General features: G+C 68.3%; 85 protein-coding genes, 1 tRNA gene and 20 pseudogenes (1 of these 106 running past the window's edge). 46 read left to right on the top strand and 60 right to left on the bottom strand.

From position 1 onward, the window contains the following. Both OG242_RS00530 and OG242_RS00525 read right to left on the bottom strand, forming a co-directional pair. Positions 1-691, bottom strand: the 5' portion of a protein-coding gene (locus OG242_RS00530) for an SDR family NAD(P)-dependent oxidoreductase (protein WP_405896219.1). The gene continues 65 nt to the left of window position 1, outside the view; 691 of the gene's 756 nt are visible here — the first part of the coding sequence; it begins with the start codon at positions 689-691; its stop codon lies beyond the left edge, outside the window. A 282-nt stretch (positions 692-973) separates the two neighbouring features. After that, a complete protein-coding gene (locus OG242_RS00525) occupies positions 974-1,828 on the bottom strand; it encodes an NAD(P)H-binding protein (RefSeq protein ID WP_405896218.1) in 855 nt (284 codons plus the stop codon). Between the two features lie 113 nt (positions 1,829-1,941). Between OG242_RS00525 and OG242_RS00520 the strand changes: the two genes are divergently transcribed. Next, a complete protein-coding gene (locus OG242_RS00520) occupies positions 1,942-2,541 on the top strand; it encodes a TetR/AcrR family transcriptional regulator (RefSeq protein WP_405896217.1) in 600 nt (199 codons plus the stop codon). A 317-nt stretch (positions 2,542-2,858) separates the two neighbouring features. On the opposite strand, the pseudogene OG242_RS00515 reads toward OG242_RS00520, so the two are convergent. Both OG242_RS00515 and OG242_RS00510 read right to left on the bottom strand, forming a co-directional pair. Beyond that, positions 2,859-2,978: pseudogene (locus OG242_RS00515) on the bottom strand (DUF6086 family protein); the annotation flags it as partial. Between the two features lie 275 nt (positions 2,979-3,253). Beyond that, a pseudogene (locus OG242_RS00510) lies at positions 3,254-3,451 on the bottom strand (winged helix-turn-helix transcriptional regulator); the annotation flags it as partial. Positions 3,452-3,787: 336 nt separating this feature from the next. On the opposite strand from OG242_RS00510, the gene OG242_RS00505 reads away from it, so the two are divergent. After that, positions 3,788-4,630 carry an endonuclease/exonuclease/phosphatase family protein gene (locus OG242_RS00505; protein WP_405896216.1) on the top strand — a complete coding sequence of 281 codons (843 nt, stop codon included), beginning with the start codon at positions 3,788-3,790 and terminating at the stop codon, positions 4,628-4,630. 286 nt (positions 4,631-4,916) lie between these two features. Here OG242_RS00505 and OG242_RS00500 read toward each other — a convergent pair whose 3' ends face one another. Beyond that, positions 4,917-5,561: a hypothetical protein gene (locus OG242_RS00500; RefSeq protein WP_405896215.1), complete on the bottom strand. Its 645-nt coding sequence runs from the start codon at positions 5,559-5,561 to the stop codon at positions 4,917-4,919. Positions 5,562-6,052: 491 nt separating this feature from the next. After that, on the bottom strand, positions 6,053-6,772 hold the full coding sequence (locus tag OG242_RS00495; RefSeq protein ID WP_405896214.1) for a TetR/AcrR family transcriptional regulator: 720 nt from the start codon (positions 6,770-6,772) through the stop codon (positions 6,053-6,055). Positions 6,773-6,901: 129 nt separating this feature from the next. Here OG242_RS00495 and OG242_RS00490 point away from each other — a divergent pair, with 129 nt between their 5' ends. The 3 genes and pseudogenes from OG242_RS00490 to OG242_RS00480 all read left to right on the top strand — a co-directional run. Continuing rightward, positions 6,902-7,849 (top strand): NAD-dependent epimerase/dehydratase family protein, encoded by a 948-nt coding sequence (locus OG242_RS00490; protein ID WP_405896213.1) that lies wholly within the window; start codon positions 6,902-6,904, stop codon positions 7,847-7,849. Positions 7,850-8,236: 387 nt separating this feature from the next. Next, the gene (locus OG242_RS00485; RefSeq protein WP_405896212.1) at positions 8,237-9,007 is read left to right on the top strand and encodes a hypothetical protein; all 771 of its coding nucleotides are present in this window, start codon (positions 8,237-8,239) and stop codon (positions 9,005-9,007) included. Positions 9,008-9,197: 190 nt separating this feature from the next. After that, a pseudogene (locus OG242_RS00480) lies at positions 9,198-10,100 on the top strand (IS3 family transposase); the annotation flags it as partial. Positions 10,101-10,242: 142 nt separating this feature from the next. On the opposite strand, the gene OG242_RS00475 reads toward OG242_RS00480, so the two are convergent. Further along, entirely contained in the window at positions 10,243-10,704 is a 462-nt protein-coding gene (locus OG242_RS00475; RefSeq protein ID WP_405901470.1) for a MarR family transcriptional regulator, read from the bottom strand. A gap of 155 nt (positions 10,705-10,859) precedes the next feature. Between OG242_RS00475 and OG242_RS00470 the strand changes: the two genes are divergently transcribed. After that, positions 10,860-11,669 (top strand): alpha/beta fold hydrolase, encoded by an 810-nt coding sequence (locus OG242_RS00470; protein WP_405901469.1) that lies wholly within the window; start codon positions 10,860-10,862, stop codon positions 11,667-11,669. A gap of 278 nt (positions 11,670-11,947) precedes the next feature. Here the strand turns inward: OG242_RS00470 and OG242_RS00465 are convergent, their stop codons facing one another. After that, complete coding sequence (locus tag OG242_RS00465) at positions 11,948-12,445, bottom strand: hypothetical protein (protein WP_405896211.1); 498 nt, start codon at positions 12,443-12,445, stop codon at positions 11,948-11,950. Between the two features lie 359 nt (positions 12,446-12,804). On the opposite strand from OG242_RS00465, the gene OG242_RS00460 reads away from it, so the two are divergent. Beyond that, the gene (locus OG242_RS00460; protein ID WP_405896210.1) at positions 12,805-13,725 is read left to right on the top strand and encodes an SGNH/GDSL hydrolase family protein; all 921 of its coding nucleotides are present in this window, start codon (positions 12,805-12,807) and stop codon (positions 13,723-13,725) included. Positions 13,726-13,800: 75 nt separating this feature from the next. Here OG242_RS00460 and OG242_RS00455 read toward each other — a convergent pair. Then, positions 13,801-14,211, bottom strand: a pseudogene (locus OG242_RS00455) (YihY/virulence factor BrkB family protein); the annotation flags it as partial. Between OG242_RS00455 and OG242_RS00450 the strand changes: the two are divergent. Beyond that, positions 14,196-14,396: pseudogene (locus OG242_RS00450) on the top strand (xylosidase); the annotation flags it as partial. The pseudogenes OG242_RS00455 and OG242_RS00450 overlap by 16 nt on opposite strands. 462 nt (positions 14,397-14,858) lie before the next feature. On the opposite strand, the gene OG242_RS00445 reads toward OG242_RS00450, so the two are convergent. Both OG242_RS00445 and OG242_RS00440 read right to left on the bottom strand, forming a co-directional pair. Beyond that, positions 14,859-18,281: a CARDB domain-containing protein gene (locus OG242_RS00445; RefSeq protein WP_405896209.1), complete on the bottom strand. Its 3,423-nt coding sequence runs from the start codon at positions 18,279-18,281 to the stop codon at positions 14,859-14,861. A gap of 793 nt (positions 18,282-19,074) precedes the next feature. Continuing rightward, complete coding sequence (locus OG242_RS00440) at positions 19,075-19,356, bottom strand: hypothetical protein (RefSeq protein ID WP_405896208.1); 282 nt, start codon at positions 19,354-19,356, stop codon at positions 19,075-19,077. A gap of 162 nt (positions 19,357-19,518) precedes the next feature. Between OG242_RS00440 and OG242_RS00435 the strand changes: the two are divergent. From OG242_RS00435 to OG242_RS00425, 3 genes and pseudogenes are all read left to right on the top strand, one after another. Beyond that, positions 19,519-19,914: pseudogene (locus OG242_RS00435) on the top strand (transposase); the annotation flags it as partial. 226 nt (positions 19,915-20,140) lie between these two features. Then, complete coding sequence (locus OG242_RS00430; protein WP_405896207.1) at positions 20,141-20,911, top strand: hypothetical protein; 771 nt, start codon at positions 20,141-20,143, stop codon at positions 20,909-20,911. A 550-nt stretch (positions 20,912-21,461) separates the two neighbouring features. Next, complete coding sequence (locus OG242_RS00425; RefSeq protein WP_405896206.1) at positions 21,462-21,605, top strand: hypothetical protein; 144 nt, start codon at positions 21,462-21,464, stop codon at positions 21,603-21,605. A gap of 26 nt (positions 21,606-21,631) precedes the next feature. Here the strand turns inward: OG242_RS00425 and OG242_RS00420 are convergent. After that, positions 21,632-21,805 (bottom strand): annotated as a pseudogene (locus tag OG242_RS00420) (transposase); the annotation flags it as partial. Between the two features lie 239 nt (positions 21,806-22,044). Between OG242_RS00420 and OG242_RS00415 the strand changes: the two are divergent. After that, positions 22,045-22,188, top strand: a pseudogene (locus tag OG242_RS00415) (WhiB family transcriptional regulator); the annotation flags it as partial. A gap of 335 nt (positions 22,189-22,523) precedes the next feature. On the opposite strand, the gene OG242_RS00410 reads toward OG242_RS00415, so the two are convergent. Further along, positions 22,524-23,927 (bottom strand): cytochrome P450, encoded by a 1,404-nt coding sequence (locus tag OG242_RS00410; RefSeq protein ID WP_405896205.1) that lies wholly within the window; start codon positions 23,925-23,927, stop codon positions 22,524-22,526. 1,003 nt (positions 23,928-24,930) lie between these two features. On the opposite strand from OG242_RS00410, the pseudogene OG242_RS00405 reads away from it, so the two are divergent. Beyond that, positions 24,931-25,422, top strand: a pseudogene (locus OG242_RS00405) (virginiamycin B lyase); the annotation flags it as partial. 161 nt (positions 25,423-25,583) lie between these two features. Here OG242_RS00405 and OG242_RS00400 read toward each other — a convergent pair. Continuing rightward, positions 25,584-25,706 carry a hypothetical protein gene (locus OG242_RS00400; protein ID WP_405896204.1) on the bottom strand — a complete coding sequence of 41 codons (123 nt, stop codon included), beginning with the start codon at positions 25,704-25,706 and terminating at the stop codon, positions 25,584-25,586. Between the two features lie 11 nt (positions 25,707-25,717). Beyond that, positions 25,718-26,239: a hypothetical protein gene (locus OG242_RS00395; protein ID WP_405896203.1), complete on the bottom strand. Its 522-nt coding sequence runs from the start codon at positions 26,237-26,239 to the stop codon at positions 25,718-25,720. A gap of 211 nt (positions 26,240-26,450) precedes the next feature. Here OG242_RS00395 and OG242_RS00390 point away from each other — a divergent pair. Then, positions 26,451-26,524: transfer RNA gene (locus OG242_RS00390), tRNA-Ala, on the top strand. A 45-nt stretch (positions 26,525-26,569) separates the two neighbouring features. Here the strand turns inward: OG242_RS00390 and OG242_RS00385 are convergent. Next, positions 26,570-26,779 (bottom strand): hypothetical protein, encoded by a 210-nt coding sequence (locus tag OG242_RS00385; protein ID WP_405901780.1) that lies wholly within the window; start codon positions 26,777-26,779, stop codon positions 26,570-26,572. 411 nt (positions 26,780-27,190) lie between these two features. On the opposite strand from OG242_RS00385, the gene OG242_RS00380 reads away from it, so the two are divergent. The 3 genes from OG242_RS00380 (at position 27,191) to OG242_RS00370 (ending at position 31,648) form a co-directional block, all read left to right on the top strand. Then, the gene (locus OG242_RS00380; RefSeq protein ID WP_405896202.1) at positions 27,191-27,574 is read left to right on the top strand and encodes a thioredoxin domain-containing protein; all 384 of its coding nucleotides are present in this window, start codon (positions 27,191-27,193) and stop codon (positions 27,572-27,574) included. A gap of 1,088 nt (positions 27,575-28,662) precedes the next feature. Further along, positions 28,663-30,207 carry an NAD(P)-binding domain-containing protein gene (locus OG242_RS00375; protein ID WP_405896201.1) on the top strand — a complete coding sequence of 515 codons (1,545 nt, stop codon included), beginning with the start codon at positions 28,663-28,665 and terminating at the stop codon, positions 30,205-30,207. Next, positions 30,200-31,648, top strand: a complete 1,449-nt coding sequence (locus OG242_RS00370; RefSeq protein ID WP_405896200.1) for a class I adenylate-forming enzyme family protein — start codon at positions 30,200-30,202, stop codon at positions 31,646-31,648. The genes OG242_RS00375 and OG242_RS00370 overlap by 8 nt, the downstream gene beginning before the upstream one ends. Positions 31,649-31,711: 63 nt before the next feature. Here OG242_RS00370 and OG242_RS00365 read toward each other — a convergent pair whose 3' ends face one another. From OG242_RS00365 to OG242_RS00350, 4 genes are read right to left on the bottom strand one after another with little or no spacing between them, the layout of a single operon-like run. Beyond that, positions 31,712-33,295: an MFS transporter gene (locus OG242_RS00365; protein ID WP_405896199.1), complete on the bottom strand. Its 1,584-nt coding sequence runs from the start codon at positions 33,293-33,295 to the stop codon at positions 31,712-31,714. A gap of 40 nt (positions 33,296-33,335) precedes the next feature. Then, positions 33,336-34,706, bottom strand: a complete 1,371-nt coding sequence (locus OG242_RS00360; protein WP_405896198.1) for a cytochrome P450 — start codon at positions 34,704-34,706, stop codon at positions 33,336-33,338. Further along, a complete protein-coding gene (locus OG242_RS00355; protein ID WP_405896197.1) occupies positions 34,700-35,770 on the bottom strand; it encodes an alpha-hydroxy acid oxidase in 1,071 nt (356 codons plus the stop codon). The genes OG242_RS00360 and OG242_RS00355 overlap by 7 nt, the downstream gene beginning before the upstream one ends. Further along, positions 35,767-37,341 (bottom strand): NAD(P)-binding domain-containing protein, encoded by a 1,575-nt coding sequence (locus OG242_RS00350; protein ID WP_405896196.1) that lies wholly within the window; start codon positions 37,339-37,341, stop codon positions 35,767-35,769. Before OG242_RS00350 ends, OG242_RS00355 begins: the two co-directional genes overlap by 4 nt. Before the next feature lie 62 nt (positions 37,342-37,403). Between OG242_RS00350 and OG242_RS00345 the strand changes: the two genes are divergently transcribed. Next, on the top strand, positions 37,404-38,918 hold the full coding sequence (locus tag OG242_RS00345; RefSeq protein WP_405896195.1) for an aromatic amino acid ammonia-lyase: 1,515 nt from the start codon (positions 37,404-37,406) through the stop codon (positions 38,916-38,918). Positions 38,919-38,922: 4 nt separating this feature from the next. Here the strand turns inward: OG242_RS00345 and OG242_RS00340 are convergent, their stop codons facing one another. The 4 genes from OG242_RS00340 to OG242_RS00325 form a co-directional block, all read right to left on the bottom strand. Then, positions 38,923-40,176 (bottom strand): sensor histidine kinase, encoded by a 1,254-nt coding sequence (locus OG242_RS00340; protein WP_405896194.1) that lies wholly within the window; start codon positions 40,174-40,176, stop codon positions 38,923-38,925. After that, the gene (locus OG242_RS00335; protein WP_405896193.1) at positions 40,173-40,853 is read right to left on the bottom strand and encodes a response regulator transcription factor; all 681 of its coding nucleotides are present in this window, start codon (positions 40,851-40,853) and stop codon (positions 40,173-40,175) included. The genes OG242_RS00340 and OG242_RS00335 overlap by 4 nt, the downstream gene beginning before the upstream one ends. A gap of 299 nt (positions 40,854-41,152) precedes the next feature. Then, on the bottom strand, positions 41,153-41,497 hold the full coding sequence (locus OG242_RS00330) for a hypothetical protein (protein ID WP_405896192.1): 345 nt from the start codon (positions 41,495-41,497) through the stop codon (positions 41,153-41,155). Between the two features lie 477 nt (positions 41,498-41,974). Beyond that, entirely contained in the window at positions 41,975-42,172 is a 198-nt protein-coding gene (locus tag OG242_RS00325; RefSeq protein ID WP_405896191.1) for a hypothetical protein, read from the bottom strand. A gap of 157 nt (positions 42,173-42,329) precedes the next feature. Between OG242_RS00325 and OG242_RS00320 the strand changes: the two genes are divergently transcribed. Then, a complete protein-coding gene (locus OG242_RS00320; RefSeq protein WP_405896190.1) occupies positions 42,330-44,672 on the top strand; it encodes a tetratricopeptide repeat protein in 2,343 nt (780 codons plus the stop codon). Between the two features lie 305 nt (positions 44,673-44,977). Continuing rightward, positions 44,978-45,205: an e9imm peptide gene (locus tag OG242_RS00315; RefSeq protein ID WP_405896189.1), complete on the top strand. Its 228-nt coding sequence runs from the start codon at positions 44,978-44,980 to the stop codon at positions 45,203-45,205. A 4-nt stretch (positions 45,206-45,209) separates the two neighbouring features. On the opposite strand, the pseudogene OG242_RS00310 reads toward OG242_RS00315, so the two are convergent. From OG242_RS00310 to OG242_RS00290, 5 genes and pseudogenes are all read right to left on the bottom strand, one after another. Further along, a pseudogene (locus tag OG242_RS00310) lies at positions 45,210-45,409 on the bottom strand (IS5/IS1182 family transposase); the annotation flags it as partial. Positions 45,410-45,608: 199 nt separating this feature from the next. After that, complete coding sequence (locus OG242_RS00305; protein ID WP_405896188.1) at positions 45,609-45,848, bottom strand: transposase; 240 nt, start codon at positions 45,846-45,848, stop codon at positions 45,609-45,611. A gap of 165 nt (positions 45,849-46,013) precedes the next feature. Further along, entirely contained in the window at positions 46,014-46,337 is a 324-nt protein-coding gene (locus OG242_RS00300; RefSeq protein WP_405896187.1) for a DUF3592 domain-containing protein, read from the bottom strand. Positions 46,338-46,467: 130 nt separating this feature from the next. Further along, positions 46,468-47,015 (bottom strand): annotated as a pseudogene (locus OG242_RS00295) (transposase); the annotation flags it as partial. Positions 47,016-47,037: 22 nt separating this feature from the next. Next, positions 47,038-47,790, bottom strand: a complete 753-nt coding sequence (locus OG242_RS00290; protein WP_405896186.1) for an alpha/beta hydrolase — start codon at positions 47,788-47,790, stop codon at positions 47,038-47,040. Between the two features lie 139 nt (positions 47,791-47,929). On the opposite strand from OG242_RS00290, the pseudogene OG242_RS00285 reads away from it, so the two are divergent. Then, a pseudogene (locus OG242_RS00285) lies at positions 47,930-48,364 on the top strand (helix-turn-helix domain-containing protein); the annotation flags it as partial. A gap of 438 nt (positions 48,365-48,802) precedes the next feature. Here OG242_RS00285 and OG242_RS00280 read toward each other — a convergent pair. From OG242_RS00280 to OG242_RS00265, 4 genes are all read right to left on the bottom strand, one after another. Continuing rightward, complete coding sequence (locus OG242_RS00280) at positions 48,803-49,042, bottom strand: hypothetical protein (RefSeq protein ID WP_405896185.1); 240 nt, start codon at positions 49,040-49,042, stop codon at positions 48,803-48,805. A gap of 289 nt (positions 49,043-49,331) precedes the next feature. Further along, positions 49,332-49,880 (bottom strand): hypothetical protein, encoded by a 549-nt coding sequence (locus OG242_RS00275; protein WP_405896184.1) that lies wholly within the window; start codon positions 49,878-49,880, stop codon positions 49,332-49,334. Positions 49,881-49,901: 21 nt separating this feature from the next. Next, on the bottom strand, positions 49,902-51,044 hold the full coding sequence (locus OG242_RS00270) for a ferritin-like protein (protein WP_405896183.1): 1,143 nt from the start codon (positions 51,042-51,044) through the stop codon (positions 49,902-49,904). A 72-nt stretch (positions 51,045-51,116) separates the two neighbouring features. Then, positions 51,117-53,030, bottom strand: a complete 1,914-nt coding sequence (locus OG242_RS00265; RefSeq protein ID WP_405896182.1) for a GMC family oxidoreductase — start codon at positions 53,028-53,030, stop codon at positions 51,117-51,119. A gap of 1,128 nt (positions 53,031-54,158) precedes the next feature. Between OG242_RS00265 and OG242_RS00260 the strand changes: the two genes are divergently transcribed. Further along, on the top strand, positions 54,159-54,419 hold the full coding sequence (locus OG242_RS00260) for a hypothetical protein (protein ID WP_405901468.1): 261 nt from the start codon (positions 54,159-54,161) through the stop codon (positions 54,417-54,419). A gap of 177 nt (positions 54,420-54,596) precedes the next feature. Here the strand turns inward: OG242_RS00260 and OG242_RS00255 are convergent, their stop codons facing one another. Continuing rightward, positions 54,597-55,127, bottom strand: a complete 531-nt coding sequence (locus OG242_RS00255) for an EF-hand domain-containing protein (protein WP_405901467.1) — start codon at positions 55,125-55,127, stop codon at positions 54,597-54,599. Between the two features lie 494 nt (positions 55,128-55,621). Beyond that, positions 55,622-56,962, bottom strand: coding sequence for a hypothetical protein (locus tag OG242_RS00250; protein ID WP_405896181.1), 1,341 nt, complete (start codon positions 56,960-56,962; stop codon positions 55,622-55,624). A 975-nt stretch (positions 56,963-57,937) separates the two neighbouring features. Here OG242_RS00250 and OG242_RS00245 point away from each other — a divergent pair. Continuing rightward, positions 57,938-58,198, top strand: coding sequence for a transposase (locus OG242_RS00245; protein WP_405901466.1), 261 nt, complete (start codon positions 57,938-57,940; stop codon positions 58,196-58,198). Here the strand turns inward: OG242_RS00245 and OG242_RS00240 are convergent. Continuing rightward, entirely contained in the window at positions 58,142-58,537 is a 396-nt protein-coding gene (locus OG242_RS00240) for a DUF6188 family protein (protein WP_405896180.1), read from the bottom strand. The two genes, OG242_RS00245 and OG242_RS00240, sit on opposite strands and share 57 nt — an antisense overlap. Before the next feature lie 15 nt (positions 58,538-58,552). Further along, positions 58,553-58,789: pseudogene (locus OG242_RS00235) on the bottom strand (IS30 family transposase); the annotation flags it as partial. Between the two features lie 859 nt (positions 58,790-59,648). Between OG242_RS00235 and OG242_RS00230 the strand changes: the two are divergent. Together OG242_RS00230 and OG242_RS00225 are read left to right on the top strand one after the other, a co-directional pair. Continuing rightward, on the top strand, positions 59,649-60,365 hold the full coding sequence (locus OG242_RS00230; RefSeq protein WP_405896179.1) for a DUF2993 domain-containing protein: 717 nt from the start codon (positions 59,649-59,651) through the stop codon (positions 60,363-60,365). A gap of 1,149 nt (positions 60,366-61,514) precedes the next feature. Continuing rightward, positions 61,515-61,925, top strand: a complete 411-nt coding sequence (locus OG242_RS00225) for a hypothetical protein (RefSeq protein WP_405896178.1) — start codon at positions 61,515-61,517, stop codon at positions 61,923-61,925. A gap of 57 nt (positions 61,926-61,982) precedes the next feature. On the opposite strand, the gene OG242_RS00220 is transcribed toward OG242_RS00225, so the two are convergent. After that, positions 61,983-62,297, bottom strand: coding sequence for a hypothetical protein (locus tag OG242_RS00220; protein ID WP_405896177.1), 315 nt, complete (start codon positions 62,295-62,297; stop codon positions 61,983-61,985). Positions 62,298-62,944: 647 nt separating this feature from the next. Between OG242_RS00220 and OG242_RS00215 the strand changes: the two genes are divergently transcribed. The 6 genes from OG242_RS00215 (at position 62,945) to OG242_RS00190 (ending at position 71,931) form a co-directional block, all read left to right on the top strand. Beyond that, positions 62,945-63,967, top strand: a complete 1,023-nt coding sequence (locus OG242_RS00215) for a LacI family DNA-binding transcriptional regulator (protein ID WP_405896176.1) — start codon at positions 62,945-62,947, stop codon at positions 63,965-63,967. A 233-nt stretch (positions 63,968-64,200) separates the two neighbouring features. Next, positions 64,201-65,448 (top strand): extracellular solute-binding protein, encoded by a 1,248-nt coding sequence (locus OG242_RS00210; protein WP_405901465.1) that lies wholly within the window; start codon positions 64,201-64,203, stop codon positions 65,446-65,448. A 61-nt stretch (positions 65,449-65,509) separates the two neighbouring features. After that, positions 65,510-66,394 (top strand): carbohydrate ABC transporter permease, encoded by an 885-nt coding sequence (locus tag OG242_RS00205; RefSeq protein WP_405896175.1) that lies wholly within the window; start codon positions 65,510-65,512, stop codon positions 66,392-66,394. 11 nt (positions 66,395-66,405) lie between these two features. Beyond that, positions 66,406-67,290, top strand: a complete 885-nt coding sequence (locus OG242_RS00200; RefSeq protein WP_405896174.1) for a carbohydrate ABC transporter permease — start codon at positions 66,406-66,408, stop codon at positions 67,288-67,290. A 332-nt stretch (positions 67,291-67,622) separates the two neighbouring features. Continuing rightward, entirely contained in the window at positions 67,623-70,184 is a 2,562-nt protein-coding gene (locus OG242_RS00195) for a carbohydrate-binding protein (protein ID WP_405896173.1), read from the top strand. Between the two features lie 133 nt (positions 70,185-70,317). Further along, entirely contained in the window at positions 70,318-71,931 is a 1,614-nt protein-coding gene (locus OG242_RS00190; protein WP_405896172.1) for a glycoside hydrolase family 13 protein, read from the top strand. A 161-nt stretch (positions 71,932-72,092) separates the two neighbouring features. Here OG242_RS00190 and OG242_RS00185 read toward each other — a convergent pair whose 3' ends face one another. The 5 genes and pseudogenes from OG242_RS00185 to OG242_RS00165 all read right to left on the bottom strand — a co-directional run bounded on the left by OG242_RS00185 (position 72,093) and on the right by OG242_RS00165 (position 75,851). After that, on the bottom strand, positions 72,093-72,536 hold the full coding sequence (locus OG242_RS00185) for a CocE/NonD family hydrolase C-terminal non-catalytic domain-containing protein (RefSeq protein ID WP_405896171.1): 444 nt from the start codon (positions 72,534-72,536) through the stop codon (positions 72,093-72,095). A 155-nt stretch (positions 72,537-72,691) separates the two neighbouring features. Beyond that, positions 72,692-72,997: a hypothetical protein gene (locus OG242_RS00180; RefSeq protein WP_405896170.1), complete on the bottom strand. Its 306-nt coding sequence runs from the start codon at positions 72,995-72,997 to the stop codon at positions 72,692-72,694. Between the two features lie 688 nt (positions 72,998-73,685). After that, positions 73,686-73,835, bottom strand: a pseudogene (locus tag OG242_RS00175) (S1 RNA-binding domain-containing protein); the annotation flags it as partial. A gap of 16 nt (positions 73,836-73,851) precedes the next feature. Beyond that, entirely contained in the window at positions 73,852-74,484 is a 633-nt protein-coding gene (locus tag OG242_RS00170; RefSeq protein WP_405896169.1) for a DUF2461 family protein, read from the bottom strand. 518 nt (positions 74,485-75,002) lie between these two features. After that, positions 75,003-75,851 (bottom strand): LysR family transcriptional regulator, encoded by an 849-nt coding sequence (locus OG242_RS00165; RefSeq protein ID WP_405896168.1) that lies wholly within the window; start codon positions 75,849-75,851, stop codon positions 75,003-75,005. A gap of 104 nt (positions 75,852-75,955) precedes the next feature. Here OG242_RS00165 and OG242_RS00160 point away from each other — a divergent pair, with 104 nt between their 5' ends. Then, on the top strand, positions 75,956-76,699 hold the full coding sequence (locus OG242_RS00160) for an SDR family oxidoreductase (protein WP_405896167.1): 744 nt from the start codon (positions 75,956-75,958) through the stop codon (positions 76,697-76,699). 406 nt (positions 76,700-77,105) lie between these two features. Here the strand turns inward: OG242_RS00160 and OG242_RS00155 are convergent, their stop codons facing one another. Together OG242_RS00155 and OG242_RS00150 are read right to left on the bottom strand one after the other, a co-directional pair. Next, a complete protein-coding gene (locus tag OG242_RS00155) occupies positions 77,106-77,237 on the bottom strand; it encodes a hypothetical protein (protein WP_405896166.1) in 132 nt (43 codons plus the stop codon). A 509-nt stretch (positions 77,238-77,746) separates the two neighbouring features. After that, the gene (locus OG242_RS00150; protein WP_405896165.1) at positions 77,747-78,409 is read right to left on the bottom strand and encodes a TetR/AcrR family transcriptional regulator; all 663 of its coding nucleotides are present in this window, start codon (positions 78,407-78,409) and stop codon (positions 77,747-77,749) included. 63 nt (positions 78,410-78,472) lie between these two features. Between OG242_RS00150 and OG242_RS00145 the strand changes: the two genes are divergently transcribed. Both OG242_RS00145 and OG242_RS00140 read left to right on the top strand, forming a co-directional pair. Next, positions 78,473-79,099: a class I SAM-dependent methyltransferase gene (locus OG242_RS00145; RefSeq protein WP_405896164.1), complete on the top strand. Its 627-nt coding sequence runs from the start codon at positions 78,473-78,475 to the stop codon at positions 79,097-79,099. A gap of 967 nt (positions 79,100-80,066) precedes the next feature. Continuing rightward, on the top strand, positions 80,067-80,882 hold the full coding sequence (locus OG242_RS00140) for an SAM-dependent methyltransferase (protein WP_405901464.1): 816 nt from the start codon (positions 80,067-80,069) through the stop codon (positions 80,880-80,882). Between the two features lie 601 nt (positions 80,883-81,483). Here OG242_RS00140 and OG242_RS00135 read toward each other — a convergent pair. Continuing rightward, a pseudogene (locus OG242_RS00135) lies at positions 81,484-81,543 on the bottom strand (MerR family transcriptional regulator); the annotation flags it as partial. A gap of 106 nt (positions 81,544-81,649) precedes the next feature. On the opposite strand from OG242_RS00135, the pseudogene OG242_RS00130 reads away from it, so the two are divergent. Continuing rightward, positions 81,650-81,886: pseudogene (locus tag OG242_RS00130) on the top strand (IS1380 family transposase); the annotation flags it as partial. Here OG242_RS00130 and OG242_RS00125 read toward each other — a convergent pair. From OG242_RS00125 to OG242_RS00115, 3 genes and pseudogenes are all read right to left on the bottom strand, one after another. After that, on the bottom strand, positions 81,869-82,552 hold the full coding sequence (locus tag OG242_RS00125) for a transcriptional regulator (protein WP_405896163.1): 684 nt from the start codon (positions 82,550-82,552) through the stop codon (positions 81,869-81,871). The pseudogene OG242_RS00130 and the gene OG242_RS00125 overlap by 18 nt on opposite strands. A gap of 114 nt (positions 82,553-82,666) precedes the next feature. Then, positions 82,667-83,497 carry an ATP-binding cassette domain-containing protein gene (locus tag OG242_RS00120; RefSeq protein WP_405901463.1) on the bottom strand — a complete coding sequence of 277 codons (831 nt, stop codon included), beginning with the start codon at positions 83,495-83,497 and terminating at the stop codon, positions 82,667-82,669. Between the two features lie 491 nt (positions 83,498-83,988). Next, positions 83,989-84,217, bottom strand: a pseudogene (locus OG242_RS00115) (IS5/IS1182 family transposase); the annotation flags it as partial. Between the two features lie 700 nt (positions 84,218-84,917). Here OG242_RS00115 and OG242_RS00110 point away from each other — a divergent pair. The 4 genes from OG242_RS00110 to OG242_RS00095 all read left to right on the top strand — a co-directional run bounded on the left by OG242_RS00110 (position 84,918) and on the right by OG242_RS00095 (position 93,286). Beyond that, positions 84,918-87,095, top strand: coding sequence for a discoidin domain-containing protein (locus OG242_RS00110; RefSeq protein WP_405901462.1), 2,178 nt, complete (start codon positions 84,918-84,920; stop codon positions 87,093-87,095). Positions 87,096-87,337: 242 nt separating this feature from the next. Next, entirely contained in the window at positions 87,338-89,464 is a 2,127-nt protein-coding gene (locus tag OG242_RS00105) for a discoidin domain-containing protein (RefSeq protein ID WP_405896162.1), read from the top strand. A 130-nt stretch (positions 89,465-89,594) separates the two neighbouring features. Next, positions 89,595-90,686, top strand: a complete 1,092-nt coding sequence (locus tag OG242_RS00100) for a DUF1996 domain-containing protein (protein WP_405896161.1) — start codon at positions 89,595-89,597, stop codon at positions 90,684-90,686. 152 nt (positions 90,687-90,838) lie between these two features. Next, positions 90,839-93,286: a beta-glucosidase H gene (locus tag OG242_RS00095; RefSeq protein WP_405896160.1), complete on the top strand. Its 2,448-nt coding sequence runs from the start codon at positions 90,839-90,841 to the stop codon at positions 93,284-93,286. A 385-nt stretch (positions 93,287-93,671) separates the two neighbouring features. Here OG242_RS00095 and OG242_RS00090 read toward each other — a convergent pair whose 3' ends face one another. Further along, entirely contained in the window at positions 93,672-94,982 is a 1,311-nt protein-coding gene (locus tag OG242_RS00090) for an ROK family protein (RefSeq protein WP_405896159.1), read from the bottom strand. A 180-nt stretch (positions 94,983-95,162) separates the two neighbouring features. Here OG242_RS00090 and OG242_RS00085 point away from each other — a divergent pair, with 180 nt between their 5' ends. From OG242_RS00085 to OG242_RS00065, 5 genes are all read left to right on the top strand, one after another. Next, a complete protein-coding gene (locus OG242_RS00085) occupies positions 95,163-96,476 on the top strand; it encodes an extracellular solute-binding protein (RefSeq protein WP_405896158.1) in 1,314 nt (437 codons plus the stop codon). An 11-nt stretch (positions 96,477-96,487) separates the two neighbouring features. Next, positions 96,488-97,480: a carbohydrate ABC transporter permease gene (locus OG242_RS00080; RefSeq protein WP_405896157.1), complete on the top strand. Its 993-nt coding sequence runs from the start codon at positions 96,488-96,490 to the stop codon at positions 97,478-97,480. Between the two features lie 37 nt (positions 97,481-97,517). Then, a complete protein-coding gene (locus tag OG242_RS00075) occupies positions 97,518-98,357 on the top strand; it encodes a carbohydrate ABC transporter permease (protein ID WP_405901461.1) in 840 nt (279 codons plus the stop codon). Positions 98,358-98,425: 68 nt separating this feature from the next. Next, positions 98,426-99,829, top strand: a complete 1,404-nt coding sequence (locus OG242_RS00070; RefSeq protein ID WP_405896156.1) for a GH1 family beta-glucosidase — start codon at positions 98,426-98,428, stop codon at positions 99,827-99,829. 432 nt (positions 99,830-100,261) lie between these two features. Then, positions 100,262-100,438 carry a hypothetical protein gene (locus tag OG242_RS00065; RefSeq protein ID WP_405896155.1) on the top strand — a complete coding sequence of 59 codons (177 nt, stop codon included), beginning with the start codon at positions 100,262-100,264 and terminating at the stop codon, positions 100,436-100,438. Between the two features lie 132 nt (positions 100,439-100,570). Here the strand turns inward: OG242_RS00065 and OG242_RS00060 are convergent. Next, positions 100,571-101,317: pseudogene (locus OG242_RS00060) on the bottom strand (IS256 family transposase); the annotation flags it as partial. 176 nt (positions 101,318-101,493) lie between these two features. On the opposite strand from OG242_RS00060, the gene OG242_RS00055 reads away from it, so the two are divergent. Next, positions 101,494-102,528, top strand: a complete 1,035-nt coding sequence (locus OG242_RS00055; protein ID WP_405901460.1) for an IS30 family transposase — start codon at positions 101,494-101,496, stop codon at positions 102,526-102,528. 29 nt (positions 102,529-102,557) lie between these two features. Here OG242_RS00055 and OG242_RS00050 read toward each other — a convergent pair. Then, positions 102,558-103,013: pseudogene (locus OG242_RS00050) on the bottom strand (transposase); the annotation flags it as partial. 124 nt (positions 103,014-103,137) lie between these two features. Between OG242_RS00050 and OG242_RS00045 the strand changes: the two are divergent. Beyond that, positions 103,138-103,362: pseudogene (locus OG242_RS00045) on the top strand (alpha/beta hydrolase fold domain-containing protein); the annotation flags it as partial. A 617-nt stretch (positions 103,363-103,979) separates the two neighbouring features. Here the strand turns inward: OG242_RS00045 and OG242_RS00040 are convergent. The 8 genes from OG242_RS00040 to OG242_RS00005 form a co-directional block, all read right to left on the bottom strand. Further along, positions 103,980-104,156: a hypothetical protein gene (locus tag OG242_RS00040; RefSeq protein ID WP_405896154.1), complete on the bottom strand. Its 177-nt coding sequence runs from the start codon at positions 104,154-104,156 to the stop codon at positions 103,980-103,982. A gap of 526 nt (positions 104,157-104,682) precedes the next feature. After that, the gene (locus OG242_RS00035; RefSeq protein WP_405896153.1) at positions 104,683-105,699 is read right to left on the bottom strand and encodes a hypothetical protein; all 1,017 of its coding nucleotides are present in this window, start codon (positions 105,697-105,699) and stop codon (positions 104,683-104,685) included. Between the two features lie 266 nt (positions 105,700-105,965). Continuing rightward, complete coding sequence (locus OG242_RS00030) at positions 105,966-106,997, bottom strand: hypothetical protein (protein ID WP_331738754.1); 1,032 nt, start codon at positions 106,995-106,997, stop codon at positions 105,966-105,968. Further along, entirely contained in the window at positions 106,997-107,773 is a 777-nt protein-coding gene (locus tag OG242_RS00025; protein WP_136207106.1) for an AAA family ATPase, read from the bottom strand. Before OG242_RS00025 ends, OG242_RS00030 begins: the two co-directional genes overlap by 1 nt. Continuing rightward, the gene (locus tag OG242_RS00020; protein ID WP_405901459.1) at positions 107,763-109,286 is read right to left on the bottom strand and encodes a Mu transposase C-terminal domain-containing protein; all 1,524 of its coding nucleotides are present in this window, start codon (positions 109,284-109,286) and stop codon (positions 107,763-107,765) included. The genes OG242_RS00025 and OG242_RS00020 overlap by 11 nt, the downstream gene beginning before the upstream one ends. Before the next feature lie 792 nt (positions 109,287-110,078). Next, complete coding sequence (locus OG242_RS00015) at positions 110,079-111,935, bottom strand: AAA family ATPase (RefSeq protein WP_331738744.1); 1,857 nt, start codon at positions 111,933-111,935, stop codon at positions 110,079-110,081. 52 nt (positions 111,936-111,987) lie between these two features. Next, positions 111,988-112,332: a KTSC domain-containing protein gene (locus tag OG242_RS00010; protein WP_331738740.1), complete on the bottom strand. Its 345-nt coding sequence runs from the start codon at positions 112,330-112,332 to the stop codon at positions 111,988-111,990. 40 nt (positions 112,333-112,372) lie between these two features. Further along, positions 112,373-114,829, bottom strand: coding sequence for a Helicase associated domain protein (locus OG242_RS00005; RefSeq protein WP_331738736.1), 2,457 nt, complete (start codon positions 114,827-114,829; stop codon positions 112,373-112,375). Between the last annotated feature and the right edge of the window lie 514 nt (positions 114,830-115,343).

The following is a 115,343-nucleotide window of genomic DNA, read 5'->3' as shown; positions in this document are numbered from 1 at the left end:
GCAGCGCGGCAGCGGCGGCGCCGATGTCGTCGGGCTCGCCGGGGCGGCCCATCGCGGTGACACTGCTCAGCATGGAGCGCATACCCTCATTGTCGCGTACCCCGCCGCCGCTGAAGTCGGTGCCGGTGGCACCCGGGGCGAGGGCGTTGACCGCGATGCCGCGCGGCCCCAGCTCCTTGGCGAGATAGCGGGTGAGGATCTCCACGGCACCCTTGGCTGCGGCGTACGCGGCGGTCGGTGCCGCGATGAAGCGGGTCAGGCCAGTGGAGACGTTGAGGATGCGGCCACCGTCCTTGATCAGGGGCAGCAGGGCCTGGGTGAGGAAGAAGACGCCCTTGACGTGGACGTCCATCAGCCCGTCGAACTGCTCCTCGGTGGTCTCCTCGAACGGCGCGTGCACTCCGTGTCCGGCGTTGTTGACGAGGATGTCGAGGTTGTCGCGGCCCCACTCCCGGGCCAGGGCCTGACGCACCTGTGCGGTGAAGGCGGGGATCTCGGCGGTGTTCCCGGTGTCCAGCCGAAGGGTGATCGCCGTGCGGCCCAGCTTCCTGGCCGCCTCTACGACGGCCTCGGCCTCGTCGGCGTGCGAGCGGTAGGTGAGGATCAGGTCGGTTCCGGCCTCGGCGAGGTGCAGGGCGGTGCTACGGCCGAGGCCTCGGTTGGCGCCGGTGATCAGGGCGATGCGGGTCATGGTGGCTCCGTTCGGATCGGGGAGCGGGCGGACCGGCCGGTCCGTCGCCGCCTGCTCCTCAACGATCGCGCGGCCCGAAGACCGGATGAAGGCCGCGGTTATCCAGGGATCGCGGATCCCTGCTTCGGCACCAGCCCCCTGCACGGGAGGCCGCCGTGGGCAAGCGGGCCGCCCACGACGGAGTTCATGACGACGGCCTGCTGTGCCGGCCCGAGGCCACTCGCCTGATCGCCCGGACAGTTCCTGAGCCGGGCAGGCCGGGATCGGCGGGGATTTCGAGGGTCATGCGGCGACGTCGGCTGCGAGCCGTTCGGCGACGGTGCGGGGCTTGCGACCGAGCAGTTCGGCCGGCAAGGGGCCGGCTTCGGCGAAGAAGCCGGCCCGGGCAGCCTGGTACCAGGTAAGCATGAGCCGGGCCATCTGCTCCGGGACGCCGATTGCGATCTGGTCGGCGACCCACTGCTCGTCGTCCAGGACGATGCGCTTAACAGGGCGACCCGTCAGGTCGGAGGCGATGTTGGCGACATCGTTGAAGGTGACGGCGTTCGGCGCCGTGAGGTCGACGGGGCCGTCGAAGGAGCGGTCACCGGCGAGAATGGCCGCAGTGGCCTCGGCTATATCGGCACGGTCGGTGTACGGGACGGGGCCGTCTTGCGGCCGGGCGATCACGCTGGTGTCCTGCCACGGTCCGAGCACCTGGTCAAGTGGGCCGTAGGCGCCGTTGCGCAGTGCGGTCCAGGCGACGCCCGAGTCGTCGAGGATCGCCTCGGTGGCGATGTGGATGCCCGACGGTCGGTACGGGTTGCCGGGGACGGCGCCCTGCTGGCTGGTGTAGAGGATGCGCTGGGCGCCGGCCGCGACTGCGGCTTCGATGGCATTGCGGTGCAGGCTGACCATGTCGGCGGCCGGGTCGTTCCCGGAAACCAGAAGGACCTGCTCGGCACCGGCGAAGGAGTCACGCAGCGCGGCCGGATCCTCGTAGGCGCCCTGCCGCACGCGCACGCCGCGGTCGGCGAAGTGCTGCGCCTTGGCAGTGTGGCGGACACTCACGCCGATCCGGTCGGCGGGCATGCGTGTGAGGAGGTGCTCGACGATGCTGCCGCCCAGCCCACCGGTAGCTCCGGTGACAACGATCATGTTCTTGACCTCTCCGCATCATAAGTTGACCACACTGGTCAGTTTTGTTCTGGCTACGACCGTAGGTAAACTGACCACATGAGTCAAGTTGCCCCGATAGGCAGGGAGAGACGGTGAGTGCGGTGTCTTCGGGATCCCGGTTGCGCGCCGACGCCCGGCGCAATTCCGAACAGATCCGGTTTGCCGCGATCGGTGCCTTTCAGGGGCAGGGCCTGACTGTGCCGCTGGAGGAGGTTGCCAAGGCGGCAGGGGTGAGCAAGGCCACGATCTTCAACCGGTTCGGTGGGCGGATCGGCTTGATCGAAGCCGTCATCGAAGAGCTCGTGGCGAGTGAGCTGTTCGCCGTCATCGACCGCGCTCGGGCCATCGCTGACGTGGGCGACCGGATTACGTACTACCTCACCGCGCTCCGTGACCTCCAGTACCGCCAGCCCGCCTTCAATGACGTGCTGTTGCAGACGTATCCGCATTCGCAGCAGCTGATGGAGATCTGCCGGGTCGGGAGCGAGGCGAACGACGAGCTCATCGCAGCGGCGCAAGCCTTCGGGGCACTGCGGCCGGAGTTCACGGCGGGCGACCTGCACGCACTCGTCGTGGACAATGCCCTCGCCCTCAAGTACGGAAAGCGGCCATCCCGGGACGACTACGACCGCCGCACCATGTACCTCCTGGACGGAATCCGAGGCCCCTCCTCCGGTTCTGGGGGACGTTAGCTGCATCCTCGCCCTGGCTGTCACGTGCGGAAGCAACTTGCCCAGGCGTGGCGCGAAACCCGTGCAGCCGGATCACGGAGGGGGATCCAGAAGAAGGGCCCTGGTACCGCGCACTTGTGCTGTTCACCACCCGCCACATGAACGCCGCCTCACCCAGTTGGGCGGCGACGGCTCCGACGTCCGGGGAGAGAATGCGCCCCGGCAGGCCGTTCGCGCGGCACCACGCCGACCCGCTCGCTCGGCACTCCTTTCCAGCTCCACGACCCGCCCGGCGGGCACCGTGGCATGCCTTGCCGGGTGCGAGTTGGGCGTCAGGGCTACCAGGGCGTGTGGGCTTTCTCAGCCAGGGTCAGCACACTGGCAACGAACCCTTCGGAGAGGGTGGTTGTGACGCCGTGCCTTGTTCTGCCATGCCGGACGAGCAGGACGTCGACGAACGTAGGAAGGGGATGGGGCCGATCGGGTACTCGTCTCTCGCCAGGGGACCGGTCACGTCAGCCTCCTATGAACTCCGCGAGTCGCGGCGAAAACATGGAAGGCGGGTCGGCCGCCGGGGGCGGTGGCGTCCAGGTTCTCGTGCAGCGGGTGAAGCCGATGCCGCACTCGCGCAGCTCGGCGACCATGTCGATGCGGTCCTGGAGGCTGCGACCGTAGCGGTCGGGCGAGGGGACGACAAGCGTGTCAACCCTCGTCGAGGAACGCGTGGCATGCCTTCGGTGAGCTCGTAGCTGGCATGCGGCGGCATAACAGTGTGGATGGTGCGCGTCAGGATCCCGTCCCGCTCCAGACTGCACAGCGTCGCAGTGAGCATGCGCCGGCTGATTCCGTCGATGGCCCTCTTGAGTTCGGTGAAACGGTGCAGGCCCTGCCGGAGGTTGCGCACGACCAGCAGCCGGCAGCGACCGTCCATCGAACGCCCCGAGTGCGGCTGAACGAGCCGTCCCTGGCTCGCCGCCGCCCATGGGGCGATACGTCGGAACACGCTCACGTTCAGCGATTGCGAGCTCGCGGTGAGCCCATCCGCCTCGAGGCAGGCGTCAGCCAGGAAGCAGCAAGGGCTACTACGGCACCCAGCCGGCCGGCAACGGGCCTGCCGCGGCGGTCATTGATGTGTCGGCTCCCGGCCTCGTTCGATGTGGTGCCACCACCAGGACCAGGCGCCTCGTGCCGCATACTTGCCGCCACATGCGCTCGTGCGGGGGAGACCTGGCGTAGGGGTCTGTGCATCTACTTCGAGGAGCCGAAGGTGACCGGAACCGGCGCACGGTGGCTTGCGGGCGCGCTGGTCATGGCCTGCCTGCTGCTCGTCGGCCCCAGCGCGTCGAACAGCGCCTATACGGCCAAGCCGCTTCCGTCCGATGCCCCAAAAGAGGTCGTTTCGAACCGTGTCATGACCTGGAACATCTGCAATCCCTGCAAGGGAAGCGGGCGGAACGGTGGCAGAGCGGCGGAGATCGCTGCGTACGCGCCCCAGGCTATCGGTCTGCAAGAAGCGTGCGTGGGTGATGTCGAGAGGATCCGGGATTATCTGCAGTACCGGTACGGGCTGGTCTACCACGTCGAGTACGGATCGGTTCTGCCGAGTTGGAGCCGCTGCGGGGGAGTGCCATGGAGTCCGGGGGGCTTTGGCCAGGCAATCCTCTCGGCCGCCCCCATGACTGACCTCGTGAATGTGGAGTATCCGGACGGCGGTTCCGAGGACCGCGGGTACATGGCCGTCACGACCGTCGTGGACGGCCTGCGCGTACGGGTGTTCAACACGCACTTGGCTCAGCGGAGTCAGGAATCAGTCCGCGCGCAGCAGACAGGCGTGCTGGCGAAGGCGGTCGCCCGGTACGACCGCACGATCGTCCTCGGTGACTTCAACGCGGCGCCGGATGCCTCCGAACTCACCGTGATGTGGGGCATTGCCAGGGACGCGGATCCCGAGTGCGGCCCCTCCGGGGCAGGTAGGTGTGAGCCGACCACCGATTGGCGCAGCAAGTTCGACTACATCTTCCTTCGTGGCTTCGACCCGCTGGAGCAACGGGTGCATCCCACCCCGTGGTCGGACCATGACCTGGTGCAGGCCGATCTGAAACGGTCGTAACGAGGTACGGCGCAGCCAGCGGCCCGACGAGCGCCCCGCAGAGGGAGGAGGCGAGTGGGATTTGCCCGTGTTCGCGGTCATCTCTTGAGCGCCGGACCGTGGGATCTGGCATGGAGGTGTCGTGGCGGGCACCCAAGGCGGTCGTCACCCAGGCGGCCGGAGGTCGCGCCGTGCCTTGCCCTGATCAGATCAGCCGAGGCGCGCATGATCCGCGGTGACTTCAAGAAGCCAATGATCACCGACTTCACCACGGAAGCGCACACCACCGTGCCTGCACCGGAGACCTTTAGGCCCCGGGTTCGTTGTCGTTGACGTCGGCAGCGGGGAGCTGCCGCCTTGCCTGGAGACCCGCGATGCGCTCGTTGGAAGCGATTCTGAGCCGTTCGATCTCCGTGTCCATGCGGTTCTTCTCTCGCTGGGTGGTGGCTTCCAGCTTGGCCTTGAAGACTGCCGCGCCAGCCGTGAACGACGCGGCCACTGCTCCGCCCGCCAGGATCTCGTTGACGATCTCGGCCTGGGACTGGCGCCTCAGTGCGTCGCCTGCCGACTCGATCGGCTCCCAACGACCCATTTGCGCCCAGTCGTTGGAAGCCGGGCGCTTGAACGAGATCCGTGCGGTCTTTCGACTCAGCGTGTCAAGGGCCAGAGTGGGGCGGGTGCTGCAGGCGGCGGTGCGCGGGATCCCCACCGCGTCGGCGAAACTCAGTGCGATCTCCGCACCTCGCCCACCTCTCCTGATCAGCAAGTCCAGACACTCGTGCGCCTCCGCCGAGTCATCAGCTTGGAACCGTTGCGCTGCGGCCTCCAGTGCCAGCCTCGCGAATGAACAGGCGAAGGGGGCCGGGAGGTCGCGCACCTCAGCCAGCGCCATCCTCAGTCCGCGCTCTGCGTTGCGCTCCCGCTCCTGGCACTTGCGTTCTTCGGAGACCATGCATGCAGTTTGCCCCAAGCGGCAGTTACAGGGTGAGGTAACACCTTCCGCCCTTCTGCTGGTCATGTCGAGACCAAGAACTGCCCTCGGCATCGTGCCTGGCCGCTGACCACCGCCCACGCAGCCGACGTCAACGCCAGGGCACGTGCCGGCCGAGGAGTCCAGCGCCGGTCCCTCGGCGACATGGCGGTAGCCGCTTGGTTCGGCCCGTCGGGCTTCGTGCGCCACAGGTGCGGTGCGGCCGAAGCGGCCGGGGCAGCGAGCCGTAGGGAACCTCGGCACGCATAGCCGGGGCAACACCCCAAGCCGTGCGGGCCGAGTAGTCGGCGACGCTGCGTCTTCGGGGGCAACTTGGCTAGACGGCGGACTGGCGGCGCAAAACGCAAGGTCCCCCGCCCCGCCACCGCCGTCCCGACCAGGCTTCGCGCGCCGCGGCCCTCCCGTACACCCTCATCCGCGGCTGACGGGGCCGAACTCCCGAACCCGACCGCCTACTCCAGGCCGAAGGCGTCCGCCAGCATGCCGATCTGGGCCGCGAGCAGGGTCTCCCCGTCGTGGCCCATGCCGGCGAACTGCCCCGCCACCTCCAGGCCCACCGCCCCGTGCAACTGCGCCCACGCCAGCACCGCACCGGCCAGCGCACCGGCCGAGGCCCGGACGTCCGCTGCGGCCTCGGGCGCGTACTCCGCCACCCAGGACCCCACGCCGGCGTCCCTCTCCAGCCACGCCGCCATCCGGTCCACCATCGTGGCCACATCGGCGCCGGGGGAACCGCCCGCGAATACCGGAAGGAACGGCCCGAGCGCGGCACGCGCGCGCTCCAGGGTGTCGTCGGGGGCCACATACCCAGGCACTGGAGAGCCCTGGATCAGCAAATAACGGTGCGGCTCGGAGATCGCCCAGGCGCGGTAGGTCCCGGCCAGCACGCGCAGCCGCTCGCGAGGGCACCGGTCGAGCGCCGTGGCAGCCGCCTCGCCGATCGCCGTGGCGGCGTCGTCGTACGCGTCCCTGATCAGGGCGCTCAGCAGGTCGTCGCGGTTGGCGAAGTAGCGGTAGAGGGCGGGGCCCGAGAGCCCCAGTGCCTTGGCGATCCGTGTGAGCGCGAGCGCCCCCAGGCCACCGTCGGCGAGCTGGCGCAGCGCCACTTCCTTGATCTCCGTCCGGGTCTGCTCCCGGTACCTGGCCCGGGGCCCCTGCTGTCTCTCCGCCATACCCGGTCCTCTCGCTAGGGAAGCTCACTTCAGTTATGGAGTCTAACAACACGCCTTGCGATACATCATCGTAAGAGTTACAGTCCATAACGAAAGCGATGCACAGTCACCTCGATTTCGGGAGCCCTCATGACCGCAGCACGCGATCTCCACGTAGTCCTCGGCGCCGGTCCCGCCGGCACCGCGCTCGCGGCGGAGCTGACTCGCCGGGGCCACCAGGTCCGCCTGGTGGACCGGAGCGGCGGCGGCGACGCACCGGACGGAGTCCAGCGGTTCGCCGCCGACGTGTCGACCGCGGAAGGAGCGCGGGCCGCGATCGACGGGGCGGCGGTCGCCTACCACTGCCTGAACGTCGGCTATCACCTCCAGGTCGAGGTCATGCCGCGCATCCAGTGGTCCGTCCTCGCAGCGACCGAGGCGGCCGGCGCGCGTCTGGTCGTCCTTGACACGCTCTACCCGTACGGCGAGACGCACGGCGCGGTGATGACCGAGGACACCCCCTGGAACGCGACCTCTCGCAAGGGCCGCATGCGCGCGGAGCTCGACGCCCGCTACCTCGCCGCCCACGACGAGGGCCGGCTGCGCGTCGTGCTGGGCCGGTCGGCCGACTTCGTCGGCCCCGGCGTCCTCAACTCCACGCTCGGCGCTGCGGTGTTCCCGGCCGCGCTTACCGGGGGAGAGGTCCCGGCACTCGGCGACATCGACCTGCCGCACAGCTACACGTACATCGGGGACGTGGCGGCGGGCCTGGCGACGCTCGGCGAGAACCCGGACGGGGACGGCCGTGTCTGGCACCTGCCCACCGCGCCCGCGCTCACCACCCGCCAGATCATGGACCTGGTGGTGCAGCGCGTCGGCCGCCCCCTGAACCTCACCGTCATCGCCGAGCCACGCCCGTTCGGTCCGTTCGGCGAGGTGTTCATGGCGGAGTACGCCGAGATGTTCTACCAGCACACGGAGGCGCAGATCGTCGACTCCTCGGCCATCGAGAAGGCATACGGCCTCGTCCCGAACCCGATGCCGGCCACCGTCGACGCCACGCTCGCCTGGTACGGAGAGCTGCTCGCCGCGCACTGAGCCCGGTCCGATCCGAACGAAGCCCCTACTGTCCTGAGTCGGAGATTCGTAGTCTGGCGCCGCACACGGACGCCACCGCGTTCATCGCCGCCCGTATCCCCGGCACCGGCAGTCCACCTCGGTCTCTCCCACCGCCCCTACGCGGCCTGTGCGGCTCTGCACCCCCAGCAGACTGACATGCCCCCACCTCTTCCCGTACGCGTGGACGACCCCGAGCAGCGCCTGCTCCTCGAAGCGGCCACGGCGGAGAGTTACCTGGCCCTCGAGCCAACCGACCCCGTTCTCTCCACGGGGGCCGTACCCCTGGCCGGATCGGCCTCGTTGCCCTGCCCTGTCGCGATATGACATGGGTTTCACGTGTAAGGGCCGACAGGGGAGTAACTGGGGATGCGCATGCTGTTGTTCGTCGTTCTGGCGGTGCTCGCCGGGACGGCCTGGTACTGGTCCAGGTATCCCGGCAAGTGGGCCTACGCCTTCAGCGCCGCGTACGCGGACCAGCGGTCGGCGCTCAGGAGCCGTCGGGGGGATCTGCGCGCGGTGGACAGGAAGGCCACCCAGGCCGAGAGGACCGCGAAGCACAAGGCCGACCGGGCAGAAGCCGCCTACCGGCAGGACATTCGGGCGCTGGAGAAGGAGATCAAGGGCCTCCTGGACCCGGGGAGGGGACGGCTCGTGAAGGGCCCGGTCGGCGACATCACCGTGTACGAGCACGCGGTGGAGCTGACCGGCCAGTCCCCGGCGGTGATTCCGCTGGCGGGACTGAAGGCCGTGTTCAGGTCCGATCCCACCTACATGATCGACCTGACAGAGCCCAGCGGCCGGACCCACCGGGCGAAGTACCCCCGCCGCCGCGACCCCGGCGACGAGAACGCCCCGTTCTTCGCCTCGGAGCAGCTGAGCGACTTCACCCTCGACATCCTGAACGCGGCGGCCGACGAGCACGAGTTCCGGGCACGCCAGAACGCCCGCCTCCCGCAGGCCCGCAAGGAGCTCGAAGCGGCGCGGGCCGACACCGCGGCCCGCGACGAGGCGCTGGAGAACCTCCGCGCGGTCTGCGCCTGGCAGAAGAACAACCCGCGCCGCAAGACTCTCCTGGCCGACCTGGACGCAGAACGCCACCGATGGCAGCAGCTCACCGGGAAGATGCCCCCGCGGTAGAGAATCATTTTCCGCCACCTGCAGATTGCAGTGTCCGTGCAACGCCGGTCGAGCGGCCATCCGGAGGGGTGTGCACCCTGGGTGACGCCGGCGTGACCCCTGACGCGAGGGAAGAGCTCAGGCGCTTGCGGCGGGAGAACGCCCGGCTGAAGGAGGACAACGAGATCCTGCGGAAAGCCGCCGCCTATTTCGCGCGGGAGACGACACGGTGATCCGCTTCCGTTTCGTCGACGAGCACAGAGGCGCCCACAGGGTGAAGCGGATGTGTGATGTTCTGGGCTGGGGCCGCTCCGGCTACTACGCCTGGCGCCAGAACAAGGAGGCGCGGCAGGAGAAGGTCGATGAGGAGGAGGTCCTGGCCTGCCGAATCCGGGAGATCCACACGGATTCCCGGGGTGCCTACGGGGCCCTGCGGATCACCTGGAAACTCTGGGACCAGGGGCACGTGGTGAACCGCAAGCGCGTCGCCCGGATCATGCGGGAGCGCGAGATCGTCGGGATATCGCGACGGAAGTCGCGGTCGCTGACGCGACAGGGCCGCACGGCGCCGCCGGCGCCGGATCTGATCCTGCGGGACTTCACCGCGCCGCTGCCGGGTCTGGAATTCGTCGGGGACATCACCTGCCTGCCGACGGCTGAGGGATGGCTGTATCTGGCGGCGGTGATCGATCTGTGTACGCGGGAGGTTGCGGGCTGGTCGATGGCCGACCGCATGCGCACCGAACTGGTTGCGGACGCCATCCGGATGGCCCATGCGGGTGGACACACGTCAGGAAACGCGATCTTTCACTCCGATCGCGGATCCCAATACACGTCCTACCAATTCCGTTGTGTACTAGGCGAGTTGGACATTCGACAGAGCGCCGGGGGCACCGGTTCGTGCTTCGACAACGCTGCCGCGGAGAGCTTTTTCGCCGTCCTGAAAGCAGAGATCGGGACGACCGCCTGGGAAACCCGGGCGCAGGCTCGGCAGGACGTTTTCCGGTGGATCGCCGAACATTACAACCGGGAGCGGATCCACTCGACCATCGGCTACATCACGCCGTACCAGGCGAGGATCCGCTGCCATCAACGACTGGACCTCGCGGCATAGAACGGAAGTGTCGGGACCTGAGGGGTCACTTCACGGACATATTGCGCGAGGAGCACGACATCGTGCTGCGCCGGGCGCGGCCCTCTGCGCGGTAGTAATGACGACGAAGGTGCTCCTGAAAGAGTCTCGGGCCTGGGCTCCTTCACGGCCGGAGGCGGCCCGCCGCCTCGGGGGTGAGGTGCTGGGCGAGGACGTCGAGCGCCTGGGTCACTGTGCGCAGCGTCTCAGGGGCGTCCGTGTCCAGCGCTGCGCTCAGCGCGTCGTCGATCCGGGCGGCCCGCACCTCGGCGACCCGGTCCGACACTTCGGAGGCCGTACGGATCAACTGCCGCCTGCCGTCCGTCGGATCGGGGGAGGTGACGAAGGAGCCGGTTTCCTTCAACCGGGCGACGGCGCCCGACACCTGGCTCTGCGGCAGGCCGGTGCGCGCGGCGATCTCGCTCACGGATGTGCTCTGGTGACCCAGGACGTCGCTCAACACGATCAACGCTGCCCGGGTGCCCCCGCGTTGCGCAGCGCCGACGGGGGGCGGCGGTTCCGGCAGCGCCTCCTCGCCGATCTTCATCAGCGTCCGGCCGAGCAGAAACAGTTGGACCGGAGTCATCGAAGGGCTCATGGGCCGAACCCTACCCTCATGCATCACTACCGATGCATCAAGCAAGATACATCTCTATTGATGCATCTGAATAGATGAACTATGGTGTGGGGCACCCGCCGGCGCTCTCCGCGTCGGTCATCTCACCGACCTGGGAGACCCCGATGTTCCTCGACACGGACGGCGCCATCCTGTACTACGAGGTCCGGGGCACCGGCCCCCTGCTGCTCATCTCGCAGAGCGGCGAGGGGGACGCCGACCGGAGCACCGACCTGGTGAGCCATCTCGTCGACCGGTACACGGTGGTCACGTACGACCGCCGGGGCCTGTCCCGTAGCACACTCGCCGACCCGAAGCGGGGCGTGACCATGGAGCAGCACGCCGGCGACGTTCACCGACTGCTGGACCACCTCACCGACGAGCCCGCCCTGATGCTCGGATGCAGCATGGGCGCCGCCATCGGCCTCCACCTCGCGGTGGCCCACCCCGCACAGCTGCGGACCCTCGTGGCGCACGACCCGGTCTCCCCCTTTCTGCTGCCCGCAGGCCCACGCGCCGGCCACGCGGCGGAGCTCTCCCACCTCCAGGAGGTGTACCGAGAGGGCGGTTTGCAGGCCGCGTTCCCGGAGATCGCCCGGGTCCTCGGCATCGACCCCGCCCGCCAGCAGACCGAACCCGACCTGACACCCATGCCGCTCACCCCGGGCCGCGTCGCCAACTTCGGGTTCTTCATCGCCCACGACTTCACGGCCGTCATCGAAGCCGAACTCGACCGGGCGGCACTGCAGACGTCTCCGGTGCACATCGTGCCCGCCAGCGGGGCCACCACCGCACCGGGCGTCTTCGTCGGACAGTGTGCGCACCAGCTGGCCGGCCTCGTGGGACGTAAGGTCGCCCCGTTCCCCGGCGGGCACAACGGCAACACCACCCACCCCCGCGCGTACGCCGCCCGGCTGTGCGAGATCCTGGCATAGGCGCGACGCCAACGTTCAGGCCGAGCTCGCAGCCGAAGCATCGGCCGTCGCCCACGACGAACTGGCCCGGCGAGCCGACTGACACGCTGTGCCTCGGCCAGGGACGCCCCGTCGACGGACCGGCCCATCCGAAGAGCCGCCATTCTGAATGCCGTCGACCGAGACATTGGCATGGCGCCGTCGGCAGAGGCATCCTCGCGGTAGTAGTCGGCTGCCCAGGAGCGGGTGAGGATTCGGAACCTCACCCAGTTTTGTATCGGCTCTTCTTCGACCGGCCGTCAGAGCTGGTCGTTGATTTGCCGGGAGAGCCCCTCGAAGAACTCCTGAAGACTGGCCGCGGCAAGGTCGAACTGACCGGACCACGAAGCTGTGGTAGACCTCCAGACCCGCCCGGAGCCCGCCAGTGCGAACAGATCCCCGCCCCCGCCACTGGCGAATACCAGGGCAGCCTCTTCCCCGTGGATCTGGATAGCCCCGTACACACGGAAGTGGTCCGCCACCAGCGAGGCCGGGTGGACGAAGCGACCGTTGCCCACATCGGGCAACGAGACCTCGTCGATCACCCAGTACATCGTGGTCAGGTCCGAGGGAATCGGCGTCAGCTCCACGAGCGCGTCGGTATCCTGATGGCTTGCTTCCGAAGCGTGCACAACCGCGTTGCTGCCGGGCGCGAAGCCAAATCGCGCCTGGAACGATTCCGTCAGCTTCGCGAGCGCCGCATGTGTCTGTTCACACCAGACATGGAGCCACTCGGCATCAAGCCGTACGTCAGGCACACATACTCCTCTTCGCCTTTGTCAGGGACTTGCTCACGCGAGTCCGGAAGAACCTACAGGCCGCTGCGGACGAAGCTGCACGTAACTGGCATCGGACGCTGAGCGGGGGCCCGGTCATGGGCGCTGTGGTGACCCGGCCGCGCGAGCAGGACGCGCGCCGGCCGCCTGATGCACCAGCGGCAGATGAGAGCGCCACTCTGCAGCGGAGTTCGTCCGATCACTGGTCTCACGGTCTACTGGCCGGTATACAGGCGGGGTTGGGTCCGCTGGGCACGAGCGGCCGGGTGCGTTCTGACGTCCCGTGCGCACTGGTCACCGCTGCCCGACCGCGGACTGTCGGAATTTCTGGGGAGGGCACGATGATGCATCGGACGCGTCCGGGCGAGGCCGTATCCAAGCGACGCACGGCCATCACGCTGGCCGCGCTGAGCAGCTGCGCGCTCATCGGCGGCTTCACCGGCACGGCCTCGTCCGCGCCGCGGGATGCGCACGGGACTCCCCGCTCCACGTACGTGGCGCTGGGGGACTCCTACACTTCCGGCCCTCTGATACCCGCACAGGTCGACGCCAACTGTGCCCGCTCCGACCACAACTATCCGTCGATCACCGCGAGCGAGCGCCGCGCCACCTCGTTCACCGACGTGAGCTGCGGCGGTGCGACGACCGCCGAGATGTGGCTGGCGCAGGGCACCAACGGGCCTCAACTGGACGCGGTGAAAAGCGACACGAGGCTCGTGACCCTGCAGATCGGCGGCAACGACGTCGGCTTCGGCTCCATCATCGGCACCTGTGCCGGCCTCAGCGCCAAGGACCTCGCCGGCAACCCCTGTCAGCAGCATTACAGGGCCGCAGGCTATGACCAGTTGACACTGAAGATCCTCCAGACAGCGCCCAAGGTCGCCCGCGTACTGCGGGAGGTACACAACAGGGCCCCCCACGCGCGCGTGGTCGTCGTCGGCTACCCGGACCTCCTTCCCGACGACGGCACCGGCTGCTACCCCAACGTCCCGTTCGCCGCGAAGGACTTCCCGTACCTGCGGGACACGGAGAAGCGCCTCAACCTGATGCTGCGCGCGGTGGCGCTGCTGAACCGGGCCGATTACGTGGACACGTACGGACCGACGGTGGGCCACGACATGTGCAAGGCACCCGCCGACCGGTGGATCGAGCCGCTGCGCCCCGCGGCGCCCGCCGCTCCGGCCCACCCCAACGCGAAGGGCGAGGAGGTCATGGCACAGGCGCTCCTGAAGACCCTCAGCAGGGGTTCCGGGCACCACTGACCCATTCCGCGGACAAGCGGACGCATGGCCCCTGAGGTGCAGGACGGATCACCACACACCCAGGGGCACGCGAGTTCATTCACCCTGTTGTCCTTCGTCGCGTCGATTGCGTTCTGCGGCCGGATGTTCGGTGTGGCCTGCGGACCGGCGGTCTTCATCAGTCCACTTCTGCGTGTCGCGTGGGTCGGCGTAGGGCTCTTCATCCGTCGGGTGGCCGCTGATGGCAGCTCGTTCGCGTGCCAGCTCCGCATCGAACTCGAGACCCACAAGGATCGCCAGATTGGTGATCCACAGCCAGACGAGAAAGATGATGACGCCTGCGAGGGCTCCGTACGTCTTGTTGTAGGAACCGAAGTTGGCCACATAGAACGCGAAGGCGGCCGAGGCGACCATCCAGATCAGAAGGGCAAGCGTGCTGCCCAGGGAGACGAACTTGAAGCCTCGGTTCTTGGCGTTCGGCGCGGCCCAGTACAGGATCGCCAGGACCGACACGCGACGCCATGGCGGACAAGGTACGCGCCGCCGCGGAGGCCGAGGGCGTCAAGTTCTACATCATGTACGACGTGTCCGACTGGACAACCATGCAGACGGGCATCAAGGCCGACTGGACCGGCAAGATGCGTGCGCACACCGCCTCTTCCGCGTACGCGCGGCAGAGCGGCAAACCGGTGGATGCAGCCGGGCGTCGGGCGCGCGGCGACCCCATCGAAGAGGTCGTGGACCAGGGCAGTCGTGAAGTCCTCGGTCACGGGATCATCGGGGTAGCAGGAGCTCAGCTGAGTGGGCAGATCCGCTCGGATGTCTCCATCGACGGTTGGTTCCACGCCGGCTGCTGGGCAGGCCCGGCCCGCGCGCGGGGAAGGCCCCAGTTCGCGCTCGGCGGCGCCCTCGCGTGGGCGGTGGGCGCGGAGACCGAGCTGAGTGCGTGGAACGACGAGATGGCGCTGTTGCCCCGGGACCTGCACCGCATCCTGGGCCTCACCACCTGCCTCGGCATCCCGCAGACCTGCCGAGGCAGGTGACGGCAGCGGGCACGGCGCTCGTCCTCGCCGCCTGGTCCGGGCGCCGACGGCGCAAGGCCCCGCCCGCGTCCCCCTACGGAGACGCGGGCGGCGCCGCTCGCGGGTGTCGGGTCAGCGCTTGGCGGCTCCCTTCGTGGGGCTGCCCGTGAAGGTGAACTGCGAGCCCGGCTCGACGAGCAGGTCACCGTCGCGCGAGTTCGAGATCGTCACGTTGGAGAGAGTCGCGTCGCCACGGGCACCGCTCATCGCGAGGATTCCCGAGCCGTTGGTCGACTTGTCGATGTGCACGTCGGAGATCTTTGTTCCGGTGTACTGGCCGCCGCCCGTCTTGAACTGGATGCCGTCGTACGTCGAGTCGAAGATGTCGGTGTCCCGGATGGTGACGCCGGGGATGTTCGTCGCCTGCGCGAAGAGCGTGATGGCGCCGAACTCCTGGTCCTCGTTCCAGAACGCCCCACCGGTGCGGTTCAGGGTGTTGCCCGCGATGAGCGTCTGGCCGCTGAAGGGGATCGGGTCGTGGTCGGTGGCGAGCATGATGCCCGGGTAGTTCATCGTGTCGGAGACGACGTTGTTCTCGATGGTGTTCCCGAAGCCGCCGTAGACCGCGATCCCGTTGGCCCGCCAGGGGAGTTGCACCGTGTTGTTGCGGAAGTGGTTGTTGGAGCCGACGTCGACCGAGGTGTCCTTGACGTACTTGCTCGACCAGACGGCGAGCGAGTCGTCGCCGGTGTTGCGGAAGGACGAGTTGTAGACGGTCGAATTGCGGGTGCCGTTGGTGAAGTTGATGCCGTCCGCGTACGTGTCGCGGATCCGCATCCCGCTGAACTCCAGGCCATCGCCCGGCCCCCACAGCTCGGGGATGTTGGAGTAGTCGCGGCCGACCCAGACACCGACGTTGGCGTGCTCGATCCACACGTTGGAGATCTTGGTGTTCTTCCCGAGACGCCCGTTGATGCCGACGCCGCCCTCCGCGTTGCCGTCGCCGCCGCGGATCCGTCCGGAACCGAAAATGGCGAGGTCGGAGATCTGCGTGTTGTCGTCGATGTCGAAGCCGAAGTTGCCCTCGTGCGGGTGGTTGATGCCGCCGGCGTCCTGCGGCTGGGTGACGGTGTAGAGCTGCGAGTACCACATGCCGGCGCCCACGATCTTCACGTTCTTGATGCCGACCTGGTTGTACTGGCCGCGGTGCTGCGGGTCGGGCGTGAGGATCTTCTGCTCCTGGCGCCACTGCCCGGCCGGGATCCAGACGCAGGAGATCTGCCCGGCCTGGTCCGCCATGACGGCTCGCTGGAGGGCGTCGGTGTCGTCGATGCCGTCGTTGGGGACGGCGCCGTATTCGGTGATCGAGGTGCACTCGGAGGGCTTCGTCTTCGCCGGGGCGACCTGCTCCAGGTCTACGAGGTCCACGATGTAGAAGGCCGCCGAATCCCCGGTGTCGCGCTGCAGCCGGAACTTGGTGCCCACCGGATAGGTCTGGGAGAGCAGCGCGTTCGACTCGTCGAAGAGGCGTCGCGCGTCCCCGCCGGGTGTGTTGGTCAGGCCCTCGGGGTCGTCGGTCGAGCCGTAGAGCCACGAGTGCTTCGAGGAGAGGTCGAGCTTGCGGACGAACTTCCCGTCCGCGTAGAGGCTGAGCGTCGCGGCCTGCCCGCCGCCCGCGGCGGCGTCCGGGATGGAGTTGCGCACCACGATCGAGTTGGTCGGGTTGGTGGAGGTGAACTCGACGTACTCACCGGTGTTGTCGAGCCGCACCGACTTGCGCCCGCTGGACTCGGTGGCGAAGTTCGTGTGGCCGAAGGTGCGCTTGGCGTCGCTGGTGAGGAGCTTGCCCGTGTACGTGCCGTTCTCGGCCTCGTACTCGGTGTACGGCACGGCGGCGCCCCGGCCCACGACGATCGAGCGGGCGAAGGTGTTGTTGTTCTCGTCGGTCTCGGTGACGGTGTCCGTCGCGTCGGCGCTCGCGCTGAGCGTCGCGCCGCCGTCGGTCGCCTTCCAGGTGCCGGAGATCAACACCTGCACGGAGGCGCCCGCCGCGACGGCGGGGGTGGTGCCGTCGAGCGTGGTCGTCCCGGCCGTCAGCCGGGTGATGGTGCCTGCCGCGACGGCGCTCGTGCCGCGGTTCTTCACGGTGACGGTGAAGCCGACGCTCGCCCCGCTCGCCGGGCTCTCCGGGTTGGTGGCGATGCCGGTGACCTGGAGGTCGGGTCCTGGACTCTGCGCGACGACGAGCGGCGTGGCACCCGCCCGGCTGTTGTTGCTGTCGTCCTGCTCGACGACGGCGTTACTCGGGTCCACGACGGCGGAGACCGCGTAGGAGCCCTGCGGGTGCTTGCCGGTGTCCACTGTGACGGTCGCCGAGGCGCCGGCGGCGAGCGCGGCGACGGCGGCGGTGCCCGCAGCCGTCCCGTCCAGACTGACGGCGACGGTGGTGGCCGGGGAAGGGGCCGTACCGGCGTTGCGGACGGTGGCCTTGACGCCCACCACGTCCTTCTCGGACGGGGAGGCGGGCGTCCAGCTCAGGTCGGTGAGCGTGAGGTCGGGATTGGGCGCGGCGGTGCCGACGACCTCGACCTCGGCGATCTGGCCGCCGGGCGCACCGGAGTTGGCGCTGAGCGCGAGCCGGAGGTCGGCGACGCGGCCGGAGACCGGGATGGTCACGGTGTTCTTGTTCGCCGCCGGGCTGAAGTCGTAGTTCGCGCGCGCCTTGAGCGTGGTGAAGGCGGAGGCGCTCTGGCCGCGGCCGCTCACCTCGATCGCCTGCGTCCGTGCGCCCCACAAGGCATCGGGGTTGAGCTTGACGACGACGGCGGAGAGATCCGCGTCGGCGCCGAGCTTCACGGTGAGCTGCCCCGGCAGTCCGGCGGACTCCCAGTATGTGTTCACGTCCCCGTCGTTGGCGTTGGCCGGGACGAAGGTGTGGACGTAGCCGTTGGCCTCGACGGGCTTGCCCTTGGCGAGGTTGGTGCCGGTGGGCGGGGTGCCGGGGTCACCCGGGTCGCTTCCGCCGCCCGCACCGCGGACCTCCAGCTCCGAGAGCTGCGCGGCCGGCCAGCCGCTGTTGGCGGTGACCTGCACCCGGACGTACCGGACGTCGGTGGCGCTGAAGTCGAGGGTCACGGCGCCGGCGGCGGCGGGGGTGAAGGTGCGCTTGGCGGAGCCGGAAAGGGTACTCCAGGTGTCGCCGTCGGTACTGCCCTGCACGGTGAGCGTCTCGTCGCGCGCCTCCCACGTCGTGGGGAGCTTGAGGGTCACCTCGTCGACGGACGTCTTGGCGCCGAGGTCGACACGGACCCACTGCGGGAAGGAGCCGGCGGGCCCTTCCCAGTAGCTGGCCTGGTTCCCGTCGGTGACGTTGCCCGCGCCGTACTCGCCGTTGGTACCGCTGGCGGTGGCCGGGCGGCCCAGGGCGAGGTTGGGCCCGGCGGCGACGGCCCGGGGCGCGGCGGCGTGCGCCGTGGCGGGGAGGAGCCCGAGGGGGATCAGACAGGCCGCGAGCAGCCCGGTGACCAGCCGTCGGACGGATGACTTCCGTCTCATGCTGTCCTCTGTTCGGTGAGGGGCGGGGAGTAGAGGCGGGACGGTTCGCCCGGCCGGACGGACCCGGACGGACAGCGGCCTCGGGGGCGGGAGGCCGTGGTGGCGCGTGGAACAGGTGGGGTTCAGGTGGGGCGAAGTCCCGCGGGCAAGAAGAGCGTTGATGAGTTTTTGAGTGAACTAGTCAAGCTTTTGCGGATACTTGAAGACAGATTTCTGACACATTTAAGATTTGTCAACGGTTCTGACCGCGTCGTGACGCTTGGTGTTCAGCTGTTACGCACCGTGCGGCAAGCGGAACGGGGACTTCAGACGGAGGTGGGCGCGAGCGCGCCGGTGGGGCCGGCGCCTGTCCGGGCCGGGGCGTCGGCCCCTGGCGGTACTACGTCCGCAGGTGCTCACGGCAGGATGGGCCAGGCATGGAGGCGCGGGCCCAAGGGAGAACGAGGTGCTGCCGTCGTGCCCCCTTCGCCCTCACATTCCCGAGGGCGAGAAGAGCAGACTCGTCGCCTGGGCCGACGAACTGCGCGCCGTCCACGCCCGCTTCCGGGCGGCACTGACGGTCATGCGCACCGCACTGGATGCGGGCTGCGACCAGGCTGCCGAGGCCGACCGCGACCTGCTGCTGTTCTTTCAATCCGGGCCGGGCGGGTCCTATGACGCTGGTTCAAAGGACACTTTCTCCACGTGCACCTGTGCCCCGGTAGTCGCCGCCGGCCGCACCGCCGTACTCCGATAGACAGCATCGACCCGGTTCGTCGGTGCGGCGGGCGACGGTCAGAAGACGTACGTGGGGTCAGCGCCAGTGTGGGGGAATGTTCTGCAACTGTGCGAGCAGGTCCCATTCTTCCGGGCGCGCGCGAGGTGAGAACCATGGGGCGCCCTGGCCGGTCCAGTAGCCGCGATACTCCCGGGTTCCCTCAAGCCCCAGCGCCTGAGTGCCTGACTCCCAGCTGCAGCAGGGACAGATGATGTGGGTCGGCCAGGTGTCCTTGAAGAAGAGGTCGCCGTCCGTGTAGCCGCAGACACGGCACACGTCCTCGTCCTCAGCGCTCCGCATGGGGTCATTCGTATTCATGCTCCTCATATTGCCGGTCCAGCTACCGAGCCGTTTCCAACCTGACGGCGTCGGCCGTGTGTTGGACGGACCTACGGAACGAATGAGATCCTGGGAGACGGGGGTACTGCCCTCGCCGGGGTACGGCACGATTCGTTGTGACCTACCGCTCGGGGCCGCTAGGGGCCGTGGGAGAAGGTCTACGAACGCTTCCGCCACTGGTCACCGGACGGAAATCTGGGACAGACTTCTCAGCCAAGTCCAGCAGCACTCCGACGTGGTCGAACGCATCCACTGGACGATCGTCTGCGTCGACTCGACCACGGTGCGGGCCCTTCATCCCGCGGCCGGCGCCCGAAAGGGCGGCCTTTGGAAAGGCCCTGGCAAGGTGAAGCTCTCGGCCGGTCACGCGGCGGGATGATCAGCAAGATGCACCTCGCCTGCGACGGCCGGGGCCGGCCCCTCGCCTTCACCCTGACCGGCGGCAACGCCAACGACTGCAACCAGTTCGCACCCGTTATGAACCGGATCCGCACCGCCCGGCGGCGCGGCGGTGGTGATCTGGCACCGCCGCCACGCCGAGGTCCCCGGCCCGGTGGTGGGGGAGGGGGCACGCAGTGCGCCCGGCAGTCGGTGTGCCGGGGCTCATGTGTACGCGCTCTCAGCGGCATTGCTGCACACCACGTGTTCTTCGGCGGGGGACCGGTCGCACATCGCGGAGATGGTTTTCGTGGGGGAGAGTAACGGATGTCCCTTTGTTGTGGGTAGCATCCGGCAGCAACAACCAGGTAGAAGGAGTGTCGTCGTGGCCGATGTGCCCGTGAAGACCCCCATCCAGTCCAAGTATGCGCAGCAGTACGCCGATGACCTCGCGGTCAACCGCAGGGAGCAGGAGGACGTGACCGCGCAGGTCACCGCTCTCCGGGCGCGCTTGGAGCAGCTCAAGGTCGAGGAAGGGTGGTTGGCGAAGGCTCAGGGCACTCTGCCTGTGGCCCCGCTGCCGGCTGCTGCCGAGGCCGAACCGTCTGCCGATGCGACCCGCGGTGTTCCGCAGCAGCGGCAGGACCAGGCGGTGGCCAAGCAGCCCGAGGAGCCCGTCAAGAAGAAGTCCCCGTCCAAGAAGACGGCAGCCAGGAGGACAGCGGCCAGGAAGACCGCGGCACAGCCGGCGAAGAGGGCAGCTGCGAGGAAGCCGGAGACCAAGGTTTCGGCGCAGCGGGTCCCTGCCGCGCAAGCGTTGGTGGACCAGGGCGCAGCCGAGGAGGAGCCGGGGCGGCCGCTGTGGCAGCTCATCCTGGAAATCCTTCTCAAGACCCCCGGGCAGCCGTACGTGGCCCGTGAGGTCCATGACCAGCTCGCCAAGGACCACCCCAGCCGTAAGACGTCCGCCCAGACAGTGCGCAACAACCTCGAGACGCTCGTCAAGAAGAGCCTCGCCGAGAAGTCTCGCCAGCAGGGAAACGTGATGTACACCGCACCCGCACAGGCCGGGCCGGATGCGGCAGACGTCACCGCGGACAGCGAGCCCAAGCCGGCTCCCACATCGGCCGTCGCGAAAGACGCGGTCCAGGTCTGACCTTCGCTACGCCCTGCCGGGCTCTCCCGACGGCCCGGCGGGCGAAGCGCCGCAGATCCCGGGCGGCAACGCGCCACACCGGTGACGTGAGCAGGACCGGTGCGAGGGAGGCACCGTCTACCTCCGCAACCCCTCCCGCATCCGCACCTACTACACGAAGAGCAACGACTGCGGACATGACCTACCACGGATTAGCATCAGGCCAGATCTGAGTTGCCGTGCTCAACTGGCGAGCGCGAAGCCGGCCCCTGCTGTTTGGTGATCTGCCCCGCAGTTGTTCTCCACCTGTTTGAATGGGTGAGTGATCGAACTGGCGGTTGGTGTGGTGGCTGTCGGGCTCGTTGGGTGGCTGATGCGCCGGAGGCGGCAGCAGAGGTCGACCGCGATAGCCGCCGGAGAGTCGGCCGGGGTGCCTTGCATGCTCAAGTGGTCTGTTCACGGTTCTCGCTGGAGGGCGGGACGTCTGCTGATCGGTCCTGGTGCCCTCGTCTGGAAGCCTTCCTTCGGTAAGCAGGAAGGCGCCCTGCCGGCAGGTCTGCGCCGGACGGGGATGCGCGCACCCTCATGGCGTGAGGCCCTGGCCTTCAACGCGAGGTCGCGGATCGTGAAGTGCGAGTCGCCGGACGGCGAGATCCTGATCGCGGTCATGCCAGACGAACTGAACCACGTACTCAAGGCTCTGGAGACCACGTAGTCTCCTGCTCAGCCTCTCGGCCGAGGGTAGTAGTAGGTCGCGCTCTTCTGCGGCAGGTCGTGCGGGAGATGGGCCCATTGGTAGCCGGTCCGCCTCTGCTAGAGGATCGCGTTCACAATCTCCCGCATGTCGTGGGTGCTCTGGTGGCCGCTGTCCGAGCAGTGCCGGCCCCTCCACGTGGTGATCACCGGCTCGATCAACGACCACTGCTCGTCCGACGATGCGTTTACTCACCCGGTCACATCACGCCTTCTTCGACGGTGCGTGAGACCTTCGCGCGGTGCTGACGGGCCCAGATTGCCCGTCAGCACCGCGTGGTGTGTGAGTGTTCTATTGGCGCCGCTGCCGACACCTGCGCGGATCACTTCGCCGGCCGCAGAGGCGTAGCCGATGACTCCCGTCTCCGCGGCGGCACCGACTTCCGACACGCAGCCACTACGCCGCCCAGAACCGGGCCAAGAACCTGTGTACAGACTGCCCGGTGCGCACCGAGTGCCTGGCCGCCGCCCTCGACCACCGGATCGAGCATGGGGTTTGGGGCGGTATGACGGAGCGTGAACGCCGGAGCCTGTTGCGGCGGCGCCGGGAACCGCACTCGGTTGAGCCGAGTCCATGTCGCGGAGCACCGTGGCCCGACGGCATCACCCCGCGCTCGTACATGTCAGTGCACCGTCACCGGGCCGGGAAGGGTCGGTCGTGCTCGGACCGGGCTGCGTCGAGCAGGGCCCGCCAGGAGGTAACCAGAGGTCCGGCGGTCGACTATGTCCGGGCGGCCTGAAGGTCATTCAATGAGCCGTTCTGTGCGAGGCTCGCGAGCACGCGGTCCGCACCGCCGCCGACGTTGTCGTAAGCCACAGGGATCGTGCGCGCCGCCTGACTGGGCCCAGGCACAAGCGACGGCGCGCGTGAGGGCGTGGGTCACGGGTGCCCAGTTTCGGTGGAAGCCGCCCCTGAACGGGACTGGTTGCTCGTGCGTGGTGCCGGCCTCGTGTCGGTGAGCCGAGGTTCGCATGGTGTGGCGTACATGGTCAGGCCCTTAGGCGTCGGTGTGAGTTCCAGGCTCACGCCGATCCTGCGGCCCGGCCGCGCAGGGCGCAGCGTGCGCGAGCTGGCCAAGGTCGCCAGGGCGACGGGCAGCATGGCATCGGCCGCGGCTGCGCCGGGACAGTACCGGGGACCCAGGCCGTAGGTGAGCAGCGCGGCGGGGGCCGGTGGCGGCTCGGCGTGGGGGAGCCAGCGCTGCGGGTCGAACACGTCTGGGTTGGGATAGCGGCTGCTGTCGCGGCGCAGGGCCCCCAAAGGCAGGGTGACCACGGCTCCGGCCGGGATCCGTACCCCACCCAGGTGGGTTTGGTGGCGGGTGCGGCGGACCAGGAACGGGATGCCGTGGAGGCGGGTGACTTCTTGAAGGAAGGCGGTCGCGAGCGGGAGCTGGTGCGCTTGGAGGCGGCTCGGATCGGGCGCAGCGTGCGCTTCGTCCTGGAGGGCTTGCTGGTAGTGCGGGTGGCGGCCCAGTTCGTAGCAGGTCCAGGCCAGGGTGGAGGCGCTGGTCTCCATGCCGGCGATTAGCAGAGCGCGAATGTCGCGCTGCACCACGTGGGGGGTCTCGGGAGCGGCAGCTTCGAGCAAGGACACCATGTCCCGGCCGTCCGGGTCGGGTCGGTGGCGGGCTAGCACCTGGGAGACGGCCTCGTCCAGTTCGGCGAGTGCGCGGTGGCTGGAGCGGCGCCGGGGCACGGGCACCCAGGGCCAGGGTGAGAGGGCATACCGCCAGAAGGTGCCGGCGGACAGGATGGCGCGGGCGGCCGCGATCTTGGACAGGGTGTCGGGACTGAGCTCACTGTTGAGGACACAGCTGACGAGGAGGCCACAGGCAAGTCGGCTCATCTCCACCCGCATGTCGAGCGGCCGGTCCGCGGGCAGGTCGGCGAGAAGCTGCCGGGTACGGGTCTGGACGGCGGGCCCGAGAGTGGTGAGCCGGGACGCGGCGAACGCGGGTCTCATCACGGCGCGCCGCTCCCGGTGAGCGGCGCCCTCGAGACCGACTACCCCGTTCTCGTTGAAGTCGCGCAGGCTCGGGTCCGGGCCCCAGAACCGAAAGGTCTCCTCATCGCTGCCGACCTTGCGCAACAGTGCGGGCTCGTTGATCTGGAAGGCGGTCGCCGGGCCGGTTCTGGTCCGGACCACCGGGCCCGCCCGGTCGGGGCGGGCCGCGAGGTTGGCCGGGTTCAGCCAGAACCGCAGGGAGCGGGAGTGGGTGAACACTTCCGGGCCGGGCGGCACGGGGGGTTGTCCTGGGCAGGCTGTCCTGTCCATACGCATCGGCGTTGTTGTCCTTCCACGTTCGTCGGCCTAGGGCTTCGGCCACCAGCACGGAGGGCAACGATCAACTGCGGGGGCGGTCACGGGTGGGACGGCCCTGTCCGTCGCGGGGTTCTCGCCGGCGACGACGTCCGCTTGATGAATCGACGATCGTGAGTCGGCAACGAAACTACTGCTAACTACGCAAGATGGGCACAAGCAGTTGTCTGCAGGGCGGGGTTGATCGACGTGCCGGCGGATTGCCGGTGACGCCGTATCGGAGAACAAGGCCTCGCACAGCGGTGCTACCTCCAGGCACACGTCCTGGCCCAGGAATCCGGAATGACCGGCCACCGCGCGTTCGTCATACGGACGATGTGCCAGCAAGGCATGAAGCTGCACGGCCCCGAGCACGCCTGTCCCTCGCCGCGTCAGCCGTGGACCGGATCCACGGTAAGCTCGACCCCCGCATCGCAAGGCGCACGCATCTCTGCACGGGGTGGGGTGGGGACGCCTCCCGTATCACCACCGACGGACACCTGATCCATATCGCCAGCGCGCCCGAGACAGCCCGCCGGGCGATCTTCCAACTCGCCATGGACCTGCTCGCCCCGGACCACCCCAGCCCGGGCACTGGCCGCCTGGGGCCAGGCGGCCTACCTCCTCTACCAGGCTCCTCGCAAGAAACGAGGAGCCCACGCGACGATCCGCCCCTTCCTCGTCGCCTCGGGCACACCTACTGCCCAGCCCGCCGGTGCTCGTACACGACATCGACGTACGCGCTTACACCCAGAGGCGCGATCAGTTCGTCAACGGACTACGGGCGGTGCCGTTCGAGCCGGATCGCCCCAGCTGCCCGGCCTCGTAGACCCTCGCCCGCTACAAAGCGGCGGGCGAGCGGTTCAGAAACCGTAGGACTCCCAGAGCGCGGTCCGCTCGTCCTCCTTGGCCATCGCCATACGAACGGTCCAGTCAGCGGCCGGGGCACCGATCCACGTACGGTCGAAGTCACCGAGTTCCCGCTGCCCTCACCGGCGCGTTTCCCTCAGCGATCACTGCCAGTGATGACGGCGGTATGTGGTTCACCCTCAACCAGGCCAACGCCATCGGGCGGATCGACATGGACGGTGCCGTCACCCTCCATCCCCTGCCAACGGAGGCGGCAGCGCCGGTCGGGATCGCCGCAGGCCGCGACGGAGCGCTGTGGTTCGTCGAGATCGCCGCCGGGCAGATCGGACGGATCACCCCCGACGGGCAGATCACCGAGTTCCCCTTGCCCGACCGCACCGCCCGACCACACGCAGTCACCGTCGACAGCGACGGCACCGCCTGGTTCACCGAATGGGGTGGCAACCGCGCCGGCACGATCACCCCTGACGGCACCGTCACCGTCCGCGATCTGCCCACCCCTCGCTCCGAACCACACGGCATCGCCGCCGGCCCCGACGGAGCCCCGTGGACCGCACTGGAGATCGGCGTACTCGCCCGCATCGTCCCAGCGGACAGCACCACCTGACCAAGCTGCCCACTCACTTGCTGACTTTGTTCACGAGTCGTCAGTACTCCCGCCTGGCAGCCGTTTGTCCAGATGAGGATATGGAGCCGGAGCCGGCCATAGTGCTCAGCCCGTCTTGTTGCCGGGCTGTGCTTCGTGGGCGTGCTTGAGTGCTATCTGGCTTACTGCTCGTAGGCGGCACAGGTGCGGTGGAGGGCGAGCTGGGCGTCGCGCAGGCCCTGGGGGAAGGCGTACGTGGACACACCCGAATGGTGCGACTGTTCGAATTCGGTTCGCGAGGGCACGCCGCACCTGGTCACGGCCCTTCCGCCGGCCGCTGGGCTGACCGCCAGCGCGGGGCGTCATCATCAGGGACGTTCGGGGAAGCGAAGTGGAAGGGCACGCCAAGGTGGCTGGCCAGCGCCTGGCCGACCACGGCGGCGGCAACGCCAGGGGGAGAGCCGTCAGGGCGGTGGTGGACAGTCGCCAGGTGGCCCTCGCCTTCCGGGGCGTCCAAGACCGCGACCAGCAGCACGAACCAGTCGTGCACGGTATCGCCGTCCCAGAGAGCCTCCACCGCAGCCACGCCGCCTGGGAGAGCTGCGGCACGCGCTGCGAGTGAGGGGGTGTCGAGCGGATCGGGCGGTGTGCGCTGCACCTGGTCCCCGTGAGCCTCGTATCGCGAGTGGACCACCCGCTCGGCTTCGTGCAGGCCCAGCCCCAACGGGCGCAGAGCCTCCCATACGGACCTGACTGCCGACATGCGGCGGTCGCGCAGCACGTCGGCGTCGACCTCTCGGCGGGTTCGCTCTTCCAGGTAGTCCCACCAGCCGTTCACTGGGTCACCGGCCGGGATTTCAGGGCGTGTGTCATAGGTTCGAACGTACGTCAGGGCCCGTCGTCGCACCGTCCCAAGCGCCCCCTGGGGGTGCTGTCGAGTCTCGGGTTCCGCTCGACTTCTGTGACGCGGCCACGTCGAGTGATCCGTCGTTGTCTCGACAATTCAAATGCGGCAGAGCGCAGGTGGCTCGTAGGATCCCTGACGGGATGGGGCTCGTAGCGCAGGGGTTGTCGCGCCTTCACCGCATGTGGGAGGACGCCGGTTCGAATCCGGCCGGCCCCATCCCACCCCGCCAGTCACCTCCACAGATCGTTCTGGTTGCGGTGATCAGGACAGGAGGACGCGCTTGCGCAGGAGGGAGAAGCCCGCGCGGCCGAACATCTGGCGCTTGAGCATCTTGATCCGGTTGACATGGCCTTCGACAACGCATGAGCTCCAGGGCAGACTCAGGCCGGCAATGACGGCGTCGCGATCGCGGTCGGTGCCTGCGGCGAGGGTGTGGAGGCTCTTTCCTGGGTGCAGCGGAGTACCGCCCACGCGCCTTGCGTACTCCGTGACTGCGACCGAAGTAGCCTCTCTCGGCGCTACTCTGGCATTCCGGGCACGACCGCAGGAGGGGCACATGGCGCCAGGACGTCAACCTCACCCCGCTTGAGGACCTGCCCGCCGTGCTCGACGGATGGGCTTCGGCCGCTCAGGGACGCCGAGCCTCGCCAGGACAGCCGCAATGACCCGAGCCGGGGAGCCGCGTGACCTACCGGCTTCACTTCCCGGCCGACGTCTTCGACGTGTACAAGCAGCTCCCCGAGCTAGCTGCGCACATGGGAGGGAACAGAGCTCGACGGGAATGAATATCCGAAGACCGGTCTCGGCTGCGATGGTCGCGGGACTCGTGGTGGTTGGCGCGGCATGTGCGCCACGCGGAAACGGGACTGGCGAGGACGATCCGTGGCAGCCCGGGCTGTCACCTATCAGTCTCCCGAGGACCTGCCCGAACGCAGAGATGCGGATGGCACCACCATCGCGGTGGGTGATCCCGAGGCCCGTTCGACGGTCCAGGTGTATGAGGACCCGCGTTGCCCTGTGGTCGAGGAGTTCGAGCAGACCGGCGCGACCGCGCTGCAGGGTTTGCTTCTGGAGGGGAAGGTCAAGGCGAAGTACACCTTCGCCTCCTTCAAGGACGACCGCCTCGGTGGTGATGGCTCCAAGCGAGTCGTGAACGCCCTGCGTGCCGCCTTGGAGAAGGGAATGTTCGTTGAGTACCACGCGGTTCTCTTCGCAACCAGGTCGCTGTCGAGAGCAGCGGCGGGTTCACTACCGTACGCCTGCTGAAGTTGGCCGGTGAAGTTCCTGGCCTGCGCGACGACGCCTTTGACCAGGCTGTCAAGACCATGAAGTACCGCTCGTTCGTCACCGCTTCCGAACGCGCTTACGAACACACCGGAGACGATCCGATCGGCCCCGGCACACCCACCGTCATCGTGAACAGTCACAGCATCGACGGCGGTCTGTATGCGCCGTCAACTTCGACGCGAAGCTGTTCGGGCTGCTGGTCCGCGACCTTCACGCACGTCCGGGTGCATGGGAGCTGGAATACGAACCTCTCAAGAAGAGACTCGAAGCCGCCGAGTCCTGAACCGGAGAGCTGCGTGCGCTCCGCCCGTACGCTTCCAGCACCGCAGGAACCCGCACCCTGGCTGCGTCCGTACCGCTGACCACCGTGAGCGGGTGTTGCGCGATCTTCCTGATCGCGCAACACCCGCTCAGGGTGGTGACACAGGGCACTGCGGCCACCAGTGGCACACGGACTTCACGACGTGTGCAGGATGGCGGATCCGCCCGGACCGGCCGCGGGCGACCCCGTTGTGGAGCTGGCCGGTGCGTATCGGGACCCGACCGCTGTGCCCCCGAACTCACTGCGCTCGCCGATCACCTCACCGCCCACGGCCTGGTCCTGGAGATGCTCGCCGGTCCCCTGCCCGGAAAGGCAAGCACGGCGGCCGGCCCCGGTCATCGCCGACTACATGCTCCACACCTCGCTCCGGATGAATTACTTGTCACTCCGTGGCAGCTTCGGGAGAACAAGGCCCAGAAGGGCGCCTTGATGTCATCGAAACTCATTCCCATCCCCTCTCCGGCCGTCGTGACGAACCGACTGGTCAAGCTCTTCAGCGGAGTCGGCGGCAATGCAGTAGATGCCCTGGAGGCTCACCGAACGGATCAGCCGTCCGTGCTCGACGTACTTGAGCAGGCGCTCTCCACGGCGGGAGGTGAACGTCAGCCCTTTCAGGAGGTCCTCCGGGACAACTCTGTCGAACTTGAGTGGGGCACCTAACGGTCCGACAAGCACTTCGGTGAGCGGGCTGCGCCGGGGCGCCAGTCTCAGAGTCTTCTGATTTCCTGTCACTACCGTCCGGCCCATGGTGCGCGACTATCTCATCATCGGGGCCGGACCGGCCGGACTACAGCTCGCCGCTCTACTGGAACGCGACGGACGCGACTACGTCGTCCTGGAACGGGGGAGCGGACCGGGGACCTTCTTCACCCGGTATCCCCGCCACCGACAGCTGATTTCGACGAACAAGGTGAACACGGGCTTCACAGACCCGGAACTCAACCTGCGCATGGACTGGAACTCGCTGCTCAGCGACGATCCGGAACTCCTCTTCACCAGGTACAGCGAGCGCTACTTCCCGCCCGCGGACGATCTGGTGCGCTACCTCACGGACTTCGCGGCCCGCACCGGCGTGCGCGTCGAGTACGGGACGGAGGTCGTCCGCGTCTCCCGCGCGGACGGCGTCTTCACCGTGCGCGACGCCGAGGGGCGGACCTGGCAGGCCAGGCGGCTCGTCATGGCGACAGGCATCTCCCGGCTCTACGAACCACCCATTCCGGGGGCCGGACTCGCCGAGCGGTACGACACCTTCGACCCGGCCCCGGCGTCCTTCACCAACCAGCGGGTGCTGGTCATCGGCAAGGGGAACTCCGCGTTCGAGACCGCCGACGGCCTCGTGGAGAAGGCCGCGGTCATCCACGTCGCCGGACCGCACTCGGTCAAGCTCGCCTGGAAGACGCATTACCTCGGGCATCTGCGCGCGGTGAACAACAACTTCCTGGACACCTACCAGCTCAAGTCGCAGAACGCGGTGCTCGACGGCACCGTGGAGAGCATCGAGAAGTCGGAGAACGGCGGCTTCCGGGTGCTGCTCCGCTACGCACGCACCGTCGAACCACTGCGCGAACTCCACTACGACCGGATCATCATCTGCACCGGCTTCCGCTTCGACGCGTCCGTCTTCGACTCCACCTGCCGCCCGGCACTCGCCATCAACGACCGGTTCCCCGAGCAGACCTCCTCCTTCGAATCGGTCAACGTGCCGGACCTCTTCTTCGCCGGGACGCTGATGCAGCAGCGGGACTTCAAGAGGTCCACCAACGGCTTCATCCACGGATTCCGCTACGCGGTGCGCGCCCTGCACCGCATCCTCGCCGCCCGCCACCTCGATACCTCCTGGCCCGCCCGGACGCTCGCCGCGACACCGGAGGCGATCGCCGACGCCCTCATCGGCCGCGTCAACCGCTCGTCGGGGCTGTGGCAGCAGTTCGGGTTCCTCGGAGATGTGGTCGGCGTGGACGGCGACCGTGCCGTGTACCAGGAGGAGGTGCCCCTGGACTACGTCACCGACGGCGCCCTGGGGCCCGCCCCGCACCGGTTCGTCGTAGACCTGGAGTACGGATTCGAGCACGACCGGACCGACCCCTTCGACGTCGGTGTCCCGCGCGTCGTCGAGAACGACGTGGACCATGCCATGGACTCCACGTATCTGCATCCCGTGGTCCGCCACTACCGGGACGGCATGCTCGCCGGCACCCATCACCTGGCGGAGAACCTGGAGAACGAGTGGAACCTGCCGGCGGTCCACCGGCAGCCGCTCACCGCCTTCGTGAAGGAGTGCCTTGACTGAGCAGTTCCCTGGCGCCGTACTGGACATCCTCGACGAGGCGGGCGACCGCACGGTGTTCGAGCACGCCGGCCGGGAGGTCTCCGGCGCCGCGCTCCTCGGCACGGTGCGGCGCGCAGCGAACGGCCTGCGCGGGCACGGCGTCGGTCCCGGAGACGGTGTGGCGATGCTCACCGGGGTCGGCCCCGAAGCGTTCGCCGCGATCATCGCCGCCCACGTCGTCGGCGCCCGCGTCGTCGGGGTGCGGCCCGGCCTGACCCCGCAGCAGCACCAACACGTCCTGAGGGACGTCCGGGTGACCGTCACCGACCGTCCTCCTGGCACCAGCGATCCGCGCGGCGGGCTCGTCCTCCCGCTCGACGAGTTGCTGGCGTCGGCGGACGACTGCGCCCGGCCGCGCGTCCTCGCCCGCCCCGGCGACGTCGCCAGACTCTTGCATACCAGCGGCAGCACCGGCCTCCCCAAGGCGTGTGCCCAGACCTACGCGGCGATGACCGCCGGCTGGGCGCACCGCCCGGACGCCTGGCCGCCGGCCGTCCGCGAGCTCGCCGGACGCCTCGGCCGGTTCCTGGTGTTCGGCACCCTGGCCAGCCAGGTGATGATGGAGTACGGACTGCTGGCACTCGCCGCCGGCGGCACTCTGGTCACCGCCGACCCCCCGGACCTGCCCGGCGCCCTGGTGCGCCACCGGGCGACCGCGAGCGTCATCACGGTCGCCCGGCTGACGGCACTCGTGGCCGCGCAGCGCACGTCGCCGGTGGACCTCGGCGGGCTGCGGGCGCTGATGGTGTCCGGATCGCCGCTGCAGCCAGGACGCTTGCGGGAGGCGACCGAGGTGCTCGGCCCGGTCGTCTTCCACGGTTACGGGCAGACGGAGACCGGCATGATCTCGATGGCCACCCCCGACGAGCCGCCGGGCTCCCTCGGAGTACCGCCCGTCGAACTGGAGATCCGCGACCCCTCGGGCCGCCCCGTCCCGCACGGGACCGACGGGGAACTCTTCGCGCGGACCCCGTCCCAGAGCTGCGGCTACTGGCAGGAGCCCGGCCTCAGCGCTGAAGTGTTCCGCGAGGGGTGGGTACGCACCCGCGACCTCGGCCGCATCGACGCGTCCGGCCGGCTCTGGCTCACCGGACGGACCCGAGACGTGATCATCGTCAACGCCAACGTGTACTACGCCGGTCCCGTCGAGCGGCTGCTCACGGGCCACCCCTCGGTGGCCGAGGCGTACGTCGTGGCCGCGCCGGACGACCGCACGGGCGAGGCCGTCCACGCCTTCGTCGTACCCGCCGCCGGCCACCGCCCCGACCTCGGCGAACTACGCGCCCTGGTGGCGGCGGGGCTGGGGGAGGACTGCGCCCCGGCCCGGCTCACCCTCATCGAGGAGGTACCGCTCACGGCTGCCGGGAAGCCCGACAAACGACGGCTCACCCGAAAGGGCTAGCGGGCCTGTACCCGCCCTCGTCACGCGCCACGAGGGCGGGTACAGGCCCCATCGCATGCTCGCTCACCGCGCCCCGCCGCCGTCCCCCGGGCCCGCAGGGGGCGCCGCCGGAGGGATCCGCTCCGCGATAACCGCCTCGCCGCGCATCAGATCGTCCAGTTCGTTGTCCAGCCGGGACGCCTCGGCGGGGGCCTGACCAGCCGCGTGCGGATCGTCGCCGCGCACGGCGACCGCCACCCCCGCCACGGCCATCGGCAGCGCGACGAGCAGCGCGGCGGTGCGTATGCCCCCCGGTGCCGACAGCACCAGGGCGATGAGTGGGGGCCCGAAGGCCCCGCCGGACTTGCCGACCGCCGCCGCCCAGCCGCCGGCGGTCCCCCGGATGGCCAGGGGAAAGATCTCGGCGGTGTAGGGGCCGATGAGCGCGACGACCCCCGCGGTGCCGGCGAACAGCAGGATCACCGCGGTCAGCAGGACGGCCCGGCCGCCGTCCATCCCGACCGCGGCCAGAACGAGCAGGGCTACGACAGTGAGGGCCGCGTAGACGACCATGGTGCCCTTCGCCGACCAGCGCAAGTAGAGCCACGCCGCCACCGCGCAGGTCGGGATGGACAGCAGCGAGGACAGGAACAGCAGCGTGGCGGCGGACATGCCCCCTTCGGCCGAAGCCTCCAGCTGGCTGGGCAGGAAGGTGATGAATCCCCAGTAGACGAGCCCCCAGGCAAGTGCGTAACCGCTGACGACCAGCGTCTTGGCTGTCTGAGGCCGTCTGAACAGGGCGGAGGCCGGTACGTGACCTGGCCGCGCCCGCTGGGCGGTGAAGGCGGCCGACTCCGGGATCCACCGGTTCAGAGCGATGAGGATCAGCACCAGCGGGAGCTGCGCGAACCACAGGACGCGCCACCCCGTCAACGGAATCAGCACCGCGGCCAGACCTGCGGCCGCCATGTAGCCGCCGGTAGTGGTGAGCCCGGCCTGCAGCACCATGATGGCGGCGCGCCTGCCGGGTGGCAGACTCTCCGTCATCAAGGCGTAGACGACGGGCAGCATGCCTCCGGCCGCCATCCCCATCAGGGCGCACATGACCAGAATGCCGCTGTACGTCGGCATGGCCCCGCACACCGTTGTGCCAAGGAAGAGCAGCGATGCGATGAGGATCGTCGCCCTGCGCCCGATCCGGTCCGCAGAGCGGCCCCCCACGAGCGACCCCAGCACGGTGCCGCTCAGGGCGACGGTCGGCAGCCAGGAGATCTCGGCGGCACTGAGCTGGAACTCGGTGCGCATGCCCGGCTGGATGAACGCCAGGGTGGCGGGTTTCATCTGGTCCACCATCAGCGCGAAGCTCAGCACTCCGATGAGACGCCGCCGGTGCGCCGGGTGCGTCCCGGCCGGGGCCTCGCCCACGGTCCCGGCCGGGGCCGCGGTCCGCGTGACCGCGAATCCGGCGACCACGACGCCCACGACGATGGCTGCCATCGCGGCCCACATCACCCCGGACATCCCCATCATGGCCATGTGGAATCCCATCGACGCGGAATCGACGAACATCCACACGTGCTGGCCGACACCCGCACAGGTGAGGGCCACGCCCGACCAGAACATCACGGGACGGGAAACAAGCGACGCCGGCCGGGCGGACGAGGTCATGCGCTCACTCCGCGGCCGGACCGGCACGGTCTTTCGGGCGTCATCCGTTCCCTCTTTCCGGGAGGCGGACGGGGCATCCTCCGGCCCGCCGCTCGTCGAAGTACCGTCTCGCCGGGCGCTGCCTGCGGGCGTGCAGGACCATGACCGTGCCGAGGACCAACTGGCGCACGCCACGGGTGACGTCCTCCACCCCGTCCCGCAGCCGGACGAACCGGCGCAGCGCACCCAGGCTGCGCGCTCCCGGCGGCAGGGCGCGCGGAACCAGCAGACAGGGCGCCCGGTGCGGAATGGAACGGGTGTGCGAGGCCGTCGAGTCCAGCCGGAACCGGCCCACCACCTCCCGCACCGCGGCGCGCAGTACCAGTGGCGACAGCCGCCAGGCCGGACAGGGCCGGTTCGCGGCAACACCGTACGGGATGTGGTGGACATCCCTGGCGGCCAGACCCGCCCAGCGGTCCGGGTCGAACTCGTCGGGCCGTTCGTACCCGGTTGCGTGGTAGCCGGGGTAGCTGAAGCACACCACCGACCCCGCGGGCAGCACCGTCTCCTCGTCCAGGGGTATCTCACCGGTGGTGACGCGGTGGGCGATGCCGAACAGCGGATACATGCGCATGGTCTCGTCGAGCACCCGCGTCAGGTACCCGTCGTCCTCCGGATCCGTCCGAAGGCGCCGCTGCACGTCCGGGTGGCGGGCGAGGGCGAGCAGGACGTGTGCCGTCGCCTCGGACAACTGCACGACCGCCGTGTTGAAGAAGGTTCCCTGCAGATAGTGCACCTGCTCCGGGAGCGACAGGGAGGCCGGCAGCCGGTGCGGTACGTGACCGGCCGCGACCCGGCCGTGCAGGTAGACGGTCAGCCGGGCCCGTCGGCGCGGATGACGCAGACCGGTGCACTTCAGCGCGGTGATCACGTCATTGGCGTGCGCGGTGATCAGCCGCCGGGCCTCGGGCGGGCACGGCTCCCGGAACACGAGCTCGTAGCAGAACGCGGCCCATGCGGGCATCATCAGATCCCGCAGCCGTACGAGGCTGATCCGGTTGTCCGGCAGGACGTCCAGCACACCGGCGACGGCGCGGGCGGCCGCCGCCGTGAGATCGGCCGAGTTCCCGGCGACGATGCGCCGCGTCGTCGCAGCCACGTCCTCGTAGCGCCGGCCGGGCTCCAGATGCTCCTGGTGCACCTCGGGCCCCGGCGCCAGCCAGTACCAGAACAGGTCGGACAGACCCGCTCCCTCGCTCCGCCCGTTCGCGTGGGGATGGGCGTAGACCTGCTCGAACACCTCCGGCCCGTGCGTGGCGCTGGGGAGGGTCACCACCCGGTCCCCGTTCACCTTCTCGAAGATGCGCACGCGCAGCGCCACCACAGCGCGCGGCAGCCACCACGTGTCCGTACCCGTCCGCGCCCTCACCACGTCCCGCCCTTCCGTACGACCATGCCGGGCCTCAGATCGGTGTTCCGGCACCCGCCGCACAGGGCGAGCGTGTGGGCGTACTCGTCGCGCAGCGTCGTCAGGACCTGCCGCACTCCCGTCTCCCCGTCGGCGGCCAGGCCCCACAGCACGGGGCGCCCGACGCCGACGGCGCTCGCGCCCAGTGCCACCGCCACCGCGGCGTCGCTGCCCCGGCGCACCCCGCCGTCGAGCAGGACGGGCACCCGGCCCGCGACCGCGCGGGCGACGGCCGGCAAACAGTCCACGGCAGCGGGAACCGTGTCGCATTGACGGCCCCCATGGTTGGAAACGATCACCCCGGCGGCCCCGTGCTCGACGGCCAGCCGCGCATCGTCCGGATGCAGGACCCCCTTCACCAGCACGGGAAGCGGCGTACGTGCCACAACCGCCGCGAAGTCCGGCCAGCCGGGCACCGCGGACATGGGAATGGCGGTGAGAGCGCCGGGCCCGGCGCCTGGGAGGTCACGCATGTTCTCGGCGGCGTATCCGGGCGGCAGGTCGCTGAACCCGTTGCGCAGGTCCCTGGTGTGCCTGCCGAACACGGGCGAGTCGACGGTGATCACCAGGGCCGTGCAGCCGGCGTCCTCGGCGCGCCGGACGAGCGCCCCGGTGACCTCCTCGCCGGGGTGCAGATACAGCTGGAACCACACCGCCGGATCCGGGGCCGCTTCGCGCGCCGCCGCGACCACGTCGGCCACCGCGGTCGTCGCCGCCGTTCCCGTCACCAGAACGGCGCCCTCGGCCGCAGCGGCCCGGGCCGTCGCCCGCTCGCCGTCGCGGTGGACCAGCCGGTGGAACGCGGTAGGTGCCACGAACACCGGGGAAACCCGCGGTGCGCCCGGCAGACCGACGGAGGTGTCCCGCTCCTCGCCGCCACTCAGTACCCGCGGCAAAAGCGCGTACCGGCCGAAGGCACTCTCGTTGTCGGCGAGGACGCGTTCCTCGTCCGCGCCCCCCGCCACATAGTCGAAGACGACCGGGTCCAGCACCTGCCGGGCCCTCTCGCACAGTTCACGGAGCGTCACGGCGCCACCGGCGCGACGGGGCTGCGCCGGGCGGTCAGGAAGGCGTCCAGCGGGGCACGGTGGACCTCCCTGCTGTCCCACTCGTTCTCCAGGTTCTCGGTGAGGTGGTGGTCGGCCACGAACTCGCCGTTCCGGTACCAACGGACGACCGGATGCAGATAACGGCCGTCCAGGCCCGACACGTCCTGCTGGGACTTGCGACCCGCGGTGACATCGAAGGGGTCCACCCGGTCGTGGTCCTCCCCGTACTCCAGGGTGATCACCGCGTACGCCGCCACCTCGCCGAAGTCTCCGTCCCGCACGGCCCCTGGCACGTGGTCGACGGGCACCTCCTCGGCGTAGCGGAACGTACCGTCCGGGGCAAGGAGCAGGAGGTCACCGAGGACGGCGAACTGCTGCCACAGCGCCGAGGACCGGTTGACCCGGCGGATCACCGCGTCGACGGCCCGCTCGGTGGAGTCCCCGAGCGCCGTCGTCGGCCACGGCACGCCGGCGTGGCGCTGCCGCAGCCCTCGGTGCAGCGCGCGCACCGCGTACCGGAAACCGTGGATGAAACCGGTCGTCGCCTTCCCGAAGGAGCGACCCTGCATCAGTGTCCCGGCGAAGTACAGGCCGGGTACGTTGACGGACTCGCCGAGCGGTGTGAGCGCCGGGAAACGGCCGTCGACGACGAGGTCCGGCACGCAGGTGTCATCAAAGACCGAGGTGTCGAACCGAAAACCGGTGGCGACGATCACCCGGTCGTAGCGGATCTCCCTGACCACCTCGTCGACCCGCTCGAAGGCGACCGGCACGTGAAAGCCGTCCTGTTCACGCCTGATGGCCAGGACCCTGCCGTCGAGCAGGGCGTTCTGCGACTTCAGCTGGTAGCTGTCCAGGAAGTTGTTGTAGACCGCGCGCAGATGCCCCACATAGTGGGTCCGCCAGGCCATCTTCAGCGAGCCCGAGCCAACGAGGTGGATGACCGCCGCGGTCTCCATCAGGTTCTCCGCCGTTTCGAACGCGGAGTTGCCCCGGCCGATGATGAGCACCCGCTGATCGGTGAAGGCGTGCGGATCGGTATCGATAGTGTCGTAGCGTTCGGCCAGTTCCACGCCCGGAATCGCGGGCAGGTTCGCGACGGGCATTCCGGTGGCGACCACGAGATGCCGTGCCCGCCACACCTCGCCGGTGTGACTGGTGACGGTGAACCCCTCCTCGTCCCGTGAGACCTTCTCCACGGCGGTGTCGTACCGCACGCGTGCTCCGGTCCGGGAAGCGAAGTCCGACAGATAGCGCACCAGGTCGTCGGCCGGCGGGAAATAACGCGGGCTGTAGCGGGTGAACAGCAGCTCCGGGTCGTCGCTCAGCAGGGAGTTCCAGTCCATCCGCAGCCGCAGTTCCGGATCGTCGTAACCCGTGTGCACCTTGTTGTTCGAGATGAGGGAGCGGTGTCTGGGAAACCGCGTGAAGAACGTACCCGGACCGCTGCCGCGCTCCAGGACGACGTAGTCCGCGCCGTCCCGCTCCAGCAGGGAGGCGAGCTGGAGCCCGCCGGGCCCCGCACCGATGATCAGGTAGTCATGGGTCATGCCCCGGAAGCTAGCCACCCGATTTCAGAGCGCTCTGAGATTCCCCGCCTACGTTTCCGGACGTGCCCACCACCCCGGACCCTCTCCCGCTCACCCACCCCCTGGACTCGGCCGCCCTGCGCCGTGCGGCGACGCCGCTCACCGTCACCGTGGACGCCCGAACCCGGTCCCGCCTGGACCGCGGCCGCCGCTTCTTCCACGGCCTGCGGCACGACGAAAGCGGCGAGGCCCGCCCGATCTACGGCGCCACCACGGGATTCGGCGCGCTCGTGGGATACGCCGGCCGCCCCGACGAAGCTGACCAGTGCGACAACACCCTGGCCCACCTCGGTGCGGGCCAGGGGCCGGACCTGCCGCAGGAGATCTGCCGCGCCGCGCTCCTGCTGCGCACCTGGTCCCTCGCCCAAGGGTTCTCCGGCGTATCCGCCGAGGTCGTCGACCGGCTCGCCGCCATGTTCGCCACGACGTTCTCACCGGCCGTCCCCCGCTACGGTTCCGTCGGAGCGAGCGGCGACCTCATCCCGCTCGCCTACGCCACACAGGCGCTCCGTGGCCGCGGCCACGCCTACCTGGACGGCAGCCGCATGCCCGCCGGCCAGGCACTGACGGCCGCCGGACTGCACCCGCTCGCCCTGGACGGCCGCGACGCGCTCGCCCTTGTGAACGGGACCTCCGTCACCACCGCCGCCCTGGCTCTGGCCCGCGACGCCGTCCGCACCTCCCACCGATCGCTCACCACGCTCACCTGCCTCCTCGCCGATCTGCTGGGCTGCGACCCCGGCTTCCTGGACGACGACCTCCTGCGGGCGTACGGACACGCCGGAGCGGCCCGGACCGGCGCGCGCATGCGACAGACCCTCGCCGGCCTCAGCCCCTCGGGTACCCGACCGCTCCAGGAGCCGTACAGCATCCGCTGCACCCCGCAGCTGCTCGGAGCCGCGGAGGACGCGCTGCGCTACGTGGACGGTGTGGTCAGCGCCGACCTCGGCGGCGTCAGCGACAACCCGCTGTTCTTCCCCAGTCATGACGACCGGGAGGGGAAGGTGGTGCACGGCGGCAACTTCTTCGGACAGCCCGCCGCGTTCGCGGCCGACCTGCTCGCCTCCGTGACCGCCCAACTGGGCAACCTCGCCGAGCGCCAGCTCGACCTGCTGACCGATCCCGCGCGCAACGGCGGACTGCCGCCGATGCTCGCCACCGCACCGGGCCTCCAGCACGGGCTGCAGGGCGTGCAACTGGCCGCCACCGCATTCGTCGCGGAGATCCGCCGCAACGCCACACCGGCCGGCATGCAGAGCCTGCCGACGAACCTGCACAACCAGGACGTCGTCCCCTTCGGTACCCAGGCCGCCCTGCGCTCCTACGACATGGCGGAACTGCTGGACCTGCTGACCGGCTCACTCGCGCTCGGCCTGCGCCAGGCGGCCCACGTCGGCGCCCGACGCCCCACCGCGCCCCGGTGCGCGGAACTCCTCGACGCCCTCGTCGAGTCGATTCCCCCGGTCGACCCGGACCGTCCTCTGGACGCGGACGTCCGCGCCGCGGCCCGACTGCTCGCCGCACACGAGTTGCCGTGACGGGCTACGCTCCGGCCCGCTGCGATTCGGCCGGCTCGGAGGGCGGGGGCGGGCACTCCGGCAGGCGGATGGTGAACCGGGCGCCGTGACCGGGACGGCCGGCGGCGGCGACGGTGCCCCCGTGACGCGTGACGACCTCCCGTAGCAGCGCGAGCCCCAGCCCGTACCGCCCGCCGTCGCCGCTACCCCGGTGGAACCTCTCGAACAACTGCTCCACCGCGGCGGGCTCGAATCCGGGCCCGGTGTCCGCGACGGCCAGCACCACCATGCCACCGGAGCGCGAGAGTGCCATCCCGATCCGCCCCTCCGCCGGGGTGTGACGGATCGCATTGGACAGCAGTTCACCCACGGCTCGGCGCAGCGCCGAGGGGATGCCGTCGACGAAGAGGGGATGCGACGGGTCGTCGACGACGACGGTGAGGCGACGCGCCCGCACCCGGTCCGCTTCCTCGGCCACCACCGACCGGGCCAGCGCGACCAGATCGACCGGCCGGCGCTCCGACCGCCGCGCCGGACCCGCGGCAATGCTCGCGGACAGCAACAGGTCGTCGAGCACCTCGCCGAGCCGGCCTGTCGAAGCGACCAGCCGGGCCAGCCTGTCGCGGTGCGAAACCGGCAGATCCTGGCCGGCCGCCTGCCGCACCAGCATCTGCGCCCGCGTGTGCACCTGGGTGATCGGGGTACGCAACTCGTGACTGGCGTCCATGACGAACCGGTGCTGCCGGGTCAGGGCCTCCGCCAACGGCGCCACGGCACGACGGCCGAGGAACACCCCCGTGACGGCTGCGGCGAGCAGCCCCACCGCCTCCGCCACCGCCAGCGCGAACCACAGATGGCTGCGGTCGGCCAGCTGGAAACGCATGTCGAACACCGCCTGAACCACGTCTCCGTCGGCCCGGGGCTGGGTACGTACCAGATAGACCGTACGGTCGCGTTCCACGGTGCGCTCCGTGGCCTCGCCGGCGCGGCGGACCTCTGCCAGGTCGGCGCGGATCGGAAATCCGGCCGGGGCATTGGACAGGGGTTCCACGCCGGGCGCGTAGAGCCAGGTGCACACAGGAGGCTTGGCCGGATCGCCGTACATCGCCCCGTAGCGCAGCTCGCGCCACACCTGGTCGTTCTGCGCGTCCACCATCACCGTGTGCGCGACCCCGCCGACGATCGTGACTAGCAGTGTGATGATCGCTCCGGTGATGACAGTGATGCGCAGGCGTGCCCGCCGTACCGCCGTCCACTCGGCCGGAGCGGACGGGTTCACAGCGCCCCCAGCCGGTAGCCGAGGCCGCGGACCGTGCGCACGACCTGTCTGCCGAGCTTGCGGCGCAGGTAGTAGACGTAGGTGTCGACGATGGACGACGCGGGCGCCTCCTGGAACACCAGCCGGCGCAGCTCCGCCCGCGAGTGCACGGCTTCGGGGCGCGAGGCGAGTGCCCACAGCAACGCGAACTCCCGAGCCGCGAGGGCGACCTGCTTTCCGTCCGCCAACTCGACCTCCCGGCGGCCGACGTACAGCTGCCCCGAACCGATACTCAGGACATCGGCGGCTTCGAGCGCCCTGCGGCGCAGGGCCCGTAAGCGCGCGCCGAGTTCGTCGAGGTCGAACGGCTTGACGAGGTAGTCGTCAGCGCCGGCGTCCAGGCCGTCGACCCGGTCGTGCACCGTACCCATCGCGGTCAGGAGCAGCACAGGCGTACGCACGGAGCGGGACCGCAACCGGCTCACGAGGTCGAGTCCGTCGAGCGCCGGCAGGCGCCGGTCGACGACGAGCACGTCGTACGGCCGGGAGAGACCGAGGTGCAGTCCTTGTTGGCCGTCGGCCGCGACATCGACCGCGTACCCCTCGTCCCGCAGCACGTCGGCCAGCATGCAGGCAAGCTCCCGGTCGTCCTCGACCAGCAGGAGCCGCCAAGGGCCGCGCGAGCGCCTCTGCGCCACAGTTCCAACTCCCCTCGCCTTCCCCGCAACCTTTGACAACGCTCCCGTGGGGGACGGGGTTCCCCGTTCCGGAGCCGCTTCCTGATGGTTGGTTCCCGGTTTTCAGTGATTCCTCATGCGGTCTGTCAAGCCGCGCGTGCGGTAGGTGGCGTGACTTCATAGGTCCGTCCATCCCGCAGGAGGGCCCAGAGGACGTTGACGCGGCGGCGGGCGAGGGCGAGTACTGCTTGGATGTGGCGCTTGCCTTCAGCTCGCTTGCGTTCGTAAAAACGACGGGACTCGTTGCAGTGGCGGATGCTTCAACGTGGAGATGCACAAGACGTGTTGGAGTCTGTGGTTGTAGCGACGTGGCTGGCGAAGTCTGTCCTGATCTTGCCGGCGTTACCGAGGATCATGCCCAAGCCGGGCGTGCTGGTGAGCACCTCGAAGTCGCGGTGCTCACGGAACCGGGCCTCGATCGCCTCCAGGTTTCGAGCCGCCTCTTCGAGGAGTTCAGGTTCGTCGTTGACGACGCGTCGAGACAGCAGCCGACGGCCGTCCTGGCCCTGGGCGACGAAGTGACCTGGGGTATCGATCTGGCCGACAGCAAATCCCTGGGACTCAATTACGGCCGAAACGTGGGGACCATGCTGAAGACGCATCATTCACCCGGCTGGATACCGGCACCCCGAACCGCGGCCTTCACTCACGCTGTCCACCTGTTTTCCCAGGTGGACACCCTCGCTGCGGCACTGTTCAGGCGGCCGGTGCGGCCGAAGCCGTTGAAGCAGACGCCAGTTCTGCCCTTGGAGGCCCCGATGAGTGAACAACCGGCCTTTGCTGACCACGTCCGGCGGCCGCGGGATCCCGATGCCGTCGACGGATTTCGCGCGTACGCGGCCCGGACCCGCGAGAGCGCCGACCAGTTTGCCGCCGTCCTCGAGGACGGCGCTGCCGACCCCCGCGTCAGGTCTGCACGTCGTGGGAGGCACTGCGAGAGGTCCACCTCGCCCGGCTCGCCGCCCAATGCCCGGCCGTTGCCTGATAGGACGCGGTTACTGCGGGCGGCAGACGCCACAGGGGTGAGGCGTCTGCGCCGGGGCAGAACCGGTGCTTGCGGATCCCGAGCCGGATACGTCGGGTCACCGGCAGGCGGCCAGGGTAGCGGCCAGGGCAGCGGCGAGAGTGAGAGTGGCGGTGAAAGCCATACCGGCACGAGCGAGGGCAGCGGGGTAACTGGCGCCGTCCATGCGGGCCAATTTCCCCGCGCCGGCAGCGACCAGTACGGCGACGACGAGTACCAGGGCGATCGTGAGCAGGGTGGTAGCGAGGGTGTTCACAGGTTCCTCCGCGGTCTGGTCGGCCGGAGTGTCGACGGGTAGGACCGTGTCGGTTTTGGTGTTCGCCCAGGTTCACTGTGAGCGGTGCTGAACAATGCGGTGCAGGTCTGAACTCGGGGCCGTGTGATCGCCGTTGAGGGTGTGAGAGCGGGGGAGGATGACGCCAGAGGACGCTATGGCCGAGTTGCGCCGACAGGTGGACCGGGCTCGGGCTGCGGCCGGTGTGAGCAAGACCGCGTTGGCCGACCGTACGCGTCTGGGTCAAGTTCGGATCTCCCGGACCACGGTGCAGCAGTTCTTCCGCACCGACGGGCCAATCCCCAGCATGGACACCGTCACGGCCCTGGCTGATGCGCTGAAGCTTGATGCCCGCCCCTGGCTCGACCTTCGTGATCTTGCCGCCGGGACCCAGGCCAAGACGCCGCCGGGTCCGGCGCCATCCCGCTCCCGCGTGGGCAACGCCCGGTCGGCGGGGAGCGAGCTGCGTTTGGTCGGGCCGATTCCGCCACCCGCGCTGGCGTTCCAGCACCGCGGCGAGGCCATCCGGCTGCGCACGGTACTGGAGGGCGGTGGCACCGCCGTCCTCGAGGGTCGGCCAACGGCCGGACCTGCCACGGGGGGTGTGCTCTTCGGGATGGGCGGGGTCGGCAAGTCGCAACTCGCCGCCGACTACGCCCGCACCACGCTGGCCGAGGGAACAGTGGACATAGTGGTGTGGCTGACCGCTACCGACCGGTCAGCCATCGTCGACCAATTCGCCCAGGCCGCCCGCGAACTCTGCTCGCTCGGCGTGGAGGACCCGGAGGGGGCCGCCCGTGCCTTCCTGGCCTGGCTGACGCCGAGGCGTTCGACGGCCGTGGCTGTGAGGTGGCTGGTGGTGCTGGACAACCTCACCCACCCCGAAGACCTGCGAGGCTTGTGGCCGCCGGACAGTCCGCACGGCCGGACCCTGATTACCACCCGCCGCCAGGACGCCGCCCTCACCGGCTCAGGTCGCACCCGGCTGGAGATCGGCGTGTTCACCCCGGCACAGGCCGTAGCCCATCTCGTCGATGCTCTGGCGGCTTACGGACGGACCGAGCCCATCGATGAGCTGGCCAAACTGGCCGCGGACATGGGCTACTTGCCCCTTGCCCTGTCACAGGCGGCCGCCTACCTGGCCGACACGGGTGAGTCCGTCAGCGTCTACCGGCAGACGCTGGCTGACCGGGCCACCGCGCTTCGCGACCTGGCCCCCGATGTCCTGCCCGATCAGCAACCCCACGCCCTCGCCGCAGCCTGGGCCCTGTCCATCGACCATGCCGACAGCCTCCGCCCCGTCGGCCTCGCTCGCCCTCTCCTTCACCTGATCGCCCACCTCGGTCCGAACGGCATCCCCCATTCCGTCCTCACTAGCACGCCCACCCGCATCTACCTCGCTAGTCACCGGACCCGCGCAGCCGGTCAGGACTCCCCGGCTGAGCCGGGCGCCGATCAGGTCTCAGCAGCCGAAGCGGACCGGGCACTCAGCGCGCTGCGCCGGCTCAGCCTCATCACCCGTACCCCTGATGCCCCTGCCACGGCGGTACGAGCCCACCAACTCGTGCAGCACGCTGTCCGCGACACCCTCACCCCCGACCAACACCGCGAGACCGCCCGCACCGCAGCCGACGCCTTGGTCGCAGCCTGGCCTGACGTCGAACGCGATACCAAGCTCGCCCAAGCGCTCCGGTCCAACGCCATTGCTCTTGCCGAGCACGCCAAAGGCGCCCTTTACGAGCCGGCTGCCCACCCTGTACTCAATCTTTCCGGCAACAGCCTCGGGGTGGCTGGCCAGTTCCGTGCTGCCCGCGACCACTTTCGGCGGCTCACCGAATTGGCTATCGCCCACTTGGGCGACGACCACCCCGACACCCTCATGGCACGCCACAACCTCGCCTTCTGGCAAGGGGCGGCAGGAGATATAGCGGGCGCCGTGGCCGCCTGCACCGACCTTCTGGCCGACACGGCGCGGCTACTCGGCGAAGACCATCCCGACACCATGAGAGCCCGTGCCGCCCTCGCCGATCTGCAAGGATCTGCTGGCGATGCAGCTGGTGCCGAGGCCGTCTTCACCGGCGTGCTGGCCGACCGCAGACGGGTGCTGGGCGAAGACCACCCCGATACCCTTTCAGCCCGAAACAATCTCGCCATGTGGCGAGGATTGGCTGGGGATGCAGCGGGCGCAGCGGCCGACTTCACTGACCTGCTGGCAGACTGGAGACGGGTGTTGAACGACGATGACGACACTCGGGTCCTTGCCACCCGCCACAATCTCGCCAACTGTCAGGGTAGAGCCGGGGATGCGGCAGGCGCCGTGACCGCCTTTACCCGCCTTTACCCGCCTTCTGGCCGACCGCACGCGGAAGCTTGGTCAAGACCATCCAGACGTTCTCGTGACGCGTGCCGCCCTCGCCACCTGGCGGGGCGAAGCAGGGAACCCGGTCGGCGCCGCAGAGGCCTTCGGCGACCTATTGGCTGACTCGATCCGGGTTCTGGGTAACGCCCACCCCGATACACTCGCCACCCGTCGCAGCCTCGACCAGTGGCAAAGGAAATCAAGGTGAGCTCAACGCCACAGAGTCGCAAGGTGATGGCCGTCGGCCACCGCAGGGCGGGGACCCGCTGGCTCCCGCCCGCACCTCTCCGGCGACCCGCCCTTGCGCGCCCGCCTAGCAGGCCGTGTCCCAGGGAAGGCGCGTCAGCCAAAGCGAGCACGGTCTCAAGCCCCGTGCGCGGCGGAAGTAGCCGGATCCGCTCTTCGACTCCGCCTTTCTCGTAGGGTGGGTGCGGTTGCCGATGACCCGCGAGACGGCGATCACGCTGGTGCAGAAGGTCATGGATGTCGAGTACGACGAGGACGAGACGGCAGGGGTCCTGGACGAGCTCGACAGAGCTCTCGCCTGCCCGACTGGCTACGTATCCGATCTGATCTTCTGGCCCAAGGACGGGCAGGAGTCAACCGCTACAGAGGTAGTTGACCGGGCCCTGGCGTACCAGCCATTCGCACTGTGACGCAGCCTCGGTTGCTGTAGGCCTTGCCAGCGGCGACGTTGTCGGGCTTCTGCGGGGCCTGCCCGGCCCGGGGCGGGGAACGCGGATCCTCTCCAGCACCGGCTCGAGCTGGGGGCTGTCGCCCCGCTGTCCGGCTGTGACGATCAGGGCCAGCGGGCGGCAGCAGCCGTCGGCGCTCAGGTGGATCCTGCTGGTGAGGCCGCCCCCGAGCGGCCCAGTCCCTCAGCTCCTGCACCACCTCGACCAGGCGGGCGACCAGGCTCTGCCACGGAGGTTCGGCCTGGTGTTCCGCCGCTTCGCCCCCCTTTGAAGCGAACAGGGCACGACGTGGGTCGTTGCGCGCGCAGCCGCGTGCTGACGAGCGTGCACGCTGGTCGAGTCGACCGAGATGTCCCAGTCGACGTCACCCGCCGCGTCCGCCGCAGCCTGGACCCGCTGCAGCGGGTTCTGCATCCGCAGACCACAGCAGATGGCGTTCGTGAACCGTCTTCCACGGCCTGAAGCGTTCCGGCAGGTCACGCCACTGCACCCCGGCCCGCACCCGGTGCAGAAGCCTGTCGATCACCTGCCGATGGTCCTGCCACCCGCCCGCAGCGACCGTTGCCCACCGGTAGGAACGGCCGCAGCCGTTCCTACTCGGCATCCGACAAATGACCACGCGAACCCCGCCCGATGCCCGGACCAACGAGCCAGGGCTGAGTCAGTAACGTGATCGGCCGCTTGAGTGAGAGGGCTCTGGTGTATCAGATGTGCGCTGGCCCCGTCGTGTGCGGGCGGGTTTGGGCGCTTTCGATGCGTGGCGGCCGATCTAGAGGACGTGCACCGTCAGCACGACACTGAGGGCAACTCCCACCAGGGCCGCCATGTCGTAGTGCTTCCAGAATGGTTTGCGGGAAGCTAGTGCCGTCTCCGCGCGCCCAGGGGACATGGGGTCGTAGAGGAGTGCAACGCTGTCCCCTTCTCGGGTGCCGGCGGGGACGTGGTCTTCACCTGCACTGTGTGTCCGCTTGACACCGTCTGGCGTCGTGTAGCTCAGAAGGAACTGCGGGCCGCCCTTCCCCCGCCAATCACGATCGAAGCATCTAGCGATGACCTCGACGCCCCGGGAGCGAAGCGTCAGCCGTCGCCGCATCTGCCAAACCACGACCAGCAGCAGAAAAATTGCGACGCAGTCGTAAGCGATCGTGTCCTGGACCCTCAAAACTCCCCCAGTCTCGTAGTGGCACTGGTGAGCATTCAACCAGCCGTCGAGACCCCCTCCGGGGCTGCGCTACCGGCTCGCGAAGCCAGAGGATGAGTGAGGCGAGGTGGAGCGGCGAGCTTGTCGAAGCGGGTCGCGATCGCCCCGAACTGCTTGGCCGGGCGAAGCAACGTTCGACCACGTTGCGGGTTCTGTAGAGCTCACGGTCGAAGGCCGGTGGTCTGCCGCCGGTCTTCCCTCGCCGCAGGCGGTTGGCCTTCTGGTCGGCCCGTTCCGGGATCACGGCCTGAATGCCTCTCCTGCGCAGGGCCTGGCGGATCGCGCGGGACGAGCACACCTTGTCCGCGATGACCGCGTCGGGTCTGCGGCGGGCCACCCGGCACCGGTCCGGAACACCCTCAGCTCGTCCATGACCGTGTCGCACCCGACCGTCGCAGGCGAGATGGATCTTCGTGGTCAGCCCGTTGCGGGACCGGTCCGCAACCGCCGCGACACCCCGTTGATCACCTGCCGGTGATTTCGCCACGGCCGCCCACGACCAGCAACACCCGCCAACAGGGGCGCTATCCGCTCCCACGCCACATCCGTCACCTCGCCGAGACCCACCACAAGATCAATTACCAGACAGGTCCTAGCAGGCGCGAGGTGCGGAATTGGCGGCGCGGGCGAGGAGGTGGGCTGTCTGGCTTCCGGCCCGTACGGCGTGTTCGGCGTGGCTGGGTCGGCAGCGGCGCGACTCCGGGTCGTACTCGGTCATGATCACACCGGCGTGGTCGGTGTCGGGCTCGTAGAGCGAGGTCGGCCAGCCCCGGTGCTGAAGAGCCGCATGGAGTTGGCGTGACTGTTGGACGTCCACGACCGGATCAGTAGATCCGTGGATCAGCCAGACAGGGATGACCGGCAGCGATTGATCTGCCCTTGTCAGTTTGTCGATCGGGGCGCGGCCCGTGAGCGGTTCCGGTCGGGTGTATCCGCCGGCGATGCCGACGACGGCCTGAGGTCTCCAGTCGTCGAGTGCGCAGGGGTCCATGGCGGCAGCCACCGCAGCCTTGCTTCCCAGGGACCAGCCGGCGAGCGTGATCCGTCCGGTGTCCCCGCCGAACTCGGCTGCGTTCTGCTGGACGAACATGGCGGACTCGCGTAGGTGGGTTCGACCGCTATCGTCGGCGTCCGGCCTCCAGTCCGGGACGAAGCACACGACACCCAGCGAAGCCGCGCCCCGCGCGAGCGGCGCGAGAACGTCCCGCTCCTCGGGACCTCTTCCGTGCCAGAGCAGCACGACCGGCGAAGCCGCCAATGCAGTCGCGGGCCGATACACGTCCAAACGCTGTCCACTGGCTCCGTACACGAGCCCGCTCACCACAGCGACATCCACGGTCAACACAGCCCGCCCCGTTCCGCATGACGTCATGGCGCATCGTGCGCCCGGCCCCGACCCTACCGATCAGGCTGCTCACCCAGGCCCTCGAGGACAGGGCCAACCTTGCTTGTTTCGGCACTAGTAACTTGAGTCGAAGCCGGACACGGTCCGCACCATGCGGCGCCGCTTCCTCGAACGGGGCCTGGACGGCTTGTGTGACGACCGCGGCCCGGCGTCCCCCGGAAGATCACCGACGCGGACGTCGAGCGCGTCATCGTCAAGACGCTGGAGGAGACGCCGAAGAGCGCCACCGGTTGGTCGACCAGGTCTATGGCGGCGGCCACGGGCATGTCGCAGTCGACCATCTCGCGGATCTGGCGGGCACTCGCCCTGGCGCCGCACCGGGCCCAGACGTTCAAACCGTCTACCGCGACCCGCTGTTCATCACCAAGGCCCGCGACGTCGTCGGTCTCTACCTCGACCCGCCGGAGAAGGCCTGGTGCTCTGCGTGGACGAGAAGTCATAGATCCAGGCTCTCGACCGCTCCCCGCCGGTGCTGCCGATGATGCCCGGCGTTCCTGAGCGCCGCAGCCAGTCCTGCAGTGCGTCACTCCACAGCGGCTCGCCGTTGAGTGTGGGGAAGACGTTGTACGGGAACAGCACGGGGCCCGCCATGATGGTGCCGCGCAGGGCCCTGTGATGTCCACCGTGACTTGAGGTAGACGAGGGCTGCCTCGCGTTCCGCAGCGATCAGCGACGTGGAATCGTAGGCCGGCGTCGTGGTCACGTTGGTGGTCAGACCCACCTCCGCCAGGCCGGCCGTGTCGAGGGCTTCCCTGAGCTTTTCGTAGCGGGGTACGTCCCCCTTGGGGGTCGCCCGTGTCGTTCGGGAAGACGGGCATGTCGAATCCCGTGTACCCGAAGCTCCGCAGTTTCTCCATGTGCCGGACGATGACCTCGGTGTGCTGGGGATCGTCCGGGTGCAGATTGACGGTGAACATGAAGAAGCTGAGGTAGATGTCGCGCGCGCTCATCGCTACCATCCCAGGACTTCGGTGAGGTAGGCGCGGGCCATCTTGGCGTACTTCAGCGGGCATGCCGTGGCCGGGTCCTGTTCGGCCTCGACGACCAGCCACCCCTCGTAGCCGGCGTTCCCCAGCGTTGTGAGGATGGATCTGAAGTCGACCATGCCTTGCGAGTCTCCGGGCACGGTGAAGACGCGCTGCATGATTCCCTCCTGGAAGGAAAGGTGGTCGCTCTTCACCTTCTCGGCCACCGACTGGCGGACGTTCTTGAGATGAACCGGCTTGATCCGCTGCTTGTGTTTCCTTCAGGCCGCGCAGTTCGAGCGCTTCCTTGAGGACGGCGGGGTCGGCCGGGTACTTGTGGCCGATGCTGCAGCCCTGGAATCCGGCGAGTGCCTTCTCGCTCACGCATTGCTCGAACGGCATTCCGATGTCGATCTGGGGGGAAGTCGTCGTTCCACCACAGGGTCGGCGTGACGCCGAGCGACACCGTGTCGCGCCCCAGGTTCGGAACAGTGCCGGTCATTGCATTTTCTCCGCTCAGTGGTTCTCGAGTGTGGGCGGATTGGCCCACGACCCGTAGCCCGGCGCCTTCGCGCCGGACGGGTGTGCGCCGATCGCCCGCCACAGCAGGCCCTCGGTGTAGGCCTCGGGGGAGACGACGAACGGGGGTGTGCGTTCGTCGCTGTCCCCCGCGCGGTCCTCCCCGGCCTGCTGTTGTACGGGCGCGGCCTGCCCGGGCAGGCCTTCCTCGGGCTGGCTGGAATCCGGAACGGCGGGCTTCGCTCCGCTGCGGCCGGGCGCCGTCCAAGCCGCCACGTCCACGCGTCCCGTCAGTTCCGGGCCGTACCAGACACCGACGTACCAGAGCTTGATGATGCTCTTCACCACCGGATCGGCGGGGGTGGCGGAGGGAACGGACGAGATCGCCTTCTGGAGCGCGTCCCGCCCTTCTTGATCCATGACCGTTTCGTAGTACGCCTCCGCCTGACCGGTTCCCCACAGGTCGAACTCGTTGAATCCGGTGACAGTGGCAGAGAACTTCACGAATTCGCGCAGTTTCTCTTCTGTGGTCACTGTTCGCGTCACGATGCCTCCTCCTTCGACGGTCTAGATCTCGAATGTCGGGCCGGCGTGTACTCCTCCGTGCCCTGCGAGCGGGTTGCGGATGAGCCGGTTCATGCTGTCGCGAATGCGGAACATCTCCCAGACCGCCTTGAGCAGCAGGTCGGGCTGACCGTTGTAGGCCAGGTTGATATTGGTCAGGAAAGTGGCGTAGGACCGGTTGAATTCCTTGGCCGCCGCCAGGATTTCCGGTTCTCCCGCGAGATCCGCCAGTTTGATGTCCGGCTTCACCGGATAGGCGGCATCCCAGTCGACGTTCAGTTCTGGGCCGGAAGGAATGCCCGGCGTGTCGCCCTTCTGGTAGTACCGCCCCTTCTTCAGTTGCTGGAACCTGTAGTAGTGGGCGATTTCGTCCTGGCTGTCGAAGATGCCGCCGTGCAGCCCTTCGCCCTGCTCCGCGACGAGGGTGAGCGCCGCGACCGCGGTGTCGCGCCCCGTCACCTTGATCACATCGCCGCCACCCGAGTAGAAGTACTCGGGAGTCACCTGGCGAGCGGGATCGCCGGTGAAAATAGTCGTTCCCGCCTGACGGGCCTGGTCCTCCAGTTGGTTGATTCCCCGGATGATCTCCTCGTAGAACTCACCGATGCTCAGGAATCGCTGGGTGGGTTCTCCGGGGACGAGGCCCAGGATCGTGCCGGACTCCTCGAGTTCCGCCAGTTTCTCTGATGGCGGCGCCGCGCCGTCGGACGCCAGCCCCAGGGCCGCCCAGTCCATCGGTACGAACCTGTCCTCCTTGTCGGCTGCCTGCGCCGGCTTCTCGATCTTCAGGAATGTGTCGAGAGCCTCGCGGGAGAACGGCCGGAGATGTACCTCGAAGTAGTCGGGACCACACGGCAGGCGCGTCGGGTAGTTCGGTACGAAGCCGGGCTTGGTGAGGTCCGGAGTCCCGCCCACGGCGTTCATGACATTCGCGACCAGGGTGAGGTGCAGCATCTCCTCGACGGCCACGACCCTGATGACGTGCCAGGCATCCGAGTTCTTCCCCGGGTGCAGCGAGTAGAGGGCGGTCAGGTAGGGCGGGAGCGTCGCATGCTCCAACTGGAGCCCCTTGTACAGGTACTCGCGCAATTCCTCGATGGTCTTGATCTTGGAGTCCTGGGACGGCTCCGATTCTGAAACGGACATGTTCCCCCAATCGTGGGCGGTGGCGGTGGCGGTAGGCCGGTGTCGCACTCGGACCGCCGGTCTGTTGGCCGTCTAGCTGCGAATGGTGGCCGGTGCCTTCGCGGCGCGCAGGTACCTGACGATGTGGGTCGTACTGCGGAAGGCGAGCGCCGCCATGGTCAGGCTGATGTTGGAGGTGCCGATCGAGGGCAAGCTGCCGGGCCCGACGAGGTAGAGGTTGTCGTGGTCCCACGACTGCTGGGTATGGTCGACCACAGAGTTCGTCGGGTCGGTTCCCATGACGTGGGTGCCCGCGAGGTGGTTGCCGCCCACGATGTTGTACCACTGGCCGTCGTGCTCGACGGCGCTGTAGCGGTCCTTGTCGTACGTGGTCCGCTCCTCCGCGCCGAGCTTCGCGAAGATTTCGGTCGCGAGATTGCGGGCGAACGCGGCGCCCCGCATGGTGTACGGCGGGATCTTGAGCGACACGACCGGTTTGAGGTTGTCGAGGGCATCCTTGTACCGGTCGTCCACAGTCACCGTGTTGTTCCTGTCGGGCAGCAGGTCGATCATGAAGGCCAGCAGGAGCTGCCGGGAGACCTGGTTCCCGAGAGTACGGCGCAACTCCGCCCCGTACAGGCCCTGATTGTCGACCAGTTCGACCAGGTCCGTGTAGGGCGAGCCGGTCGCCCACCCCCAGCCGTCGTTGTGGATGTCCACACCGAATCCGGCCTGGGTACCGCGGAACCGCCCGCCGCGCAGGTCGGTGATGCCGCTCGTGCAGGACGTGCCTCGCATCGTGCCGGCAGGCTCGGGCAGCAGTCCCCAAGACAGCAGGTACGCATGGTCCATCAGGTTGCAGCCGATCAGCTTGCTGCGGCTCATGCGCTGCATGTCGGAGGCCAGCATGAGCCGGGCGTTCTCGATGGCGTGCGCGCAGAGAACGTAGACGGTGCCCTTCACCGTGTACGTCTCATAGCTATCGGAGTCGAGCGACTGGTAGTTCTTGACGGTGATACCGGTCACCCGGCCGTCCTGCTCGTTGACCTCGACCTTGGACGCGACTGCCTGCGTCACGATCTTGACGTTGCCCCTGCGGAGCGCCTTGGTCAGGGTCTTTCCCGCGTGATACTTGGCCTGCACGGGGCAGAGCGGGACGCAGTTGGTGTTGCCCTGACAACGCTCGCCCTCTTCCACCTGGCTCGTACTCACCGCGCCGACCGGGACGAAGCCCTTGCCGCCGTCGTACGCGGCGTTCGGCACGCCGTTGCGGGCCTGAGGAAAGCTCCGCACCTGGAGGGTGTAATCGTCGTCCGCCAGGTTGACCCGCATGCCGTCCACGCCTCGGGCGACCGTCTGGTCGAGGTAGGACGGCGGCATGCGGTGCATCGGGAACACGTATCCCTTCGGGAAATGCATTCCTAGATATGCCTGGTCCTCGACCTCGGCGGCTACGCCCAGTTCGGCCTCGGCCTGCCGGTAGTAGGGTTCCAGATCGTCATAGCTGAGCGGCCAGTTCAGGCCCTGGCCGTACTTGGTTTGCAGGTCGAAGTCCTCGGGAAGCATGCGCAGCGCTTTCCCCTCCCAATGCATGGAGGTGCCGCCGAGGACTCGGGTAAACGTGGTGTCCGAGCAGTACTTGTCCTCTTGCACGAGGTAGAAGTCGTCTCGGGGTGTGCCCGGATGCACCGGCATGGTGTCGGTGCTCCTGGGCATCCGGGCATTCGGGTTGAACGGGTACGGTGACTGGTTGTCCTTGATGACCGCGCCGTAGAACCGCGACAGGTACGACTCGTACTCGGCGAGGTCCAGGTCCTTGCCAGGTCCGGCTTCGACGATCAGCACCTGGTAGCCGGCCTGGCTCAGCTGCTCGGCAACGATGGAACCCGCCATGCCGCCGCCGACGATCACGGCATCCCACTCACCTCTCGCGGCCTCCGCTGCGCTGGTCTGCGTCGCGGCACCCGCTGGGAAGATCACCGGGTCTGTATCGTCGATCGACGTCATTGATGCCCCTTGTCGCGTCTGGGGGTGACCTCACCCCGATTTACTGGCCGAACAGCCCGTAGGCAATCCCCACCACTTGCCGGAACGGATGGTGATCGAACGGCTGTCGAAGGTCCGTCACCGCCGCCGATGGTGGAGGAGAACCAGCCCGGAATCCGGTTTCGAGCCGGGGAACCATGGCAGCGAGCAGTGCCCACCGATGAGCCGATGAGGACTTCCCGCCATCGCAGGGTAGGGCCACCCTGCGCTTTGCGATGGACCACACCTGACGCCGCGCGCTGATTCCGCCGTGGATCGCGGGAAGGGCCTCGGCACGAGGTTTGCATATGACGTGGTCACTCGCTCTACCGTGGCTGGGATCTGATCGGGAAACCCATCGATCGGGCGTAATCAGTGAGTCGATGTCAACTCAACAGATTGACAAGTCAGTTGAGCCTATTGATTAGAAACCCATGGAGTTCTCGTCCAGGATGTAGCGGACCGTGGGGCCACCGAGTAGCCGCGGACGATGCGCGGCTGTCGCTGGCGTCTACGGGGAAGCGGCGGTTTCGCGTAGTAGTCGTAGACGGTCTTGTACTGCGGGAAGTCGTGCGGCAGGTACTCCCGCGGGTGCCGGTCCATGTAGTTCCAGGGCCAAGGGGACGAGAGATGACCCTCGACGAGGACGAGCCGCAACCCGTGCGAAAGAACCGCTTCACCGCGGAACGGGGACACCAGTGCATCCGTGATGATTAGTTCGTCCTCGTTCGCGCCCGCAGCCCCCTTGGGAACCGTGACGTGCTCGACCACCTGGCCATGACGTGGAGCCGTCCTCCGCCGCAGCCGATCGGGGCGCCGGCACCGCCGTGCCGCGCACAGGGAGTGGGAGCAGGAGGGTGGCTGGCCTTCCTCACGGACCGTGAGGTTGTCCGGCGAGGAAGGGGCGGAGCAGCTGCACACCAATCCGGAACGCTCCGTCGGTACGGGATCGGCGCCGACGGCCAGGCGCTCGACGGCACCGTGATCCGGGGCCGGGCGGCGCTGATCCCGTAGGACCGTCGTACGGGACAGCTTGCTGCGGTTCAGAGCCACGTCCGAGCCCCCGGCGCGCTCACGCACGACCACCGCGGTGAAGACCTCCACGAATGGATCGAACTGGTCAGACAGCACGACCTGCCTGCCCTGCGACAGTTCGCCGACGGACTCCTCCACGATCGGGACGCGGTCATCGCCGGTCTGTCGACCACCTGGAACTCCAGCCAAGTCGAAGGCCAGGTGACCAGGGTCAAGCTGATCGAACGGAAGGGCTGCGGCCGCGCCAACCTCGACCTGCTCCGCCGACGCGTACTCCTTGCAGCCTGGTCCCACCACGAGACGATGACAAGGCCTCGCTGCGAAGCTTCTTCGTAGAACTCGCGAAGCGCGTCGAAGTGAACCCTTGAGGGGCTGTGGGGTGGTTTGCGCCGGGACTCCGCCGTGTTCTGAGTCGTCGGTAAAGGCGGCGGCGCGCGCCCGGTCCATCGGAAGCGGTGAGGTCCGCCCCGTCGGGTGCTGAGCCCCGCGGGGCGGGCACGTGGGTGTGGGCGGTCAGCTGGCTGGTGCTGTGACCAGGTGGTCCGCGATGCCTGCCGCATCGGGCCGGTAGTAGTCCTTGATGGCCTCGGCCCAAGCCGGGGCCGACGCCTGCTCCGCGTTGGCCGGCGTCAGGGCATCGAACAAGGCGAGGATGTTCGGCGGGGAGAAGCCAATGGCGGTCATGACCGCTACGAACGTCGACTGTTCGACCAGTCCGTCCCCGTCCGGGTCTGCGACCGCAGTGAGGGCGCGAGCGAACTCCGTGACCGCTGCGGAGAAACGCTCCGGCGCAAGGACGATGGCCTGGAACTCGGCGTAGTCGACTCGGCCGTCATGGTTGCTGTCGAGTTCCTCGGCCAGGGTCTGCCAGAAAGTTCGGAACGCAGTAACCATCGCCTCGCGCCTGCCCACGTCGGCTTCCGGGACTGCCGCCACCACCCTTTCCGCCATCAGCTCGAAATCGTCTGCTTCGATGAGCCCGTTCCCATCAGCATCGAACAACGTGAACACCAGTTGGACGCGCGCGATCGCTTCTTCCCGCATGGACATCTCACCTCTTTCGTCTCCGATATCGCACTGGACACCCTAGGGAGGAGCGGCCCCAGGCCGCGGTGTGATGCACGGCGTTCATACGAAGGAGTGGCCCGCAGCAACTTCGCGAGGTGTCACCCTTCATCGGGGACTGCATGCGGTGACGCCTCGGGCCGTGGGGAGGAGTGCTGTCCGTCCGTGATATCGCCGCGTGGTCATCCCGGATCCTTACGCCGTCCGGCCCTCGGCGAGTGGTCAAGCTCGGTGCGGCTGTGTGTACAGGGGGCACCCGGTGCCGGGATAAGCCCAGCGGCCGGAACGGCACGGCCAGTCCACGGACTACCGCAGCGAGTGCCTCGGGATCACGGAAAATGTGCCAGACGTCGGCCTGGCCGCCGATCCAGCGGAAGCGTGCGAGAACCGGACCACGCGCGTGAGACGTCATGATCGCGAGCCTGCGTTCGTACTGGCGGCCCAGGCAACTGGGTTCCCCGCTTGTGGCAGCTCTAAAAGGGTGGCTCCGCAGCGTATCCGCCCTCCCGGCGGAGGTCCTCTGTCCCTGCTTCGGAGTCCTGCCGTTCGTCGGCCGACTTCTGGGCGGCCCGCTGCTCGGCCACCGTGGGGTGGACGGCTATGCCCTCGGCGGCCTGTCCTTGCCGTACCAGGACCTCGAACAACTCCTCACGCGCCATGAGCGTGCCGAGTCCGCGCAGTTCCGTGGCGGCGGCCGTCAGGTCTCCGGCAGCGCTGAGGAGGCCGGCCCGGATGATCCCGGGGTCGGTCCATGGGTTCGGGTCCGTTTCGGCCACGGCGAGCGCTTCTTCGATACGGCCCAAATCGGCGAGAGCGTGGGCCCGCCACCAGTGCTGGAACTCCTCGTGGCCCCCGTGCGGCACGGTCAGCGGATGATCCAGGAGCCGCAGCAGCTCCTCCGGCTTGTCCAGCAGCAAATGGACCAACGGCGCCAGGAGGTTGGAGCAGTCGTACCAGCTGAATCCCGGCTCGGCCACCGCGATCGCGTCGTCCAGGCGGCCCTCACGGTGCAACAGCGCCGTGGACAGCCAGGACCGGTACCCGACCCAGCCGTCAAGGACGATGACCTCACGCATCACGGTCTCTGCCTCCGCGGCGCGGCCACGGTCCCAGAGAGCACCGGCGTACACATCCAGGAAGTCGTGCGGATGCCGCTCGGCCAGCTCACGCAGCTCCGCCAGCCGGCCATGACGCGCAAGGGCTTCCGCATAGACGGTGAGGGAGGCAGTAGTGGGGTCCGAGACTGCCGCCGCGCCGAGAACGCGGAGGGCCTCGTCGTTCCGACCGGAGCGTTCCAGCACCCGGGCTCGGAGCACATCGGTGTCCGGGGAGAGCAGCGCGAGCACTTGCTCGTCGTGGTCGGTGCCCTCCGTGATATGGACCAGCGCTGTACGGGCCGTTGGATCACCCACGTGCGGGACGAGCAGCTCGATGGCCTCATCGACGCGCCCCGCAATGGCGAGCAGCTCGGCGAAATCGCGGCACACAGCCGGTGAGGCAGCCCTGTCCTCATCCGCCAGCACCAGCTCCCGGGCCTCGCGCGTCCGGCCCGCCCGCAGCAGAACGCCCGCCTTCGCCCATACGGCTCCCGCCCACCCGGTCATGACGAACGGCTCCATCACCGCCAGCGCCCGCGCGAACTCGCCCGACTCGCACAGCTCCCGTACCGCGCGTTCCGCGCAGAACCACTCGCCACGCTCCACGGCGGCGCGGATCACCAGGTCCAGGTGCTCGCGCTCCAACAGCAGCCCGACCTTCCGGGGCGCAAGCCCCTTGTAGTTGCCGGCCTGCCATGCGAGGTCGTCTTCGTTCATGGGCGAAGCGTACGGACATGGCGCCGAGCCGCGTATTTCTCGAAGCGGACGTAGTGGTCGCGGTAGGTGGTCAGGCCGAAGGACCGGTCGCGGTCGACGGGCTGGGGTCCCTGCGTTGTCGGATTCCTGCCGGTCGTATGACTATGCGCCGGATGGCGAGCCACCGGCCCCGACCGCCGCGCTTCCGTGCGGGCGGGGCCGGTGGTTCCGCACTGGCGGCGAAGAGGTCATTCGCTCCCGTTCGGATTCTCGTGCGAGGCGGTCGCGTCCGGGTGGACGCTGAGCGCAGCAGTGGCGGTCGCAGCCCTTGCGCATGCCGCTCCTTCCGCGTACTCGTCATCCGACTCGGCGGGGGGTTGGCTGCCGCGTCGGTGCTGTGTGGGCTTGCCGGGCTCACTCCCATTCCCAGCCGGTGAGGAGTCTGGGTGGTGCTGCCATTGCTGGGCGATGGTGATGAGGGCGTCCCACGTCTCGGTGAGAGCGGACTCGTTGCCCCACTCGCGATATGCCAGGGCTTGGCCGCCGCCGGGTGGAGGTCGAGCAACACCCCATCGACCGCCCCGTCCTGCCCTCCCGGCCCTTGCGTGGCGCTGCTTCCAGGGGCGACCAGTCCGCGGTCGTGGTCCAGCGCGTTCCCCATACAGGCAAACCGTGTGCCCAACGACTGCCAGGCTGCCGCGCGGAGGCTGCTCGGCACCGTTGCCAAACAGCGTGCAGCCCAGTGGAAGGCACGAAGGCTGGTGTGGGTGCGCAGCCGGACGAAGTTCCCATCGGCCGACCTGATCACTGCCGTGGCCGGGCAGGGCATCACCATGGTCACTCCGCTCCTGGCCGACCACTCGCCCCAGGCCAAGGCCGCCGAGGGCTTCGACAGGAGCGCCTTCCATATCGACTGGAAAGCCCGTCAGGTCCGCTGCCCCGAGGGCTCCACCACGCCAGCTGGTATTCGGTCACCCAGTACGGCCGTGACGCAGGATCGACTTCGCCTGCGCCGACTGCCGCCCCTGCCCTTCCTGGGACAAGTGCACCAGCTCCGTTCGCGGCACCCGCACGTTCATCCTGCGGCCCCGCGACCGCACCGCCGCAGCCCGCGCCGAGCAGGGCACCGAGGCATGGAGAAGCAAGTACGCTCCCGCCCCTCGGCGGATTCCAGGGGTCGTTGCAACACAGGTGAAGTGGTCAGTGCTGCCAGTCGGTTTCGCCGCCCGGGCCTACCAGGACTGGTTCGAGTCCTGAGCCGGTGATGCTCCAGGACTCGTAGTCGGGATCTGGATCGATGCTGAGTCCAGTGCCGTCGTCAAAGCCGAGGGACAGGGTGCCGAGCCCGGTGACCTCGGCTTTGGTGACGGCCTTGGTGAACAGGCCGAGGAGCGGTGCCAGAGCCGTTCCCGTCCCAGGAAAGAGGATGGCCTGGGTGCCGGCGGCATCGGTAACGGTGATCGGCGTCTCGATGACGAGCTCGCCATCGAGGCGGACACAGCCGTCGCGCTCGTGATCAGTGAAGCTGATCCGGACCTGGTAGTCGAAGGCGGTGCGGGTGACACGGGCACCGACCAGCTCTGCGGGGACCTTCACCACACCTCCAGCTGCTCAGTGCGTTATGAGCAGTGTAGACAGGCGTCCAGCTGGCGTTTCCCAGTCGAGCGTCTTGCGTGGGCGGTTGTTGAGCTCGGCGGCGACGGCGGCCAGGTCGTCGGGGGTGTGGACCGTCAGGTCGGTGCCCTTAGGGAAGTACTGACGCAGCAGACCGTTCGTGTTCTCGTTCGAGCCGCGCTGCCAGGGGCTGGCCGGGTCGCAGAAGTAGACAGGGATGTCCGTGGCCACCGTGGGCGGACAGCACGGTCGGTACGGAGCGGGTGGGTGTCGGCGTGGTGGCGTGGTGGCGGGGGGCGCATGAGCAGTGAGGGCGGGACGTCGTTGAGGCCGGTTGTTTTCCACTCGGCATCAGACAGTTCATGGCGTCACCGCCTTCCGCTGCTCGTGGCCCTGCGGATGGCCGAACAGTACAAACAGCGCCACGTAAGAGAGGCCCTGGGCACCCGGCATCAGTACAACGGGAACGTGGCAGGGCACCTGACGGACACCCCTTTGTCGAGCGAGGAGGGACAGCAAGGGTTGCCAGCCGACCGGCTTCTACGACGCCGGAGTCGCGGAGTATCCGAGTACCTGCAGCACGGAACCCGTGTGCCGGTGCGTTTCGGCCGTGGTGTGCCCCTACCCAAACGGTACGGCCGTCGTGAGCGACTGGTGATCTTGAGTGGCAGTCGCGCGGGGGCTGGGCGGGTATCCGCCCGAACCAACGCGACAGACGGAAAAGAGGGAGCCAGCCTTCGCACAACCGCAGGTGCCCTGCTCGTCAGTCATCGGCCTCTTCGCGTCCTACTTGGTTGCGCGGACCGCTTCGTACCGCACGGGCGCATGCTTCCTCACCAGCATCATCCGCACCAGCCCGGCAAGGCGGCAACTCCCTTATGGGACACGAAGACAGAGCCTACCGGCTCGCAGGCGCCCGGAAGGCCACCACCTGAAACCACACAAACCAGCCGCTGAGAAACATGGGGCGGTTCAGTCCGCCGGTGGTGGGCGCGCGACCCAGGCCGTGCCGTTACTATGCTCCGTCGCCGTGGGTCTGTTCGGCGGCGTGGTCGCTGCCAGAGGGGCGCGGCAATGGGATGGGGGCAGGGGAATGAGACGGCGTTGGGTCAAGGTGCTTGCGATCGTGGTCGTCGTGCTGGCTGTGCTGCTTACGGTGGTGGACCGGGTCGCGGTGCACTTCGCGGAGGGGGAGGCGGCTCAACTCGCTCAGCAGAAGTACGGATACGGCTCGGGCTCGACGGACGGTTACACCCATGTGTCGATCCACGGCTTCCCGTTCCTGACCCAGGCGGCGGGCCGCGAGCTCGACCATGTCACGATCAGTGCGGGGAACTTTTCGCTCAACACGACGTCGAACGCGCAGGGCGACTATCTCGACGTGCGGAAGCTCGCCCTCGACCTGCACGACGTGACGGTCACCTCGCTGTCCTCCCGCACGGCGCAGGCGAACCTGGTCACCGGCGACGTGTCCTTCTCCTACGAGGCGCTGTCCGGTGTGATCACGCGGCTGATGGGCAAGGGCGGGGCGCTCACCGTCGGTCCGGCGGCCGGGTCGCACGGGCAGGAAGCGCGGATCCGGGTCAGCGGCACCTGGGACGGTCGTAAGGTCGACACCGGCGGAAGTCTGCTGGCGCAGGGCGACGAGATCAGCGTCGCGGTGCCGGGCATCGGTGGACACCCCTACGTGTGGCGGGTGTCCCTGCCGCAGAACGCCGGCTTCACCGCTGCCCGTTCCACGCCGTCGGGGGTGGACTTCGGGATCACCGGCCACCAGGTCGTGCTCGGTTCCTCGATGTACACGAGGTGACGGGCCGCGCGCTGATGATGTGGCGCGACTACGGCCGGGCACCCGAAGACGCGGAGTTCTCTGGCTCGCACTCGGCCTCGATCCCGGCGAGGTCGTGCGTTGGGAAGCCGGCCGTGCCTGTTTCGCGGTGGAGGCAGGCCCACGCCCGACGCCCCTCGCGTGTTTCCCGCGCGGAACGTGCTGGCTCACCTCACTGGCTCTGGCCGCCCACCTGAAACGCTCGGGCCTGGGCGAGTGGCAACCGCACAGCGGCTTGGGGACGAACGAGGTGACCGGAGAGGCCGCGACGCATGCTGGCTCGAGCGCGGCGCGTTCCTGCTCGACATCACCGCCGACCAGTTCGACGCCCTACCGCGGCGCCTGGGGCGCGTCTTACTGGACGCGTCCCGGCGCTGGCACGACCAGTTCGAGCAGTTCAGCCCAGTCGCCGCTGTACCGCATAAACACGACTAGCTGGCGGACACCGTCATCGCATGGCTGGAACACGCGCTGCGCCGTCCATCCGGTCCCGCGGTACAGCTGCCGGTCCCTGACTGCACCTCGCTGGGGGGCCCGACATCGTACGTGTGCGAGGAGGCGCGGCGAGAGCGCTCCGCCCGCGTGAGTACGCGTCGGGCATCGGAGTGCTCCGGCATGATGATTCAGACAGGGCGCACAGAGAGCACAGAGCGGTCGAAGATGGCGAGGCGCGCGCACCCGCTGGAACACCCCACCGGGGCCCGGGCGCGAGAACCCGCATCCGCCGATGCTGCTCTTGGCCAACCCGCTCGGCGCCCGCACCTGCAGCGCACCTTCCGCGCCTGGCCGGTCTCACCCGCCATCTGTGGGCCGGGACTAAGGCCGAAGGCGAGGACTTCCACCACTACGACAGGAAGATCCCTCCCTGGCCGCCTCCGCGCGCACGTCCGCACTCCGGTCCTTGGTCGCATCGGTCCCAGTGCCTGTTCGACGCGGTCGGCAACCCACGCCGCCAGCCTGCTCTGGAACGCCACTGGGCCGAGCACCGGCCTCGTGAGCGTGAGGCCCGGGAACGCGAGCGCCATGAGGCCGAACAGGCGGCGGCGGAGCCGGAGCCGGTGATCGCCGCGGATGTTTTGCGTGTCAGTGGTATCGACGGGATGTCAAAGGTGGACGCTATGGTGCGTGGTTATGGACGGTGTTGATCTTGACTATCGGGTCCGGACGCGGGCCGGGTGCATCCCGCCGGAACTGGTCTCCCGGCTGTTGAACGGTGTGGAGGATGGGGCGGACCTGAATCACCGCCACACGCACATGCCGATTCCGGTGAGCCGGAAGGCGGTCCGCCCCGCGGCCCATACCGCCGCCCTCGCGGACATGCGCGCCCATCGCCTCGTCGCCAACGGCGGCTCCACCAGCACGGGCTACGTTCTGCGTCACCCGATGCTCAAGGATTGGGAGGCCGCCGCCGATTTCCAGCGCCCCTTGTCCGAGAGGGGCGCCACGGCGCGCGGAGCGGACGTCGCCGACACCACCCGTCCGATGTCCGTCAGCGAGACCGTGATCGCGCCGCTGGCAGTGGCCCGCACCGCCGCGCGGTGACGTACGAGACCCCGGGCACTGTCGGCGGGCCCGGGGTCTCGCAGGGGTCGGGAGCGGTCAGAAGTCGTCCCCGTAGCCCTCCCACTGGGAGGGCGCTCCGAACTGCTTGATGGCCCAGCAGGTGCAGGTGCCACCCTCGTACACCTCCTCGTCGCACTCCTCGTGGTGCTCCCGCACCGCTCCCTTCGCCGGGGCCGCCGACGCTGCGGCGGGCGACTCCAAAGCGGCCTCGGGCGCCGGGGCCGGGCCCGCCCACTCCATTCCCAGCGCGGCGAGGGCGGCGAGCTGCTCCACGGTGAGCTTGTCCCGCCGGCTCTCGGTGTGCGAGAGCCACGCATCCAGCTTCACCGGCACCGTCTCACCGTCGACCACGACTTCCACCACCGTCCTGCGTGGGGCGGGCCGGTCCGCGTCCTCCCTGCTCCACCCACTGCTTCAGGGCCGCCAGTCCCCACTGGAACGCCGCCTCCGCCTTGCTCCCCGGCTTCTTCGGCCCCTTGCGCGGCGGCCAGCGCACGCCGACAGCCATCTGCCCTACATCGCACCGGGCGCCACGTTCGACGGCGACGACATCGGCACCTGGCGCTGGCGGTAGCAGGAACCGGGCACCTGGACGCAGCTGATGCCCGAGCAGCAGGGGCGGCTGAGCACGCTGGGCGTTCAGGGTGCGGTGCTCTCCGCGGCGGCCGCCGACCCGGCGAAGCTCCGTCCGGCTTCGGTGGCGGTGTCGTACGGGACGGTGCAGGCTGCCTCCTCTACGCCGCCGACGTTTACCGGCTCGACACCGTCGGCCGCTACTCATCCGCACTGGCGTTCTCGCCCGCTGGCCCGTCGAAGTCTTCCTCGATCTGCTCGGTACCTGCTGCCGCAACCTCACCGAACTGCGTCGCCGTTCGCCGAACCTTTTGTCGGCTGCCGGGCCGCACCTGAGCCTGGGTAACCGCACCCGATACTGCGTGGTCCGGCAAGTTTTTGCGTGAGTCTGAACAGTTTTTGCGAGTGGGCTGTATGGTGGCGGCATGACTGTGAAGGTGGTGCAGGTAGCGGAGTTCGCGGGCGTGAGCCAGTTGACGGTCCGGCGCGTGCTGAACGGCAGCCCGAGTGTCGCTGCGGCGACCAGGGAGCGGGTTCTGCGGGCGTTGGACGTTCTAGGTCTGAAACGTCCGGACGGTGCGGCGGCGGAGCGGTCGCCGCTCGTGGGCCTCGTGGTCCCTGATCTGCAGAACCCGGTCTTCCCTTCCTTTGTGGAGGCGTTGGCGGGGCGTTTGAACAAGCGCGGTTATGTGCCGGTGCTTTGCACTCGTACAGCAGATGGGGTTTCCGAGGCCAACTACGTCGAGATGCTACTGGCGCAGAACATAGGCGGAATCGTGTTCGTCGGTTCCAGCTACGCGGACGTCGGGGCGGAGCAGGGGGCGGCGCTGAAGGAGCGGCAGGTGCCGATGGTGCTGGTGAACGTCGCGGACGAGAACTCCGATCTGGTGCAAGTCGCCGCCGACGACATGCAGGCTGTTCAGCAGGCGATGCTCCATCTGGAAGGGATGGGGCACGAGCGCATCGGACTGCTGGTCGGCCCCGGCGGCCACGTGCCGTCGGTGCGAAAACTGCGCGGGTTCGCGCAGTTCTGGCAGTCCCGGGGAGTGCCTCACAGGCAGTGGGCGTCCTGGGTGGGGCACAGCCTCTTCGCCCTGGAGGCGGGCGCGCGCACCATCGCTGATCTTCTCGGCCAGGGGGTGACCGCGGTTGTTTGCGGAAGCGACACGCTTGCGCTGGGCGCGGTCAGAGGGGCCCGGCGGCTCGGGCGCAGGGTGCCGGAGGACCTGTCGGTGGTGGGCTTCGACGACTCCGCGTTCATGAGCGCGGTCGACCCGCCCCTGACTACGTGCCGGCAGCCGGTGGCCGCCATGGCCGAAGCCGCGATCGAGGCGCTCGACGAGCAGATCCGCACCCGTCAGACCATGCCTGGCCTGACCCTCTTTCAGGCGGAGCTGATCGTCAGGTCCTCCACCGCGAGGCCGGGTTCCGGCAGGTCACAGTCGTAGGAATCAATGTTTTGCAACATGTCATTGACTTTTTACATAACTGACTTCTACCTTCTGCGTATCCGCCGGGGCTTCGGTTGACGGGGCGCCGGTGCAGTGCATCCACGGAAGGTAGATCAGTCATGAGCGGACTGCGTAGTCGCCGCAGGTTCATCGGCGCGGGCATAGCCTGCGTTCTCACCGGAGGGCTTGCCGCCTGCGGCGGCTCTCCTTCCTCGGGCAGCGAGGGCGGCGTGGTCACCATCTCGGTGAACGGCATGCCGCCCAAGACCCAGCCAGTGGACCGGAAGTACTTCGAGGAGGACGTCAAGGCCTTCGAGAAGGAGCACCCGAAGATCAAGATCGATGCCCGTGAGGGCCAGATGGACCCCAAGACCTTCTCCGCGAAGCTCGCCGGGGGACAGTTGGAGGACGTCTACTACGTCTACTTCACCGATCCGGCGGGTCTCATCCAGCGGCGCCAGGGCGCGGAGATCACGAAGTACGCCAAGGACCTGTCGCGGGTCAAGGACATCAAGCCCGAGTACTTGAAGGTGTTCACCGGCCCCGACGGAGGGCTCTACGGCCTGCCGAACGGTCAGTACTCCCTCGGCCTGATCTACAACCGCGACCTGTTCAAGAAGGCCGGACTCGACCCGGACAAGCCGCCCACCACCTGGGAAGAGGTCCGCAAGGCCGCCAAGAAGATCACCGCACTGGGCGAGGGGACCGTCGGCTACGCCGACTACAGCAAGAACAACCAGGGTGGCTGGCACTTCACGTCGTGGGTCTACTCCCTGGGCGGCGACATCGCCGCCCAGGACAAGGACGGCAAGTGGAAGGCGGCCTTCGACAGCAAGGCCGGCCACGACGCGCTCCAGATGCTGCACGACATGCGCTGGACCGACAACTCCATGGGCACACGGCAACTGCTGCAGATCGACGACGTGCAGAAGATGATGGGCTCCGGCAAGCTCGGCATGTACATGGCCGGGCCGGACAACATTCCCACCATCGTCAAGCAGTTCGAGCGCAAGTACAGCGAATTCGGCGTCGCCGCGATGCCCGGCAAGGCCACCCTCGGCGGCGGCAACGGCTTCATGTTCAACCCCAAGGCATCGCCGGAGAAGATCAAGGCCGGCATCGAGTGGGTCCTGTGGAAGTACCTCAACCCCGACCGCACCGAGTTCGAGGACAAGCGCGCCTCCAGCAACGACGTCCCGATCGGACTCCCGCTGGACCGGCTCCTGAACGGCCTGGCCGAAGACAAGCAGGAACGCGCGCACGAGAAGTACGCCAACGTGCCGCAGGAGAACTACAAGCCGTTCACCGAGCGGAACGACCTCCTCACCCAGAAGGTCGAACCGCCGAACGCGCAGCAGATCTACACCGTCCTCGACGGCGTCATGCAAGCGGTCCTGACCAAGAAGGACGCCGACCTCGACCAGTTGCTCAAGGACGCCTCCAAGAAGGTCAATACCATCCTCGCGACGGTCAAGTGACATGGCGGCTCCGACCCTCACCCGGGAACCGGCATCCCCTCCCAAGCCGCAGAAGGCCAGCATGAACAACCCGAGCAGGCGTCGGCGCCGCCTCAGCGAGCACCTCGTCGCCTACAGCTTCCTCGGCGCGGGCGTGCTCTGCTTCGCACTCTTCTCCTGGTACCCGATCATCCGCGGCTGGCTCCTCGGCTTCCAGCAGGTGACCTTTTCCCAACCCGCCACCTGGGTGGGCTGGGACAACTACCGCCGGCTCTTCGAAGACCCGCTCTTCGTGACCGCGTGGAAGAACACCGGCTACTTCACCCTCCTCGCCCTCGTCTTCGGATTCGCCGCCCCCTTCCTCACCGCGGTCGTCCTCAACGAATTCCGCCACGCACGCTCCTACCTGCGCATGACCGTCTACCTCCCGGTCATGCTGCCCCCCATCGTCACCATGCTGCTGTGGCGCTGGTTCTACGACCCGGGCCCGGGCCTCTTCAACAACGTCCTGGAGACCCTCCACCTGCCGGCCCAGCAGTGGCTCGAGTCGGAGAACATCTCCATGATCTCCCTCGTCCTGGTCTCCACCTGGGCCAACATGGGCACCACCACCCTCATCTACCTCGCCGCACTCGGCTCCATCCCCGGCGAGGTCTACGAGGCAGCCGAACTCGACGGCGCTTCCATCCGCCAGCGGCTGTGGCACGTGACGATCCCGCAGATGCGGTTCATCCTGATGATCACCCTCCTGCTCCAGGTCATCGGCACCATGCAGGTCTTCATCGAGCCCTACGTGCTCACCGGCGGCGGACCCAACGACGCCACCGTGACCGTCCTGCTGCTGCTCTACCGCTACGCGTTCGTCTACAACGACTTCGGCATGGCCAGCGCCATGAGCACGGTGCTCTTCATTGTCCTCGGACTCTTCGCAGCGGTGTACCTCCGCCTCACCCGCAGCAAGGGCTGAAAGGAACGACCATGTCCGACTCAAGCGAACGCACCCTCATCGCCCCCGCGGAAATGAACCGGCGCACCGGCCGCTTCCTCTACTGGTTCGTGCTGTGCTCGACCGTCCTCGGTTTCACCCTCGCCTTCGTCTTCCCTCTCTACTGGATGGCCAGCGGAGCACTGAAATCGTCCTCCGAACTGGCCGACCCGACCCCCACCCTCGTCCCGCACACCTGGCACCCCGAGTCCTACTCCCAGGCGTGGACGAACGTCGGACTGAGCCACTACTTCCTCAACACCCTGCTCCTGGCCGCCGGCGCCTGGCTCACCCAGCTCCTCGTCGACGTGTCCGCCGCCTATGCCCTGTCCAAGCTGCGCCCGGTACTGGGCAACATCGTCCTGGGCATGATGCTGGCCACGTTGATGCTGCCCGTCTCCGCCCTGCTGGTGCCGACCTACCTGACCGTCACCGACGTGCCGCTGTTCGGCGTCAACCTGATCAATACCCCCTGGGCGATCTGGCTGCCGGCCTGCGCGAACGCCTTCAACATCTTCATCCTGAAGCGCTTCTTCGACCAGATCCCGGCCGAACTCCTGGACTCCGCACGCATGGACGGAGCCGGCCCCCTGCGCGTCCTGGTATCCGTCGTCCTGCCACTGTCCCGGCCCGTACTGGCCGTCGTCTCCATCTTCGCCGTAGTCGGTGTATGGAAAGACTTCCTCTGGCCCCTCCTTGTCCTCCCCGACCCCGCACGCCAGCCCATCACCGTCGCGCTCAACCGACTCGCTGAATTCATGCCCGCCAACCAACTCCTGGCCGGCATGGTCATGGCCTCGATCCCACTGCTGGTGATCTTTCTGATCTTCCAGCGGCACATCATCGCGGGCCTTACCGCAGGCAGCCTCAAAGGCTGACCACCGCCCACGCCGCCCAGAGCGCACCACAGGCGACCCGGCGGACCCACAGTGCCGCAGCGACCCACCCCACGACGCCGGCGGCACGACTTCACGGCGGCCACCACCGCAGCACACGCCTGCCCCGACCACTACCTCGGTCACTGCCCGCCACCACCACGATCGGGCCACGCTCCTCCCACGTCGAACCCGCACCCAGGCCCACGGCTCCGCCCCGGCCACCCCCGTTCGACCCGGCCACCGCAGCCCAGGCTGCGCGAGGCCCCCCGATCGACGGCCATGCCGCCGACCCCTCAAGGGCGAGCCGCCCCTTCCCGGAAGGACACACAGCCGTGTCGAAACTCCACACCGTCAAGTCCCTCAGGCCCACCGCAGCCATATCCGCCGCCATGCTGCTGGCCCTCACCGGCGCCCTCTCCTACAGCCTGGCCACCCCCGCACCCGCCTACGCCGCCACCTCCACGCTGGAGGCGGAGTCGGCGACCCTGTCGGGTGGGGCGGTCAGTGAGCATGAGCATGCCGGGTACACCGGCAGCGGGTACGTCGGTGGTCTGACCGATGCGAACAAGAGCCGCGCCACGATCGCCGCCACCGTCCAGTCCGCCTATGCCGGCGCCGGTACGGTCACCGTCCGCTACTCCAACGGCACCGGTTCGGCGAAGACGCTCACCCTCAGCGCAGGTGGCACGGCGAAGCAGGTCACGCTGCCGGCCACAGGCGGCTGGGCGAGCTGGTCCACCATCGACGTCCCGGTCACCTTCAAGCAGAGCGCCAACACCCTCACCCTCGCCTTCACCAGCAACGACACCGGCAACGTCAACATCGACAACCTCAAGACCACCACCCCGGAGCAGCCGGACAACCCGACCCCCACAGAGCCCTCCACGCTGGAGGCGGAGTCGGCGACCCTGTCGGGTGGGGCGGTCAGTGAGCATGAGCATGCCGGGTACACCGGCAGCGGGTACGTCGGTGGTCTGACCGATGCGAACAAGAGCCGCGCCACGATCGCCGCCACCGTCCAGTCCGCCTATGCCGGCGCCGGTACGGTCACCGTCCGCTACTCCAACGGCACCGGTTCGGCGAAGACGCTCACCCTCAGCGCAGGTGGCACGGCGAAGCAGGTCACGCTGCCGGCCACAAGCGGCTGGGCGAGCTGGTCCACCATCGACGTCCCGGTCACCTTCAAGCAGAGCGCCAACACCCTCACCCTCGCCTTCACCAGCAACGACACCGGCAACGTCAACATCGACAACCTCAAGACCACCACCCCCACCGGCTCCACCGACCCGGGCGACCCCACCGACCCGAGCGGCGTGGGCGCCACAGTCCCCTTCACCACCTACGAGGCCGAAGCCGGCACCGTCAAGGGCTCGACCATCGGCCCCGACCGCACCTACCTCACCGTCGCCTCCGAAGCATCCGGCCGCAAGGCCGTCAAGCTGACCCAGACCGGCGACTACGTCGAGATCAAGCTCACCAAGCCCGCCAACGCCATCAACCTGCGCTACTCACTGCCCGACAGCAGCGACGGCAAGGGCATCGACGCCACCCTCAGCGCCTACGCCGACGGCAAGGCCCTGCCCGACCTCCAGCTCACCTCACGCTACGCCTGGGTCTACGGCGCCTACCCGTACACCAACACCCCGGGCGAAGGCCAAGGCCACCGCTTCTTCGACGAGACCCGCGCCACCTTCGGCCAGACCCTGCCCGCCGGAACCGTCCTGCGCCTGCAGAAGGACAACGACGACACCGCCTCCTACACCCTCGACCTCGTCGAGGCCGAGGAGACCGGGACGGCCGCCACCCTTCCCAGCGGCTACGTCTCGGCCGCGGACCTGGGAGTCAAGCCGGGCAGCCAGGACGTCACCGCAGCTCTCAACAACGCCCTGAACACCGCCAAGAACCAGGGCAAGGGCCTGTTCCTCCCAGTCGGCACCTACACGATCTCCGACCACATCAACCTCTCCGGCATGAAGCTGCGCGGGGCGGGCGTGTGGCACACCGTCCTGCGCGGCACCGGCCTCAAGGGCGGCCTCTTCGGCCAGGGCGGCACCAGCACTGTCGAAGACCTCATGATCGACGGCCAGAACACCGTCCGCGACGACGCCGGCGGACAGGCCGCCATCGAGGGCGACTTCGGCACCGGGTCCGTCATCAAGAACGTCTGGATCCAGCACACCAAGGTTGGTCTGTGGATCTCCAGCCCCACCACCGGCCTCAAGGCCAGCGACTTGCGTATCCGCAATACCTACGCCGACGGCGTCAACCTGCACGGTGCCGTGAAGGACACGGTCATCTCCAACAGCAGTATCCGCGGCACCGGTGACGACGCCCTCGCCATGTGGTCGGACGGAGCAGCCGTCACCAACAGCGCATTCCGCAACAACACCGTCCAGCTCCCGACCCTCGCCAATGGCGCCGCCGTCTACGGTGGAAACGGCAACAGCGTCGAGAACAACCTCATCTCCGACACCGTCGTCGCCGCCGCCGGCATCACCGTCTCCACGCGCTTCGGCGAACCCTTCAGCGGCACCACCACCGTCTCAGGCAACCTCCTGCGCCGCACCGGCAGCAAGGAAGTGAACTGGAACTCCGACCTCGGCGCCCTGTGGATCTACGCCGACGTCCACGACATCACCCAGCCCGTCGTCCTGAAGAACAACACCGTCGAGGACTCCACCTACAGCGGACTGCTCATCTCCTGGCAGAAGCAGGTCTCCGACCTGCGCGTGGACGGACTGGTCATCAACAAGACCGGAGCCAACGGCATCGAAGGCAACGCCGCCGGCAAGGGCACCTTCTCCAACACCAAGATCACTGGGACCGCCGGTGCCGCCCTCAACATGACCGGTGGATTCACTATCCAGCGCGGCAGCGGCAACGCCGGCTGGTAACCCGACCAACCCAGGGCCCGGCCCCTCTCACCAGCCGGGCCCGCGCACCACCCCCCAATACCCGCGGGCCCGGCCCAAGTCCCCGCCGGCCGGGCCCGCGCACTGTTCGCACCACACACGAAGGCAGGCACCCATGACCCCGCGCACCACCGACTGGTGGCGTCACGCAGCCATCTACCAGGTCTACCCGCGCAGCTTCGCCGACGGAAACGGCGACGGCATCGGCGACCTGACGGGGGTGCGCTCAAGACTGGACTACCTCCAGCATCTGGGCATCGAGGCGATCTGGTTCTCCCCCTGGTACCTGACCCCCATGGCGGACGCCGGCTACGACGTCACCGACTTCCGCCAGATCGACCCCCGTTTCGGCACCCTCGCCGAAGCCGAGAAACTCATCGACGAAGCCCACGAACGCAACATCCGCATCATCGTCGACGTCGTCCCCAACCACGTCTCCAACGAGCACGCCTGGTTCATCGCCGCTCTCCAAGCCACCCCCGGCTCACCCGAACGCGAACTGTTCTGGTTCCGCGACGGCCGCGGCGACAACGGAGAGCTGCCCCCCAACGAATGGCAGTCCATCTTCGGCGGCTCCGCCTGGACACGCGTGCCCGACGGCCAGTGGTACCTGCACCTGTTCGCCCCCGAACAGCCCGACCTCAACTGGCGCAATCCCCTGGTACGCGCCGAGTACGAAGACATCCTGCGGTTCTGGTTCGACCGTGGAGTCGACGGCATCCGCGTCGATTCGGCCGCCATGTGCAGCAAGGACCCCGACCTGCCCGACTACGACCACAACAGCTTCCCCGACCCCCACCCGTACGTCGACCTCGACGAGAACCATGACATCTACCGCGGCTGGCGCGCCGTCGCCGACTCCTACTCCGAGCCCCGCGCCCTGATCGGCGAAGTCTGGCTCGCCGACCCCGACCGCTTCGCCCAGTACCTGCGCACCGACGAACTCCACTCCGCCTTCAACTTCGACTTCCTCGGCTGCAGCTGGGACGCCACCGCACTGCGCACCGTCATCGACCAGACGCTCGCCGCCCACGCCGGCGTCGGCGCCCCCAGCACCTGGGTCCTCTCCAACCACGACGTCACCCGCCACGTCACCCGCTACGGCCGCCCCGACACCAGTACCGCCGCCGGCATTCGCCAGTACAACCCCGTCGTCGACGAAGACCTCGGCCGCCGTCGCGCCCGCGCCGCAGCCCTGCTCACCATGGCCCTGCCCGGCGCCGTCTACATCTACCAGGGCGAGGAACTGGGCCTGCCCGAGGTCGAGGACATCCCCGCCGACCGCCGCGACGACCCCATCTACCACCGCACCAACGGCGAAGACCCCGGCCGCGACGGCTGCCGCGTCCCGCTGCCCTGGAGCGGCACCACCGAGTCCTACGGCTTCAGCCCCGCCGGCGCCGCATCCCCCTGGCTCCCGCAGCCCGCCGCCTGGGCACGGCTGAGCGCAGCTGCCCAGGACACCGACCCCCACTCCATGCTCAACCTCTACCGCCAGGCCCTCGCCCTGCGCGCGGCCGAACCCGCCCTGGGCGACGGCCCCATGCAGTGGATCGACTCCGCACCCGGCGTCCTCGCCTTCACCCGCGCAGAAACCTTCACCTGCATCGTTAACCTCTCCGGCTCCCCCCTGTCGCTCCCCGACCACGCCCAAGTCCTCATCTCCTCCCAACCCCTGAACCAGGCAGTACTGCCTGCCGACACCAGCGTCTGGCTCCGCACACCCTGACCCGCCCACCGGCCGGTGGCGCCACACCCCCCGTGACACCACCGGCCGATCTGCCGGCCATCCCGGAGGGGCCGTGACCGACCGGGCAAAGGGGGAACCTCGTGGTGCCCGCCCCCGCACCACTCGACCTCGGCCTCCAGGGCGGACGTCCTCTGCGCACCTCACGCATCTCTTGCGCGCCGACCGGTGGCGGCTGCTGACCTCGTTCGAATGAGGAGTGAAGTCGGCTGGAGTTGTTGCTGTCTCCTGGTGGTGCGCGTGGTGATCGCCTTCTCGACCCGGTCGAAGGTGTGAGCGGGTACGTCGTCGGTGGCCAGGGCTTTGTCCAGGTGGCGCATCGAGGCGCGCAGGCGCCCGTGGGAGCCCGTGGGAGCCCTCGTACCGCAGGATCGAGGCGCCCCGCTCAGTGACGTCCTGGGCCAGTGCGCCCTGCAGCGGTGTGCCGTGCGCGTCGAGCTCAGGACGAGGACGAACAGGTCCATGTCGTCCGCGCCGTCCGCCTCCACCCACAGGTGCGCCTTCGGGTACCCGACCAGCACGGTTTCCTCGTCGAAGCGCGTCACGAAGGAGAGCAGGTCCGGGTTGGACGCGACGGCATACCCCACTGACGCCCCGACCCCGGTGCCGCCGTCCCCAGCGTCCGGGTACGCCCGTCGAGCGCTCTTGCAAGATTTTCGTAGCCGGAGATCATCTCGGTGACATGGTCAGCCGGTCCGCGTAGTGGGCTGCCGACGGTCAGGTATTCCGCACACTTGGTGCGTCAGATACCTACACGGGCGGGCACTGCATCCGCACGCCCGTATCCGAGCACCTGAGCGAGGACTTCGCGGAACTGCCTGATGTCCTCGGCCGGTGCTTCAATGACGGCCTCGATCCCGGGATCGGTCAGCCGCAGGTCTGCCAGCGCTTCAGGGTCGAGTGCGATGCGGAGAACGTTGCCCGTCAGGACGGCTTCACGCACACAGCCGTACGCGGTGCCCTGCCTGGCTGTGACCAGGCAGTGTGTGTCCATCCCGAGGGCGACCTCCTGGTCATCGGGCTCCTCTTCCCCCGCCATGAACATCATGATGAAACCGTTTCCATCCTCACCCTCGGCAAGAGCGGCTTCGGTGAAGTACCCGTCAGGATCGATCTCGGTCCTGACGGCACGGGCGGTAAATCGGTGTGTCATGACCGGGTTCTATCAGTGCGCCCAGCCGTGCCGTGAAGCAGGGGCGCGCGCGATGTTCTACCGTCACGCTGAGGTGGTGACCGATACCCTACGTAAGGAACTACGTGGGCAACCCCACGGACAGCCTGTGGCTATGCTCTATCGAACTTGGCAGTCTCTTACCACAGTTGGCCAACGTGCTGGTGGTCTCAGTCGATGTTTCCTACGCTGTCGTGGTGGTCCAAGCCCGCACCAAGTCCGTTGATCCAGCGGAATGCACAGGATGCGTTCAGCTCAGCGGTTGCTGCGCGCAGGGTCAGAGCGATCCGGCTGGGCTCCAACAACGCTGTGTGGCAGCGCAGGAGCAGCAGCACCCGGGAGTCGTGCCGGTCCGCGTTCGCCTCAGCGTTCGCGGCGCGGCGCGGCAACTCGGACTGGGGGCGACGGCGATGCGGTCCTCGCGCCGGCGCTGCGCCAGCTCGGTCAGAGCTCGTTTCCGCGTAGGCGCGCCAACAACTCCTCTCAGCACGCGCTGAGGGGCAGCGCAGTGGTGGCGAGGGGCACCCGGGCGTGATCGTTGAGGGCTCATGCAGTACCGCTGCCCTCATTCCGGTTGGGCCTGTTTGAGCGAAAGGGCGATGCGGCGACGTTGGCGGTCCATGCTGAGGATGGCTACGCGGACCTGGTCGCCGGCCGCGAGCACTTCTTGCGGTTGCTCGACGTCGCAATCGGCCAACTCGGTAAGGTGGACGAGGCCCTCGACGTCCTCTTCAGGCGGTGCGGTCGACGTGACGGGCCAGCCACATCAGCAGGGCGTCCAAGTCGGCGGCGGCCGAGAGGACCCGTTCGACAGCTTCGGGGGTATGCAGCCACTCCTCGCAGCCGAGCGAACGGGCGGCGATCAGTGAACGGTGCCGCAGCAGGCGGGCACGGGGGTGGTCCGCCGGAAAGCCGCGCGGGAGCCGTTTCAGCATGTCCCCCGAGACGTCATAGCCCATGTGTCGCACGTTCTCCACGATGGCCGACAGTTCGCGGCCGCTGCCTTCGGAGGCCACTGCCCTGCGGAAGGCGTCCACCTGGCCGGGATCGGGATACCACCAGGCAGCCTGGAGCCACAGACCGTTTAGGGAGAACCGGAGATTGATCTCGACCTTGCGGCCGAGCCGGATCACCGCGCTCTGGTGCTGCCACCACCAGGAGCCGGTCCGGTAGTGCCAGACGGAGAAGTCCTCGTACCGGGGATCGGCGTCCGCGACCTCATTGAGCAGCGCAATCATCGGCTGCCGGACCAGACGCTCACGCTCCGCCCGACAATGCTCCCGGGTCGCCTTCGTCGGTTCACCCTGGAGCTGCCACAAGACATCCATGGCCTGCTCCGGCCAGCCGGTGAACTGTTCGCACATGCGCGGAGGATAGCCCGTTCCGTCGTTCGCCAGACCCACGCGCCAAGAACGCCGACTGCACTACTTCGCGCGACGCGCCCCTCAGACGGCTTCCGTGCGCGGCGCCGAGGAACGAGAAGGACCGATGCGTGCTGCAGGCGGTCCAGCACGACTGGCACAAAGCGCCCCCGGCAGAAATGCTCCAGCGCATCAACGTTCAGCGCGGGGAGTGCGCCCGCATGAGGAGACCCTCGCCGCAGTCGAAGGCCACACCCTGCAGACTGGCCGCGCACAGGTGAGACAGCACTCGACACAACATCAACTACTTTGGCCCAAGCCGCATAGCCCGTGTCCAAGATCCGGGGGCAAGGCCCGGAGCGCGCGGACAGACTTGGGTTCCCATGACGTTCGCCCTGTCGGTGGCGTTGGCCCGCGCGATGACGAAGCGCAGATGTGCTTCGTCATCGCAACAGCGCTGTGCTCGGCGAGTGAAAGCTCGTGCAACTGCTTCCGCCGCCCGGGTCGCTTGCCACCGTCGGTCACAGGGCGGTGGCGGCCCGGATCAGTCCGGCGACCGTCGTTGAGCGGCTGTGTGGGGGCCAGGCGATGACTGTGGTGACGCGTGGGGCGTCGGGGACCGGTACTGCGGTGAGGCCCTCGCGCAGACCGGTGCGTCCGGACTCCGGGACGACCGCGCAGGCCCGGCCGAGGGCTATGAGCTGGGTGAGTTGCGTGTGGTCGCGCACCTGAGGTCCGGGGCCGTCCGGGAAGGTGCCGTCGGGGTGGGGCCAGCGGGGCAGGGGCAGGTCGGGAAGGTCGGTCACCTCGGCGAGCCGCAGGTGGGCGCGGGCGCTGAGAGCATGACCCGCGGGGAGAATCGCGACCTGGCCCTCGGAGCGCAGGTCCTCGGTGTCGAGGCCGGCCGTGTCGTCGAACGGCCGATGCAGGAGGGCTACGTCGGCCCGGCCGTCGCGCAGCAGCCGTGTCTGCTCGCCCGGCCCGCACAGCACGACATCCACGGCGCCCGCGCCGGGCTCGGCGGCGTAGGCGTCGAGGAGCTTCGCCAGCAGTTCACCGGAGGCACCCGCCTTCGCTGCCAGGACCACGGCGGGGCAGCCGGTCGCGGCGAGGGCGGCCCGGCGGGTGCGCCGTTCCGCGGCCTCCACGGCGTACAGCGCCGCCCGAGCCTCCCGCAGCAGCACCGCCCCTGCCCCGGTCAGCGTGACACCCCGGCTGCCGCGCTCCAGCAGGAGGGCCCCCAGACGCCGTTCGAGCCCGCCGATCGCCCGCGACAGCGGAGGCTGGGCGATCCCGAGCCGCCGAGCGGCCCGGCCGAAGTGCAGCTCTTCGGCGACCGCGACGAAGTACCGCAGCTCACGTGTCTCCACCCCACCACCCTAACCGGGCCGGCCAGGACCGATACCCGGGCGGTATCGCCCCCCACCCAGTCGGTCTTGGACGCCCTGTCCCGCGGGGGAGAAGTATCAATGTCATGAGTGAGACGAACACCGTGAACAACCACAAGATCGCGCTGGTGACCGGGGCCAACAAGGGCATCGGATACGAGATCGCCGCCGGGCTCGGCGCCCTCGGCTGGTCCGTCGGAATCGGCGCACGGAACGAGGAGCGGCGCGAGGCCGCCGTGGAGAAGCTGCGCGCGGCCGGAGCCGATGCCTTCGGCGTACCGCTGGATGTGACCGACGACGCGAGCGTCGCAGCAGCGGCTCGGCTGCTGGAGGAGAGGACGGGGCGGCTCGACGCACTCGTCAACAACGCGGGGATCACCGGCGGCGGACCGCAGGAGCCCACCACGGTCGACGTGAACCGGGTACGGGCGGCCGTGGAGACCAACGTGATCGGTGTCATCCGGGTCACCAACGCCCTGCTGCCGCTGCTGCGTCGCTCGCCGTCGCCCCGGATCGTGAACGTCTCCAGCAGCGTAGGCTCCCTCACGCTCCAGACCACGCCTGGCGCCGAGACCGGCCCCATCGCCGTCGCCTACGCTCCGTCGAAGACGCTCCTCAACGCCGTCACCGTGCAGTACGCCAAGGAACTGGCCGACACGCACATCCTGATCAACGCCGTCTGCCCCGGCTTCACGGCGACCGACCTCAACGGCTTCCGGGGAGTGCGCACTCCCCAACAGGGTGCAGCCGCCGCGGTCCGGCTGGCCGCAGTCTCGGCCGACGGGCCGACGGGCCGCTTCTTCAACGACGAGGGAGAAGTGCCCTGGTGACGCCCTCCAGGTTCGTGCCGCCTCGGCGCGATGCCACAGGCGGAGCCCTCGTGACCGGTGCGTCATGCCATGGGGGCACGGCCATCGCGCCCGAGCCGGCGGCGGGCCACGGGGGTGACGGGATCGAAGCCGTCGAGCGGTCTCGTGACCTGCGGCCTGTCTGAAGTCGTGATCGATGCGGTCTACCTTTGGGCCCGAGAACCGCGCCGAGCTGGTAGAACGCTGCGGTGTACCAGTCGAGGTCCGGCTCGGCGAGCCAGGGACGTGCGGCGGCGTCCCGCTGGCGTCGGTCCTCGACTTCCTCGGCGTACGCGCACGGGCAGGTGGGCGGGGGAGCGTAGAGGACGCGGCGGTGCCCGGCCGGCAGCGCGAAGGTGGCCGACTCGTCGGCGTCGCAAGCAGTCGTCTACTGAGCGGTGGTGGGCATCTGCTGGCCGGTGAGGAGCCGGTGCGGGGTGCTGGAGGACAGGCCGGGGCTCGCCTTGCGGGCGAGGGCGGACAGGCTGGTGTCGGGCGCGGGCGCGCGTACGGCGTTCATGGCGCGCAGGAGCCCGGCGCGGGTGGTGAAGCGGTCGGGGAGGTGAGGGACGGGCCGAGGCCGGGGAAGATGGACGGCCTGGTCGGCCGCCGTTCACAGCTGGCGGGCGGTTTCCTCGTCGGCCCCGGCCCCGCACGCGAACGCAAGGGTGGTGCGCAGGGTGGGGAGGCGGCCGTCGAGGGCCTGGCGCAGCGTGCAGGCGGAGCGGACACCACGTACGCGGTGCCGCTCGCGCGAGCCCGCTCGGCGAAGTACTGGAACGTCGCGCGCTGTTCAGCGGCCCAGGCGGCCGGGGCCGCGGCGATCTGCGCCCCGCGCAGCCTCGCACCAGGCGTCGAGTGCGTCGGGCCGGTCACCGAGGTGGCGGCTGGTGGCTTTCGATGTGAAGTCCCAGCATGCTTTGCAGCGAGGTCGGTCCCCACGCGCCCGCGCAACGGTCATCACGAACCTGAGGAGCCGCAGCCGGTCGCAGACTTTGCTTCGGCGGCTGGCGCAGAAGGGTCGGCGGCCTACTCGTGGTCAATACAGAGGTGGGCAATCAGGGCCGCGCAGGCCCACTCCTCCCAGGCGTCGGGGGACCAGCCCCGGTCGCGGACGAAGATCAGGTACAGCTCCGGGCTGAGGAGCCCGTACAGCAGGTCGGCGGCGCGGGCGGTATCGATGTCAGGGCGGGCGTCGGGCTTGGAGGTCAGTGCCTTCGCTGCGGCGTGCTGGACGGTATAGCGCGGGTCGGGGCCGGCGGGCCACTGCGCGGCGATCTCCGGGTCCGTGGCGGCCGCAGCCGCGATCAACGGCATGATCGGGGCGACCCGGCCGAGGATGTCGCGGACACCTCGTGCGTGGGCGTGCAGTTGCCCGGCCGCGGTGGGCTCGGCGCACGCGGCGCGGAACCAGTCGCGGTCCATCGTGGCGACCGGTTCGACGTCGCCCGCGATGGACGTGTCGACGACGTCCCTGAACAGCGCGCGCTTGTTGCGGAACACGAAGTACACGGTCTGGACGGCCACACCCGCGCGATCCGCAACCTCCTGAAGGCTTGTCGCGCCGTACCCCTGTGCGACGAACAGCTCCCGCGCCGCCGCGACGATCTTTTCGCGGGTACGCCGCGAGCGTTCGGCCCGCTTGTCGGGGCGCTTGATGTTCTGTCCGTCGGATCCCTTGACCGCATCCATGCCGGGAGTCTATCTCTAGAGTAAGTCACTAGAGATGAACTCTAATTTCTTGGAGGGGTAGCGATGAGTGAGACTCGGACGGCTGCGGAGCTCGAGCAAGAGGGTCTTGCGCGCCGTGTGTTGGAGGACTTCTACCGGGACGGCAAGCCGCCGTGGGACAGCGGCATCACGCCGCCCGAGCTGGTGGCCCTGACAGAGGGGCCCGGTGCGCTGCTGCCGGGCCAGGTCCTCGAACTCGGCTGCGGCACCGGGACCAACGCGGTGTACCTGGCCCGGCACGGCTGGCGAGTGGCGGCCGTCGACCTGGTCGACCGCGCGGTACGGCAGGCCCGGGAGAAGGCCGACGCGGCCGGAGCAGACGTCACGGTGCTGTGCGGGGACGCCACCCGTCTCGACGAGGTGGGCGTGCCCGGTCCGTACGACCTGTTCTTCGACCTGAGCTGCTACTGCGGGATTCCACCGCACCGCCGCGACGCCTACGCAGCCGGCCTCACCAAGCGTGCCGCCCCCGGCGCGCGATTGCTGATGTTCGGATACGGGCCCGGGGCGTTTGACGACTCGTGGTCCGGCGTCACTGCGGACGAACTCAGCGCCAGGTTCGCTGGGTGGCACCTGGACGACGTGACGCCCGGCACGAACCCGGTCCCGACTTTCTGGTTCACGCTGCGCCGCGCCGCAGCCGCGGCATGAGCTCAGTCGCACAGGGCAGCTTCGGGCACGGACGTCGCGCGGCCGTTCTCATAACGTACGTGATGGTCGAGAAGGACAACTGGCGGAACGCCTTCGAGAAGGAGCACGAGCCCCATTAGGCCACGCGCGAGCAGCCGAACAGCGGGAAGCGCAACGCCCAGCGTGTGCGCGCTGCGGGACGCAGGTTCACCGACGAACGCTGGGAGACGAGTCAGGCTCCCGGCTGGGACACCCCGTCGGGGCACCCGTCCCACGCTCTGCGAGCGGTTCAAACGGTGCGCCCTTGTCGCCGCACAGTTGGCCCAGACACTCCACCACCGTCCCGAGCGCTACGACCAGGAGGGCCAGGAGCAAGCGGGGCCGGGGCGGAAGCCCGGCCGGTGGTTTTCACGTCGGCGTACCTGAGGTGTGGGCGGCGGCGTACGCCTTGGTGACTAGGCCGGGCATTCGCTCAGCTTCACCACATGCTCAGGCGGTACGTCTCTGCGGAGTACGTACCGCACGGGGTGCCGCCACACGCCGTGGTCCTGAGCGGTGTCGGCGCTCACCTCCGCGACCTGGTCGGGGGCGATGAATGAGTACGGGGCCGAGGAGGTCGCGGCTTCCCCGCCGGGCGGTGAACCGGGCACCGGTTCACGGATGGTCCGCCCTGGCCGGGGTCAGCAGCGCCGCGACTTCCCTGGCGGTCGCCGGCTTGAGTCGGCGGGCGGTATCCATGTGGCCGGGCCCTTGCCGGCCTGCGGTCGGGCTTGGCGAGCCCCTGGCAACGGATGCGTCGGCACCATCGGCGTCCTCGACATGGCCCTGGGCATCGACTGTGATGGCAGGCGCCCGCCCCTGCGACGTGATGAGTCCGGCGGAAGTGACCCGACAGCAAGGGTAGGTTCGCACTACACAGTATGTTCAAATGTCTCTGGCCAGAGCGTTGTTGTGTGAACTGAACGTGCCATCGCGCGAAGGAGATCGTGTGTTGCCCAACGGGTCATTCGAACAAGGAAAGCCGCACCCGGCGCGGGTCTACGACAGCCTCCTCGGTGGCAAGGACAACTACCCGGTGGACCAAGCCGTCGCGGAGGGCATCGCCCAGCGCTGGCCGGAAATCCAGCGCAGTGCGCAGCAGAACCGGGCATGGATGGCGCGCGCTGTACGGCATATGGTGAAAGAGGGGGGTGTCACACAGTTCCTGGACATCGGCACGGGCATCCCCACCCGGCCCAACCTGCACGAGATCGCTCAAGGCATGGTGCCGTCGGCTCGGATCGTCTACGTGGACAACGACCCCGTGGTGCTGCGCCACGCCGAGGCGCTGCTCACCCCGATATCACCAGAGGGCCGCTCGACCTACCTGCAAGCCGACCTGCGCGACCCGCGCGCGGTACTGGAATCGCCTGAGGTGACCGAGACACTCGACATGGCACGCCCGGTGGGCCTGGTCTTGGCCGCGATCCTGCACTTCCTCGACGAGGACGAGGACCCGGCGGGCGTCCTGAGGGTTCTCGTGGACGCTCTTCCGGCTGGCTCGTACGTTGCGTTGTCCCATGCCTGCGGTGACGCAGATCCCGTCAGGGCAGCGGAGGCATCGGCCTTCTACCGGCAGAACAAAGTCTCCAAGCCCGTGGTGCTGCGCACACAAAAGCAGATCGAGGAATTCTTCACGGGACTGGAACTACTGGAACCGGGCGTAGTGACCGTCGACCGCTGGCGCCCGAACACATCGGTGTCCGAGGGGCCTGACGACATGGGATTCCGTGGCGGCCTGGGCCGCAAGCACGGAACCGCCTGAGGGGCGAAGGGCGTCGCCGGCCGACTCCTGGGACTGTGGGGGCCTGCGGTGTTGGCAGCACCGGGACACGAACGCGGCCACGCCGGACGCGTGAGCGCGGTCGCGCACCTGAAGCGGCCGCAGTGGTGCCCGGTCGGAATCCGGAGGTTGGCCCGGCGCAGTGTCTCCGCGGCCGCGTCGAGCCGCTTGCCGCAGTGGTGCTCCGGACGGGATTGCTGGGCGAGAGTACGACGTCCACCGCGCGGGAGGCGCCGGTGGGAGCGGGCGGGGTGAGGAAGCCGCATTCGGGGTCGCACTGACTGGTGCGGTCGAGCAATGCGTCCAGGTGTTCCAGGGCGGTGTGGAGTGAGGCGGTGAACGACGTCAGCTCGCGGCCCGCTTTTGGGCTTCGTCCAGGCGGGCGGCGATCCGGGGGCGCAGGTCGGCCTTCACGTCCGCGCAGGCCCCGGCCTCCCTCACGGCGAGGAGTTCGCCGATCTCTTAGAGCGGCAGACCGAGATGCTTGGCCGCGCTGATGAACGCGAGGCGGTCCACCGCCTCCTCGCCGAACGTTCCGGTATACGGACGCGGTCCGGCCGGCCTGTAGGAGCCCGGCGCCTTCGTAGAAGCGCAGTGTGGTGGCCGGGACGCCGCAGTGTTCGGCGAGCTGGGAGATCCGCATCGTGCTCACACCCCGACCGTAAACCTTCCACCCGACTCAAAGGTCAAGTCCTACGCCGCCGCGTACGTATGCGCCCGGCCGCCCCGCCACTCCACCCACTCGGGAGCTCAGGCCACTGCGACCGCGCGGCGCCGGGCGCGATCCAGGTCGGACCGCCACCGATCTCGCGGTGATGCTCGCCGACGGCGGCGAGGCAATAGCGGATCTGGCCGTCCTGAGGGACCAGAGCGAGGTATTCGGACCGGTCGCCTCCACGCCCACCGCCTGGCGGTTGCGCGCCGACACCGACGGGTCAGCACTCACTTCGCTGCGAGCGGCCCGCGCCTCAGCCCGAGAAATCGCCTGCGTCCTGCTCCTGTCCGGTGGTGGCGGACCAGGTGGCGAGCAGCTTCAGGCCGTCTTCCGCGGCGGTTCCGGGGGGCGCGCTGTAGACGACCACGCTCAGACCGCTTTCGTCCGGCAGGCTCATGGTCTCCTGGTCGAGTTCCAGAGCGCCGACGAGCGGATGGTTGAGGCGTTTGGTGCTCTGCCGGAAGACGTGGACGTCGTGGGATCCCCACATCACGCGGAAGACGTCGCTGCGGGTGGACAGTTCACCGATCAGGCACGACAGTTCCCGGTCGTAGGGGTTCTTCCCCGCCTCGATGCGCAGCGCACCCACAGCGAAGCGGGCCATGCGCTCCCAGTCGGCGTAGAACCGCCTGGCCGCGGGATTGAAGAACGCGAACCGGGCGACGTTGTCCCCGCAGGTCGGGTCGGTGAACATCTGCGAGTACAGGGTTCGGCCCAGCTGGTTGGCGGCCAGGGCGTCGAGGCGATTGTTCATCACGTATGACGGCAGCTGCGGCATCCCCTCGACGATCCGCGCCACGCTCGGCCGCACCGCGGGCCCGGCCTGCCGCTGCCGGGCCCGCACCGTGGGCGCGGGTCCGGCAGCGCGGGCGAGATCGTATAGGTACATGCGCTCGTTGTCGTCGAGCCGCAGGGCCCGGGCGAGAGCGTCCAGCACGCTGTCGGAGACACCCCGCAGGCTGCCGCGCTCCAGACGTGTGTACCCACGCCCACGATCTGGCCGGTGCGCAGCAGGCCCCAGTGGCGGGAGTCGGAGCTGTGCGCAGCGTTGTCACCCAAGACCGCCACCCGGCCCCGCGGTACTGGCCCTCCCGCGCCGATGGTCCCTGCCGGCATCGGGCTGCCGGGCAGTGCGGCGACGCGCTTCACCGCGTACCGCACCTCGTCCCGCCGCTGTTCGCCCGTCGCGCGGAACGGACCGCGCAGGACGACCACGCGGCCCGGGCGGAGACGGGCCGGCGGGCGGCGCAGCATCAACAGGCGTTCCCCGGCACGGCAGTACGGTTCCATGCTGACGCCGTCCACCGTGATCACGACCAGCGCGACCCGGGCGGCTGCCGCGGTGGCGAGCGTCATGCAGGCCGCCGCCCACAGCGCCCTCCGGCTCCCGGTCATGACCGGGAGGTCGAACCGTGTGCGGGCCCGGGCGCCGGGGCGTCGAGCGAGGCCCCTTCGGTCCGTCCCGGCTCCGACTCGTTCTCGGCGCGGACCGGAGGCGGGGCGGCGGCCCGCGCGCGACCGGTGTCCGGTCGTCGTTCGTGATCCGGCCGTCCCGCATGTTGATGGTACGAGCGCAGCGCGCGGCGATGTCCATGTCGTGAGTGGCCAGGACGAGGGTCGTGCCCTGTTCGGCGTTGAGCCGGAGCAGCAGGTCGACGATCCCCTTGCCAATGGCGGAGTCGAGGTTGCCTGCGGGTTCGTCGGCGAGCAGCAGCGCGGGCTCGTTGATGAGGGCGCGGACGATGGCGACACGCTGCTGCTGTCCGGCGGACAGTGGCAACGGGTCTCCCTCGCCCGTGCGTTGCTGCGCGAAGATGTCGGCCTCCTGACCCTCGACGAACCGTCCTCGGGCCTCGACCCGGTGGCCGAGCGCGAGATCCACCTGGGGCTGCGCGACCACCGCGCCGGACGCACCGGTCTGCTGATCTCCCACCGCCTCAACGCGGTCCGGGACGCGGACCGCATCCTGGTGCTCCACGAGGGCCGCATCGTCGAGCAGGGCGACCACACCACCCTCATGACCCCTCGACCGGCCGGTACGCGCAGATGTTCCTGGCCCAGGCGGACGGCTGTCAACTGCACCCGCAGCAGCAGGCAGCCGACGCGGAGTGCTCGGAGTGAGCCGGGGCGTCCGTCGCGCGGCTGTGCTGGGCTGCGACGAGTCTGTGTCATTCCTGCCTCAGTCTGAGATGCGCGGCACGGCGCGCCTCGTTGACGCGTTGCCGTCGTCGTGCCGCTCCGGCATCCCCGGTCGCACGGCTGGAACTCCGTCCAGTTGTCCCCATCCGTGTTGATGGACCGTGCATCGACAGAAGGGGCCTCGGCCACGGCAAGCGCGAAGGAGGGACGCGTGGCACTGAGCCCTTTCCAACCTCATGCTGACGCGTGATGAACGAGGAGTACCGGCCTGGACGATCGCGGTGATGCGGTTGGCGCTGCAGCGGAGCTTCCGCGAGAGTCGCCAGCTCTTCAGGGCCGCCATGGCCTGCTCGACAAGGCAGCGGATCTTGACGTGACTGCAGTTGTGCCGGCGCTTCCACTGCTTGAGCCGGCGGCCTCGGAACGGGACGCGGACGGGGTGGCCGGCTTCCTGGTACGCCTTGGGATGCTCGTATAGAAGTCAAGTCGTCGAAGTGGTGCTGCCGGTGTGAGAGCGGGTGCTGCGTACCTTCAAGCTGCCCGGCTGCGCTGGCCTGGCTCTCGTCCGTACCGTTGACCAGGCAAAACGTCAAAGCCCGGCTGGAGTGCAAGCCGCAGTTGTGCGCTCTGGCGCCCGTGTCGTGCAACTCCGTCCAGGTGCCCCGTGGTGTCCGCGCCGACGTGGAAGGGGCCGAGGGGCCTGGCCGGAAGCGGACGCCCCTGCAAGGAGGTGGGAAGGGGGCGGCGGCCCGCCCCGCTGCTGGCGGAGGTCTGGCTGGGGTGGCAGTCGGGAAGGCAGCCGCCACCAACAGGCAGTCGGCGCGGTGCGCCGCGTCGTCGCCACGGCTCGTTTGGCCAACCGTCAGGCCATCAGGTCAGCGGTAGGTGGGCGCGTACGCAGTGCCGTTGACAGGGGAGGCCCTGCCGGCCCCGGGTGCCCGGCAGCCAGAACGGCCATGCGTCACCCCGTTGCGCCGCAGGCGCCCTACAGCGCGGCACAGCTACGGAACCGTCGGAAGAGGGGTGAAGGCCAAGGGTTAACTCAAGACGGAAGGAAAGTGGTGTCAGGGATATTGACCAGGCGCGACGAGGGCGGCATGGTTCGGGAGAGCGCTCTCCGCCTCTCAACTCTTTCAAGGAGATCCCCCATGTTCATGTTTGGCATGCCCGCGACTGCTCCACCACCTGTTCGTAGGCAGGTACGGCGTGGTCTCACGGGCGCTGTTGTCACCGCGCTGGCCGCCACCCTCCTCTCAGTTGTTCCGGCGGCATCGGCGCAGGCCGCCCCTGTGCTCCTGTCCCAGGGCAAGGCGGTTACGGCGTCCAGCCAGGAGCACTATGGGACCGCGGCTACCGGCGCGGTCGACGGGGATCTGGGGACGCGCTGGTCGAGCGCCGCCTCCGACGCGCAGTGGCTGCAGGTGGACCTGGGCAGCCAGGTATCGGTCAGCAAGGTCGTGCTGCGGTGGGAGGCGGCGTACGCGAAGTCCTACCGGATCGAGCTGTCGACGGACGGCACCACCTGGTCGACCGCCTACTCGACCACGAACGGAGCGGGCGGCACCGAGTCGGTCGCCGTCTCCGGAACGGCCCGGTACGTTCGCATGCAGGGGGTGACGCGGGCGACCGGATACGGCTATTCCCTCTGGGAGTTCCAGGTGTACGGCGGTGACAGCGGGGGGCCGACCCTGCCGGGAGGCGGGGACCTGGGCCCCAACGTCCACATCATCGATCCTTCGACCCCGAACATCCAGGGCCGACTGGACGAGGTGTTCAAGCAGCAGGAGTCGGCACAGTTCGGATCCGGCCGCCATGCCTTCCTGTTCAAGCCGGGAACGTACAACAACCTCAACGCGCAGGTCGGCTTCTACACCCAGCTCGCGGGACTGGGCCTCAAGCCCGGCGACACGACGATCAACGGTGATGTGACCGTCGACGCCGGCTGGTTCAACGGCAACGCCACCCAGAACTTCTGGCGCGGCGTCGAGGGCCTGACCGTCAACCCGGTCAGCGGAACCGACCGCTGGGCCGTCTCCCAGGCGTCCTCCTTCCGCCGCATGCACGTCAAGGGCGACCTCAGCCTGGCCCCGGCCGGCTACGGCTGGGCCAGTGGCGGCTACATCGCCGACTCCAAGATCGACGGCCAGGTCGGCAACTATTCGCAGCAGCAGTGGTACACCCGCGACAGCTCGATCGGCGGCTGGTCCAACTCCGTCTGGAACCAGACCTTCTCCGGCGTCGAGGGCGCCCCAGCCACAGGCTTCCCCGAGCCCCGCTACACCACGCTCGACACCACTCCGGTCTCACGCGAGAAGCCCTACCTTTACCTGGACGGCAGCGAGTACAAGGTGTTCGCGCCCGCCAAGCGGACCGACGCCCGGGGTACGACGTGGGCGAACGGCACCCCGCAGGGTGAGTCGATTCCGCTGAGCAAGTTCTATGTGGTCAAGGAGGGCACCACGGCCGCCACGATCAACCAGGCACTGGCCCAGGGCCTGAACCTGCTGTTCACCCCGGGCGTCTACCACGTCGACCAGACGATCAACATCAACCGGGCGAACACCATCGTCCTCGGCCTGGGTCTCGCCACGATCATCCCGGACAACGGTGTGACGGCGATGAAGGTGGCTGATGTCGACGGAGTGAGGCTGGCGGGCTTCCTGATCGACGCCGGTCCGGTCAACTCCCCGACACTGCTGGAGCTCGGCCCGCAGAACTCCTCGACCGACCATGGCGCGAACCCGACGACCGTGCAGGACGTCTACATCCGCGTCGGCGGCGCAGGCCCCGGCAAGGCAACCACCAGCATCGTCGTCAACAGCGACGACGCGATCATCGACCACACCTGGGTCTGGCGCGCCGACCATGGTGACGGCGTCGGCTGGGAAGCCAACCGCGCCGACTACGGCGTCCGGGTCAACGGCGACGACGTCCTCGCCACCGGTCTCTTCGTCGAGCACTTCAACAAGTACGACGTCGAGTGGTACGGAGACCGCGGGAAGACGATCTTCTTCCAGAACGAGAAGGCGTACGACGCCCCCAACCAGGCCGCCATCCAGAACGGCACCACCAAGGGCTACGCCGCCTACCGCGTGGATGACTCGGTGAACACTCACGAGGCATGGGGGCTCGGCAGCTACTGCAACTACAACGTCGACCCGAACATCCGCCAGGACCACGGCTTCAAGGCCCCGGTCAAGTCCGGCGTGAAGTTCCACAGCCTGCTCACCGTCTCGCTCGGCGGCAACGGCCACTACGAACACGTCATCAACGGCACCGGAGCATCAACCGAGCCCGCAGGCACCTCCACGGTCCCCTCCACCGTCGTCTCCTACCCCTGAGCCGCCACCGGCCTCACGCCTCCCGGCGCTGAGGCCTCCGAATCCCTTTCAGGCAGGTGCTCGTTCCCGCGACCCGGCCCGGAAGGTCACGCACCACAGCACAGCATCGTGCATCCCCCTCACATAGGACGCCGGGCGCAGGCCACCCCAATAAACGGTCTGCGCCCGGCGCCATGAATCAGCCAGGAGCACACGTGTCCAGACCACCCTCCGTACTCACTCCTTCCCGGCGTCGCACAGGGATGTCTCTTGCGGTACTCGGCACCCTGCTGGCGTCCTCGCTGACTGTTGGGCTGTCCTCCCACGCGCAGGCGGCGGAGACGCTTCTCTCCCAGGGAAAGGTGGCGACAGCCTCCTCGCAGGAAGGCGAGGCGTACGCCGCAGGAGCCGCTGTCGACGGCAATCTGAGCGGCACCCGCTGGTCGAGCGACCGCCGGGACGGCGAATGGCTCCAGGTCGACCTCGGGGCGAGCAAGAACCTGAGCCGCGTAGTCCTTACCTGGGAAGCCGCCTACGGCAAGAACTACGAAATCCAGGCATCCGACAACGGCACCGACTGGCACACTCTCAAGACCGTCACCGGAAGCGACGGCGGCACGGACGACATCGCCGTTTCGGGTTCAGGTCGCTACGTCCGCATGCAGGGCGTCACACGCGCCAACGGCTACGGGTACTCCCTGTGGGAGTTCCAGGTTTACGGCAGTGACGGCACCAGCAACCCCGCCCCCGGGGGCACCGTCAGGGTCACCGGCTCCCAAGGCAACTGGCAGCTGACCGTTGGAGGCCGACCGTACACGGTCAAGGGTCTCACCTGGGGCCCTTCCGTCGCCGACGCCCCCAAATACCTGCCCGACATCAAGTCAATGGGCGCCAACACCATCCGCACCTGGGGCACCGACGGCTCCACGAAGCCGCTCCTCGACGCCGCCGCAGCTCAAGGGCTCAAGGTCATCAACGGTTTCTGGCTTCAGCCCGGTGGCGGTCCCGGTGCCGGGGGGTGCGTCAACTACGTCACCGACACGACGTACAAGAACGACATGCTCACCGAGTTCGCCAAGTGGGTCGACACCTACAAGTCGCACCCGGCGACCCTCATGTGGAACGTGGGCAACGAGTCCGTCCTCGGCCTGCAGAACTGCTACAGCGGCACCGAGTTGGAGGCGCAGCGCAACGCCTACACCACGTTCGTGAACGACGTCGCCAAGAAGATCCACACCATCGACCCGGACCACCCGGTCACTTCGACCGACGCCTGGACGGGGGCTTGGGCGTACTACAAGCGCAACGCCCCCGACCTCGACCTGTATTCGATGAACTCCTACGGCAACCTCTGCAAGGTGCGCCAGGACTGGATCGACGGCGGCTACAACAAGCCCTACATCATCACCGAGGGCGGGCCCGCCGGCGAGTGGGAGGTGCCCGACGACGCCAACGGCATCCCGGACGAGCCCACCGACGTACAGAAGGCCGACGGCTACACCAAGGCATGGGGCTGCATCACCGGCCACCAGGGCGTCGCGCTCGGTGCCACCCTCTTCCACTACGGCCTCGAACACGACTTCGGCGGAATCTGGTTCAACCTCGTACCCAACGGACTGAAGCGCCTGTCCTACTACGCCGTCAAGAAGGCGTACACCGGTTCCACTGCCGGTGACAACACCCCGCCCGTCATCACGAACATGGCCGTCACCCCGGCCTCCGCGGCCCCGGCGGGCCGTGAGTTCACGGTGCGCGCCGACATCCGCGACCCCGACGGTGACAAGGTCACACCCAAGATCTTCCTCAGCGGGAACTACGCCAACGGCGACAAGCGACTCGTCGAGGCCCAGTGGCGTTCCAACGGTGACGGCAACTTCACCGTCACCGCCCCCGAGAAGCTCGGGGTCTGGAAGGTCTACATTCAGGCGGAGGACGGGCACGGCAACGCCGGCATCGAGACCAAGTCCGTCAAGGTCGTGGCCCCACCCGTGTCCGGCACCAACATCGCTCTGAACCGCCCCACCACCGCCTCCTCCTACCAAGCCCAGTACGGGGACTGCCCCTGCGCCGCGAGTCTGGCCACGGACGGCAACACCACCACGCGCTGGGCCAGTGACTGGAGCGACCCGCAATGGATCCAGGTCGACCTCGGCGCGGCCAAGCCCATCCGCACACTGCAACTGGTCTGGGACCCCGCCTACGCCAAGTCGTACGAGGTACAGGTCTCCGACGACGGCAGTACCTGGCGTCCGGTCTACTCCACCACCACGGGCAACGGAGACATCGACACCATTGATGTCTCCGCCACCGCCCGCCACGTCCGTCTCCAACTGACGGCCCGGGGCACCGGGTGGGGCTACTCCCTCCACGAGTTCGGCATCTACAGCTGACGATGCCGGACCCCATGACGGGTGGCGGGGCCTGCCGCAAGGCTCCGCCACCCGCATCACCGCACAGGTCACCAGTCGCGCGGCGCCCCCGCGTCCGCCTGTAGCCACCCCATGCGGGAAGGAGATCCCCATGAGACCGAGTCCGAAGCGGCTCTCAGCACTCCTCGTCGGCACAGCCGTCATCGCCAGTGTCCTAGGCATCGGCACCGTGGCTTCGGCCACGGACCCCACCGGCGGCGTCGCGCCCGCCGTCGCCACGAACGTCAACCACACAGGTCACCAGATGGCCGCGTCCACTCAGGCATCGGGCGATGACGCCGACGGCGACGGATACATTCCTGCTGTGCCGCCGGTCACCGGCGTCACCCCGTCCAGCGCCACTCCGCCGCAGGCCTACTTCCATGAGTTCCAGGCCAACTGCGACGTCACGCACACTGCCCCGGACGACCCGATCGTCTACCCGGGACAGCCCGGCAAGTCCCACGATCACACGTTCATGGGCAACCGTTCCACGGACGCAACCAGCACCACTGGTTCACTCTACGGCGGGAGCACCACCTGCAAGGCGCCGGCGGACGCCTCCGCGTACTGGATGCCCTCGCTGTACAAGGGCGATCAGAAGATTCTGCCGGTGGGACCGCAGGTCATCTACTACAAGGCGGGCGTGACGGACTATCGGAGTGTCCGTCCCTTCCCCAAGGGACTGCGGTTTGTCGTGGGTAACCCGATGCAGTCCGCCCAGGAATTTCGCGCGCACAAGGGTTTCGTCGAAGGCTGGGAGTGCGGGGACAGCTTCTTCAACACCGACTTCCCGGCAAGCTGCCCGAGCCGGCCTGACGTCCAACTCAACCTGCGCATGCAGGCCCCCAGTTGCTGGGACGGTCTGCACCTGGACACGCCCGACCGCAAGAGTCACATGGCATACCCGGTCGTCAAGCCCGGTACCAACGACAACATGTGCCCGGCCTCGCGCCCGGTCGTCCTGCCGATGATCGAGTTCAAGATGGCCTGGCCAGTGAACGGTGACATGAGTCAGGTCCGCCTGGCCAGTGGGCGCGGCTACTCCTTCCACTACGACTTCTTCAACGCCTGGGAGGAGCGCACCCTCAAGGCCATGGTCGAACACTGCATCGTGGGCGGTCTGCAGTGTGACCCGCGCGGATACGACCAGAACCAGCCGCAGCGCGGCGCCGTACTGAATGCTGAGTACCGCCTGCCCTGACCTGGCCGGCCGCCACACACCTGGCCGCTTCGGGGGAGCGGCCGGACCACGGAGTACCGCCTTTTCCCTGGCCCACCGCAGGGCGGGCCAGGGAAAAGCACCGGGGCGCCCAAGTTCTGCGGTGCAATCAGAGAAGAAGCAAGTGAGTGGCTATGCGTGACGACATGGTGGAGCAGCTGACCGAGAAGCTGGACCTGGAGCAGAAGGTGTGCCTGCTCACCGGCTCCAGAACCTGGCGGACAGCGGGTGAGGTGACGATCGGGCTCAGGTCGATGGTCTTCTCCGACGGACCGGTGGGTGTGCGGGGCGAAGCCTGGGACGAACGGAGCACCTCCCCTCTACTGCCTTGCGCCTCGGCCCTCGGCGCGTCTTGGGACGAGCAGCTGCTGCGGGACCTGGGGGGCCTGCTCGCCTCCGAGGCCGCTCGCAAGGGTGTCGACGTCGTCCTCGCGCCGAACCTGAACCTGCATCGCACACCGTTGGGCGGTCGGAACTTCGCGTGCTACTCGGAGGATCCCGTACTGACCGCACGTACGGGGGCCGCTCTGATCAAAGGCATCCAGGAGCAGGGAGTCGCTGCCACGGCCAAACACTTCGTGGCCAGTGACTCCGAAACCGACCGGCTGCACGTCGACGTTCGGATGGATGACCGCACCCTGCGCGAGGTCTACCTTGCCCCCTTCGAAGCGGCCGTCCAGGCCGGCGTATGGCTGGTCATGGCCGGCTACAACAGCGTCGACGGCACCACGATGACGGCCCACCCCCTGTTGTCCGAGCCGCTCAAGGGAGAGTGGGGCTTCGACGGAGTCGCCGTCTCTGACTGGGCCGCCGTCCGCACAGTCGAGGAGCCCGCCAGAGCCGCCCTTGACCTGGCCATGCCAGGGCCGAACGGCCCCTGGTCGCAGCATCTGGTCGAGGCCGTCCACGATGGTCGGATACCCGAAACGGCCATTGACGACAAGGTGCACCGCCTGCTCCGCCTCGCGGGACGTACCGGCGCGCTACAGGGGCCACGCCGCCGTCTCCCTGTGCTGCGCACGAACACCACTCGGCGCCTACTTCGCCGCGCGGTCGCGGCCGGGACGGTATTGGTGCGCAATGATGGCGTCCTGCCGCTCGACCCCGGCGCCTCGTCGACGGTTGCGGTGATCGGGGAACATGCCGCATCGCCCCGCGTGCAAGGAGGTGGCAGCGCCGGGGTGTTCCCCGTTGCGGTCGTCACACCCCTCGACGGAATCCGCGCCCAACTTCGCGGCCGTGGCCGCGTGGTTTACGTACCCGGCCCGTCACTCACCGTGCCGCCGTCGCCGCTGGACACCGACAGATGCACGGATCCCCGGTCGAAGGAACCCGGTGTACTCCTGCGCTGCCTGGACGCCGAAGGACGAGAGCTGTCCGCCGAGCGCCGCCTGTCGGGCAGACAGCTCGAACCCGATCTGCTCCCCGGCGCGCACACCGTGGAAATCAGCGCACTGCTCCGGCCCAGGAATACCGGCATGTGGACCTTGGGCATCGGCGGCTTCGGCAGGATGACGCTCAGCGTCGACGGAAACCCTCTCCTCGATGGCACCTATCCCTGCGAGACGGACGATCCGGCGATCGTGCACGTCGTCCCGCCCCTGCGCACGGCGCGGACGTACCTGGTCAAAGACCGGACGGTCCACCTCGTGGCGCGTCGCGAACTGGCGTCCGGCACGGGCCGTGCCATCGTCGTCGTCGCCGCACCGCCGGAGCGCGACCCGGCGGCCGCGCTGGCAGAGGCTGTGGAAGCGGCCCGTGGTGCGGACGCCGTAATCGTGGTCGTCGGCTCGACCGAACACAGCGAGACGGAAGGCTCCGACCGTACGGACCTGTCCCTCGGTCACCATCAGGACGAACTCGTGCGCGCGGTCGCCGCCGCCAACCCCCGGACCGTCGCTGTAGTGAACAGCGGGGGCCCGGTCGAACTCCCCTGGCGTGAGGAAGTGGGAGCTCTGCTGCTCACGTGGTTCCCTGGCCAGGAAGCCGGCGGCGGCCTGGCCGATGTCCTCTTCGGGCGCAGCGAGCCGGGCGGCAGGCTCCCTACTACCTGGGCGGCCTCCCTGGCTGACGCGCCCGTCACACACACGGGGCCTGTCGACGGCCGACTCGACTACACCGAGGGCCTGCACATCGGCTACCGGGCCTGGCTCCGCCAAGGACGGCAGCCCGCCTACTGGTTCGGGCACGGCTTGGGCTACACCACCTGGGAGTATGAGCACGTGGGCGCACCGGCACAGATTGAGGCCGGAGTCCAGTTCACCATCCGGGTGACGTTGCGGAACACCGGAGACCGCCCCGGGCGCGAGGTGGTCCAGGTCTACCTGGCCCGGCCGGCTTCGAGTGTGGAACGGCCCGCTCGGTGGCTGGCCGGTTACGCGGCGGTCTGCGCCGAGCCGGATCACGCCGTGACGGCCGAGGTGGTCGTGGCCCCACGGGCGCTGCAGCACTGGTCTTCCGAGAAGAGGGCATGGGCCAATGAACCGGGGGATTTCCGGCTCATGGTGGGCCGCTCGGCGGGAGCGATGGAGTGGGAGGCGCCTCTGGGTGTGAGCGCCACGCATACGCCCGGGGTCGATTGAGGGGCAGCGAGACGGTGCGTCTCGGGCCAGGCGGTGGTCCTCACCGGAGCAGCGGGACCTCAGGCATACGAAAGTCTTTACAGCAGTCTGGAGGTCCCGGCCGTTGGCAATGGCGCCGGCCGATCTGCTGCGGCACCAACCGTAGGAACGGCGGACCCCTGTGGTGGCGGCCTCGTCGTGCGGAGGAGGCCGCGGATGGTTGAGGAAGGACCCACAGATGCCGCTGTTGGCCGATGGCCTCGCCACGCGCTCGCCCCACAGGGCCGAAGGCTCTGCCGGCGCCGGCCGCAGTGGCGGGGCTCGACCGATGAGACCGATGAAGCAGCACGGACGTGGCCGCCGCCCCCGTGGCACGAGGCGCGGAGGGCCGGCTGCCAGAGTGCGCTCAATGCGCAGCCCGTTGCCGCAGGGTGTTCTTCCACGCCGGTGCCGGTTCTGTGGCCTCTGGGGCAACGCGGCGGCCTCCCCGGGCGAAGAAGTCGGCGAGCGGCAGGATCGCCGCTCCGACCGTCACGGCGTCCGGCCCGAGAGTGCCCAGCTCGATCCGTACGTGTGAGGCGGGATAGGAGAGGGCGTAGGAAGTGGCGTAGGTCCTGACACTGTCGAGGAACCGGGCACCGAGCTGGAGGCCCGCCCAGCCGCCGACGAGGATCCGCTCGGGCTGGAAGAGATTGATCAGATCGGCGAATCCGGCGCCCAGATATTCGGCGGTCTCCTCCAGGACGGCGAGCGCGGTCGTGTCGGCTTCCGCCTTTGGCCCGGACGGGTAGGCGGCGGCGAGAACCGCGGTGAGCGCCGATTCCTCGTCCGCGCCGGGCGGCGGACAGCCGCCTGCTTCGCGCCAGCGCTCCAGCAGCGCTTCTGCCCCGGCGTAGGCTTCCAGACAGCCCAGGGCACCACAGCGGCACCGGCGTCCTCGGACCCGGACTGTCAGGTGGCCCCACTCGACGGCCCGTCCGGAACGCAGATCGTCGCTGACGACGCACGCGCCGACACCGGAGCCGAAGAGCACCACGACGGCGCTGCTCGCTCCGCGACCGGCGCCGAACCACATCTCCGCCTGGCCGAGGGTCTTGGCCCCGTTGTCGATGTAGAACGGCACCGAGGGCGGCAGGTCCACCGACCCACGCAACAGTCGTTCCAGCGGCACGGCGTCCCAGCCGATCGTCTGTCCGTGGACCATCACTCCGTCCTGCGGTGCCCTGGCCACGATGCCCGGGACACCCACGCCCACGCCCAACAGCTGCCCGGCGTCGATACCCGCCTGCTGGAGGACCTTCGCGACGCCGTCACGGACGTGGGCGACCACGACGCTGACGTCGTAGCGGTCTTCCCTCCGCGGGCCGCTGGTGGTGAGCGGCTTCTCCGTGCGGGCCAGTTCGGTGAGGGCCAGGTCGAAGAGCTCGATTCGCACCCGGGTCTCGCCGATGTCGACGCCGATCATGTAGCCGCTCTTCTGGCGGATGCGCAGAAGCGTGCGGGGTCTGCCGCCGGCCGAATCCACGCTGCCGGCCTCCTCCACCAGGCCATCGGAAACGAGGTCCGCCACCACGTTGCTGACGGAACCCGAGCTCAGATTGGTGGCCGGACCGAGTGCCAAGCGGCTGAGAGGGCCGTCGAAATACAACCGTTGCAATATGGCGCTGCGGTTCTCCCGCCGCAGGTCAAGCACCGTACGACCGCTGCGCACACTCACCAAACACCCTCTTCCGTAGGCCTTGTGTGCAACATACCGCCGCGACGCCTCTTGACGCGACCTTCTCCCGAGGTTTAACTCACATCATAAATTAAGTCGAGATGCCAGGTCGGGCACCGACCGCAGGGCATCGCGCCCACCCTCCTTGACTTCCGACTCCCTGAAAGGGACTCCAGGACCATGCGCAGAATCCGAGCCGCAGCTGTTGGCGCCGTCACCCTCTCCCTCGTCCTCACGGCGGCCGCCTGTGGTGGCTCCACAGGCGGATCCGGATCCAACGAGAACCCCAAGACGCTCACCTACTGGGCCTCCAACCAGGGCGCCAGCATCGAGGTCGACAAGAAGGTCCTGCAGCCCGAACTCGACAAGTTCGAGAAGGAAACCGGGATCAAGGTCAAGCTGGAGGTTGTGCCCTGGGCCGACCTCCTCAACCGGATCCTCACGGCCACCACCTCCGGCCAGGGCCCCGACGTCCTCAACATCGGCAACACCTGGAGCGCCTCCCTCCAGTCCAGCGGCGCCCTGCTGCCCTTCGACGCGAAGAACTTCGACTCCATCGGCGGCAAGAGCCGCTTCGTTGAGTCCGCGCTCGGTTCCACCGGCGTCCAAGGGCAGGACCCGGCCGCCGTCCCGCTGTACTCGATGGCCTACGCCCTCTACTACAACAAGAAGATGTTCCAGGACGCCGGCATAGCCAAGCCGCCGACGACCTGGGACGAGGTGGCCGCAGCCGGCAAGAAGCTGCGCAAGGACGGCAAGTGGGGCATCGGAGTCGAGGGCTCCAACCTGTCCAACAACATCCACCAGGTCTTTGTCCTCGCCAAGCAGCACGGCGCCGACTTCTTCACCTCCGACGGCAAGGCCGACTTCACCTCCGACGGTGTCGTGGCCGCCGTCAAGCAGTACGTCGACCTGATGGCCACGCAGAAGATCGTCGCCCCCGGCAACGCCGAGTATGCCCAGAACCAGTCCCTGAGCGACTTCGCCAAGGACAAGACCGGCATGGTCCTTTGGCAGACCGCCTCCGCCACGTTCAAGTCCCAGGGCATGAACGAGGACGAGTGGGGAGTGGTCCCTGCCCCCGTGCCCTCGGGCAAGCCCGGACCGGGCAAGCAGACCAATTCCATGGTCGCCGGTATCAACATGGCCGTCTTCAAGAACACCAAGAACCTCGACGGTTCCCTGAAGTTCGTGAAGTTCATGACCAGCGACAAGGAGCAGATCCTCCTGAACAAGACCTACGGATCCATCCCGTCGGTCAAGACCGCCCAGCAGGACCCCGCTTTCAACAGTTCCGCCCTGAAGGTCCTGCGCGACACTCTCGCCACCAGCGCCACCGCCCTGCCGCAGGTGCCCGAGGAGTCACAGTTCGAGACAGTTGTCGGCACCGCGGTCAAGGAACTGTTCGCCGCTGCCGCCGCCGGCAAGCCCGTCACCGCCGAGTCCGTCAAGGCCGAGCTCAACAAGGCCCAGCAGCAGATGCCGAAGAAGTAGGCACCAGCACTATGACCAATACCGTCGTCACTCCCGCGAAGGAGCCGGCGGTGCGCAAGGCCACACCCGGAGGGGCGCCCGCACCGCGCCGCTCCGGGCGTCGCCGCATCGCACTGCCCTACCTGCTCCTCCTGCCCGCCCTGCTCCTCGAACTCCTCGTCCATCTCATTCCCATGCTCATGGGCATCACCATGAGCTTCCGCGAGCTCACCCAGTTCTACATCAGCAACTGGTCCGGAGCTCCCTGGTCCGGACTCGACAACTTCTCCGTCGCGATCGACTTCGACGCCCCCGTCGGCCAGGCACTCCTGAAGTCCTTCCTGACAACGTGCGAGTTCACCGTGCTGTCCGTCGGCCTGTGCTGGCTTCTCGGCACTGCCGCCGCAGTCTTCCTCCAGGAGAACTTCCGCGGCCGGGGCATCCTGCGCACCCTCTTCCTCGTCCCTTACGCCCTGCCCGTCTACGCCGCGGTCATCACCTGGGCCTTCATGTTCCAGCGCGACAACGGCGTCATCAACCACGTCCTCCATGACCAACTCGGCATCGGCGACAGCCCCGCCTTCTGGCTCATCGGCGACAACAGCTTCTGGGCCCTACTCGTGGTCTCCGTGTGGAAGGGCTGGCCCTTCGCCTTCCTCACCGTCATGGCGGCACTGCAAAACATCCCCCAGGACATGTACGAGGCGGCCGCGCTTGACGGGGCCGGCGTGTGGAACCAGATCCGGCACATCACCCTGCCGGCGCTGCGCTCCGTCAACCAGGTCCTGGTGCTCGTCCTGTTCCTGTGGACGTTCAACGACTTCAACACGCCGTTCGTGCTCTTCGGCAAGGCTGCACCAGAGGCCGCGGACCTCATCTCGCTCCACATCTACCAGACGTCCTTCCGGACATGGAACTTCGGCACCGGCTCGGCCATGTCCGTGCTCCTGCTGCTCTTCCTCCTCGTCGTCACGGGCGCCTACCTCCTGCTCACCAGCCGCGGAAAGAAGGCCACCGATGCCTGAGGTCGCCCACGCGCGCACGACCCGGCAGCGCTCCCCGATGGCTGCGCCCCGCTCCTTCCTGTGGACCCGGCGGATCTTCCTCACCCTGCTCACCACCTTCGTGGTGCTGCCGGTGTACGTGATGGTGTCCAGCTCGTTGAAGCCGCTGGAGGACGTCTCGGGGAAGTTCGAATGGATCCCCTCCCACTTCACCCTGAGCCCCTACTCCGACATCTGGGAGACGGTCCCGCTCGCCGACTACTTCGCGAACTCGATCATCGTCGCGGGCGCCGCCACCGTTCTCTCGGTGGCCATCGCGATCCTCGCCGCGTACGCCGTAAGCCGCTACAGCTTCCGCGGCAAGCGGGCCTTCACGGTCACCGTCCTGTCAACGCAGATGTTCCCCGGCATCCTCTTCCTGCTGCCGCTCTTCATCATCTACGTCAACATCGGCAACGCCACCGGGATCGCCCTCTTCGGCTCCCGTGAGGGCCTGATCCTCACCTACCTGACCTTCTCGCTGCCCTTCGCCATCTGGATGCTCACCGGGTACTTCGACTCCATCCCGCGCGAGCTGGACGAAGCGGCGAAAGTCGACGGCTGCGGACCGGTCAGTGCGCTGTTTCGCGTCATCATTCCGGCTGCCCGGCCGGGCATCATCGCCGTCGGGATCTACGCCTTCATGACCGCCTGGGGCGAGGTTCTCTTCGCCTCGGTCATGACCAACGACGAGACCCGCACGCTCTCCGTGGGACTCCAGGGCTACGCCACCCTCAACGACGTCTACTGGAACCAGGTGATGGCCGCCTCCCTGGTGGTGAGCGTCCCCGTCGTCGTCGGGTTCCTTCTGCTCCAGCGCTACCTCGTCGCCGGCCTCACGGCGGGCGCGGTCAAGTGACACCCGGCGCGGCCGCCTAACCCCCGGCCTTGCCGATCATCTCCACACTGAACACGAAGAGGCTGCCTGTGCCCGTCCCTCCTTCCGAACCCCTCGCCTCCGCCATACTCGATCTGGCGGCCTTCCCGCCCTCCTTCGCCTGGGGCACGGCGACCGCCGCCTACCAGATCGAGGGCGCCGTGGCCGAGGACGGCCGAGCCCCGTCCATCTGGGACACCTTCTCCCACGTCCCCGGCGCTGTCGACAATGGGGACAACGGCGACACAGCCTGCGACCACTACCATCGCTGGCCCGAGGACATCTCCCTGATGAAGGAGCTCGGCACCGACGCTTACCGGATGTCGGTCGCCTGGCCCCGGATCGTCCCCGGCGGCGATGGGCCCGTCAACGCTGCCGGCCTCGACTTCTACGACCGGCTCGTCGACGGCCTTCTTGACGCCGGCATCACACCGTCCGTCACCCTCTATCACTGGGACCTGCCGCAGGCCCTCCAGGACCGGGTCCAGGACAGCCACGGCGGCTGGACCGAACGGGCCACCGCCGAACACCTCGCCGCCTACGCCTCCGTCGTCGCGGAACGCCTCGGCGACCGGGTCACCCAGTGGGCCACACTGAACGAACCGCTCTGCTCCGGCTGGATCGGCCATCTGGAAGGACGGATGGCCCCCGGCTTCACCGACCTCACCGCCGCCGTCCGCGCCTCGTATCACCTCCTGCTCGGTCACGGCCTCGCCACCCAGGCCATTCGTGCCGTTGCCCCGGGCGCGCAGGTCGGCCTGGTCACCAACCACTCCACCGTCGCAGCCGCCTCCGACCGGCCCGAGGACCTCGCTGCCGCAGTCCGTATGGACGGCCACACCAACCGCTGGTGGCTCGACCCCGTCTACGGGCGAGGCTTCCCCGCCGACATGCGCGAGCTCTACGGCGTCGAACTCCCCGAACAGCCCGGGGACCTGGACGTCATGGCCGCCCCCCTCGACTGGCACGGCCTCAACTACTACTTCCCGGTCACGGTCGCAGACGACCCCCACGGCCCCATCCCGCGCGCCCGCGAGGTCCACCTCCCCGACGTGCCCCGTACCGGCATGGACTGGCAGATCGACGCCGGGGGTCTGGAGGCCCTCCTGCTGCGCCTCACCGAGGACTACGGCGTACGGAAGCTGTACGTGACCGAGAACGGCTCCGCCTTCCCCGACGCCACCGGCCTGGACGGCTCCGTCCACGACCCCGACCGCACCCGCTACCTGGAGCAGCACCTCGCCGCCTGCACCAACGCCGTCAGAAAGGGCGTCCCGCTCGCCGGCTACTACGCATGGTCCCTTCTGGACAACTTCGAGTGGGCTTACGGTTACGACAAGCGCTTCGGCCTCGTCCACGTCGACTACACCACCCAGAAGCGGACCGTGAAGACCAGCGGCCGACGATACGCGGAGATCATCAACGCCCACCGACAGACAGTCACCGACCGATAGACCCCTGAGGGAGACCGCCTGGCTCACCGCGGCACTCTTCTGACACCTCCTCGGCCAGGCGCTGAAGCGAGGGCCCGACCGAACCGAGTCGGGCCTTCGCTATTCGGACAGCCTGGGGCACCGAGCAGGCCATGACGGCCACGGACACCTGACTCCATCGGAAGGTGACGCCGCAGGCGTGGCACTGGTTCCCCCCGCGCCAACCCGCCGGGCGCGATGCTCGCTGCCAGATCCAGCCGGCGACCATGTGGGCCGGGCCCATCCTCACCGCCTCCGGCCAGGACGAGGCACGCGCGATGAACCGGCCTCGGACCGCCACGCCGGTATGCCGCCGTCCAGCGATCCCGCCACTCCTGTCCCAGCCGGCCAAGCCGATCATGCGGGAACTGGTGAACCAGACCGGCGCTGGAACTGTCCTACGAGCGGGGCCAAATGCTTCCAATCAACGCCGGTGCGGCAGCACTCGCCCTACTCGCCGGGGTGCCGGACTGTGAACTCGACGACCTGCTCGCCAACCCCCTCGCACGGTTCACCGACGCCGACGCCGACGCCGACGCCGACGCCGACGCCGACAAGCTGGGAGAACGCCTCGACGATATTCGCCAATAAGGCTATGTGGTGAGCCGCGGTGAACTCGACCCCGATGCACTCGGTATCGCAGCTCCGGATCGCGGCGAAGACGGCCGGATCACGGCGGCCATGGGTCTGTTAAACGAGCGGTGTAACGCGGGTGGTTGAGGATTACTGGCGGGCTGCGGAGAGCCGGCCGTCGAAGGTGATGTCGAAGGCGTATAAGGCTGTCTTCCAGCGCATGGTCCAGCGGGCCTGACCCTTGCCGGTCGGGTCGAGCGACATGATCGCCATGTAGACGCACTTCAAGGCGGCCTGCTCGTTCGGGAAGTGGCCGCGGGCCTTGACCGCCCGGCGGATCCTGGCGTTGACGGACTCGATCGCGTTCGTGGTGCAGACGATGCGGCGGATCTCGGTGTCGAAGCGGAGGAACGGGGTGAACTCCTCCCACGCGTTCTCCCAGAGCCGCACGATCGCCGGGTACTTCTTGCCCCAGGCGTCGGCGAACTCCGCGAACCGCTCGAGTGCGGCCTCCTCGGTCGCCGCGATGTAGACGGGCTTGAGCACCTTGGCGATCTTGTCCCAGTCCTGGCGGGCTGCATATCGGAAGGAGTTCCGCAGCAGGTGGACCACGCAGGTCTGCACGATGGTGCGGGGCCAGACGGCCTCGACCGCGTCGGGCAGCCCCTTCAGCCCGTCGCAGACCAGCATGAGGACGTCGTTCACGCCTCGGTTCTTGATCTCGGTGAGGATGTGCATCCAGTGCTTGGCACCCTCGCCGCCATCACCGGCCCACAACCCCAGGATGTCCCGCCGGCCCTCGACCGTGACCGCCAGAGCCACATAGATGGGGCGGCTGGCAACCGCACCGTCGCGGATCTTCACGTGGATCGCGTCGATGAACACCACCGGATAGACGGCTTGAGTTCTATCGGTGGTTGCGAACGTTCCCGAAGGAGCGTTCGGATGCCGAAGTACGCCCCCAACAAGATGTCGACGGCGGTGAAGAAGTGGTACTTCGAGCTGCTGCGCGAGGGCTACAAGGGTGCCGCTGCCGCCCGGGTGCTCGGGGTCTCCACCAGCTGCGGTTCGCTGTGGTTCATCGATGCTGGCAGCATGATCGTTCCCGACCCCGGCCCGATATCGCCGCGCGCTTCCTCACCCAGGACGACCGGATCGCCATCGCTGACGGCCTCCAGGCCAAGCAGTCCGCCAAGGCGATCGCCGCCTCGATCGGCAAGAGCTTCCAGACTGTCTACCGGGAGATCCAGCGCAACAGCAAGCCCGACGGCCGCTATCACCCCTGGTGGGCCCACAATCAGGCGCTCCTGCGCAGGCAGCGCCCCAAGCCGGAGAAGATCAGGGCGAGTAAGCCCTTGCGCACAACCGTGCGCGAGAAGCTGGCCGACAAGTGGTCGCCCCAGCAGATCTCTCGCTTCCTTGCCCGCACGCACTCAGATGAGCCCGCGATGCGGGCCTGTCCAGAGACGATCTACCGGGCCCTGTTCGCCGGCCAGCTCGGACGCAAGCCCGGCAAGCTCCGCACCGGCCGCATCCGCCGCAAGAAGCAGCGACGAGGAGTCCCGTCGCCGAACAAGATCAAGAGTATGACGCTGATCCACCAGCGCCCTGACGAGGTCAACGACCGTAAAATTCCCGGGCATTGGGAGGGAGATCTCATCATCGGGCGCGGTCAGGGGGTCGGCCATCGGCACCCTTGCCAGCGCACCACCCGCTACGTCCGGCTCATCCACCTGCCCGACGGCTGGAAGGCCCCGCAGGTCCGCAACGCCATCGTCACGCAAACCGCTGACGTCCCTCTCCAGCTACGGCAGACCCTCACCTGGGACCAGGGCCGCGAGCTGACACTGCACCAGGACATCGAGGCCCTCACCGGATTCCGGATCTACTTCTGTGATCCCCACTCACCCTGGCAGCGGGGGACGAACGAAAGCACCAACGGCCTGCTGCGGCAGTACTTTCCCAAGGGCACCGATCTATCGGTCCACACTGCCCGCGATCTGCGAGAAGTCGCCCGCCAGCTCAACCGCCGCCCCCGACTTGTACTCGGCGACAAGACGCCCGCCGAAGCCATGAAAGAATGGCTCACAGGTCCATTGACCAGATGATTCGCAACCACTGATGGAAACCGCCCGGAGTCCAGCGGTCGGTTGGACCATTCCGCCATCCCGTCCATCACCTTGTCCGTGATCGTGGTGATGGTGGCCTTGGACACGCTCGCGCCGTAGACCTCGGCCAGGTGGGCGGAGATCTCGCCGTGCGTCAGGCCCTTCGCGGACAGCGACAGCACCATCTCGTCCACCCCGGACAGGCGCCGCTGCCGCTTCTTGACGATCTGCGGCTCGAACGAACCGGCCACGTCCCGGGGGACCTAGACCTCGACCGGGCCGACATCGGTCAGCACCGTCTTCGCCCGGGTCCCGTTGCGGCTGTTGCCGCTGCCCCGGCCCTCGGCATCGTGCTTCTCGTATCCGAGGTGATCGGTGATCTCGCCCTCCAGAGCGGACTCCAGCACCCGCTTCGTCAGCTGCTGGAGCAGCCCGCCCTCCCCGGTCAGCTGCAGGCCCTCGCTGCGGGCCCGGTCCACGAGCATCGCGACCAACTGCTCGTCACTCGCCGGCACGGCCTCCGCCGCCTCACTGCCCGGGATCTGCTCGATAGTGGTGTCGCTCATCTGGCGTCTCCTTGATCATCAGATCCGCCGATCATTGAACACCCCCCCGGCCCTGGTCATCACCGACGAGGCCGACGTCCTGCGCGACGAGGGCGAGGCCTACGCCGCCAAGCTGCGCGCGGCCGGCAACGATGTTACCGCCGTCCGTTACTCGGGCACCATCCACGACTTCGCCCTGCTCGACGCCCTCAGCGAGACCAACGCCGCCAAGGCGGCCGTCGACCAGGCCGGCGCCTACCTCTACACCGGCCTCCGCGAGGACTCCTGACCCCTGCCGTGCCCGGGGCCTCCGGCCGCCCCGGGCACTTGGCATGCCCCGTCACGTAATTCCCGAAGGTCCAATGCCGAGCCACGGCCGGGCCCTTCAGCCCACTGGCCCGTCCCGGCCGCCTTCCGATCCCGCCCCAGGGCGCACGCCCCGCCCCCGCGACACCACTGCCCTGCGCCGGCGCCTGCTGCCCTGCCCGTACGGCTGTGGTGGCACCCCTACTGGGAGACCGTCCCCTCGGTGTCGGCGGCACGCTCCGAGCTGCGCCACCTCGCCCGCGTCTACGGAGCTGTCCGCGCCGCGTGACCGGTCGGCCCGGTCGACCAGAGGCACGAGGGTGCGCTGAGGGCTGCGCCTATCTGTTGCGCTGGAGGTTGCGGTAGGTGTTGCGCGGCCCGCAGGACCGCCCCCGCGTCCGCGCAGGTCACTGCCCGGGTTTGCCGGGGCCGGCCCGCTGACATCCCCGTTGCGGCTGCTCTGCCCATGTCCCTTGGCTGGAGTGAAGGAGGAAGGGACGGGCGGGATAGGCGGCGCGGCCACGGCCGGGGATCGGGGCGCGCTCAGCCGGTTGCGCGTCGCCCGGACCGCCGCGCCGCGCCGCCGTCAGCGCGGCGGCGTCAGGCGAACATCGGCGGCCATAGTGTCCCCTCGACATGGTCCTGGCCCGGGGCGGCGGCGATGGGCTGGTACACCGCACCGGCTGCTTCGGCGCAGGCTCCGATCAGCGTGGTCAGGGCGGCGATCAGCCGCGCGTGGCGGCGACGGCGAGCAGGCAGGTCCGATGCAGTGGTCACCTCTGCAGCATGACGTGCCGCGAGACCCGGTGCTGTCGCTCTCGTGAACAGGCCAGCCGTCGATGAAGGAATCGTCCTCGGCAGTCCCGCAGCCCAGGGCCGGGGTTCGAGCGTGATGAGATTCCGGTCCAATTCCGGAGAGGTTGACCTGGTTGTAGGTATGAGAAGAGCGTCGCAAGTTGAAAGAAGAGAGCTGTTCTCAACGGCCTCAATGGCCTGTCCATAGCGGGTGTTTGAAGCGCTGGTAGCGCGGTGACTGGAGCGTGAGTTACTGCTACGGTGGAAGCTCTGTAGGCTCCTCCTGGGGGTGAACCGTGGCAAGTGGAAAAATGACTGCAGGCAGATGGGTTGTCACCGGAGTGATCGTCTTCGTCGTGCTCGTTTTGATGATCTATATCCTCTCGGCTCTCTTCTACTCGAGCAACAGTTCGTCGGGTATTACAAGGAAGCCGGCGAGTACTCCGGAGCAGTCCTCTCGAACTGCTCCGGAGCCATCTCTGAGTAACTACTAAACCCTGCGCAGGGTTTAGTAGTTACTCGAAAGGAGCCATATTTCTCCAGCTGCACCGAACCTGTATTTCGCCTGTGGGCGGTCGACGTAGAAGCAGCCGCCTGCCTTCGTTAGATATATCGGGCAGAGATCGTACTGGCTCCACACGTCGTAGACAGTCCAGTACTCGTCGGGTTTTGGGTGCCCGTAATCCTCGATCGTTCGGCAGCCTTCGTACCGATAGGTCGGCCATTTTTCGTCGCCCCAGCAGCCGTTCGCGGAGTAGTTGACATACTTCTTCCCGCCGTCACCGCACCAGGTGATGTCCGTCTGGCCGTACAGCGTCATGACTCCCTCGCGGACTCCTGCCCAGGCAGATGCCTCCCAGCAGGTCGTAGCAAGAGGAAGAGCTGTACCTGCAGGGGCCATACTCGGTTCAGGGGCCGCCGCACGCGTGGTGACCGTGTCCACGACCTGAGGGGCTGTGGCCTCGTACCGATCGGTGTCGACGTACTGTCCGAGCCCTCTCGCTTCTACTTCCTCAAGAGAGAGCGCGTGAGTGTTCCTGCGTAGCTCCTCGACGATGGCTTCCGGACCCCGTTGGGCATCTTCGGCCGCGGAACCGCCCGTGGCGACCTCGCCCGGGTCGACCGGGACGGGAGAACCTGGTTCGGTCGGCGTCTCTCCCTCTTCAGCCGTCGCCTCGTTGAAGCCCTTCAGGTCCGGACTCTGCGCCAGGGCTGCGCCGGCATAGCCTGACTTGACCCTGCTGTAGTCCTCGAGTGTCTGGTTATCGACCCGCGCAGCGACGAAGTGGACGGTGGAGCTTTCGGGGAAGTCGAAATGGCGGTCAGCAACGGTATTGTTGCCGCCAGTCTGTCGGCACCACCCAAAGGCAACTGCGTACCCGGCGTTCTCGAGGACGAAATACACCTCGGGATGGGCGCCGTCGGAGGCTGTGTCGTAGAGGTAGATGTGATCACCGTACGACTCGAAGCAAGCCTTTGCCCCGGAAACTGAAGCGCACGTTGTAGCGGCAGAGGCCGTAGGCACTTGCAGGAATACTGATGATCTGCGAGTTTTTGTCGGTGGTGGTTCGGCGTTTTGATGTCAGTGGGTGAGTAGCGGGCTCTCTGCTGCTCTGTGGGTTGTTGTGGGTGGCTCGGTTGTTGTCAGGAATGCCGATCCGGTGCTGACGTTTTTGGTGATGGTGCGGGTCAGTTTGTTGCCGGTTGGTACAGATGGGTGGGTGTTGTTGCTGGTCACGGCCGTGCGGCGGTGCCGGGGCGTTGCTGGCCGAAGGTGGTAGGCATGGCCTTTTACGGCATGGGTTTCAGGTGGTAGCGGATCCCTGTTGCGGCGCGGGTGAGTTGTTCGCCGTTCTGGACTGTGATGAGTGGGAAGAGCGGACTGTCGGCGGTACGGCCCTTGAGGTGTCCGTGAATGCCGGCGGCGCGTATGAGCTGGTGTGTCCAGGTGGGGAGTGGGTGGACCTGGCATCTGCGGTGGGCGGTGCTGTCGTGGACTTTGACAGCGGTTGCTGCTTCGTTGATGTCGATGCCGCGGATGAGAGCGAGCCGGGTGAGGTCTGCTCCGGTGACCGCGTGGATGGTCAGCGCTGTTGCGTGCAGGGGGTGTGCCACCGTGGCCAGCCGTGCGACGAGGGCGTCCGTTGGTAGGTGGTGACGCTCTCGCGCGGGTGGTGCGTTGTTCGTTGTCGGGGCGAGTACGGGGGCGCCCTGGCACTGCGCCCGTTTCGGACGGCCTGTCACCGTGCCGTTGGACGGTGCGGGTGGGGTGATCCACTGTCCGTCGTCCTTGATGTGCCGGTGGTGCCAGTGTCCCGTGTTTCTGGTGCTGGACGCTGAATGCCCGGTCTGGGTCAGCGCGTTCCGGGCTCGGGGGAGGGCGTCGATGAGTCGGTATGGGGTGGCTTCGAGGAGTGTTGTCAGGGCGGGGGTGACGGGGCGGTGCCACAGGAGGGTGAGGCGGATGCCGCATTGTTCCCGCAGGGCGAGGAGTTGTTGCCGGCGGGCGTGTGTGAGGCGGTCGGTGCGGCAGACGATGAGGTGTCCGATGTGGTGGGTGAGGATCCAGGTGGCGACGGCGTCCCAGGCGGGGCGCTGGGAGTCGGCCCACGTCCCGTACGTTTCTCCGCCTGGGGGGAGTCGTTTGCCCAGGGCATAGAGAAGGTCGTGGGCGAGGGCGGCGGGTGCTCCGTTGGCGGGGCTGGGGTCGATGGTCAGGCGTCCGAGGCCCGGGTGATGCGCGTGGTGAGCGGCGGTCGTCCAGTCGGGGTGGTCGTGCTTGTCGATGACGACGGTGACGGCTGGGAGACTGCCGGCTGTCATTACATGCCGCCGATTTTGCTGTAGACCCAGCGCACGAGGTCTTCGTCGACCTTATTGAGGTGCAGTTTCTTCATGCCGGCCAGGATGTGGGTGGTGATGTTGGCCCAGTTGCGGAAGCTGCCATGGGCGGCCTGCTTGTCGATCGCGTCGATCAGCGCGGTGTCCACATCGGCCCAGACAGGATGGAAGGCGGGAATCGTCTCCCTCACTTCGTCCTTGGACATGCGGGTGAACTCCTGCCAGATGAAGATCCGGGAGGCCAGCATCGGCTCGCGGCGCAGAACCTTGTAGCAGCCGTCGCCCCCGGCGAAGATCACCGCGATGTTGGTGCGCTTGTCGTCCCACAGGTGGCGCCAGAACTCGAACCCGGTCTTCTTCATCCACTGCGCCTCGTCACAGACCAGGACCCTGAATTCCTCGGCGAGTGCCTCTTTGAGGAGGGTGTCGAACTCGATCGGGCGGGCCGGCGGCTCACCGGGCAGTCCCAGTGCCTGGAAGAGACCGTGCCGAATGTCTCGCGGGGTCGGTCCGGCCCGCAGTTCCAGGCGGTGGGTGATGTCCGGTGCGAGGTGGCGCAGCGCGGAGTTCACCGACATCGTCTTGCCGGATCCGGCCGGCCCGTAGACGCACATCATGGCCTTGGCCTCGATGACGGCTTCGATGTTGTCCCGGGTGGTCAGGAGCGTATCGGTGCCCACCAGTTGCGCCTGCTCCAGGCCCAGGAAGTGGTCTTCGCTCTCGTCGGGCAGCAGCCCGTAGTCCAGCTCAGTGATCATCGGCTCGGTCCTTGTCAGGAGTGGGTGTGCGTGGCGGCCTGGGACGGGCCCAGGTGTCGGGCGCTGGGCCGTGCGGTACGAGATCGGGACGAGCCAGCGCACGGCGGTCCGTCTGAGCCGCCGCACCGAGCTCCTCTTCGGCCTGCGCAGCGGTCGAAGAGGTGAGCGCCCTGGGTGGGGCTGCGGTGGTGGAGGCTTCGAAGCGCCGGCGGCGCAGCTTTTCCGCGGCTTTCAGATCAGCCTTGAGCCGCCGGGCTGCTGCGGTACGTGCGGCTTGGACGGAGCGGATCTGCTCACGGCTCGCCGCGGCGGCCAGGAACGCCGAACCGAGATGGCGGCCGGTATCGGCGTCGAAGACTTCGATGGTGTCGTCGTGATGGGGCAGGTGCCGTACCGAGACTCTGGTGCCTGTGCGGCCGTTCATCCACGGGGCGAGGTAGTCGCGCCGGCGCCACCGCACCCCGGACGTGCTGATCGTGTACGTGCGCCCGTTGTCCTCCAGCACGAACGTCGCCAGCTGCCCCGCGGACACATCCGTGAGCGGAGTCGCGTCGGCCTGCCACGCCTGGAGGGGGGTCTGCCCGTGCAGCGCGGACGGCTGGTGGCGGGTGTTCCACCAGGTCACCCAGTCCAGCAGCAGTCCCACGAACGCCTCGTACGTCAGGGGCGGGGCTTCGGGGTCGGCGGTCCGGCCGCCGGTGAGTTTCTGCCGGCCGGTGTAGCGGGGGAGCGAGACGAGGAACATCTCCTCCACCGCGTCGTTCAGCGCCTCGATCGTCCCTTTCAGGTGTGGGGTGTAGGCGGGGAGGTCGGTGACGGGGACGGCGAGCGCGCCCATCGCCGCGGTGACCGCCCGGCACAGGAACTCCTTGCCGCGGTCGACCCGGATCTGTCCCGGCAGTCCGCCGAGGGGGCCGAACGGTGCGCTGCGGGTGATTGCGATGCGCAGGGAGGCCAGCACCGCGTCCCGGCTCGGAGGGTGGGCGGTGACGGCCACCCCGGTGATGGCCCTGGTGGCGCAGTCGATGAACCAGGTCACCCACGGAGTGGCCAGCTCACCCTCGACGTCCACCTCGACGGGTACGTGCTTGTGGTCGCCCTCCCATACCGCGTTGCGGTGTGTGGCCGGCCGCTGTCCGAACACGTCATGCGCGCGCCGGGCGGATTCCCCGCTCCTGAGTCCGGCCCGCTCCCCGCGGGTCAGGTCCCGCCGGATCGCCCGGTGCAACGTGGACAGCGACGGGACTGGGGGCGCGTCCGGATCCTCGGCTGCCCGCTGTGCCAGCTCGGCATGGACCCGGGAGGCGTTCCCGCCCCACAGCGCCAGCAGCCGCCGGACCTCCGTGGTGACCGTGAAACGGGACGACTCCACCCGAGCGAGACGGTGATCCTTCCGGGCAGCGGCCAGCCACCGCCATACCGTCCGCTCCGACTTCCCCAACGCCTGCGCCACCAGGCGCACATGCGCGGCCGTCAGCTCTCCACGCCCGTCGAGGTCCAGCAGCCGGGGCATGGCCGCAGCACGCCCCGACGCGGGCGGGAACACGGCCATCGAGGCGTCCGCGGGAATCTCACCACGGCTTCCCCGCATGTACGGCCCCTCTCTGCCGAGTCCGAGACGGCACCCCGCCGTCCTGGACCCAGGTATCCCAGCTCCTCGGTACCGGGCTGACCGGAATCGGCATACGGCTGACAGCGACCGTTGCCATCCGTTACGGCCGCGCCGTTGCGAAGCCGCGTCCGACCGCTGGAGCCGTCTGGCAGATCGCTCCGCATTCGACAGACCGACCGAGGCACTGGAATGCCACGGCATCATGGCTCGGCACGCCGTTGCTGCTCAGGTTCGCATCTCCGCTGGTCAGAGCAGGATGAAGGCCCTAGTGGGAGCGCGTGGAGAACGAGTTCGTCTGCAGCATCGTGTCCGGCGAGCAGCAGGGTGCTTGCGGTAATTACCAGTACCTTGGCCCGCCAGCGGCACAGTGCTTGTGGCAGCCCGGATTGGGCCGTAGGACTGTCAGTGGCATGTGGGAATCTTTGAGCATGACCTTCCGGGGGAAGTATTCATATCGAAGGCATTCCGACGCATATGGGCGGTGTTCCATGGGTGATGGGCGGACGATACGCGTACATCGCAAGGACCTGCCTTCCCCTGACGGATGCCGCTGGTGTGGCGATGACCAGGGCCATCACGGCTCACAGTGGGTAGCTTCGGTCGGCCTGCACACGTGGGAGGCGCCGACGCGTGAACAACGACTCAAGCGTATGAAGGTACGGCGCGCGGCACGTCAGGCTGGCAGCGCGACGTCTACCACAGATGCGGCCCCGCGTTCTGCGCGCGATCGATCAGGGAGTTGAAGATTGCTGAGAGCGCAGCAGGGATGCGGTCCTTACCAAGGTGCGCGGCGATGCCTACCATGAGGTCTTCCTTGTTCTGAGGTCCATCGTCCGAGCCGGCCTTGAACAAGCCCAGCAGCTGAGAGCTGAACTTTCCGGACCGCAGTGCCTCGATTTCCGCAGGCTGCCAAGCCTCGCGCTCGGTGTTCGGCTTCCACAGCGCGTTGGCCGTATCGGCCCAGTCGCCGTCGGTGAACAGGTCTTCGAGCTCGTTGGGGGAACCGAGGTAGAAGCACTCCTCGGTGGGGTCGAAGCCATGCTCTTTGAGCTTGGCGTCCCGGAAGACGTGCTTCTGGTTCGCACGGCTGTCCTTGTCGACGACGAACGCAACGTCGCGGCCGTGTTCCTTGAGGAACTTGGCAAATCGCAAGGCACCCTCATTGCTTCCCCCAGCCCACAGGCAGATACCAGCGGACTGAATGGGGTACCCGGCGTGCTTGCGGAACAAGATCGGGAACGCGGATGTTTCGGACACCCCCTCCACCGCGACGAAGAACCGCTCGTGTAGCAGAACACTGTTGCGGAACCCCAGCGTGGTCGCGATTGTCGACAGGTGGCGGCGCACATCAATGTCTGCGCTGTCCTCGCTCAGGACTTCCGCCCGAACCTGCCCCTCGTGGGTGCGTAGGTGCACCACGGACGAGATGTCGACTCCGTCGATCAGGTTGAGTGAGTGCGTCGCCACAATGACGCGCGCGTTCGGCCGTGACGACTGCAACTGGATCAATGCCATGATCCGCCGCTGGTGGGAGTAGTCCAGGTGGGTGTCAGGCTCGTCGTAAACGAACACGACATCCGAGGCAGGTCCTTCCTGCGCCTGGTCCTGTCCCAGGTCGTTGCTGCTTTCCCACAAGGCCAGCGAGATACGGCGCGAGCGACCAGTCCCGGCCGACGAGAGCGGAAACCGCCTCCCCTGCGAGTCCACAATGTTCAGTTCCACCCCGACTAGCGCAGGACGCACCTGCACCTGAGGGTCCAGTTCCACCGAAGGCAGGGCACACCGCTGCGCGATGTGCCCGCGGATGCTGTCGATGTCGGGTGTCAGCGACTCGGCAAGATAGCCCTCAAGATCCGCCACTCGCTTAGCCACCTCATCGGCGCGCGTGTACTCGCGCAGCCGGGAGTTGAGCAGACTCTGGACCACAGCCTCAGGCGCCTGGACCGAGTCGCCCTTGAAATACACCATGGACGGCATCGCAGCAGCTACCTCGGAGTCCGCCGCCACCCACGCATCGACCTGCTCCATCCGCTGGGCCAACTCCCGGAGGGGCTGCTCCCAACTGTTCCGCGCATTCAACTGCCCGACGGGCTCGACCCCGTGGGTAGCTGCGAGTTCCCTAAGGCCCGCCAGCTTCACCGCTTCCAAGTCGCGTAGCTCAGGGATCCGGCAGACGCGGCGGCGGATCTCCAGGAACGCACCCGCTTCCGGGCGGAAGCGACGGCGAATCTGTACCCGCTCAGGCAGGGCGAAATGCTGCTGCTCGTTGGCGCTGAGGGTGAAATCGCCCATCACGGTGGTCTGAGGCACCCGCGCGTGCGGCGCGACCGCGTCCTCGCTGTGCACCGGTTCTTGCACGACCCCATCGCTGACATAGGTGAGATCGCGCTCGCTCAGCGCAGTCCCATGAAGCAGGAAGTCCAGCGCGTCCAGCAGAGCACTCTTCCCACCCTCGTTCTGACCAGTCAGAACCGTCTGCGGCAGGACAGGAACATTGTTGATGTTCGCCAGGCAGCGGAAGCCCTCAACAGAAACGGAGCAGATCTGCACGCATGCCTCGACTCGACAACGATGGAGCGGTTTTGGAACAACTACCGGGCTGTCAGCCCGAAATCAAACGGTACCGATATCGGCCCTTCACGAACTGGGCTAGGTAACCGCCCTTACCGGAGGACATCATCAACGCCACGTGCACCTCTGCGGGCACGTTCTCGTAGCGATACAACCCTCCACCGTGAAAGGCGACCTCAAGCACACGCTCCGCCTGGTCGTAGCCCACCGATCGGAGGTTGGAGGAGCGGACCGGCTCATGCAACAAGGCGCCTCCTACAGCTAACGTGCCAAGCGTTGCACGATTGACCGAAATGATAGCGCGGTACTCGGCTGTGCCAGCGAGGTTCCGAAGCCTCTCGTTCTCGTAGAACAGCAGGGCTGCCCAGACCTGCACCTCACCGCTTGAGAACCAGCAGTACAGTCCGTCTCCACCCCTACGCCGCCCACTCCAGCCCCAAGCCGGCGAGGGTGGTGAGTTGGTCGTCGCTCAGTCGGTCCCGCCGGCTCTTGTGGTTGCTGAGAAATACGCCCAGGCGCACCGACGTCCCGTCCGGCAGCTCTTCGACATGCTGCCTTCCGACGGTGGTCTTTCCTTCCCGTGCGATGTATTGCTGCAGGGCTTGTACGCCCCGTTGGAAGGCTTCGGAGCCCTTCCCAGCCCCAGCCTTCGCCGCACCCCGCGCGGGGGCCTTCTGCGCTCGTACAACCGCCCGTGGCCTTACACCCAGCTCCTCCAGTCGCCGCCGCTGCTCCGCGTTCAGCTGCGCCCAGTCCCGTGTCTGTCGGGTGGCCCAGCGGCCGATGTCGTCGCCCCGGTAGGTCACGCCGGGCTGGACGTTCTCCAGCGTGTTCCCGGCGTCCAGGAGGGCGGCCAGGCCGACGTAGCAGCGTTGCCAGTCCACAGTCCATCCGAGGAGCCGCGGGTTCCAGTCCGGATCGATCGCGGCGAGCTGCTCCGCCCGCCGCTGCGCCCGACCGGTGTCCTTCCCGAGTCCGCCTGGCCGGCGGAGGTTGGTGAGCCATTGCCCGACATGCCGGTCGAGGGCGGTGGCGTGCCGGGGCGCGGCCAAGGTGCCGGCCTCCTTGAAGTAGGCGCGGGCGGCGGCGAGATTCTCTTCGAAGGCGGCGTCGGCGGTGTCCCACACCATGCCGAGCTCCTCCAGCTCGTCGGCGCGCTCGCCGTTCATGGTCCCGGCGCGGTAGGCACGCCGCTGGTCGGACAGCCACCTCCCGAGCGGGTAGGCGCCCTCGGTGTGCTCGTAGGGCACGTCCAGGTCGCCTTCGCGCTCGTAGTAGCGGCGGGCGGCGTCGTAGCCGCGCTGCCAGTCCTGGCGTTCGGTGCTGATGACGTTGAACCGTACCCACTTCGCGATCACCACCGGATCCCTGGGGGCGGCGAACCGCAGCAGCGGCCGCGTGTCCTCCTGACCCTCCTCCGGCGGGGGACCGATCGGAGGCGACGGATCAACGACCGCCTTCCGCTGTTCCTGAGGAATGGCCAGCAGCTCGATAGCACGCTCGTCGTGTGCCCGAAGCCCCTCCAGAACCTTCACCAAGGGCCGATACGAGTTGGAGGTGAGCATGTCTTCGGGCTTTTCATCCGGTGCGAGGAAGACGGGCACGATCAGGGTCGCCATTTTCCCCTGTCCGGGTTTTTGCCGCAGTGCCCGGCCGATGGCCTGGACGATGTCGACGGCTGATCCCTTGGGGTCGAGGAGGGCGACGGAGTCGACGGCTCGGATGTCGAGGCCTTCGCCCAGGACGCGGCAGTTGGAGAGCACGGCGCGTCCGGCGCGGCGGCCGAAGTCGGCGAGGACCTGGCGGCGGTGGTCGGGCTCGTGGTCCCCGCACAGCCAGTTCGCCCACACCCGTTTTGGATACCGCTCGGAGTCTGCGGCGTGGAGCCGCTTCGCGACCCGGCCCAGCCCTCCGGCGAAGGCGGCTGCTTCGATGGTGCGGTGGTGGAAGGTGATGGTGGTCTGCAGCCCGTGTTCGGCCATGGTCTCCAGCAGTGCGGCCTGGAGCGCGCCCATGCGTTCGCCGCGGACGTCCTCGTCCCGCTTCTCCGGTCTGGCGAGCCGGGCTGGGGTGACGACCGGGTCCGTCAGTTCCACGACGACGATCTGATACCGCGCCAGCAGGCCCCGGGAGACGGCTGATGCGAGTGACAGCTCGTAGACGACGGGGCCGAAGACCTTGGGATCGTCCATGGAGCAGGCCATGTCCTGCGGCAGCGGGTCCCACAGCTGACCGGCCCCGGCCTGCCGCTGCGCCCAGGAGGGCCGGGGCGGCCGCTCCTTCCAGATGCGGGGCGTCGCGGTCATGTAGAGCCGGCGCATCGCAGGGATGATGTCCTGGTCGTGAACCGCGGCCCACGCCTTTCCTGCCGAGCCACTTGTTCTGTGGGCCTCGTCGACGACCACGAGGTCGAAGACGTCCATGGGCAGCCCGTATGCGCCCTCGTGGGCTTCCGCGAGGACGGGCAGGGAGGCGTAGGTGGCGTAGACGGTTACCGGTCCGCGTCCGTGCCACAGGGCCAGCTGCGGTGCGGACGTTGTGGAGCGGACCTTGAGGTCCCACAGGTGCGGGTCGTCCTCCAGCGAGCAGACGGCGACGGCGGGTCCGTGGTGGCCGGCGGCCCGCCATTCCCGCACGGTCTGCGTCAGCAGATCGAGAGTCGGCAGCAGGACCAGGACCCGCCCGTTACGGGCCAGACGGAGCGCGGAGTGCGCGGCGATGAACGTCTTCCCCGTGCCGCAGGCCGCCACCACGGTGGCCCTCAGACCGGCCCGTGGGATCTTCTTCCCCGGAGGGATATCAAGGCCGCGCACGACAGCGTCAACGGCCTCGATCTGGTGAGGTCGGAGCGTGAATTTCTCTGTACTCGGCATATCGGATCTCCGGAAATCCAGGAATGAACAGGTGGCCATCAGAGGAAGTGGCGATCTGTTCGGGATACTACACAGCACATCAGTGACGCACGATGCGATGCACATGCGGGTGATGCACAGGTACCATCGTAGCGGGACGATGGTACCCAGGGGGAGTTTCAGGCCACCTCGTCCCGGCGCTGGAGTCACCCCCGGAAGCGACTGATGGCCTGTCTGGTGCGGGGGAGCGAAGCGGAATCCGCACCCACGGCCCGGGGCCGGCACTCGGGCCAGGATGATGGAGTGTCACGGTTCGGGGGTGGCCGTTTTCTCGGGATACTACACAGAACAGCAATGATGCACCGTCATCGTGTAGCCAGCCGTTCCGGCGGAGCCGGAACCGGGCGGGGGAGCGAAGCGGACCCGCCCCGCAGTTCGGGCTGGAGCGGAGCGGAAGCCCGCGGATGGAGCGAAGCGGAAATCCGAAAGGCGCGAAGCGGCTTTCCAAACACTTCGTCACGAACCGCGAAGCGGT

Origin of the sequence: Streptomyces sp. NBC_00727 (assembly GCF_045161745.1) — a bacterium.
GTDB lineage: Bacteria > Actinomycetota > Actinomycetes > Streptomycetales > Streptomycetaceae > Streptomyces.
This window is presented reverse-complemented; position numbering and strand designations above follow the sequence as displayed.

Excerpts from the sequence above, each read along its gene's own strand:
- OG242_RS00265 (WP_405896182.1), bottom strand. The coding sequence starts at position 53,030 with ATGACGTCGATCGACGATACAGACCCGGTGATCTTCCCAGCGGGTGCC.
- OG242_RS00105 (WP_405896162.1), top strand. The coding sequence starts at position 87,338 with ATGTCTCTTGCGGTACTCGGCACCCTGCTGGCGTCCTCGCTGACTGTT.
- OG242_RS00200 (WP_405896174.1), top strand. The coding sequence starts at position 66,406 with ATGTCCGACTCAAGCGAACGCACCCTCATCGCCCCCGCGGAAATGAAC.
- OG242_RS00075 (WP_405901461.1), top strand. The coding sequence starts at position 97,518 with ATGGCTGCGCCCCGCTCCTTCCTGTGGACCCGGCGGATCTTCCTCACC.
- OG242_RS00080 (WP_405896157.1), top strand. The coding sequence starts at position 96,488 with ATGACCAATACCGTCGTCACTCCCGCGAAGGAGCCGGCGGTGCGCAAG.
- OG242_RS00365 (WP_405896199.1), bottom strand. The coding sequence starts at position 33,295 with ATGACCTCGTCCGCCCGGCCGGCGTCGCTTGTTTCCCGTCCCGTGATG.
- OG242_RS00490 (WP_405896213.1), top strand. The coding sequence starts at position 6,902 with ATGACCGCAGCACGCGATCTCCACGTAGTCCTCGGCGCCGGTCCCGCC.
- OG242_RS00095 (WP_405896160.1), top strand. The coding sequence starts at position 90,839 with ATGCGTGACGACATGGTGGAGCAGCTGACCGAGAAGCTGGACCTGGAG.
- OG242_RS00330 (WP_405896192.1), bottom strand. The coding sequence starts at position 41,497 with ATGATGCGTCTTCAGCATGGTCCCCACGTTTCGGCCGTAATTGAGTCC.
- OG242_RS00205 (WP_405896175.1), top strand. The coding sequence starts at position 65,510 with ATGAACAACCCGAGCAGGCGTCGGCGCCGCCTCAGCGAGCACCTCGTC.
- OG242_RS00170 (WP_405896169.1), bottom strand. The coding sequence starts at position 74,484 with ATGTGCGAACAGTTCACCGGCTGGCCGGAGCAGGCCATGGATGTCTTG.
- OG242_RS00500 (WP_405896215.1), bottom strand. The coding sequence starts at position 5,561 with ATGGTCTCCGAAGAACGCAAGTGCCAGGAGCGGGAGCGCAACGCAGAG.
- OG242_RS00085 (WP_405896158.1), top strand. The coding sequence starts at position 95,163 with ATGCGCAGAATCCGAGCCGCAGCTGTTGGCGCCGTCACCCTCTCCCTC.
- OG242_RS00005 (WP_331738736.1), bottom strand. The coding sequence starts at position 114,829 with ATGCCGAGTACAGAGAAATTCACGCTCCGACCTCACCAGATCGAGGCC.
- OG242_RS00230 (WP_405896179.1), top strand. The coding sequence starts at position 59,649 with ATGAGACGGCGTTGGGTCAAGGTGCTTGCGATCGTGGTCGTCGTGCTG.
- OG242_RS00525 (WP_405896218.1), bottom strand. The coding sequence starts at position 1,828 with ATGATCGTTGTCACCGGAGCTACCGGTGGGCTGGGCGGCAGCATCGTC.
- OG242_RS00270 (WP_405896183.1), bottom strand. The coding sequence starts at position 51,044 with ATGTCCGTTTCAGAATCGGAGCCGTCCCAGGACTCCAAGATCAAGACC.
- OG242_RS00250 (WP_405896181.1), bottom strand. The coding sequence starts at position 56,962 with ATGAACGAAGACGACCTCGCATGGCAGGCCGGCAACTACAAGGGGCTT.
- OG242_RS00305 (WP_405896188.1), bottom strand. The coding sequence starts at position 45,848 with ATGCCGAGTAGGAACGGCTGCGGCCGTTCCTACCGGTGGGCAACGGTC.
- OG242_RS00215 (WP_405896176.1), top strand. The coding sequence starts at position 62,945 with ATGACTGTGAAGGTGGTGCAGGTAGCGGAGTTCGCGGGCGTGAGCCAG.
- OG242_RS00190 (WP_405896172.1), top strand. The coding sequence starts at position 70,318 with ATGACCCCGCGCACCACCGACTGGTGGCGTCACGCAGCCATCTACCAG.
- OG242_RS00475 (WP_405901470.1), bottom strand. The coding sequence starts at position 10,704 with ATGACTCCGGTCCAACTGTTTCTGCTCGGCCGGACGCTGATGAAGATC.
- OG242_RS00180 (WP_405896170.1), bottom strand. The coding sequence starts at position 72,997 with ATGATGTTCATGGCGGGGGAAGAGGAGCCCGATGACCAGGAGGTCGCC.
- OG242_RS00030 (WP_331738754.1), bottom strand. The coding sequence starts at position 106,997 with ATGACAGCCGGCAGTCTCCCAGCCGTCACCGTCGTCATCGACAAGCAC.
- OG242_RS00375 (WP_405896201.1), top strand. The coding sequence starts at position 28,663 with ATGGTGCGCGACTATCTCATCATCGGGGCCGGACCGGCCGGACTACAG.
- OG242_RS00460 (WP_405896210.1), top strand. The coding sequence starts at position 12,805 with ATGATGCATCGGACGCGTCCGGGCGAGGCCGTATCCAAGCGACGCACG.
- OG242_RS00020 (WP_405901459.1), bottom strand. The coding sequence starts at position 109,286 with ATGCCCCGGCTGCTGGACCTCGACGGGCGTGGAGAGCTGACGGCCGCG.
- OG242_RS00425 (WP_405896206.1), top strand. The coding sequence starts at position 21,462 with ATGCGCGCACCCTCATGGCGTGAGGCCCTGGCCTTCAACGCGAGGTCG.
- OG242_RS00225 (WP_405896178.1), top strand. The coding sequence starts at position 61,515 with ATGGACGGTGTTGATCTTGACTATCGGGTCCGGACGCGGGCCGGGTGC.
- OG242_RS00160 (WP_405896167.1), top strand. The coding sequence starts at position 75,956 with ATGAGTGAGACGAACACCGTGAACAACCACAAGATCGCGCTGGTGACC.
- OG242_RS00470 (WP_405901469.1), top strand. The coding sequence starts at position 10,860 with ATGTTCCTCGACACGGACGGCGCCATCCTGTACTACGAGGTCCGGGGC.
- OG242_RS00155 (WP_405896166.1), bottom strand. The coding sequence starts at position 77,237 with ATGAACGCCGTACGCGCGCCCGCGCCCGACACCAGCCTGTCCGCCCTC.
- OG242_RS00145 (WP_405896164.1), top strand. The coding sequence starts at position 78,473 with ATGAGTGAGACTCGGACGGCTGCGGAGCTCGAGCAAGAGGGTCTTGCG.
- OG242_RS00065 (WP_405896155.1), top strand. The coding sequence starts at position 100,262 with ATGCTTCCAATCAACGCCGGTGCGGCAGCACTCGCCCTACTCGCCGGG.
- OG242_RS00485 (WP_405896212.1), top strand. The coding sequence starts at position 8,237 with ATGCGCATGCTGTTGTTCGTCGTTCTGGCGGTGCTCGCCGGGACGGCC.
- OG242_RS00150 (WP_405896165.1), bottom strand. The coding sequence starts at position 78,409 with ATGGATGCGGTCAAGGGATCCGACGGACAGAACATCAAGCGCCCCGAC.
- OG242_RS00495 (WP_405896214.1), bottom strand. The coding sequence starts at position 6,772 with ATGGCGGAGAGACAGCAGGGGCCCCGGGCCAGGTACCGGGAGCAGACC.
- OG242_RS00410 (WP_405896205.1), bottom strand. The coding sequence starts at position 23,927 with ATGCGTATGGACAGGACAGCCTGCCCAGGACAACCCCCCGTGCCGCCC.
- OG242_RS00025 (WP_136207106.1), bottom strand. The coding sequence starts at position 107,773 with ATGATCACTGAGCTGGACTACGGGCTGCTGCCCGACGAGAGCGAAGAC.
- OG242_RS00300 (WP_405896187.1), bottom strand. The coding sequence starts at position 46,337 with ATGCGGCGACGGCTGACGCTTCGCTCCCGGGGCGTCGAGGTCATCGCT.
- OG242_RS00445 (WP_405896209.1), bottom strand. The coding sequence starts at position 18,281 with ATGAGACGGAAGTCATCCGTCCGACGGCTGGTCACCGGGCTGCTCGCG.
- OG242_RS00110 (WP_405901462.1), top strand. The coding sequence starts at position 84,918 with ATGCCCGCGACTGCTCCACCACCTGTTCGTAGGCAGGTACGGCGTGGT.
- OG242_RS00320 (WP_405896190.1), top strand. The coding sequence starts at position 42,330 with ATGACGCCAGAGGACGCTATGGCCGAGTTGCGCCGACAGGTGGACCGG.
- OG242_RS00100 (WP_405896161.1), top strand. The coding sequence starts at position 89,595 with ATGAGACCGAGTCCGAAGCGGCTCTCAGCACTCCTCGTCGGCACAGCC.
- OG242_RS00350 (WP_405896196.1), bottom strand. The coding sequence starts at position 37,341 with ATGACCCATGACTACCTGATCATCGGTGCGGGGCCCGGCGGGCTCCAG.
- OG242_RS00255 (WP_405901467.1), bottom strand. The coding sequence starts at position 55,127 with ATGCGGGAAGAAGCGATCGCGCGCGTCCAACTGGTGTTCACGTTGTTC.
- OG242_RS00440 (WP_405896208.1), bottom strand. The coding sequence starts at position 19,356 with ATGAATACGAATGACCCCATGCGGAGCGCTGAGGACGAGGACGTGTGC.